This is a genomic window from Actinoplanes campanulatus (assembly GCF_014647795.1).
GTDB lineage: Bacteria > Actinomycetota > Actinomycetes > Mycobacteriales > Micromonosporaceae > Actinoplanes > Actinoplanes campanulatus.
Genome location: NZ_BMPW01000016.1, coordinates 1 through 115343, shown reverse-complemented (window position 1 = coordinate 115343; position 115343 = coordinate 1). Strand labels below are relative to the sequence as shown.

The 115343-nt window shown below is 70.8% G+C and carries 103 protein-coding genes, 3 tRNA genes, 1 other RNA gene and 1 pseudogene (1 of these 108 running past the window's edge); 64 read left to right on the top strand and 44 right to left on the bottom strand.

Annotated features, from left to right (window positions below; all coding sequences use genetic code 11):
- Window positions 1-402, bottom strand: partial view of a PHP domain-containing protein gene (locus IEZ13_RS28480; protein ID WP_183224234.1) — the 5' end (the start) only. The gene continues 657 nt to the left of window position 1, outside the view; the window shows 402 of its 1059 coding nt (coding positions 1-402); it begins with the start codon at window positions 400-402; its stop codon lies off the left edge, out of view.
- A gap of 104 nt (window positions 403-506) precedes the next feature.
- Here IEZ13_RS28480 and IEZ13_RS28475 point away from each other — a divergent pair, with 104 nt between their 5' ends.
- Both IEZ13_RS28475 and mtnA read left to right on the top strand, forming a co-directional pair.
- Window positions 507-2357: a M48 family metallopeptidase gene (locus IEZ13_RS28475; protein ID WP_183224236.1), complete on the top strand. Its 1851-nt coding sequence runs from the start codon at window positions 507-509 to the stop codon at window positions 2355-2357.
- A complete protein-coding gene (mtnA, locus tag IEZ13_RS28470) occupies window positions 2357-3319 on the top strand; it encodes an S-methyl-5-thioribose-1-phosphate isomerase (RefSeq protein WP_183224238.1) in 963 nt (320 codons plus the stop codon). Before IEZ13_RS28475 ends, mtnA begins: the two co-directional genes overlap by 1 nt.
- On the opposite strand, the gene IEZ13_RS28465 is transcribed toward mtnA, so the two are convergent.
- The 3 genes from IEZ13_RS28465 to IEZ13_RS28455 are packed head-to-tail and all read right to left on the bottom strand — an operon-like array spanning window position 3316 to window position 5652.
- Complete coding sequence (locus tag IEZ13_RS28465) at window positions 3316-3891, bottom strand: DinB family protein (protein WP_183224240.1); 576 nt, start codon at window positions 3889-3891, stop codon at window positions 3316-3318. The two genes, mtnA and IEZ13_RS28465, sit on opposite strands and share 4 nt — an antisense overlap.
- A gap of 35 nt (window positions 3892-3926) precedes the next feature.
- Entirely contained in the window at window positions 3927-4871 is a 945-nt protein-coding gene (locus IEZ13_RS28460; RefSeq protein ID WP_183224242.1) for a prephenate dehydrogenase, read from the bottom strand.
- A gap of 10 nt (window positions 4872-4881) precedes the next feature.
- Window positions 4882-5652, bottom strand: coding sequence for a M23 family metallopeptidase (locus IEZ13_RS28455; protein WP_372441885.1), 771 nt, complete (start codon window positions 5650-5652; stop codon window positions 4882-4884).
- An 89-nt stretch (window positions 5653-5741) separates the two neighbouring features.
- Between IEZ13_RS28455 and IEZ13_RS28450 the strand changes: the two genes are divergently transcribed.
- The 3 genes from IEZ13_RS28450 (at window position 5742) to IEZ13_RS28440 (ending at window position 7450) form a co-directional block, all read left to right on the top strand.
- Window positions 5742-6143, top strand: a complete 402-nt coding sequence (locus IEZ13_RS28450) for a hypothetical protein (RefSeq protein WP_183224246.1) — start codon at window positions 5742-5744, stop codon at window positions 6141-6143.
- A 360-nt stretch (window positions 6144-6503) separates the two neighbouring features.
- Window positions 6504-7007 carry a tRNA adenosine deaminase-associated protein gene (locus IEZ13_RS28445; protein ID WP_183224248.1) on the top strand — a complete coding sequence of 168 codons (504 nt, stop codon included), beginning with the start codon at window positions 6504-6506 and terminating at the stop codon, window positions 7005-7007.
- A gap of 26 nt (window positions 7008-7033) precedes the next feature.
- Complete coding sequence (locus IEZ13_RS28440; RefSeq protein ID WP_229795156.1) at window positions 7034-7450, top strand: nucleoside deaminase; 417 nt, start codon at window positions 7034-7036, stop codon at window positions 7448-7450.
- 168 nt (window positions 7451-7618) lie between these two features.
- On the opposite strand, the gene deoD is transcribed toward IEZ13_RS28440, so the two are convergent.
- Window positions 7619-8326: a purine-nucleoside phosphorylase gene (gene deoD, locus IEZ13_RS28435; RefSeq protein ID WP_183224252.1), complete on the bottom strand. Its 708-nt coding sequence runs from the start codon at window positions 8324-8326 to the stop codon at window positions 7619-7621.
- A gap of 115 nt (window positions 8327-8441) precedes the next feature.
- Here deoD and IEZ13_RS28430 point away from each other — a divergent pair.
- The 4 genes from IEZ13_RS28430 to IEZ13_RS28415 all read left to right on the top strand — a co-directional run bounded on the left by IEZ13_RS28430 (window position 8442) and on the right by IEZ13_RS28415 (window position 12654).
- A tRNA-Ser gene (locus IEZ13_RS28430) sits at window positions 8442-8531 on the top strand.
- 343 nt (window positions 8532-8874) lie between these two features.
- Window positions 8875-9084, top strand: coding sequence for a hypothetical protein (locus IEZ13_RS28425; RefSeq protein WP_183224254.1), 210 nt, complete (start codon window positions 8875-8877; stop codon window positions 9082-9084).
- Window positions 9085-9274: 190 nt separating this feature from the next.
- Window positions 9275-9616 (top strand): STAS domain-containing protein, encoded by a 342-nt coding sequence (locus IEZ13_RS28420; RefSeq protein ID WP_183224256.1) that lies wholly within the window; start codon window positions 9275-9277, stop codon window positions 9614-9616.
- 146 nt (window positions 9617-9762) lie between these two features.
- Window positions 9763-12654, top strand: a complete 2892-nt coding sequence (locus IEZ13_RS28415) for a hypothetical protein (RefSeq protein WP_183224258.1) — start codon at window positions 9763-9765, stop codon at window positions 12652-12654.
- 157 nt (window positions 12655-12811) lie between these two features.
- Here the strand turns inward: IEZ13_RS28415 and IEZ13_RS28410 are convergent.
- Window positions 12812-12899 (bottom strand) — tRNA-Ser (locus IEZ13_RS28410).
- 84 nt (window positions 12900-12983) lie between these two features.
- Here IEZ13_RS28410 and ffs point away from each other — a divergent pair.
- From ffs to IEZ13_RS28365, 9 genes are all read left to right on the top strand, one after another.
- Window positions 12984-13080, top strand: an RNA gene (gene ffs, locus IEZ13_RS28405) — signal recognition particle sRNA small type.
- 83 nt (window positions 13081-13163) lie between these two features.
- Window positions 13164-16484 (top strand): DNA polymerase III subunit gamma and tau, encoded by a 3321-nt coding sequence (locus IEZ13_RS28400; protein WP_183224260.1) that lies wholly within the window; start codon window positions 13164-13166, stop codon window positions 16482-16484.
- Window positions 16485-16644: 160 nt separating this feature from the next.
- Entirely contained in the window at window positions 16645-16944 is a 300-nt protein-coding gene (locus tag IEZ13_RS28395) for a YbaB/EbfC family nucleoid-associated protein (protein ID WP_221245901.1), read from the top strand.
- Between the two features lie 3 nt (window positions 16945-16947).
- Window positions 16948-17541 carry a recombination mediator RecR gene (gene recR / locus IEZ13_RS28390; protein ID WP_183224264.1) on the top strand — a complete coding sequence of 198 codons (594 nt, stop codon included), beginning with the start codon at window positions 16948-16950 and terminating at the stop codon, window positions 17539-17541.
- Window positions 17542-17933: 392 nt separating this feature from the next.
- Window positions 17934-18929 (top strand): ABC transporter permease, encoded by a 996-nt coding sequence (locus IEZ13_RS28385; RefSeq protein WP_183224266.1) that lies wholly within the window; start codon window positions 17934-17936, stop codon window positions 18927-18929.
- A gap of 75 nt (window positions 18930-19004) precedes the next feature.
- On the top strand, window positions 19005-20759 hold the full coding sequence (locus IEZ13_RS28380; RefSeq protein WP_183224267.1) for an ABC transporter substrate-binding protein: 1755 nt from the start codon (window positions 19005-19007) through the stop codon (window positions 20757-20759).
- Window positions 20760-20853: 94 nt separating this feature from the next.
- Window positions 20854-21867 (top strand): ABC transporter permease, encoded by a 1014-nt coding sequence (locus tag IEZ13_RS28375; RefSeq protein ID WP_183224269.1) that lies wholly within the window; start codon window positions 20854-20856, stop codon window positions 21865-21867.
- A complete protein-coding gene (locus IEZ13_RS28370; RefSeq protein WP_183224271.1) occupies window positions 21867-22904 on the top strand; it encodes an ABC transporter ATP-binding protein in 1038 nt (345 codons plus the stop codon). The genes IEZ13_RS28375 and IEZ13_RS28370 overlap by 1 nt, the downstream gene beginning before the upstream one ends.
- A gap of 2 nt (window positions 22905-22906) precedes the next feature.
- Window positions 22907-23947 (top strand): ABC transporter ATP-binding protein, encoded by a 1041-nt coding sequence (locus IEZ13_RS28365; protein WP_183224273.1) that lies wholly within the window; start codon window positions 22907-22909, stop codon window positions 23945-23947.
- Window positions 23948-24001: 54 nt separating this feature from the next.
- On the opposite strand, the gene IEZ13_RS47575 is transcribed toward IEZ13_RS28365, so the two are convergent.
- The 10 genes and pseudogenes from IEZ13_RS47575 to IEZ13_RS28315 form a co-directional block, all read right to left on the bottom strand.
- Window positions 24002-25405: a calcium-binding protein gene (locus tag IEZ13_RS47575; RefSeq protein WP_183224275.1), complete on the bottom strand. Its 1404-nt coding sequence runs from the start codon at window positions 25403-25405 to the stop codon at window positions 24002-24004.
- 31 nt (window positions 25406-25436) lie between these two features.
- Window positions 25437-26489, bottom strand: coding sequence for a calcium-binding protein (locus IEZ13_RS28355; protein ID WP_183224277.1), 1053 nt, complete (start codon window positions 26487-26489; stop codon window positions 25437-25439).
- Between the two features lie 35 nt (window positions 26490-26524).
- Entirely contained in the window at window positions 26525-28084 is a 1560-nt protein-coding gene (locus IEZ13_RS28350; RefSeq protein WP_229795129.1) for a beta-N-acetylhexosaminidase, read from the bottom strand.
- A 35-nt stretch (window positions 28085-28119) separates the two neighbouring features.
- Entirely contained in the window at window positions 28120-29553 is a 1434-nt protein-coding gene (locus tag IEZ13_RS28345) for a calcium-binding protein (protein WP_183224281.1), read from the bottom strand.
- Between the two features lie 27 nt (window positions 29554-29580).
- Window positions 29581-30960, bottom strand: a complete 1380-nt coding sequence (locus IEZ13_RS28340) for a calcium-binding protein (RefSeq protein ID WP_183224283.1) — start codon at window positions 30958-30960, stop codon at window positions 29581-29583.
- Window positions 30961-31123: 163 nt separating this feature from the next.
- Window positions 31124-32215 (bottom strand): calcium-binding protein, encoded by a 1092-nt coding sequence (locus IEZ13_RS28335; RefSeq protein ID WP_183224285.1) that lies wholly within the window; start codon window positions 32213-32215, stop codon window positions 31124-31126.
- A gap of 69 nt (window positions 32216-32284) precedes the next feature.
- Window positions 32285-32527 (bottom strand): annotated as a pseudogene (locus IEZ13_RS28330) (hypothetical protein); the annotation flags it as partial.
- Window positions 32528-32543: 16 nt separating this feature from the next.
- Window positions 32544-33188, bottom strand: coding sequence for an HNH endonuclease family protein (locus tag IEZ13_RS28325; protein WP_183224289.1), 645 nt, complete (start codon window positions 33186-33188; stop codon window positions 32544-32546).
- Between the two features lie 61 nt (window positions 33189-33249).
- A complete protein-coding gene (leuA, locus tag IEZ13_RS28320; protein ID WP_183224291.1) occupies window positions 33250-34971 on the bottom strand; it encodes a 2-isopropylmalate synthase in 1722 nt (573 codons plus the stop codon).
- A 190-nt stretch (window positions 34972-35161) separates the two neighbouring features.
- On the bottom strand, window positions 35162-35923 hold the full coding sequence (locus tag IEZ13_RS28315) for a hypothetical protein (protein ID WP_183224293.1): 762 nt from the start codon (window positions 35921-35923) through the stop codon (window positions 35162-35164).
- A 161-nt stretch (window positions 35924-36084) separates the two neighbouring features.
- On the opposite strand from IEZ13_RS28315, the gene IEZ13_RS28310 reads away from it, so the two are divergent.
- Genes IEZ13_RS28310 through cutA form a run of 3 tightly spaced genes read left to right on the top strand, consistent with a single transcriptional unit; the run spans window position 36085 to window position 38746 of the window.
- Window positions 36085-37350, top strand: a complete 1266-nt coding sequence (locus IEZ13_RS28310) for an aspartate kinase (RefSeq protein ID WP_183224295.1) — start codon at window positions 36085-36087, stop codon at window positions 37348-37350.
- Between the two features lie 8 nt (window positions 37351-37358).
- A complete protein-coding gene (locus tag IEZ13_RS28305) occupies window positions 37359-38426 on the top strand; it encodes an aspartate-semialdehyde dehydrogenase (RefSeq protein ID WP_183224297.1) in 1068 nt (355 codons plus the stop codon).
- Window positions 38423-38746, top strand: coding sequence for a divalent-cation tolerance protein CutA (gene cutA / locus IEZ13_RS28300; protein WP_203833918.1), 324 nt, complete (start codon window positions 38423-38425; stop codon window positions 38744-38746). The genes IEZ13_RS28305 and cutA overlap by 4 nt, the downstream gene beginning before the upstream one ends.
- 454 nt (window positions 38747-39200) lie before the next feature.
- Here the strand turns inward: cutA and pyrE are convergent, their stop codons facing one another.
- Entirely contained in the window at window positions 39201-39725 is a 525-nt protein-coding gene (pyrE, locus tag IEZ13_RS28295; protein ID WP_183224299.1) for an orotate phosphoribosyltransferase, read from the bottom strand.
- A 150-nt stretch (window positions 39726-39875) separates the two neighbouring features.
- On the opposite strand from pyrE, the gene IEZ13_RS28290 reads away from it, so the two are divergent.
- On the top strand, window positions 39876-40145 hold the full coding sequence (locus tag IEZ13_RS28290) for a hypothetical protein (RefSeq protein WP_183224301.1): 270 nt from the start codon (window positions 39876-39878) through the stop codon (window positions 40143-40145).
- A 111-nt stretch (window positions 40146-40256) separates the two neighbouring features.
- Here IEZ13_RS28290 and IEZ13_RS28285 read toward each other — a convergent pair.
- Together IEZ13_RS28285 and IEZ13_RS28280 are read right to left on the bottom strand one after the other, a co-directional pair.
- Window positions 40257-40333, bottom strand: a tRNA-Pro gene (locus tag IEZ13_RS28285).
- Between the two features lie 74 nt (window positions 40334-40407).
- Entirely contained in the window at window positions 40408-41301 is an 894-nt protein-coding gene (locus tag IEZ13_RS28280) for a metallophosphoesterase (protein WP_183224303.1), read from the bottom strand.
- A 25-nt stretch (window positions 41302-41326) separates the two neighbouring features.
- On the opposite strand from IEZ13_RS28280, the gene IEZ13_RS28275 reads away from it, so the two are divergent.
- Entirely contained in the window at window positions 41327-41779 is a 453-nt protein-coding gene (locus IEZ13_RS28275) for a GatB/YqeY domain-containing protein (RefSeq protein WP_183224305.1), read from the top strand.
- A gap of 53 nt (window positions 41780-41832) precedes the next feature.
- Here IEZ13_RS28275 and IEZ13_RS28270 read toward each other — a convergent pair whose 3' ends face one another.
- The gene (locus IEZ13_RS28270; RefSeq protein ID WP_183224307.1) at window positions 41833-44244 is read right to left on the bottom strand and encodes a transglycosylase domain-containing protein; all 2412 of its coding nucleotides are present in this window, start codon (window positions 44242-44244) and stop codon (window positions 41833-41835) included.
- A gap of 308 nt (window positions 44245-44552) precedes the next feature.
- Here IEZ13_RS28270 and IEZ13_RS28265 point away from each other — a divergent pair, with 308 nt between their 5' ends.
- Window positions 44553-44855: a WhiB family transcriptional regulator gene (locus IEZ13_RS28265; protein ID WP_041832981.1), complete on the top strand. Its 303-nt coding sequence runs from the start codon at window positions 44553-44555 to the stop codon at window positions 44853-44855.
- Here IEZ13_RS28265 and bagB read toward each other — a convergent pair whose 3' ends face one another.
- The 3 genes from bagB to IEZ13_RS28250 are packed head-to-tail and all read right to left on the bottom strand — an operon-like array spanning window position 44856 to window position 47795.
- A complete protein-coding gene (gene bagB / locus IEZ13_RS28260; RefSeq protein ID WP_183224309.1) occupies window positions 44856-46004 on the bottom strand; it encodes an ArsA family ATPase in 1149 nt (382 codons plus the stop codon). It lies immediately after the preceding gene.
- Window positions 46005-46041: 37 nt separating this feature from the next.
- Window positions 46042-46992 carry an ATPase BagA gene (gene bagA, locus IEZ13_RS28255; RefSeq protein ID WP_183224311.1) on the bottom strand — a complete coding sequence of 317 codons (951 nt, stop codon included), beginning with the start codon at window positions 46990-46992 and terminating at the stop codon, window positions 46042-46044.
- Between the two features lie 23 nt (window positions 46993-47015).
- Window positions 47016-47795 (bottom strand): Rv0361 family membrane protein, encoded by a 780-nt coding sequence (locus IEZ13_RS28250; RefSeq protein WP_183224313.1) that lies wholly within the window; start codon window positions 47793-47795, stop codon window positions 47016-47018.
- Window positions 47796-47928: 133 nt separating this feature from the next.
- Here IEZ13_RS28250 and sp36 point away from each other — a divergent pair, with 133 nt between their 5' ends.
- The 5 genes from sp36 (at window position 47929) to IEZ13_RS28225 (ending at window position 54037) form a co-directional block, all read left to right on the top strand.
- On the top strand, window positions 47929-48084 hold the full coding sequence (gene sp36, locus IEZ13_RS28245; RefSeq protein ID WP_093619400.1) for a Sp36 family protein: 156 nt from the start codon (window positions 47929-47931) through the stop codon (window positions 48082-48084).
- On the top strand, window positions 48081-48542 hold the full coding sequence (locus tag IEZ13_RS28240) for a RidA family protein (protein ID WP_183224315.1): 462 nt from the start codon (window positions 48081-48083) through the stop codon (window positions 48540-48542). The genes sp36 and IEZ13_RS28240 overlap by 4 nt, the downstream gene beginning before the upstream one ends.
- A gap of 95 nt (window positions 48543-48637) precedes the next feature.
- Window positions 48638-49435 (top strand): MBL fold metallo-hydrolase, encoded by a 798-nt coding sequence (locus IEZ13_RS28235; RefSeq protein WP_183224318.1) that lies wholly within the window; start codon window positions 48638-48640, stop codon window positions 49433-49435.
- Complete coding sequence (locus IEZ13_RS28230; protein ID WP_183224320.1) at window positions 49432-53007, top strand: AAA family ATPase; 3576 nt, start codon at window positions 49432-49434, stop codon at window positions 53005-53007. The genes IEZ13_RS28235 and IEZ13_RS28230 overlap by 4 nt, the downstream gene beginning before the upstream one ends.
- A 31-nt stretch (window positions 53008-53038) precedes the next feature.
- Complete coding sequence (locus tag IEZ13_RS28225) at window positions 53039-54037, top strand: serine/threonine-protein kinase (protein ID WP_183224322.1); 999 nt, start codon at window positions 53039-53041, stop codon at window positions 54035-54037.
- A 103-nt stretch (window positions 54038-54140) separates the two neighbouring features.
- Here IEZ13_RS28225 and IEZ13_RS28220 read toward each other — a convergent pair whose 3' ends face one another.
- The 5 genes from IEZ13_RS28220 to IEZ13_RS46875 all read right to left on the bottom strand — a co-directional run bounded on the left by IEZ13_RS28220 (window position 54141) and on the right by IEZ13_RS46875 (window position 59436).
- Window positions 54141-54794: a hypothetical protein gene (locus IEZ13_RS28220; protein ID WP_189285759.1), complete on the bottom strand. Its 654-nt coding sequence runs from the start codon at window positions 54792-54794 to the stop codon at window positions 54141-54143.
- Window positions 54795-54890: 96 nt separating this feature from the next.
- A complete protein-coding gene (locus tag IEZ13_RS28215) occupies window positions 54891-56897 on the bottom strand; it encodes an ATP-binding protein (protein WP_183224326.1) in 2007 nt (668 codons plus the stop codon).
- 11 nt (window positions 56898-56908) lie between these two features.
- Window positions 56909-58207 carry a carboxyl transferase domain-containing protein gene (locus IEZ13_RS28210; protein ID WP_183224328.1) on the bottom strand — a complete coding sequence of 433 codons (1299 nt, stop codon included), beginning with the start codon at window positions 58205-58207 and terminating at the stop codon, window positions 56909-56911.
- 153 nt (window positions 58208-58360) lie between these two features.
- Window positions 58361-59038 (bottom strand): Crp/Fnr family transcriptional regulator, encoded by a 678-nt coding sequence (locus IEZ13_RS28205; RefSeq protein ID WP_014447921.1) that lies wholly within the window; start codon window positions 59036-59038, stop codon window positions 58361-58363.
- Between the two features lie 131 nt (window positions 59039-59169).
- Window positions 59170-59436, bottom strand: coding sequence for a hypothetical protein (locus tag IEZ13_RS46875; protein ID WP_229795165.1), 267 nt, complete (start codon window positions 59434-59436; stop codon window positions 59170-59172).
- Between IEZ13_RS46875 and IEZ13_RS28200 the strand changes: the two genes are divergently transcribed.
- The 5 genes from IEZ13_RS28200 to IEZ13_RS28180 are packed head-to-tail and all read left to right on the top strand — an operon-like array spanning window position 59321 to window position 63675.
- Window positions 59321-60382 (top strand): CapA family protein, encoded by a 1062-nt coding sequence (locus tag IEZ13_RS28200; RefSeq protein WP_229795127.1) that lies wholly within the window; start codon window positions 59321-59323, stop codon window positions 60380-60382. The genes IEZ13_RS46875 and IEZ13_RS28200 overlap by 116 nt on opposite strands.
- Window positions 60383-60400: 18 nt before the next feature.
- Window positions 60401-61213: an endonuclease III gene (nth, locus tag IEZ13_RS28195; protein ID WP_268240146.1), complete on the top strand. Its 813-nt coding sequence runs from the start codon at window positions 60401-60403 to the stop codon at window positions 61211-61213.
- Window positions 61210-61758: a TlpA family protein disulfide reductase gene (locus IEZ13_RS28190; protein ID WP_183224332.1), complete on the top strand. Its 549-nt coding sequence runs from the start codon at window positions 61210-61212 to the stop codon at window positions 61756-61758. The genes nth and IEZ13_RS28190 overlap by 4 nt, the downstream gene beginning before the upstream one ends.
- The gene (locus IEZ13_RS28185; RefSeq protein ID WP_183224334.1) at window positions 61755-62468 is read left to right on the top strand and encodes an NUDIX hydrolase; all 714 of its coding nucleotides are present in this window, start codon (window positions 61755-61757) and stop codon (window positions 62466-62468) included. Before IEZ13_RS28190 ends, IEZ13_RS28185 begins: the two co-directional genes overlap by 4 nt.
- 28 nt (window positions 62469-62496) lie before the next feature.
- Window positions 62497-63675, top strand: coding sequence for a MarP family serine protease (locus tag IEZ13_RS28180; protein WP_183224336.1), 1179 nt, complete (start codon window positions 62497-62499; stop codon window positions 63673-63675).
- Between the two features lie 595 nt (window positions 63676-64270).
- Here the strand turns inward: IEZ13_RS28180 and mycP are convergent.
- Window positions 64271-65584, bottom strand: a complete 1314-nt coding sequence (gene mycP, locus IEZ13_RS28175; protein WP_229795126.1) for a type VII secretion-associated serine protease mycosin — start codon at window positions 65582-65584, stop codon at window positions 64271-64273.
- A gap of 165 nt (window positions 65585-65749) precedes the next feature.
- Entirely contained in the window at window positions 65750-69691 is a 3942-nt protein-coding gene (gene eccCa, locus IEZ13_RS28170) for a type VII secretion protein EccCa (RefSeq protein ID WP_183224438.1), read from the bottom strand.
- Between the two features lie 128 nt (window positions 69692-69819).
- Here eccCa and eccD point away from each other — a divergent pair, with 128 nt between their 5' ends.
- A complete protein-coding gene (gene eccD / locus IEZ13_RS28165; RefSeq protein WP_183224340.1) occupies window positions 69820-71241 on the top strand; it encodes a type VII secretion integral membrane protein EccD in 1422 nt (473 codons plus the stop codon).
- 115 nt (window positions 71242-71356) lie between these two features.
- Here eccD and IEZ13_RS28160 read toward each other — a convergent pair whose 3' ends face one another.
- Together IEZ13_RS28160 and IEZ13_RS46870 are read right to left on the bottom strand one after the other, a co-directional pair.
- On the bottom strand, window positions 71357-71866 hold the full coding sequence (locus tag IEZ13_RS28160) for an inorganic diphosphatase (RefSeq protein ID WP_183224342.1): 510 nt from the start codon (window positions 71864-71866) through the stop codon (window positions 71357-71359).
- 2151 nt (window positions 71867-74017) lie between these two features.
- Window positions 74018-74185 carry a hypothetical protein gene (locus IEZ13_RS46870; RefSeq protein WP_229795124.1) on the bottom strand — a complete coding sequence of 56 codons (168 nt, stop codon included), beginning with the start codon at window positions 74183-74185 and terminating at the stop codon, window positions 74018-74020.
- A 681-nt stretch (window positions 74186-74866) separates the two neighbouring features.
- Here IEZ13_RS46870 and dacB point away from each other — a divergent pair.
- The 6 genes from dacB to folE all read left to right on the top strand — a co-directional run bounded on the left by dacB (window position 74867) and on the right by folE (window position 81921).
- Complete coding sequence (gene dacB / locus IEZ13_RS46865; RefSeq protein ID WP_229795122.1) at window positions 74867-76300, top strand: D-alanyl-D-alanine carboxypeptidase/D-alanyl-D-alanine endopeptidase; 1434 nt, start codon at window positions 74867-74869, stop codon at window positions 76298-76300.
- 52 nt (window positions 76301-76352) lie between these two features.
- Window positions 76353-77393, top strand: coding sequence for a zinc-dependent metalloprotease (locus IEZ13_RS28150; protein WP_183224346.1), 1041 nt, complete (start codon window positions 76353-76355; stop codon window positions 77391-77393).
- Window position 77394: 1 nt separating this feature from the next.
- Window positions 77395-78369, top strand: coding sequence for a tRNA lysidine(34) synthetase TilS (gene tilS, locus IEZ13_RS28145; RefSeq protein ID WP_183224348.1), 975 nt, complete (start codon window positions 77395-77397; stop codon window positions 78367-78369).
- A gap of 64 nt (window positions 78370-78433) precedes the next feature.
- Complete coding sequence (gene hpt, locus IEZ13_RS28140; protein ID WP_183224351.1) at window positions 78434-79009, top strand: hypoxanthine phosphoribosyltransferase; 576 nt, start codon at window positions 78434-78436, stop codon at window positions 79007-79009.
- A 252-nt stretch (window positions 79010-79261) separates the two neighbouring features.
- Complete coding sequence (gene ftsH / locus IEZ13_RS28135) at window positions 79262-81277, top strand: ATP-dependent zinc metalloprotease FtsH (protein WP_183224353.1); 2016 nt, start codon at window positions 79262-79264, stop codon at window positions 81275-81277.
- Window positions 81277-81921 (top strand): GTP cyclohydrolase I FolE, encoded by a 645-nt coding sequence (gene folE / locus IEZ13_RS28130; protein ID WP_183224440.1) that lies wholly within the window; start codon window positions 81277-81279, stop codon window positions 81919-81921. Before ftsH ends, folE begins: the two co-directional genes overlap by 1 nt.
- Here folE and IEZ13_RS28125 read toward each other — a convergent pair.
- From IEZ13_RS28125 to IEZ13_RS28115, 3 genes are read right to left on the bottom strand one after another with little or no spacing between them, the layout of a single operon-like run.
- Complete coding sequence (locus IEZ13_RS28125) at window positions 81914-82174, bottom strand: hypothetical protein (protein ID WP_183224355.1); 261 nt, start codon at window positions 82172-82174, stop codon at window positions 81914-81916. The genes folE and IEZ13_RS28125 overlap by 8 nt on opposite strands.
- Before the next feature lie 3 nt (window positions 82175-82177).
- A complete protein-coding gene (locus IEZ13_RS28120; RefSeq protein ID WP_183224357.1) occupies window positions 82178-82861 on the bottom strand; it encodes a hypothetical protein in 684 nt (227 codons plus the stop codon).
- Complete coding sequence (locus tag IEZ13_RS28115) at window positions 82858-85446, bottom strand: FtsK/SpoIIIE domain-containing protein (RefSeq protein WP_183224359.1); 2589 nt, start codon at window positions 85444-85446, stop codon at window positions 82858-82860. Before IEZ13_RS28115 ends, IEZ13_RS28120 begins: the two co-directional genes overlap by 4 nt.
- 203 nt (window positions 85447-85649) lie before the next feature.
- Between IEZ13_RS28115 and IEZ13_RS28110 the strand changes: the two genes are divergently transcribed.
- The 5 genes from IEZ13_RS28110 to IEZ13_RS28090 are packed head-to-tail and all read left to right on the top strand — an operon-like array spanning window position 85650 to window position 88235.
- Window positions 85650-86009: a hypothetical protein gene (locus IEZ13_RS28110; RefSeq protein WP_183224361.1), complete on the top strand. Its 360-nt coding sequence runs from the start codon at window positions 85650-85652 to the stop codon at window positions 86007-86009.
- A 42-nt stretch (window positions 86010-86051) separates the two neighbouring features.
- The gene (locus tag IEZ13_RS28105; RefSeq protein WP_183224363.1) at window positions 86052-86366 is read left to right on the top strand and encodes a hypothetical protein; all 315 of its coding nucleotides are present in this window, start codon (window positions 86052-86054) and stop codon (window positions 86364-86366) included.
- The gene (locus IEZ13_RS28100; RefSeq protein ID WP_183224365.1) at window positions 86363-87358 is read left to right on the top strand and encodes a WXG100-like domain-containing protein; all 996 of its coding nucleotides are present in this window, start codon (window positions 86363-86365) and stop codon (window positions 87356-87358) included. Before IEZ13_RS28105 ends, IEZ13_RS28100 begins: the two co-directional genes overlap by 4 nt.
- Before the next feature lie 19 nt (window positions 87359-87377).
- Entirely contained in the window at window positions 87378-87668 is a 291-nt protein-coding gene (locus tag IEZ13_RS28095; protein WP_183224367.1) for a hypothetical protein, read from the top strand.
- Between the two features lie 30 nt (window positions 87669-87698).
- Window positions 87699-88235: a hypothetical protein gene (locus tag IEZ13_RS28090; RefSeq protein ID WP_229795120.1), complete on the top strand. Its 537-nt coding sequence runs from the start codon at window positions 87699-87701 to the stop codon at window positions 88233-88235.
- A 3-nt stretch (window positions 88236-88238) separates the two neighbouring features.
- Here IEZ13_RS28090 and IEZ13_RS28085 read toward each other — a convergent pair whose 3' ends face one another.
- Genes IEZ13_RS28085 through IEZ13_RS28055 form a run of 7 tightly spaced genes read right to left on the bottom strand, consistent with a single transcriptional unit; the run spans window position 88239 to window position 96411 of the window.
- A complete protein-coding gene (locus IEZ13_RS28085; RefSeq protein WP_229795118.1) occupies window positions 88239-88826 on the bottom strand; it encodes a hypothetical protein in 588 nt (195 codons plus the stop codon).
- A gap of 11 nt (window positions 88827-88837) precedes the next feature.
- Window positions 88838-89956 (bottom strand): M23 family metallopeptidase, encoded by a 1119-nt coding sequence (locus IEZ13_RS28080; protein WP_183224371.1) that lies wholly within the window; start codon window positions 89954-89956, stop codon window positions 88838-88840.
- Entirely contained in the window at window positions 89953-90495 is a 543-nt protein-coding gene (locus IEZ13_RS28075; RefSeq protein WP_183224373.1) for a hypothetical protein, read from the bottom strand. The genes IEZ13_RS28080 and IEZ13_RS28075 overlap by 4 nt, the downstream gene beginning before the upstream one ends.
- A 3-nt stretch (window positions 90496-90498) precedes the next feature.
- Window positions 90499-92436: an MFS transporter gene (locus IEZ13_RS28070; protein WP_183224375.1), complete on the bottom strand. Its 1938-nt coding sequence runs from the start codon at window positions 92434-92436 to the stop codon at window positions 90499-90501.
- Window position 92437: 1 nt separating this feature from the next.
- Entirely contained in the window at window positions 92438-95746 is a 3309-nt protein-coding gene (locus IEZ13_RS28065) for an ATP-binding protein (RefSeq protein WP_183224377.1), read from the bottom strand.
- 37 nt (window positions 95747-95783) lie between these two features.
- Entirely contained in the window at window positions 95784-96146 is a 363-nt protein-coding gene (locus tag IEZ13_RS28060) for a hypothetical protein (RefSeq protein ID WP_183224379.1), read from the bottom strand.
- 1 nt (window position 96147) lies between these two features.
- Window positions 96148-96411, bottom strand: coding sequence for a hypothetical protein (locus IEZ13_RS28055; RefSeq protein WP_183224381.1), 264 nt, complete (start codon window positions 96409-96411; stop codon window positions 96148-96150).
- Between the two features lie 362 nt (window positions 96412-96773).
- Between IEZ13_RS28055 and folP the strand changes: the two genes are divergently transcribed.
- From folP to IEZ13_RS28015, 8 genes are all read left to right on the top strand, one after another.
- The gene (gene folP / locus IEZ13_RS28050; protein ID WP_183224443.1) at window positions 96774-97598 is read left to right on the top strand and encodes a dihydropteroate synthase; all 825 of its coding nucleotides are present in this window, start codon (window positions 96774-96776) and stop codon (window positions 97596-97598) included.
- The gene (gene folB, locus IEZ13_RS28045) at window positions 97595-97957 is read left to right on the top strand and encodes a dihydroneopterin aldolase (RefSeq protein ID WP_183224383.1); all 363 of its coding nucleotides are present in this window, start codon (window positions 97595-97597) and stop codon (window positions 97955-97957) included. Before folP ends, folB begins: the two co-directional genes overlap by 4 nt.
- Window positions 97954-98481: a 2-amino-4-hydroxy-6-hydroxymethyldihydropteridine diphosphokinase gene (gene folK / locus IEZ13_RS28040; RefSeq protein WP_183224385.1), complete on the top strand. Its 528-nt coding sequence runs from the start codon at window positions 97954-97956 to the stop codon at window positions 98479-98481. Before folB ends, folK begins: the two co-directional genes overlap by 4 nt.
- Window positions 98478-98996, top strand: a complete 519-nt coding sequence (locus tag IEZ13_RS28035) for a DUF3180 domain-containing protein (RefSeq protein WP_183224387.1) — start codon at window positions 98478-98480, stop codon at window positions 98994-98996. The genes folK and IEZ13_RS28035 overlap by 4 nt, the downstream gene beginning before the upstream one ends.
- Window positions 98997-99134: 138 nt before the next feature.
- A complete protein-coding gene (locus IEZ13_RS28030) occupies window positions 99135-100343 on the top strand; it encodes an ABC transporter permease (protein ID WP_229795116.1) in 1209 nt (402 codons plus the stop codon).
- 40 nt (window positions 100344-100383) lie between these two features.
- Window positions 100384-100668, top strand: coding sequence for a hypothetical protein (locus IEZ13_RS28025; RefSeq protein WP_229795114.1), 285 nt, complete (start codon window positions 100384-100386; stop codon window positions 100666-100668).
- 45 nt (window positions 100669-100713) lie between these two features.
- Entirely contained in the window at window positions 100714-101205 is a 492-nt protein-coding gene (locus tag IEZ13_RS28020) for a hypothetical protein (protein WP_183224445.1), read from the top strand.
- Between the two features lie 110 nt (window positions 101206-101315).
- Window positions 101316-102365: a hypothetical protein gene (locus tag IEZ13_RS28015; protein WP_183224391.1), complete on the top strand. Its 1050-nt coding sequence runs from the start codon at window positions 101316-101318 to the stop codon at window positions 102363-102365.
- A gap of 4 nt (window positions 102366-102369) precedes the next feature.
- Here the strand turns inward: IEZ13_RS28015 and IEZ13_RS28010 are convergent, their stop codons facing one another.
- Entirely contained in the window at window positions 102370-103494 is a 1125-nt protein-coding gene (locus tag IEZ13_RS28010; RefSeq protein WP_183224447.1) for an NADH-quinone oxidoreductase subunit D, read from the bottom strand.
- 17 nt (window positions 103495-103511) lie between these two features.
- A complete protein-coding gene (locus IEZ13_RS28005) occupies window positions 103512-104492 on the bottom strand; it encodes an SAM-dependent methyltransferase (protein ID WP_183224393.1) in 981 nt (326 codons plus the stop codon).
- A gap of 207 nt (window positions 104493-104699) precedes the next feature.
- Here IEZ13_RS28005 and IEZ13_RS28000 point away from each other — a divergent pair, with 207 nt between their 5' ends.
- The 10 genes from IEZ13_RS28000 to IEZ13_RS27955 form a co-directional block, all read left to right on the top strand.
- Complete coding sequence (locus tag IEZ13_RS28000; protein WP_183224395.1) at window positions 104700-105557, top strand: Rossmann-like and DUF2520 domain-containing protein; 858 nt, start codon at window positions 104700-104702, stop codon at window positions 105555-105557.
- Window positions 105554-106387 (top strand): pantoate--beta-alanine ligase, encoded by an 834-nt coding sequence (gene panC, locus IEZ13_RS27995; RefSeq protein WP_183224397.1) that lies wholly within the window; start codon window positions 105554-105556, stop codon window positions 106385-106387. The genes IEZ13_RS28000 and panC overlap by 4 nt, the downstream gene beginning before the upstream one ends.
- On the top strand, window positions 106387-106815 hold the full coding sequence (gene panD, locus IEZ13_RS27990; protein ID WP_183224399.1) for an aspartate 1-decarboxylase: 429 nt from the start codon (window positions 106387-106389) through the stop codon (window positions 106813-106815). Before panC ends, panD begins: the two co-directional genes overlap by 1 nt.
- 92 nt (window positions 106816-106907) lie before the next feature.
- Window positions 106908-107813, top strand: a complete 906-nt coding sequence (locus IEZ13_RS27985; RefSeq protein ID WP_183224401.1) for a septum formation family protein — start codon at window positions 106908-106910, stop codon at window positions 107811-107813.
- Between the two features lie 62 nt (window positions 107814-107875).
- Window positions 107876-109525 (top strand): L-aspartate oxidase, encoded by a 1650-nt coding sequence (locus tag IEZ13_RS27980; protein WP_183224403.1) that lies wholly within the window; start codon window positions 107876-107878, stop codon window positions 109523-109525.
- Window positions 109522-110379, top strand: a complete 858-nt coding sequence (nadC, locus tag IEZ13_RS27975) for a carboxylating nicotinate-nucleotide diphosphorylase (RefSeq protein WP_229795112.1) — start codon at window positions 109522-109524, stop codon at window positions 110377-110379. Before IEZ13_RS27980 ends, nadC begins: the two co-directional genes overlap by 4 nt.
- 64 nt (window positions 110380-110443) lie before the next feature.
- The gene (locus IEZ13_RS27970) at window positions 110444-111202 is read left to right on the top strand and encodes a type III pantothenate kinase (protein ID WP_183224407.1); all 759 of its coding nucleotides are present in this window, start codon (window positions 110444-110446) and stop codon (window positions 111200-111202) included.
- 56 nt (window positions 111203-111258) lie between these two features.
- The gene (gene lysS / locus IEZ13_RS27965; RefSeq protein WP_183224409.1) at window positions 111259-112767 is read left to right on the top strand and encodes a lysine--tRNA ligase; all 1509 of its coding nucleotides are present in this window, start codon (window positions 111259-111261) and stop codon (window positions 112765-112767) included.
- 95 nt (window positions 112768-112862) lie between these two features.
- Window positions 112863-113219, top strand: coding sequence for a histone-like nucleoid-structuring protein Lsr2 (locus IEZ13_RS27960; RefSeq protein WP_183224411.1), 357 nt, complete (start codon window positions 112863-112865; stop codon window positions 113217-113219).
- A gap of 347 nt (window positions 113220-113566) precedes the next feature.
- On the top strand, window positions 113567-115343 hold a 1777-nt coding region (locus IEZ13_RS27955; protein ID WP_189285758.1), incomplete at its 3' end, for an ATP-dependent Clp protease ATP-binding subunit.

Sequence of the window (115343 nt, the reverse complement as noted above, 5' to 3'; positions counted from 1 at the left end):
GAAGTACTCGTGGCCGAGGTCGGCGGCGGCCAGCGCCATCTCCTCGATCGGTGAGCCGCCGTCCGACCAGTCCGAGTGCACGTGGCAGTCACCGCGCAGCGCGGCCCGCAGCGCGGCGGCCGCGGCCGGTATCTCGGTGCCCTCGGCGGCGGTCAGCCGGCGCAGGTAGACCGGCTCCTCCCCGGCCAGGGACTCGGCCACGCAGCGCGCGGTCACGTCGCCGATGCCGGGCAGCTTCGCCAGGGTGCCCGCCTCGACCCGGGCGGCCAGCTCGTCCGGCGGGGTTTTGGACACGGTCGCGGCCGCCGACCGGAAGGCGCGCACCCGGTACGTCGCCTCGTTCGCCCGCTCCAGCAGGAACGCGATGCGCCGCAGATCGGCGACCGGATCACGAGAAGCCATAACCGCAGCCTAGGACCTTCTAAGGATCTTGCCCGGCGCATATCGAGGTCGGTATCTTCCGACGGCCGCCCGGACGGGCGCACCACGGGGAGGGAACCACCGCCATGTCCACTACGCTGCGCGCCGCCGTCTCGGTCGCGATGCTCGTCGGCTTCTACGTGCTGGGCCTGCTCCAGCTGGCCCTGGTCGGCTGGCTGCTCTACGAGATCTGGACGCACATGCACGGCGCCGGAGCGGCCAAGCTCAGCTGGCTGCTGCTCGCGGCGGTCGGCGCGGTCGTCGCCGGTCTGTGGCGGGCGATCCGGGCCAAGCCGGACGAGCCGACCGGCATGCTGATCACCCCGGAGCAGGCGCCCGAGCTGTGGGCGACGGTCCGCGAGCTGGCCGTCGCGGCCGGCACCCGGGCCCCCGACGAGATCCGCCTCGAGCCGATGGTCAACGCGGCGGTCAGCGAGGACGCCCGGATGCTCGGTCTACTCGGCGGCACCCGCCGTCTCTACCTGGGCATGCCGCTGTTGCAGACCTTCACCGTCGACCAGCTGCGCGCGGTCCTCGGGCACGAGCTCGGCCACTACTCCGGCTCGCACACCCGGCTCGGCGCCATCGCGTACCGGGGCCGGCTCGCCATGTACGAGACGCTCAGCCGGGTCGGCCGGTACAACGTGTTCGGCTGGGTCTTCAAGGGCTACGGCCGGCTCTACCGCCTGGTCAGCAACGCGGTCGGCCGCCGGCAGGAGTTCGAGGCCGACGAGGTGGCGGTCCGGGTGGCCGGCGCCGACGCCGCCGTCGGCGTGATGCGCGAGCTGCCGGTGGCCACCTTCGCGTGGAACTTCTACTTCGGACAGTACGTCGCCCAGGGCGTGGAGCTGGGCTACGCGCCGGACGACATCTTCGGCGGCTTCGGGCGGATGCACGCGGCCCGTACCGACGCCCTGGCCGGGCTGCGCGACATCGAGCCGGACGACGAGACCTCGGTGTGGGACACCCACCCGGCCCTCGGCGAGCGGATCACCGCGATCCGGGCCCTGCCCCCGGTCCAGCACGCCGCCGACCAGCGCCCGGCCACGGTCCTGCTGCCGAACGTCGACGAGCTCGGCCGGGCCCTCCAGGCCGAGGCCTTCGACTTCGGCGACCGGCCGGTGCTGCCCTGGGCCGAGTTCACCGCCGCCTCGATCACCGCGGCCCGGCAGCGCGGCGCCGACCGGATCTTCCGGTCCACGGCCCGGCTGCTCGGCGTCCCGGAGGCCGGCCTGGCCGAGATCCTCGACCTGGCCGCCGACGGCAAGCTGGGCAAACTGGCCGCCGAGTTCTTCCCGGACGCCACCCGCAAGGAGGCCGCCCTCGCCTTCGCCGACCCGATGGACGACCTGATCACGCTCGCCGCGGTACGCTCCGGAGTGGTCGGCTACCAGCACTCCTGGTCCGGCCCGGCGCAGCTGGTCGGCCGGGACGGGCAGCCGGCCGACTTCACCGAGATCGCCAAGCTGGCGGTCGTGCCGGAGAGCGTGGCGGAGGCCCGCGCCCGGCTCGGCGCGCTCGGCGTCCAGATCGAGGCGGCCCGGGTCGTCGAGTCCCGCGCCACGGCCGGCGGCTCGGACGTGATCGGGGCGATGGCCAACGTCCGCGTGAACGACCAGGAGACCGACCTGATCATGCTGGACCGTGGTTTCGTCCTCGTGCCCGCGCCCAAGGGCACCGACGACGGTGAGAAGCGGCTCAAGGAGATGCTGTCCAAGAACGACCCGGCGACGCTGGCCCAGATCTACCGCTACCTGCCGTACGAGGAGATCACCGGCGCCCGGGTGCTCAAGCCGGTGCCGATCAGTGCCGAGGTGGACCTGCACGACGGCTCCACGGTCCGGATCAAGGCCCGGTGGACCGGCGAGGAGCTGGGCAAGAGCCAGGACACCCTGGAGAAGATCCTGAACCGGCTCAACGAGCGGGCCGAGCGCTGATGCGGACCATCGACTGGGTCAACGGCGCCGTCGAGATCATCGACCAGACCGCGCTGCCGAACGAGGAGCGGGTGCTGCGGCTGCACACCGTGGGCGAGCTGATCGCGGCGATCCAGTCGCTGGCGGTCCGGGGCGCTCCGGCGCTCGGGGTGGCCGGGGCCTTCGGGGTGGCGCTGGCGGCCCGCGTTCACGAGGACGACCCGGCGGCGCTGTCGGTGGCCGTACAGAAGATAGAGAGCGCACGCCCGACGGCGGTGAACCTGGCCCGCGGAGCCCGTCGTGCCGCCGCGCTGATCCCGCACGGGCCGGAGGCCGTGCTGGCCGAGGCCTGCCGGGTCCGCGACGAGGAGATCGAGGCGTCGGCGGCCATGGCGCGGCTCGGCGCCGACCTGGTCGCCGAGCTGTGCGGGAACCGGCCCCGGCTGCTCACCCACTGCAACACCGGCGGGCTGGCCGCGGTGACCATCGGCACCGCCCTCGGCGTGGTCGGTGAGCTGCACCAGCGTGGCCGGCTCGCCGGGGTGATCGCCAGCGAGACGCGGCCACTGTTGCAGGGCGCCCGGCTCACCTCCTGGGAGCTGACCCGGTGGGGCATCGAGCACCGGGTGGCGGTCGACTCGGCCGGGCCGTTCCTGATGGCCCGCGGCGAGGTGGACGCGGTGATCCTCGGCGCGGACCGGATCTGTGCCAACGGCGACGTGATCAACAAGATCGGGACGTACGCGCACGCGCTCGGCGCGCGGCGGGCCGGGATCCCGTTCCTGGTGGTGGCGCCCGAGTCCACGGTCGACATGTGCACACCCTCCGGCGCGCAGGTGGAGATCGAGGACCGGGGTTCGGCCGAGGTCACCGCCTGGGGCGAGGCGGTGAACCCGGCCTTCGACATCACCCCGTACGACCTGGTCACGGCGATCGTCACGGACCGCCGCGTGATCCGCGTCGACCGGGGTGAGAAGCCCTAGGCTTCCGCCTTCTTCCAGGGCTTCATCCACGGCGACTCCGGCCAGCCCTCGGCGGCCGCCATCAGCGGGTACGCGGTGGCGCCGTCGACGGTCTGCCGGATCACGTCGGCGTGCCCGGTGTGCCGTGCGGTCTCCTGGATGAGGTGCAGCAGCACCCAGCGCAGCGACCAGGCGTCGTACTCCTTGGGGTTCCACGGCACCGAGTGGTCGATCGGCACCGGGTGGTCGAGGTCGGCGATGTCCCGGACCGTCTTCTCGGTCGCCTCGGCCACCCGGTCGTAGTACGCGAACAGCTCCTCGACGCTCTCCCCGTCGGCCATCGTGAAGTTGCGCTCGTAGGCCTGGTAGTCCACCGGGCCGTGCTCGCCGCGCACGGTGGCCATCCAGCCCTCCTCGGTGGCGGCGCAGTGCCGGATCAGCCCGCCGACGCTGAGCTCGCTGGCGCTCGGCACGGCCCGCAGCTGCTCCGGGGTGAGCCCGTAGGCGGTCAGCCGGATCACGTAACGCATCTGGGCGAGGTAGGCGAGCAGACCGTCCTGCTCATCGGTGACGGGGCGAACCTGACCGGGCATCGGAACTCCTTAGCGGTGGGGCGTCACCCATTACGTTAGGAGAGAAAGAGGTCAGTTTCCGGCCGCATTCCGGCAAGCTCGGTGTCGTTCACCGACGTCACCCATCCGCCCGCCCGGCCCAGCTCCAGAAGCGCCTCGACATCGGCCGGCACCTTCTCCGGAGTGCCCGGCGCCGGCGGCCACGCGCCCCGCGCGTGCGAGGCGAGGGACAGGTAGGGCACCAGCGCCGAGGTCGGGTCGCCGGCCGCGAGGTGCTCCTCCAGCCGCTGGAGATCACCGATCAGCCGGTGCAGCTCCCGCCGCACGGCACTCCCGTTGCCGCCGCACATCGCCGCGGTCAGTTCCGGGCGGGTCGCGGCCACCCGGGTGCCGTCCCGGAACGAGCCGGCCGCCAGCGTCCCGGCCAGCGGGTTCCCCAGCAGCTGCTGCGCCAGCACGGCCGCGAACAGATGCGGCACATGACTGATCTGGGCCACCGCGGTGTCGTGCTCGGTCGCGGTCACCGGCACCACCTGCGCGCCCATCGAGGTGAACAGCCCGGCCAGTGACAGCCAGTCGGCCAGATCGGTGCCGTGCGGCTCCAGGCAGAGCACCCACGCGCATCCCGCGAACAGGCCCGCCTCCGACGCCGCGAACCCCGAGGTCTCCTTGCCGGCCATCGGATGCCCGCCGACGAACCGGAAACCCGTCATCAGGTCCCTCACGGGACCCTTCACCGAGGTCACGTCGGTCACCAGGCCGTCGTGACCTTTCATCTCGGCGATCACTTCGGGCAACACCGTCAGGGGTACGGCCAGAGCGGTCAGTTCCGTGCCCCGGATGGCCTCGGGAACCGTGCCGGCGACCCGGAACCCGGCCGCGCGAGCCGCCTCCCGGGTAGCCGGGTCGGCGTCGTAGCCCACCACGTCGTGCCCGGCCGCGGCCAGCGCCCGCAGCAGGGAACCACCGATCAGCCCGAGTCCGATCACCGCTGTGCTCACGACGCAGAGCCTAGGCTTTGCAGTTGTTCTTGCGCTTCCAGGTGGCGACCGACGCGACCGGGCTCTTCTGGCCGTCCTTGCGCCACGACGCCAGGTAGGTGTAGGGCCAGACGACGCCGCGCCGCACCTCCCAGTCGCCGGTCTTCGCGCACGGCGGCGAGATGCCGTAGTGCAGGTGGCAGACGTCGTTGGCGTTGCCGGTCTTGCCGGTCATACCGAGCAGCTGCCCCGCCTTCACCCGCACGCCGGCCCGGATGCCGGACTGGACCTTACTGAGATGCGAGCCGTAGTAGCGCACCCCGTCGTCGCCCAGGATCGACACCGACAGCCCACCGTTGGCCGGGCCGTCCGGCTTCCCCTCGACGTAGGTGTCGGTGAGGCTCACCTCCAGCACCCGTCCGCTCGTGGTGGCGACGAACCGGGAGCCGCAGTTCACGAAGATGTCGGTCGCCGGGTACTTCGAGTGGGTGTCGTGCCAGTCGACGTTCGACGCGTCGACGGGGAAGACGTACTTCACGTCGACCGGGGCCGTCGCGCTCGCCGACGGCTTCACCGACGGTGGCGCGCTGGGCGCGGTGCTGGGGCCGGGAGCGGCGCCGGCCGGGGCCGACGGGGCCGCCGCCGGATCGGCCGAGGACGCCTGTGCGGCCGGGTCGACGAACTGCGGGGTCGAGGCCGGCGTGGCCGACCCATTGGTGGACCCGCAGCCGGCCAGGCAGACCGCCGCGATCGTCAAACCAGAGAGGGTACGGAGTAAACGCACCGCGACATCCTGGCAGATGAGCGGAAATCGTGCAGACCGCGTACCGGTGGATGGGTTGGCTAGGCTTCATCGGGAGCGTGGCTTGATCGGGAGGAGGCGGGCGACAGATGGCGGACCGGCGAGGTTCCTGGCCCGCGGCCCTGCCGCCACCACCGGGCTACCTCCCGCCGCGGAACGCTCCGCAACCGTCCCCGCAGTTCGCCGCGATGCCGCCGCGGCCCACCTACCGGGAGCCCCATCCGGTCACCGCCGCCCCGTTCCTCACCGGGCTGGCCGCCACCACGGCCTGGTTCGTGCTGTTCGGCAGTCTCGGGAGCAGTCTGGCGTCGTACGCGTGGTGGACCATCGGCGCGGCGCTCGCCGCCTGGGCGGTGGCCCTGTTGCTGGCCGTTCTCGGCGACCGTGGCGTGGCCGTCGGCGTGGCCGTCGCGAGTGGTCTGGCGCTGTCGATCGCGCTGCTCTTCGTCACGCTCCGATGGGTGGCCACCTACGACTGGCCGCTCTGGTGAGACGACCACCACACGTGCCCTCTCGGTAGCCCTGAGCAGTGGTTCTGCCGATGTGGCCATCGACCCTTGACGAACGTCGTACGGCTCGGCACTCTCGGCTTCATGGCCCCCTCGCCAGAACGGCTCGACCCCGATCGCTGCCGTAGACGTCTCGAACTACTGGCGGCTCTCGCCCAGGCGAAGTCGTCCCGTGAGTCGATGCCTTCGCAACGCCTTCGTGGCGTGCGGCTCCGCGAGTTGATCGCCACGCGACGTCGCCTGGTGAACTGACTTCGAGCCCGTCAAGGCGTGGCGCGATGCGCCCGCCGTCCTACCCGCTACCGTCAGGCGCTGAGAGTTTAGAGTCGCGTTGGGGGAATCGTGTCGATTTTCGCTGCCGCTGTCGCCCGTTCCAAGAGCGGATGGACGGCGTCGGAGCTGGACCTTTCAGGCCTGGCCGACATCGACGAGGTGGTGGACGCGCTCCGGGATACCGAGCCGGACGCCGACCTCGCGGTGTTGTTCGTCGAGAGCGACGACGAGTACCTCGCCATCCTGCGCCTGGACGAGGGTGAGGACCTGCGGGTCTTCGGGTCCGATTCGGCCTTCGCCGAGGAGTCGCGGATCGGATCGGTGCTGCTCGGTGAGGTGGAGACGCCGGCCCTCGGGCTGGACGACCTGGGTTCGGGTGACGAGGACGACAAGCCGGCCGAGCCGGACGCCGACCCGGTCGGTGACGCCGAGCTGCTCGGCGATCTCGGGGTGAGCGCGCAGCGCCTGCTCGCCCTGTGCGGGATGGAGGGGATGCTGCCCTCCGACGTCACCGCCGAGATCTGCCAGCGGATCGGGTGCGGGGACGAGATGGAGGAGCTGCGCGAGGCGTGATACGCCGCAGGCAGCACGAGGAGTGGATGCGGCGCGCGCTCGCCGTCGCGTCCACCTCGCCCGACGACGTACCGGTCGGGGCGGTCATCCTCGGCCCGGACGGCGCCGAGCTGGCGTCCGCCGGCAACGAGCGGGAGCTCACCGGTGATCCCACCGGGCACGCCGAGATCCTCGCCATCCGCCGGGCCGCCGCCCGGCTGGGCGAGTGGCGGCTCGAGGGCTGCACCCTGGTGGTCACCCTGGAGCCGTGCACCATGTGCGCCGGCGCGCTGGTCCTGGCCCGGATCTCCACGCTGGTCTTCGGCGCCTGGGAGCCCAAGACCGGGGCGGTCGGCTCACTCTGGGACGTGGTCCGCGACAGTCGCCTCAACCACCGCCCCGAGGTCTACGGCGGCGTCCTGGAACCCGAGTGCGCGCGGCTCATGCGCGACTTCTTCCGCTGACCAGCACACCCACTCTCACTGGGACGGCGGTGCACTCGGCACCCCCGCAAAACGCCGCCGGTGTCGAGGCAAGTGATCTGCCGACGCCAGCGGGGTTTGCTGGCGGCGGGAGATCACCTGCCTCGACACCGGTTACAAGGCGTTTTGCCGCGGAGCGAAGCGGAGCAATCAAGCAATAGCTGTCGCGAGGCCGATTCTCACCATGTTGCTGAAGCCCTGCTCGCGCTGGGCGGAGTCCATCGCCTCGCCGCGCTTGATGTGGTCGCTGACGGTGAGGATCGTCAGCGCCTTGGCGCCGTAGCGGGCGGCGATCGTGTAGATCGCGGCCGACTCCATCTCGACCGCGAGCACGCCGTAGTCGGCGAGGGCGTCGTACAGGTCGGGGCGGTCGGTGTAGAAGGCGTCGGCGGCCAGGATCGGGCCCACCCGGATCGGCACGCCCTGCGCCTCGGCCACGTCGACCGCGGTGCGCAGCAGACCGAAGTCGGCGACCGGCGCGTAGTCGATCAGACCGTCGAATCGGGCCCGGTTCATGTTGGAGTCGGTGGCCGAGCCGATCGCCGCGACCACGTCACCCAGGTTGAGGTCCATGGCGAGGGCGCCGCAGGAGCCGATCCGGATGACCGACTTCACGCCGTACTCGTTGATCAGCTCGTGGGTGTAGATCGAGGCCGACGGCATGCCCATGCCGGAACCCTGCACCGAGACCCGCACACCCTGCCAGGTGCCGGTGAAGCCGAGCATCCCCCGGACCTGGGTGTAGCAGACCGGGTCCTCCAGGAAGGTCTCGGCGATCCACTTCGCCCGCATCGGGTCGCCGGGCAGCAGCACCCGTTCGGCGATGTCTCCGGGCTTGCCACCGATGTGCACGCTCATGCGATTTCTCCGTTTTCCGTGTCGATAGCGACGATCTTGCCAGGTCAGCCGGGTCGCGGCGGGTAATGGGTGACCCGGCGGCAAGCGCCTTCCGGCGTCGGGTAACGTACTTCCCGGTGGTGTGTCCGAGTGGCCTAAGGAGCACGCCTCGAAAGCGTGTGAGGGTTTACGCCCTCCGCGGGTTCAAATCCCGCCGCCACCGCCACGAGAGAGCCCGGTCCGATGGACCGGGCTCTCTGTCTTTTGGACCGCGTTCCTGTTACGCTCCGTCGCCGGTTCCGGGGTCGGCCGAGTGCGGGAGTGACGGCTCATCCGTTCGGTTGTTCTCCATGATCAGCCCGCATGTTGTAACGGCCATGTTTCTTCGCAGTTCAGGGCATGGGATCACGTTCTGTAGCCGACCATGCGCGGCCCTAATACATAGGGTGTTGCGCAAGTCACGCTGGCAAAATATACCGGATCAGACAATGTGGTTCCGACCTGGCGGCGAGAAGAATTCACAGAATCACTCGACCCAGGTTCGTCGATGTCTGTCCTAGATTTGACACGTGAGAGTTGAGCATCACTGGTGGAATGGCGACGTCCGGCTCGCGCGCCGGGACGTCTACGTCCGCACCGACGGCGCGCTCTGGGAGGTCGAGGCCCAGATGGGCGGCCCCGAGGGCAAGTCGAAGGTGCAGCAGTGTCCCGGCAAGGCGTCAGCGATGATCCTGGCCGACGCGTGGCGTGGTCCACGCTGGCGGTGGCGCGAGCTCTAGGAGCTGTGCCAGGAGCCCCCCAAGGCTGCGCCGCAAATGCTTGACTTTGAACCGGCCAGCCTCGAAACGGGCCGGATCCCACATGGGGTCCGGCCCGTTCGTGTTTGTCTGACGCACGCTCTGTCCGGTGTGTGGCGAAGTTCTGGATCTAGCCTGAAATTCCCATCACACGGGTAGGAAGCCGATCATCATGCACGCCACAGTCTCCGATCACCGCTCTGATGTCGCCGTGCTGCACCTGCGCGGCGAGTTGGACGCCGACACCGCCGGTCAGCTGTCCGCGGCCCTGGCCGGCCTGCTGGAGCGCCCGGTGCCGCGGATCGTGGTCGACCTGACCGGGCTGAAGTTCTGCGACTCGGTGGGGCTGAGCGCGTTCATCACGAGTAAACAGGTGATCTCCGCGCGTGGCGGGTGGCTGAGCTTCGCCGGCGCCAACCCGTTCCTCGCGCAGCTCATGGAGACGGTCGGTCTCAGCCGGTATTTCGCGATCTTTCCGGAAGTCGACGACGCGATAGCGGCCGCTCAGATCTAGGCCGGGACGGTTTCGTCGCCACGTTTGAACTGGCTCTTCCCGAATGATGGGAGCTAGGCGCCGGTCAATGTGCGCGACTGACAAGATCCAGAAATGTGCATGAGGCAGCGCCCGTGAGGCGTTGGAGCGCCGCTCTACTGGGCGGCTTGTTGATCGCGACCGGACTGCCGGGGGCCGCCCACGCGGCCACCCCCGCGCCGTCGGTCTCTCCCGCCCCGGCAGAGCCCACACTCGCGCTCTCGGCCGGATCCGGCTCGACGGTGCAGGCGGACACCCCCGTCGGCTGCGGCGCCCTGCGTGAAGCCGGCTTCGGGGATCTCGCCGAAGACCAGGTGGCGGCCGGCGAGGTCGAGCCGGACGGCTTCGACTGCTGGACGGTGCGGGCTTCGGCCGGTCTGAAGCGGGTCCGGACCACCGACGGCGGCCAGCTCGACTGGGAACTCAGCGACGCCGGCGGGGTGGTCTGCTCGGAGTGGGGCGGCGCCTGCGACCTGACCGAGGCCGGGACGTACACGCTGTGGCTGCGCAACGACGAGTGGGACACCTACCCGTACCAGGCGGTGTTCCTCAACGTGAACACCGACCAGGGCTGTACGGCCGCGACCGGCACCGGCTGGGACCAGCCGACCGGGCGGATCACCCCGACGTCACCGTTGCAGGCGTTCTGCCTGCCGTTCACCGCGGATCCCGGCGAGCGGATCCTCTCGTACGTCTCCGGCGCCGACCTGTCGTGGATCTCCGACCGGACCGGCGCGCCGATCTGCGCCGACCAGCAGTACGACGAGGTGGACGGCTGCGCGCTGCCCGGCTCGGGCCCGTACCGTCTGGTGGCGTTCAGCGACGCCGAGCGTGAGGTGAGCTACCAGGTCCGGCGGCTGTCCGCGCCCGCCGGGTGCGTGGTGGTCACGCCCGGCACGTTCGGGACCGGCCCGGCCGGCGCGCCGACCGGCAACCGCTGCCGCCTGCTGGACGTCCCGGCCGCCGGCCGCCACCTGGTGCGGGTCGTCGACGCCCGCGGCTACGAGACGTCGGCGCAGGTGTACGACGTCCAGGGCCGGGACGTGTGCACCGCCGGGGGCCTCTGCGACTTCCCGGCCGCCGGCCGCTACACGCTGATCGCCGGTTCCGGGGTGACCGAGAGCGCGTACGCCACGGTGTTCGCCCAGCCCACCGCCACGGGGTGTGTCCAGGTCTCCGACCAGGGCATCTCCGGCGGCGCGGTACGGGGCTCGTTCACCGTCGCGGGTGAGACCGACTGCCTGGAGCTGACCGGTTCGGCCGGCGCCCCGATCGGGCTGCTGTACCCGGCGAGGGCGACCGGCGCGGCCCGTCCGGAATGGACGCTGATCAACGGGAACGGCGCCGACCTGTGCGCTACGAACGGTTGCGTGCTGACCGGCCCGGCGCCGTACCGGATCCTGCTGAACGCTCCGGACGGCGCGACCCCCGGCGACTATGCCGTGGTCGTGCAGCGGACGGATCGGGTGGACGGGTGCGCCGTCCTGCCGCAGGGCGCGATCGGCGCCACCGTCGGCGTGAACACCGCCTTCTCGGCGGGCCGGTTCACCACCTGCTACAGCATTCCGGCGGACCGGCACTCGACCGCGGAGATCATCGGGTACGCCCCGGTCACCGGCCACGACGGCTGGGCCACGATCGCGGTCCGGGACACCACCGGCAAGCAGGTCTGCGGCAGCGCCCTGTGGGCCTCGGCCCAGCTCCTGCGCTGCAGGTTCGAGACGGGCAAGGCGTACACGGTGGTGCTGACCGCCGCGGCCTCCGACTTCCAGTACCGGATCCACCGGGAGGACTACAGCCCGGCCGGAGCGCGGTGCGAGACCCCGTCGAACTCGGTGCTCGGCGGGCCGGCGCTGGCCGGCACCCTGCGGACCGACGACGAGGTGCGCTGCTACCGGGTCACCGCGTCGGCGGCCGACAGCCACTGGCTCGGCGTGCGCAGCACCGGGTACGCCGCCCGCTACTGGATCACCGACGCGTCCGGCGCCGACCGCTGCCCGGGGTACGTGGTGCCGTGCCGGGTCAGCGGCTCGACCGCCTACCAGATCTTCGTCTGGCCGGCGGTGGACGGGCAGCAGGTGGCGTACCGGCTGGACACCTGGCGGCTGACCAGCGCCGGGCAGCCGGTCGCCCAGTGCCCGGCGACCGGCGTCGGCCCGCTCGCCGGAACCCTCTCCGACCAGCGGACCGCGGTCTGCGTGTCGGCGCCGGTGAAGAACCGGAGCTCCTTCACGGTGGCGCTGAGCAACACCGGCGGTGGAACCGAGACGCCCGAGCCGTACTACTTCACCACCCTGGCCGACGGCGGGATCACCGCCTGCTCGTACGCCGAGGGCGGCCGCGGCTGCCAGGTGAGCCTGCCGTACGAGCAGCCGTCCGGGATGGCGCTGTTCGTGCTGGCGCCCAGGACCGAGAACGCGAACCTGCCGTTCCGGGCCGAGACGACCTGCGACGGCGAGCCGTGCGTGCCGGTCACGTTGGAGCCGCTCCGGCTCCTGCGGGCGCCGGGGATCACCGGGTCGGTGCGGGTCGGCGTGACGGTGCGGGCCGCGGTGGGCTCCTGGGATCCGGCGCCGGCGTCGTACTCGTACCAGTGGACGGCGAACGGTGTGGCGATCAAGGGGGCGATCGCTTCGTCGTACCAGATCCCGGCCTCTCTGCGCGGGAAACGCCTCGGGGTGACCGTGACCGCGAAGCGTGCCGACCGGGTCTCCACCCCGGCGTCCTCAGGCACGGTGGTGGTGGGTTACGGCACGGCGCCGAAGGCGTCGGCCAAGCCGAAGATCAACGGCACGGTGAAGGCGGGCCGGACGGTCAAGGCCACGGTGGGTGCCTGGTCACCCCGGCCGACCTCATTCCGGTACGAGTGGCGCGTGAACGGCAAGCTGGTCGCGGTGACGTCGTCCCTGAAGATCAAGAAGTCGTGGGCCGGCAAGAGGCTGACCCTGACCGTGATCGCCAAGCGGACCGGTCACTACGACGGTCGTGCCGTCTCCGCCACCTACAAGATCAAGAAGTGAAAGAGGCGAGGGCCGGCCCCGATCGGGAGCCGGCCCTCGCCCGCACTGTTTTCGCCCCCGACAATAGACCTGCCCCACTGGCCGGCCGGCGTCGGGCCCGGAACCACCGAAGGCCGAGCCAACCGGCTCGGCCTTCAACGTCTGCCCTGGTAGGGCTTGGCGGAGGATACGAGATTCGAACTCGTGAGGGTGTTAACCCAACACGCTTTCCAAGCGTGCGCCCTAGGCCTCTAGGCGAATCCTCCGTGGGCCAGAATACAGACGCCCTCCGGTCCGGCACGCGCGGGGAGGGGGTCTGGGTGGCGCGCGGCGCACCGGGTAGGCTTGCGATCAGCCCCTCGTGCGGCGTGTATCTCGTGAACCTCCCCAGGGCCGGAAGGCAGCAAGGATAAGCGGGCTCTGACGGGTGCACGGGGGGTCCTTTCGTTTCCGGTCCTCTTCCGGGGCGCGCCGTTTGTTCTTGTCAGACCCTCGACGGAGAATGACGCGGTCTTCAGGAGGTGGCAGGAGTGGCTCTCGCCCTCTATCGCAAGTACCGTCCGCGCACCTTCGCCGAGATCATCGGCCAGGAGCACGTCACGGAGCCGCTGTCGCAGGCGTTGCGCAGCGGGCGGCTCAACCACGCCTATCTCTTCTCCGGTCCACGGGGTTGCGGCAAGACCTCCAGCGCCCGCATCCTGGCCCGCTCGCTCAACTGTGAGCAGGGTCCCACCCCCGAGCCGTGCGGAGTCTGCCTCTCCTGCCGGTCGCTGGCCAACGACGGCGCGGGATCGATCGACGTCATCGAGATCGACGCGGCCAGCCACGGTGGTGTCGACGACGCCCGTGAGCTCCGGGAGAAGGCGTTCTTCGCGCCCGCCAACAGCCGCTACAAGATCTACGTGATCGACGAGGCGCACATGGTCTCGTCGGCCGGGTTCAACGCGCTGCTCAAGCTCGTCGAGGAACCCCCGGATTATGTGAAGTTCATCTTCGCCACCACCGAGCCGGACAAGGTCCTCGGTACCATCCGCTCGCGGACCCACCACTACCCGTTCCGGCTCATCCCGCCCGCGGTGCTCCGGCCGTACCTTCAACAGCTCACCGACGCCGAGGGCGTCACCGTCGAGCCGTCGGTGTTCCCGCTGGTCGTGCGGGCCGGCGGTGGCAGCGCCCGGGACAGCCTGTCGATCCTGGACCAGTTGATCGCCGGTTCCGGCCCGGAGGGCGTCACCTATCACCGGGCCGTCGCCCTCCTCGGCGTCACCGACGTCACCCTGATCGACGAGATGTGCGACGCGCTGGCCACCGGCGACGGAGCCGCCGCCTACGCCACCATCGACCGGGTCGCCGAGGCCGGCCACGAGCCCCGGCGGTTCGCCTCCGACCTGCTTGAACGCCTCCGTGACCTGATCATCCTCCAGCAGGTTCCGGACGCGGTCGCCAAAGGCCTGATCGACGGCCCGGCCGACCAGCTCGAGGCGATGGCCGGGCAGGCCGACCGGCTCGGTGCGGCCACCCTCTCCCGCTGCGCCGACATCCTGCACAACGGCCTGGTCGACATGCGCGGCACGACCGCGCCCCGGCTCCTGCTGGAGCTGCTCACCGCGCGCATGCTGCTGCCGGGGGCGGAGGCGTCGTCGTCCGCCCTGCTGCAGCGCCTGGAGCGGCTCGAGCGGGGCGTCACTCTCGCGCCGTCCGCTCCCATCGCCGCCTCGGGCACGGCTTCCGCTCCGGTCGGCGCCGCCGGGCCGTCCGCTTCCGATGAGGTACGCGGTGGGCACCCGCCCGCCGACGACGCGTCCCGGGGCGCCGCGGCCGGTGGTGGCGCGAAGGCGGCCGCGATGGCCGCTGCCAGGGCCGCCTCGTCCCGGCCGGGCCCGACTGTCGTGCGCCCGGTCTCCCCGGCGGCCCCCGCCGCGCAAGCCGTTCCTGCTCAGCCCGTCACCAGCCCGGCGGTTCCCGGTCAGGCGGCCGGCGGTCACCTGGACTCCACTCAAGGCGCAGTGGCCGCTCCTCACGCGGATTCCACTCAAGGCGCGTCCGGGGCAGTGGCCGCTCCTCACGCGGACCCTGCTCAAGGCGCGTCGGGGGCGGCGGCCGCTGCTCACGCCGCTTCGTCTTCGGCACCGTCCGTTGCCGAGCAAGCCGATGTGCCCGGTTCGGCGGAGGACGGCTCGGAGCCGGACTGGAACGGTGTCGCGGACGGGCGCGGGGCCGCCGGTCCGGTGGAGGACGAATACGACGAAGAGCCCCCGTGGGACGACGAGCCGTCCGCGCCCCGGGCCTCCGGCTTCGAGCGCGTGCGGGCCGTCTGGGACCAGCTCGGGCAGAGCAACCAGCGCGTCCGCACCGCACAGTCGCACGGCGTGGCACTCAGCCGCGTCGACGGCCAAGAGGTGGTCATCACGGCGCCGACCGCGGGCCTGGTCGCCCGGATGCGGAACCTGAACGATCTGCTGGCCGACGAGTTCGCCAAGGCTCTCGGCGGTCGCTGGCAGGTCCGCTGCGAGGTCGGCGACCCGCCCGGTTCCGGTCCGGCGCGCGGCACGGCCGGCAACAACCGGTCCGGCGGCGCCAACCGCGCCTACACGGCGGCTCCGGAGCGCAACGCGGGCCCGGAACGCAACACCGGTCGGTCCGAGCCCCGGCCGTCCCGACCCGCGCAGCGCGGCCCGTCCGCCGACGCCGACGACGACCGACCGGCGGCTCGCCCTCCGCAGGGCCCCGGGGACGACCGGCGAGCGCCGTCTTCGGACTCAGACTGGCCCGAGGCCGCCCAGCCACCCGCGACGGCCCGTCCCGCGCCGTCAGTTCACGAGGCCCCGGCAGCGAGCGGCGACGACTGGCCGGAGCCGGCCCGCCCACCTGCTCCGGCTCCGGTCGCCTCGGGTCCTGACGATGGTGGTTGGCCGGAGCCTGCGCGCCCGCCCGCTGCGGTGGACCGCTCCGGGGAATCACGTCCGGGTGATTCGGTGCGCGCCGGGTCTGCGGCGGGCGATGATTCCTGGCCTGAGCCGGTCAGGCCGGGTGCTGCCCGATCCGGCTCGCCAGCCCCGGCGAGCGCGAGATCCGAGTGGCCGGAACCCGCCCGGCCGGGGCATCCGGCGGCAAGTGGGTCCGGGGCTTCGGCGGGCGCTGCTGCCGCGACGGGGCCTTCCGCGGGGGCGGCAGGCCCTTCCGCCTCGCCGGGTACTTCCCCGGCGTCTGCTGGGCATCCTTCGGCGTCTGCGGGGGGCCCTGGGGCCTCCGCTGGGCACTCTGCGGCAACCGCCGGGTCCTCTGGGACGGGGGCAGCGGCGCGACAGGTGGGGGGTGCGGTCGGGGGCGGCTCGGCGTTCGGCGGAGCGGCGGTCTCGGCGACCCCCGCGGCGTCCGCAGTTTCGGCGACCCCTGCGGTGCCCGCACGTTCGGCGGCTCCCACGGTGCCCGCACGTTCGGCGGCTCCTGGAGCACCCGCACGATCGGCTGCCATGGAGGCGGCGCGCGCGGCCGCGCGTACCGGGAAGGATGCCTCTGGTGGCGCTGCGGCCGCGCGTACCGGAAAAGATGCCTCTGGTGGTGGCGCCGCGGCCGCGCGTGCGGTTCTGGCCGGCGCGCGCGGAGCGGGCCCGGCGCGGCCCGCGGCCGGTGGATCGTCCTGGTCCGATGGGTCGCCGACGGAGGAGGCGCCCTACGACCCGGAGTACGACGGCCCGCCGCCGTCGGGCGCGGGCTTCGACGGGTTCGATCCCGGCGATGAGCCGCTCGACGATGTGATCGACGAGAAGACGGCCCGGCAGAGCGGCGAGGAGCAGGCGATGCAGCTGCTCCGCGCGGCCTTCGGCGCGGAGAAGATCGGCGAGCTCTAGGTGGGCCGGTGGCCCGGGGTGTCCGGCGGCATCGTCCCGGGCATGAAGAGGGTGGCGGTTACGCTGACGGCGGTAACGTCGACCGCCGTGCGGTATTGACGGTTGACTACGGAATCACTAGTTGAGGAGCGGTGCCATGCGCCCCGGTGCACAGCCGAACATGCAGCAGATCATGAAGCAGGCGCAGAAGATGCAGCAGCAGGTCGCGCAGGCGCAGGCCGAGCTGGCGGCGGCGGAGCTGACCGGCACCGCGGGCGGCGGTCTGGTCACCGTGGTGGTCACCGGTCTCGGTGAGTTCAAGTCGGTGAAGATCGATGCGAAGGCCGTGGACCCGGAGGACGTGGAGACTCTGGAGGACCTGGTGCTCGCGGCGATCCACAACGCGGCTGAGGCGCAGCGCGAGCTGGCCGAGTCGAAGATGGGCCCGGCCACCGGCGGCTTCTCCCTGCCGGGGTTCTGATCCGTGTACGAAGGCGCAATCCAGGACCTGATCGATGAGCTGGGCCGGCTGCCGGGCGTGGGCCCGAAGTCGGCGCAGCGTATCGCGTTCTACGTCCTCTCCGCGGATCCGGCCGATGTGAACCGGCTGGCCACCGCGCTGCGCAAGGTGAAGGAGCTGGTCCGCTTCTGCACCACCTGCTTCAACGTGGCCGAGTCGGAGCAGTGCCGGGTCTGCCGGGACACCCGCCGTACCAATGAGGTCCTTTGTGTGGTGGAGGAGCCCAAGGACATCGTGGCGATCGAGCGGACCGGTGAGTTCCGGGGCCGCTATCACGTGCTCGGTGGGGCGATCAATCCGCTCGAGGGCATCGGGCCGGACAATCTGCGCATCCGCGAACTGCTTCTCCGCCTCGGGACGGGGGAGGTGCGGGAGCTGATTCTGGCCACCGATCCGAACACGGAGGGTGAAGCGACAGCGACCTATCTGGCGCTGTTGGTGAAGCCGATGGGGATCGCCGTGACCCGATTGGCGAGTGGCCTGCCGGTCGGCGGGGACCTGGAGTACGCCGATGAGATCACTCTCGGTCGTGCATTCGAAGGGCGACGCGCCGTCTGAATTAACCTCTTGTAACGGTGCCGTAGCCTCCTGTCCGGGTATGGCCCGGATTGGGGTCTTACGCGGACACCTTCCCTTTGTTCGGAATCTAGGTCACAGCAATATCACGGAGGAGACACGGAACCGTCCGTGTGCGGTCCGTGAGCTTGACCCGGGGCACCGCGCTAGGTGAATGTTCCTCTCGATGGCGGCCACACCCGCCGTCGAGTGCCTTCGTGGCACCGGTCTGATCTGGGTCGGTGCGACGGGGGTCGGCACTCGAGGCATGCGTTAACCGATCGGTTGCCGTTCGCTGCGTGGGCCATCGTCATCGGCCAGGGCCTCGTGTGCCCGTGTCCGGTGACCGTGGACTCCTGCCGTTCGGTCGGCCGGGAGAGGACCGGACACTTCACATGGTCGTTGGACCCGGCACGGTCTCGGACCAGCTTCCGGTGGTTCCGGACCCCGTCGAGGGGGCCGTTCCCGGTAAGGCCATCGAAGGCCGCTCTCTCGGGCGTATCGCGTGGACCCGCCTCAAGCGGGACCGCGTCGCGATGGCCGGTGGATCGGTCGTCATCTTCCTGATCCTGGTGGCCATCCTGGCGCCGTGGATCGTGGACGCCTTCGGCCACCCGCCGAACCAATTCCACCAGAACCTGATCGACACCAGCACCCTCGTCCCGAAGGGTGGCACCGGCATCAGCGGCGAGCACCTCTTCGGCGTGGAGCCGCAGAACGGCCGGGACATCTTCAGCCGGGTCGTCTACGGTGCACGGATCTCGCTGCTGATCGCCTTCCTGGCGACGCTGCTGTCGGTGGCCATCGGCGCCACCCTGGGTGTGGTGGCCGGCTACTTCGGTGGCTGGGTGGACTCGCTGATCAGCCGCGCGATGGACGTGTTCCTGGCGTTCCCGCTGCTGGTGTTCTCGATCGCGCTGGCCGGTGTCATCCCGGACGAGGCGTTCGGGCTCTCCGGCGACGCGCTGCGGATCTCCCTGCTGATCTTCATCATCGGGTTCTTCAGCTGGCCGTACATCGGCCGGATCGTCCGCGGTCAGACGCTGTCGCTGCGGGAGCGGGAGTTCATCGACGCGGCCCGGAGCCTCGGTGCCCGCGGCCCGTACGTGATCTTCAAGGAGATGCTGCCGAACCTGGTGGCGCCCATCCTGGTCTACGCGACGCTGCTGATCCCGACGAACATCCTGTTCGAGGCAGCGCTCTCGTTCCTCGGTGTCGGTATCCGTCCGCCCACGGCAAGCTGGGGCGGCATGCTCTCCGAGGCCGCCCGGTTCTACACGGTCTGGCACTTCATGTTCTTCCCGGGTATGGCGATCTTCATCACCGTGCTCGCCTTCAACCTCTTCGGCGACGGCCTGCGTGACGCGCTCGATCCCAAGGGGCGGCGCTGACATGGCGCCGATCGCATTCCCACCAGCCGTGCGGTTCGGACCCGAACCGTTCCACCAGGGAGGTTGCTACAAGTGATGCGGAAATCCAGAGCGCTGGTGGCCGGTGCGGCCGCGCTTGCGCTTACCCTCTCCGCCGCCGCGTGCGGTGGGAGCGATGACAAGGGATCGGACAACTCCGGGGGCGCCAAGCCGGAGTTCAACGCGGCCCTGACCCAGGTCTTCAACCCGTCGGACAAGAAGGGCGGCACCATCCGCCTGGCGAACTCCGGCGACTGGGACACCCTCGACCCGGGTGAGACCTACTACGGCTACTCGTGGAACTTCCTCCGCCTGTACGGCCGTGGCCTGCTCATGTTCAAGCCGGTTCCGGGCGCCGAGGGCAACACGGTCACCCCCGACCTGGCCGAGGGCCTGGGCACGCCGAGCGACGGCGGCAAGACCTGGACGTACAAGATCCGTAAGGGCGTCAAGTTCGAGGACGGCACCGAGGTCACGTCGAAGGACGTGAAGTACGCGGTACTGCGCTCCATCGACAAGGAGACGTTCCCGAACGGCCCGGCGTACTTCGAGGGCTTCCTCAACCTGCCCGAGGGCTACAAGGGCCCGTACAAGTCCAAGGGCGTCAACACCGACTCGGCGATCACCACGCCGGACGACCAGACGATCGTCTTCCACCTGAAGCAGGCGTTCGGTGGTTTCGACTACTTCGCCGCGCTGCCGCAGACGGTTCCGGTTCCGGAGGCCAAGGACACCGGCGCCAAGTACAAGGAGCACGTGGTCTCCACGGGCCCGTACAAGTTCGAGACCAACGAGCTCGGCAAGAGCTTCAAGCTGGTCCGTAACGACAAGTGGGACGCGGCGACCGACCCGAACCGCAAGGCGCTCCCGGACGCGTACGAGGTTCAGCTGAACGTCAACGCGGACGACATCGACAACCGGCTGCTCTCCGGCGACCTGGACGTCGACGTGGTGGGCACCGGCGTGCAGCCGGCGACCCTCGGCCGCGTGGTCGGCGACCCGACCCTGAAGGCGAGCACCGACAACCCGACGCTGGCCCGGCTCTGGTACACCTCGATCAACCCGACGGTGGCCCCGCTGGACAACGTCGACTGCCGTAAGGCCATCGAGTACGCCGCGGACAAGGTCGGCTACCAGACCGCGTACGGCGGCCCGCTCGCCGGCGGCGACATCACCGGGACGATCCTGCCCCCGATGATCCCGGGTTACGAGAAGTTCGACCTGTACCCCTCGGCCGACGGCACCGGTGACGTGGCCAAGGCCAAGGAGCACCTGGCCGCCTGTGGCCAGCCGAACGGCTTCGAGACCAACATCGCGTACCGGGCCGAGCGCCCGAAGGAGAAGGCGACCGCCGAGGCGCTGCAGCAGTCGCTCGCCCGGGTCGGCATCAAGCTCACGCTGAAGCCGTTCCCGCAGGGTGACTACTTCTCCCAGTACGCCGGCAACCCGCCGTACGTGAAGAACAACAAGCTCGGCCTGAACCTGAACGGCTGGGGCGCGGACTGGAACGACGGCTTCGGCTTCCTGTCGCAGATCGTGGACAGCCGGGTCATCCGGGAGACCGGTGGTTCGTCCAACACCAGCGTCCGGATCCCCGAGGTCGACCAGCTCCTCGACAAGGCCTCCTCGGAGACCGACGCCGCGAAGCGTGACGCCTACTGGGCCCAGATCGACAAGCGCGTCATGGAAGAGGCGGTCATTCTTCCCGGCGTCACCGCGAAGAGCCTGCTCATCCGCCCGAAGACGCTCTCCAACGTCTTCGTCAGCGACGCGTACAACATGTACGACTACCTGTCGCTGGGTGTCGCGTAACCCGTTCCCGACTCGCACTACACCTCGATAGGTAGGTGAAGGCAGCAGGCGGCCGGCCCGGAGACCCCGGGCCGGCCGTCCTCAGCCGGACTCTGTGATCACATACATCATCAGGCGTCTCTTCGCGGCAGTCGTGCTGCTCTTCATCATCAGCGCCGCCACTTTCGGGATCTTCTATCTGATCCCTCGCCTCGTCGGGGCGACTCCGGAAACGCTCGCGACCCGTTACGTGGGCCGCGCCGCGACACCGGAGACGGTTCACCTCATCGCCGAGAAGCTGGGCTTCTACGACCCGCTCTGGCTGCAGTACGGACGCTGGGTGAAGGCCATCTTCACCGGCGCCGACTACAACCTGGGCGCGACGGTCGAGCACTGCCCGGCCCCGTGTTTCGGCTACTCGTTCATCACGAAGCAGCCGGTCTGGCCCGAGTTGATCGACCGCCTCCCGGTGACCCTGTCGCTGGCCGTCGGCGCCGCGATCCTCTGGCTGGTCCTCGGCCTCTCCATCGGCACGCTGTCGGCGCTGCGCCGGGGCTCCTTCCTGGACCGGGCCGCGATGACCTTCTCGCTGGCCGGCGTCTCGATGCCGATCTTCTTCACCGGCATGGTGTCGCTGCTGGTCTTCAGCTACACGCTGGACTGGACGGCACCGGGTGGTAGCTACACGCCGTTCACCGAGAGCCCCAGCGAATGGGCGTACGCCCTGCTGTTGCCGTGGCTGGTGCTCGCTTTGCAGTTCTCCGCCCAGTACGCCCGTCTCACCCGGGCCGGGATGCTGGAGACGATGGGTGAGGACTACATCCGTACCGCGCGGGCCAAGGGCCTGAAGGAGCGGGACGTCAACGTCAAGCACGGCCTGCGTGCCGCGCTCACCCCGATCCTGACCATTTTCGGTCTCGACTTCGGTCTGCTCCTGGGCGGCGCCGTGCTCACCGAGCAGGTGTTCTCGCTGCCCGGCCTGGGCAAGTACGCGGTCGACGCGATCACCAACAACGACCTGCCGAAGGTACTCGGCGTGACCCTGATGGCCGCGTTCTTCGTGGTCGTCGCGAACCTGATCGTGGACCTGCTCTATGCGGTCGTCGACCCGAGAGTGAGGCTGGGCTGATGCCGGACGGGCAGGCTTTCCTCGAGGTCAAGGACCTCAAGATTCACTTCCCCACCGACGACGGCGTGGTTCGCAGCGTCGACGGGCTGACCTTCAAGCTGGAGCGCGGCAAGACCCTCGGCATCGTGGGCGAGTCGGGCTCCGGCAAGTCGGTGACCAGCCTGGGCATCCGGGGGATCTACAACCACCGGAACTCGAAGATCTCCGGTGAGATCTGGCTGGACGGCAAGGAGATCGTCTCCGCCTCCCAGGACGACGTGCGCAAGCTCCGCGGCAACCAGATGGCGATGATCTTCCAGGACCCGCTGTCCGCGATGCACCCGTACTACACGGTCGGTCACCAGATCGTGGAGGCGTACCGGGTCCACCACAACGTCTCCAAGAAGGTGGCCCGCAAGCACGCGGTCGACATGCTGGGCCGGGTCGGCATCCCGCAGCCGGACCGCCGGGTGGACGACTACCCGCACCAGTTCTCCGGTGGTATGCGGCAGCGCGCCATGATCGCGATGGCGCTGGTCAACGACCCGCAGCTGCTGATCGCCGACGAGCCCACGACTGCCCTGGACGTGACCGTCCAGGCGCAGATCATGGACCTGATGCACGACCTCCAGGCGGAGTTCAACTCGGCCCTCATCGTGATCACCCACGATCTCGGTGTGGTGGCCGAGCTCGCCGACGACGTGCTGGTCATGTACGGCGGCCGCTGCATCGAGTACGCCTCCGCCGCCACCATCTTCGAGCGGCCGGAGCACCCGTACACCTGGGGTCTTCTCGGCTCGATGCCGCGCATGGACCGTCCGGTCCAGGAGCGGCTGGTGCCGATCGCCGGCTCCCCGCCCTCGCTGATCAACCTGCCGAAGGGCTGCGCCTTCAGCCCCCGCTGCGTGTACGAGGAGCGGACCGGCGGCCTGGGCACCACCGTGGCGCCGGAGCTCACCCGGGCCGGCGGCACCAACCACCTGGTCCGTTGCCACCTCCCCACCGAGGAGCGGCAGCGACTCTGGGTGGAAGAAGTGAAACCGAAGCTGGAGGCCTAGTCATGACCCAGGAACCACTGCTGGCGGTCAAAGGGCTGGAGAAGCACTTCCCGATCATCAAGGGCCTGATGCGCCGTCAGGTCGGTGCGGTCCGCGCGGTCGACGGCATCGACTTCGAGGTCTTCAAGGGCGAGACGCTGGGTCTGGTCGGCGAGTCCGGTTGTGGCAAGTCGACCACCGGCCGGCTGCTCACCCGGCTCCTCGAACCGACCGGCGGGTCGGTCACCTTCGAGGGCAAGGACATCACCCACCTGGGTCAGGGCAAGCTGCGCCCGTTCCGGCGCGACATGCAGATGATCTTCCAGGACCCGTTCTCGTCGCTGAACCCGCGGCACACCGTGGGCGCGATCGTCGGGGCGCCGTTCCGGATCCAGAACGTCAAGACCGAGCACGGCATCAAGCGGGCCGTGCAGGACCTGCTCAAGCTGGTCGGCCTGAACCCGGAGCACTACAACCGGTACCCGCACGAGTTCTCCGGCGGTCAGCGGCAGCGCATCGGCATCGCCCGTACGCTGGCCCTGCGCCCGAAGATGATCGTCGCCGACGAGCCGGTCTCGGCCCTCGACGTGTCGATCCAGGCCCAGGTCGTGAACCTGCTCGAGGACCTCCAGAGCGAGTTCGACCTGACGTACGTCTTCATCGCGCACGACCTGTCGGTGGTCAAGCACATCTCCGACCGGGTCGCCGTCATGTACCTCGGCAAGATCGTCGAGATCGCCGACCGGGACGAGCTGTACAGCCGGGCGCGTCACCCGTACACCGTGGCCCTGATGTCCGCGGTCCCGGTGCCGGACCCGAACCGTCGTGATCGCGCGCAGCGCGAGCGCGTGCTGCTCACCGGCGACGTGCCGAGCCCGATCAACCCGCCGTCCGGCTGCCGGTTCCGCACCCGCTGCTGGAAGGCGCAGGACATCTGCGCGACCGAGGAGCCGCCGCTGACCGCGCGGTTCGACGACCCGCTCGGCCACCTGACCGCCTGTCACTTCCCGGTGACCGACGACGAGGTGGTGGCGGGCCGCCGTCCGGCGGTCACCAAGGCCTGAGGTACGAGAAGGGCCGCTCCCGGATCGGGAGCGGCCCTTCTTCGTTCCCGGCGATCAGAGCTCGCCGTACTCCTTGAGCACCGGAACACTGAACGGCTTCGAGTATTCGCAGTTCACCACAGTGCCGACGACGCAGTTGTCGCCGGTCGCGGTGGCGTTGTCGCCGCCGTCGAGGATATCGGCGCTACCGTCCGTGACGTCCCCGCCGGACAGGGCGTCGTCGCCGGCCTCGCCGTAGACCCTGTCGAGACCGGCGCCGCCGGCCGTGACGTCGTTGCCGCCGGCGCCGCGGATCGTGTCGTCACCCGCGAGGCCCACGATCAGGTTGGCGCCGCCGTTACCGGTGAGCACGTCGTTGTAGGCGGAACCGAAGATGTGCTCCACGTCCGCGCCGACGGTGTCGCGCTCGCCGGTCCGGCCGTCGTCGGCGACCCCGTCGAGGTCGACGATGACCGGTCCGGAGTGGTGGGTGTAGTTCACCGTGTCCGAGCCGGAGCCGCCCAGCATGAGGTCGGCGCCCGCGCCGGTGTCGAAACGGTCGTCCCCGGCCCCGCCGTAGAGCTTGTCGTTGCCGCCGTAGGTGTCCCGGAACCAGTCGTTGCCGCCCCCGCCGACCAGGACGTCGTTGCCGTTCTGGCCTTCCAGGAAGTTGGGGCCGTTGCCGCCGGTCAGCCGGTCGTCGCCCCACCCGCCGATGAGATCCTCGACAGCGAGGAGGGTGTCGCCCTCACCCTTGCGGCCGTCGTCGCGCTTGGCGTTGTCGGTGTCGGCGGTGACCGCCTTCCGGCGGTGGAAGTAGGAGACCCCGTCGACACCGGCGCCGCCGTCGACCAGGTCCGCGTCGGCCGACTTGGTGTCCCTGCCCTGGCCGAAGCCGTCGTTGCCGGTGCCGCCGTATTCGCGGTCATTGCCCCTGCCGCCGCCGATGCCGTCGTCACCGGTGCCGCCGTAGATGGTGTCGTTGCCGTCGTCGCCCGCCAGCCGGTCGTCGCCGCCCAGGCCGTAGAGCCGGTCCGCGCCGGCGCCGCCGGAGAACTCGTCCTCGCGCGGGCCACCGGTCAGCCGGTCGTTGCCGCTGCCGCCCCAGGCGTGCAGCCGCAGGCTGGACTTGTTGACGAGCGTGTCGTTGCCGGAGCCGAGCCCGACCCGGACCTTGGCGATCGGCTTCGGATCGGTGCAACGGACCCTGGTCTTGTCGCCCTTCACCGCCTTGCAGCCGCGGCCGGCCTTGATGGCCACCCGGTCGTCGATCGTGATCACACTGCTGTTGCCGGTCACCACGACCGAGTTGGTCTTGCCCGACCCGGCCACGTAGGTGACTTTGGGCCCGTCGGAGTCGAACTCCATGTACACGCTGCCCATGGAGGCGGCCTGTGCGGGGCCGGCGAACGCTCCGGCCGCGGCGGTGGTGCTGAGCAGCGCCACTCCGGCTCTGGTCAGCCAGGTGCGACGAGACATCTACTTACTTCCTTCCCCCGTACGAAATGTTTCAGCTCTCGCAGTTGATCGCGGTGTCCTCGTCCACGTTGTAGACGCACGCGTCAGCGGAGACGTGCGTACCGCCGTCGAGGCTGTCCGGTTCGCCGTCGCGGTACGGCGTCTCGGCGTCGGAGAGGAGCTGGTCGTCGCCCGCGCCGCCCTGGATCCGGTCAGCACCTCCCCAGCCGCCGTCGATGACGTTGTTCGCGGCGTTGCCGATCAGGATGTCCGAACCCCCGCCGCCGGTCAGGTTCTCGACGTCAGCGCCGACCGAGTCATGCTCGCCCGCGACGCCGTCGTCACCGAACTGGCCGTCCAGGTCGACGGTGACCGGCTGATCGTCGTAGGTGTAGTAGTCGGCCTCGTCCACGCCGGGGCCGCCGATCAGAACGTCGCTGTAGGGCTTACCGATGCTGTACCCCGCACCACGGTCGCCCCGAAGGCGATCGTTGCCCGCGCCGCCGTTCAGCAGGTCGTTCCCGGCGTCGCCCTGAAGCACGTCGTCACCGCCCTGCCCGTAGATGCGGTCGTTGCCGCCGCCACCCATCAGCCAGTTGTCGTCGGCGGTGCCGATGAGGACGTCGTTGCCGCTCTCGCCGAACAGCCGATCGTCGTTGCCCCCGCCGGAGATCGTGTCGTTGCCCGAGCCGCCGTAAAGGTGGTCCTGGTAGGAGCCACCGTCGAGGCGATCGTTGCCGGAGGAGCCGAGCGCGTAGATGACCACCTGATTGGTCCGGTTCACCAGGGTGTCGCTTTTGTTGCCCAGGCGGATGCTCGCGTACTTGGCGCCGGTGCAGGTCACCTTGGTCTTGTCACCGGGGACAGCCTTGCAGCCCTTGCCTGCTTTGATCTTGTACTTGTCGTCGATGGTCACTCGGTAACTGGACCCGGTCACCACGACCCGGTTGGCGAGGCCGCTGCCGGCTTGGAAGACGAGCGTGTCCCCGGATACCGAGGCCACGCTGGTGGAGGCGGCCTGGGCCGGGCCGGTGCCCATGGCGACCGTGGCAGTGGCGCCCAGCAGGGCCACGCCGGCTCTGGCCGCCCAGGTGAGACGAGACATGTTTTCTCCCCCGTGCCGAGAAGTTCATCGATTGCTCAGGACCAGTTGATCTGCGGTGAGCGGTGGAATCCCACCCCGTCGCGGATCCAGCGTGGACCGTAGGCGCCCAACCTGGCACGAAAGGATGACCAGTCGTGTGCCGCGCGCGGTGACCAGCCCAGTTCGGCGATCGCCACTAGACGCGGGAAGGCGAGGAAGTCGATGTCGGTGGAGTCCCGGAGGGTCTCGGACCAGAGCGGGGCCTCGACCCCGAGAACCGCGCTTTCCGGTACGTCGGACAGCAGGCGAGCCGGATCCCAGTCGTACGCGGTCCGGACCTCGATGTACCCGGCCCACGCCAGCCCGCCCGGCGTGAGCATGTCGTACTTCATGTCGAGATACGACCGGTTCGCCGGGGAGAGGACGACCCGGGCGCCGGCCGCCACCGCGGTCGCCACCGAGGGACTGGTCCGTTCCCGGCCCCAGAACTGGATCACCGCGCCGGCCGCGGACGGGGACTGGGCGATCTCGTGCCAGCCGTACGGGATCTTCCCGTACTTCCGGACCAGCGGCAGCACCCGCTTCTGGAAGGTCAGGTAGCTGCCGTGCGGCGTCGACATCGCCTCGTCCCCACCGATGTGCAGGTACGGCCCGGGCGTCATCTCGGCCAGTTCACGGATGACGTCCTCGGCGAACCGGTAGGTGACGTCGGCGGAGACACAGAGGGAGCTGTAGCCGACCCGCATGTCGGTCCGCGGTCGTGGCGCCACCCCGTCGCAGGTGAGCTCGGGGTAGGCGACCTGTGCGGCGTTCACGTGGCCCGGCATGTCGATCTCGGGGACGATCGTGACGAACCGGTCGGCGGCGTACCGGACCAGCTCCCGGTAGTCGTCCTTGGTGAGGAAACCGCCGCCGTCGCCACCAACGCCGGTCCCGGGCGCCCCGCCCACCTCGGTGAGCCTCGGCCAGCTGTCGATCCGGATGCGCCAGCCCTGGTCGTCGCTCAGGTGCAGGTGCAGGTGATTGATCTTGAAGCGGCTGAGCTGGTCGATGTAACGGCGGATCTCGGCCGGCTCGTGGAAGTGGCGGGCCAGGTCGAGCATTGCACCGCGGTAGGCGTACCTCGGCCGGTCCACGATCGTGCCGCCGGGAAGGACCCAGCGGCGCCGCTGGGGCGACGTCGACTCGATCTCCGGCGGCAGGAGCTGGCGCAGGGTCTGCACCCCGGCGAACAGCCCCGCCGGCAGGGTCGCCCGCAATGCGACGCCGGCCGGACCGATGTCGAGGCGGTAACCCTCGTCCGGATGGCCCGGTTCCAGCACCAGGGCGATCGCCCGCGCCCCGCCGTCCGCCACCACCGGCAGCGGGAAGCCGGTGCCCGGCCGGAGAGCCTCCGCGAGCTGTGTGGCCACCGGCAGCGCGGCACCGGACGCGGTGATCACGGTGCCGGAGGTGAGCCGGAAGCCGTCACCGGGAGCCGGGCTCGCCTCGGCGACCGCGGGAAGCACGTCGGTCAGGGCGATCGCCGGGCGCTTCGGCGGGCCACCCGCCGATGCGGTGGCGGTGACCAGGGGGAGAGCCGTCACGAGGACGACGGCCAGGCGGGTGAGACGCACCCGCCCGACCGTACCCATAGATCACCAGCCCCGTCTCAGCGCTCGCAGCCCGACAGCACGTCGGTCGGGAAGGCGCGGCACAGGTCGCCGGCGGAGTACTGCGAGCCGCCGTCGAGCTGGTCGGAGGCCTGGACGCCGGACGGGTCCTCGCCGCTCAGGTCGTCGTCGCCGGCCTCGCCCCAGAGCCGGTCCGCGCCGTCCAGCCCGAGCAGCACGTCGTTGCCCGCGCCGCCGCGGAGGTCGTTCACGGACGCGTTGCCGGTCAGCCGGTCGCCGTAGATCGTGCCGAGCAGGTTCTCGACGTCGGCGCCGACCGTGTCACCCTCACCGGAGCGGCCGTCGTCGCCGGTCGCGCCGTCGAGGTCGACGGTCACCGAGTTGCGCTGACGGTCCGAGTAGTCGACGGTGTCGACCCCGCTGCCGCCGCGCACCACGTCGGCGGCGATCGGGTCGATGACGTACGGGCCGTCGTCGCCGCTCTCGGTCTCGGCGAAGTCCGGCTTCACGTAGTCGTTGCCGGAGCCGGCGTCGATCACGTCCCGGCCGCCGCCACCGCCGAGCCGGTCGTCGCCGCCACCACCGGTGATCCGGTCCGCGCCGGAGCCGCCGTTGATGGTGTTGGGCCCGCCGTTCCCGGTCAGGACGTCGTTGCCGACGCCACCGACGAGACCCTCCACGTCTCCGGCGATCGTGTCCCGCTCGCCCTTGGCGCCGTCGTCGCCGCGGGCGCCGTCCAGGTCCGCGACGATGGCCTCACGGCGATTCCAGTAGTTCGCGTAATCGGTTCCCGAGTCGCCGCGCAGCAGGTCAGCGCTGGTGCCGCCGTCGAGGTCGTCGTCATTGGAGCCGCCGTAGAGGGCGTCCGTACCGGAACCGCCGGTGAGGCCGTCGTTGCCGGAGCCGCCCCAGAGGGTGTCGTCACCGGTGCCGCCGCTGATCTGGTCGTGGCCGGTGCCGCCGGAGAGCCGGTCGGTGCCGCTGTTCCCCTCGATGTGGTCGCGGCCGCCGTTGCCCCAGACCTTGTCGTTGCCGGTGCCGCCGAACAGTTCGTCGGTGAGCGTCCCGCCCTGGAGGCTGTCATTGCCGCTGCCGCCGTAGGCGCGCATCCGCAGGCCGGTCTTGTTGACCAGCGAGTCGGACCGGTCGCCCAGGTTGACCAGAAGGGTCCAGTAGTCGCTCGAGCCGCTGAACGTACAGCGGACCCGGGTCGCGTCGCCCTTGACTGCTTTGCAGCCTTTGCCGGCCTTGAGCCGGACCCGGTCGTCGATGGTGACCGTCCGGCCGGAGCGGGTGACCACCACCTTGTTGGTGGCCTTCCCGGCGGCGGTGTACCTGACCTCGTATGTGCCGGCCGGCAGACTCACCACGCCGGTCGCGGCGGCCTGCGCCGGTGCGGCGGCCAGGCCGGCCCCGACCGCGGTGGTGAACAGGATGGCGCCCGCGCGTAGCGGCAGTGCCATACGTCCCATGGTGCTTCCTCCCCGTGATTTGAGGTTTCAGCTCTCGCAGTTGATCGCGGTGTCCTCGTCCGCGTTGTAGCTGCACGCGTCACCGGAGACGTGCGTGCCGCCGTCGAGGGCGTCCCGGCCGCCGTCGGCCGTGGTGCCCGGCTCGCTGCCGGCGATGAGCCGGTCGTCGCCCGCGCCGCCCTGAATCGTGTCGGCACTGTCGTCGCCGCCGATGATCACGTTGTTCGCGGCGTTGCCGGTCAGGGTGTCCGAGCCATAGCCGCCGGTCAGGTTCTCGACGTCGGCGCCGACCGAGTCGTGCTCGCCCTTGACGCCGTCGTCGCCGGACCGGCCGTCCAGGTCGACGGTGACCGGCTCCCAGTAGCCGTGGTAGTTGGCCAGGTCCACGCCGGTGCCGCCGACCAGCACGTCGCCGTAGAGCTTCTCGGTGTCGTGGTGCACCGAGTCGTCGCCGGTGAGGGTGTCGTTGCCGGCGCCGCCGTTCAGCACGTCGTGCCCGCTCTCGCCGAACAGCGCGTCGTCGCCGCCCTGCCCGTAGAGGCGGTCGTTGCCGCCGCCACCCCGCAGGACGTTCGCGCCGGCGGAGCCGATGAGGGTGTCGTTGGCGGAGCCACCGGACAGGTTCTCGACGTCGCTGGAGATGGTGTCCTTGCCGCCCTTGATGCCGTCGTCGCCCCCGACCCCGTCGGCGTCCGCGGTGACCGGCTTCTTCGCGCCGAAGTAGTCGACCACGTCGGTGCCGTCGCCGCCGCTGAAGTAGTCGGCCTCGGTGCGGCCGCTCGCGGACAGGTGGTCGTCGCCGGCCGAGCCGTAGAGCTTGTCCTTACCGGCGCTCTCCAGCAGCGTGTCGTTGCCGGAGCCGCCGTTGGAGCGGTCGTTGCCGCTGCCGTCGTCCAGCCGGTCGGCGCCGTCGCCGCCGTTGACGTTGTCGTTGCCGCTCTCGCCGTACAGCCAGTCGTTGCCGTCCGCGCCGAAGATGGTGTCGTTGCCCGAGCCGCCGTGCAGATAGTCCTTGCCGGCGCCGCCGACGAAGTAGTCGTTGCCGGTGGAGCCGAACGCGTACACGATCAGGCCGCTCTTGTTCACCAGGATGTCGTTCTTGCTGCCCAGGCGGATGCTCGCGTACTTGGCGCCGGTGCAGGTCACCTTGGTCTTGTCACCGGGGACAGCCGTGCAGCCCTTGCCGGCCTTGATCTTGTACTTGTCGTCGATGGTCACCGTGCCGCCGGACTCGGTCACCAGCACCTGGTTGGCGAGGCCGCTGCCGGCCTGGTAGACGAGCTTGGAGCCGGACACCGAGGCCACGCCGGCCGAGGCGGCCTGGGCCGGGCCGGCGCCCATCGCGATCGTGGCGGTGGTGCCGAGCAGAGCCACGCCGGCTCTGACCGCCCAGGTGAGTCGAGACATGTTTTTCCCCCGTACCGAGAACTTCATCGATTGCGCGGGATCAGTTCGATCCGCGGTAAGCGATGGAAGCCCACCGCTTACCGCGTCCAGCGCGAACCGTAGGAGCTCAACGTGGCACGAAAGGATGACCATCCCGTGTCCAGACAGGACCGGGCGGTTCGGATCAGCGCTCGCAGTACTGCTTCACGTCATTGGTGTACGCGAAGCACAGGTCCCCGGCCGAGGTGCTCTCCATGCCGCCGTTGAGCAGGTCGGCCTCGGTGTTGGCGCTGTTGACGCCGTCGGCGCCGTCCAGGCGGTCGTCGCCGCCGTTGCCGTAGAGCTTGTCCTGGCCCGGACCACCCAGCAGCACGTCGTTGCCGGCGCCACCGGAGATCTGGTCGTTACCGTCCCAGCCCACCAGGGTCTGGGCCCCGTCGTAGCCGTAGAGCCGGTCGTCGCCCTCGCCGCCGTAGGCGACCTCGAAGTCGGCGGCCAGGGTGTCCTGCTCCCAGCCGTTCCCCCCGCCGCTGCTGGCGGTCGCCCGGACATTGACGACGACCATGCTGCGGTAGGTCCGGTAGCTGACGGTGTCCTGGCCGGGACCGCCGTAGACCTTGTCCGCGTCGCCACGGATCACGGTGTTGTGCATGTCGACGAGGTCGTCGCCGGGTCCGCCGTACACCTGGTCCTTGCCGTTGAACCCGATCAGGTGGTCGTTGCCGGCGCCGCCGTCGAGGTAGTCGTGGCCGGTGTCGCCGCCGATGAAGTCGTTGCCGACGCCGCCGTAGAGCTTGTCGCCCGCGGTGCCGCCGGAGATCCGGTCGTTGCCGCCGCCGCCGGCGAGCACGTCCTTGCCGGACTGGCCGTACAGGTAGTCGCCGGAGGCGCCGCCGTAGACGGTGTCCGCTCCGGAGCCGGCCCAGGCGACCAGACGCAGCACGGTGTGGTTGGCGATCCGGTCGTCCTTGTCGTACGTGAAGACCCGGACCCGCGCCGCCACCACGTCGGTGACACAGGTGACCTTGGTCTTGTCGCCCTTGACCGGCTTGCAGCCGGTGCCGGCCTTGATCGGGTACCTGTCGTCGATGACGACGGCCCGGTCGGTCGTGGTGACGACCACCCGGTTGGCCTTGCCGGACGCCGCCTTGTATTCAACGGTGGTGCCGATCGTCGACGCGACGCCGACCGAGGCGGCCTGGGCGGCGACCGGGGCGGCGAGCACACCGACGCCGATAGTGGTGAGTAGAGCCATGCCGATGCGAAGTCTGCGCATGCCGAAGCCTTTCCTGCCCCCGTGGAGGTTGATGCGCCGCATCATAAGTGGGCACGGCAACAAATCGCGTCAGCCTTCGGGCCGGTGCAGCAGGCCGGCGGCTATCGCGTGCACCGTGTCCAGATCCGCCGGATCGGCGAGCGGGCCGCGGCCGCCGGTGACCGTGTACCACTCGTCGGCGTCCCTGTACTGCACGCGCACGGTGACCTGACCGTCGGCGAGTTCGGTGCGCAGGGTCAGTTCACCCGTCACCACCCCGACCTCGTCGGTCATCACCCCGCCCGGGCCGGGCACGATGTCGGTGGTTCGGCTCTGCTCGTCGGCCATGTCAGCAGGTCCCCAGCATCTCGTCGAGAGAGTCCTTCTCCTTCTCCGTGACGCTGAGTTTCCAGAAGGACTTCACTTCAATCCAGTCCTGAGCGTACGTGCACCAGCTGCTCTTCTCGGCCGGCTTCCAGGTCGACGGGTCCTGGTCGCCCTTCGACCGGTTGGACGAGGCGGACACCGCGAGGAGCTGCGGGCGGTCCAGATCGTTGGCGAAGTCGCCGCGTTCGTCGTCGGTCCACCTGTCGGCGCCGGACCGCCAGGCGTTGGCGAGCGGGACCATGTGGTCGATGTCCACCTTGGTGGGCGAGGTCAGCACGTCGCCGTCGTACACGCTGGTCCAGGTGCCGGCCACGACGTTGCAGCCGGAGAGCTTGACCTTGTCGCCGTCGCGTTCCAGCACGGTGTCCCGGACGTCGCAGTTCTTGCCGGCGCTGCGCCAGTGCGGGAACCTGTCCCGGCTGTAGCCCTTCATCGACCGGGGCGCGGCGACGGTCAGGTCGGACAGCAGATCAGCGGCCTGCCCCACCTCCCCGGATTCGGGGGCGGGCGCGGTGCTGCCGGGGGAGGACTCGACTACCGTGCAGCCGGTCAGCAGGGCGGCGGTCAGGGCGAGGGGAAACCATCGAAAGGCGTTACTCGGGGGCACGTACCCCAGGGTAAGGGTGACCCCCGCGTGCCGCAGATCGCCGCACGCGGGGGAGTGAACCTCAGCTCGCGCGGTTGACCGCGCTGGTCACCGCTTTGATGGACGCGCTCACGATGTTGGCGTCGATGCCGACACCCCAGACGGTCACGTCACCCACCTCGCACTCGACGTACGCCGCGGCCTGCGCGTCGCCGCCCGAGGTCAGCGCGTGCTCGTTGTAGTCCAGCACCCGGGCCTTGATCCCCAGCGGGGCGATGGCCTGCACGAACGCGTCGATCGGGCCGTTGCCGACACCGGTCAGCGACCGGCGCTCGGGGCCCAGCGCCACCTGGGCGTCGATCTCGACCTTGCCGTCCACCGTCGCCGTGCTGTAGCCGGCCACCCGGATCGTCGGGTCGGTCTGGTGGTCGACCAGGTACTCCTTGGCGAAGTAGTCCCACATCTGCTGCGGGGAGACCTCGCCGCCGTCGGTATCGGTGTGCTGCTGCACCACGCCGGAGAACTCGATCTGCAGCCGTCGCGGCAGATCCAGCTTGTGCTCCTCCTTCATGATGTACGCCACGCCACCCTTGCCGGACTGCGAGTTGACCCGGATGACCGCCTCGTAGGTGCGGCCCACGTCCTTCGGGTCGATCGGCAGGTACGGAACGCCCCACGTGAAGTCGTCGATCGGGGTGCCGGCGTCGGTGGCGTCGGCCTCCAGCGCGGAGAAGCCCTTCTTGATCGCGTCCTGGTGCGAGCCGGAGAAGGCGGTGTAGACCAGATCCCCCGCGTACGGGTGGCGCTCGTGCACCGGCAGCTGGTTGCAGTACTCCACGGTTCGCTTGATCTCGTCGACGTTCGAGAAGTCGATCTGCGGGTCGATGCCCTGCGAGAACAGGTTCAGCCCCAGGGTGACCAGGTCGACGTTGCCGGTGCGCTCGCCGTTGCCGAACAGGCAGCCCTCGATCCGGTCGGCGCCGGCCAGCAGGCCCAGCTCGGCGGCCGCGACCGCGGTGCCCCGGTCGTTGTGCGGGTGCAGGCTCAGGATGACGCTGTCGCGCCGCGGCAGGTTGCGGTGCATCCACTCGATCGAGTCGGCGTACACGTTCGGCGTGGCCATCTCGACCGTGGCCGGCAGGTTGATGATCAGCGGCCGGGCCGGGGTCGGGTCGATCACGTCGATCACGGCCGAGCAGATCTCCAGCGCGTACTCCAGCTCGGTGCCGGTGTACGACTCGGGCGAGTACTCGTAGAAGACCTCGGTGTCCGGGGTGTGGATCTCCGCGTACTTCTGGCAGAGCCGCGCGCCCTGCGTCGCGATGTCGGTGATCCCGTCCCGGTCCAGGCCGAAGACCACCCGGCGCTGCAGCACCGAGGTCGAGTTGTAGAAGTGCACGATGGCGCGCTTGGCGCCCCGGATCGACTCGAAGGTGCGGTCGATCAGGTGCTCCCGGCACTGCACCAGCACCTGGATGGTGACGTCGTCCGGGATCAGGTCCTGCTCGATCAGCTGGCGGACGAAGTCGAAGTCGGTCTGGCTGGCCGCCGGGAAGCCGACCTCGATCTCCTTGTAGCCCATCTTCACCAGCAGCATGAACATCCGCCGCTTGCGCTCGGGCGACATCGGGTCGATCAGGGCCTGGTTGCCGTCCCGCAGGTCGACCGCGCACCAGCGCGGCGCCTTCTCGGTGACACGGCCCGGCCACTGCCGGTCGGGCAGGGCGATGGAGAACTGTTTCTGGTAAGCCTCGTAGCGCTGGAACGGCATCGGGCTGGGCTGCTGAGGGCCGTAGACGGACATGTGGGACTGCTCCAGTCAGGAAGAAGACGAGCAGGCGGCGTGCGTCACCTCCGCGACGAGGTGCCGACCTGGGATGGGGCCTCGTCGCGGCAGCGAAGGAGAAGGTTCACCTGCCACATGTCGCCAGCCACGTTACGTCAAGCGTTTGCGAACGGCTATCCGAACGCCCGGATCGTGGGAAGGGCAACGGTCAGGACGGGGACAGTCCACTCGGCTGGACGACCGGCGGTGGGCTGCTCATCCCCATCGGCTCACCGGCCACCTCCGGGCCGGGCAACTGGAGGGTGGGCGGCCCGGCGACCTGACGGACCAGCTTGAGCACGCCGTACTCGACCCGGGCCGCGGTCAGCAGTCCGTCCGCCGAGAAGCAGTAGATGCCGACGTCCACCGGCGGGTCCAGGGCGGCGCTCACCGAGTCGACGGCGTAGCAGGTGCCCTGCGCGCCGGTCAGCGGTCGCACCGCGGAGACCGCCAGCGGCGCCTTCCGGTCGGTGAAGACGGTCAGCCACTGCCGGAACAGGCGCTGCACCTTCGGGTCGTACCGGCGTGGCACCTTGTCGCCGCGCTCGGCCACCCGGATGCAGGTGGGGCTCACCGGCTGGGTCGACGTGGTCAGACCGCACTGGTAGACGCCGGCCGCCACCTTGATGATCGTGACGCCGGCGGTGCCGCCGAGCGCGCCGAGCGGGATGTCCACCCGCCAGGTGCCGTCGTCGGCGACCGAGGCGACCACGTCCCGCGGGCTGCCGTCGCCGACGTCGAACGTGTAGAGCGCGGCGTACCGGCGGTCCAGGGCCAGCGCGGCCAGGCCGGCCAGCTGATCCCGGGCCTCGGGCTCCGGGTCGGCGACCGACGCGGCGGTCTCCGGAACCGCTTCGGGGGCACTCTCACTGCCGCAGCCGGCCAGGCCGAACGCCAGTACGGCGACGGTGAACGCGGAGGGAAGGCGCATCGCGACATTCTCGCCCCATACCGTGCGATGCCCCCGGATCGGCGGCCCACCGCCCCGGCGTGTCGCGTCATCCCGGCCGGATTCTGGGATCGCATGTCGAGGCGTACGAGTCGCGCGGCTAGGGTGGTGGCGATCCGTTTAGCCGAAGGAATGGTTTCGCCGTGGCTCTAGTGGTGCAGAAGTACGGTGGTTCGTCGGTAGCGAACGCCGAGCGCATCAAGCGGGTGGCCGAGCGCATCGTGGCCGCCCGGAAAGCCGGCGACGACGTGGTCGTCGTGGTCTCCGCCATGGGCGACACCACCGATGAGCTGATGGACCTGGCCAACCAGGTCAGCCCGCTGCCACCCGGCCGTGAACTCGACATGCTGCTCACCTCGGGCGAGCGGATCTCGATGGCGCTGCTCGCCATGGCGATCCACAACCTGGGCTATGAGGCCCGGTCCTACACCGGCTCGCAGGCCGGCGTGCTGACCACCTCGGTGCACGGCAAGGCGCGGATCATCGACGTCACCCCGGGCCGCCTGCGGACCGCGCTGGACGAGGGCGCCATCGCCATCGTCGCCGGTTTCCAGGGCGTCTCGCAGGACACCAAGGACATCACCACCCTCGGCCGCGGCGGCTCGGACACCACGGCCGTCGCGCTGGCCGCGGCGCTGCACGCCGACGTCTGCGAGATCTACACCGACGTGGACGGCGTCTTCACCGCGGACCCGCGGATCGTGCCGGACGCCAAGCACATCAAGAAGATCACGTATGAGGAGATGCTCGACCTCGCGGCGGGCGGCGCGAAGGTGCTGATGTTGCGATGCGTGGAGTACGCGCGGCGTTTCAACGTGCCGATCCACGTACGCTCTTCGTACTCGAACAAAGAAGGCACGCTCGTCACCGGCTCGATGGAGGACCCTGACGTGGAGAACGCACTGATCACCGGGGTCGCGCACGAGCGCAGCGACGCGAAGATCACGATCGTCGGCGTGCCCGACGAGCCCGGCGCCGCCGGCCGCATCTTCGAGACGGTCGCCAAGGCCGAGATCAACATCGACATGATCGTGCAGAACGTGTCGACCGAGGGCACCGGCCGCACCGACATCTCGTTCACCCTGCCGAAGGCCGACGGCCAGACCGCGATGAACGCGCTCGACAAGATCAAGGACCAGGTCAAGTTCAAGGGCCTGCTCTTCGACGACCACATCGGCAAGGTCTCGCTGGTCGGCGCCGGCATGCGCTCGCACCCCGGTGTCGCCGCCGAGTTCTTCGCCACCATCGGCGCGGCCGGCGTCAACATCGAGATGATCTCCACCTCGGAGATCCGGGTCTCGGTCGTCTGCCGGGACACCGACCTCGACACCGCGGTGCGCGCCGTGCACGCCGCGTTCGAGCTCGGCAGTAACGAGGAAGCCGTCGTCTACGGCGGTACCGGCCGGTAACCCGGGCGATGGCGCAGCCCACGCTCGCCGTCGTCGGAGCCACCGGCTCCGTCGGGTCCGTCATGCTCGAGCTGCTCTCGTCCCGGCGCAACGTCTGGGGCGAGATCCGGCTCATCGCGTCGGCGCGGTCCGCCGGCAAGACGCTTACCTGCCGCGGCGAGCGGCTCGACGTCCGCGAGCTGACCGCCGAGGCGTTCGACGGCGTCGACGTGGCGATGTTCGACGTCCCCGACGCGGTGTCCGAGCACTGGGCGCCGATCGCGGTCTCCCGGGGCGCGACCGTGGTGGACAACTCGTCCGCCTTCCGGATGCGGCCGGACGTGCCGCTCGTGGTGCCCGAGGTCAACCGCGAGGCGGTCCACGACCGCCCGGTCGGCATCGTGTCCAGCGCCAACTGCACGGTGGCCGCGATGATCATCGCGGTGTCGCCGCTGCACGACGAGTACGGGCTCCGCGAACTCGTCCTGGCGTCCTACCAGGCGGCCTCCGGAGCTGGCCAGGCCGGCGTGGACGCCCTCCACGACCAGCTCACCAAGGTGGCCGGCGACCGGCTCCTCGGCGGCCGCCCCGGTAACGTCCGGCAGGCCGTCGGCGACGACCTGGGCCCGTTCCCGGCCCCGCTGGCGCTCAACGTGGTGCCCTGGTCCGGGGAGCCCGCCGACCTCGGCTGGTCCTCCGAGGAGCTGAAGCTCCGCAACGAGTCCCGCAAGATCCTTAGCCTGCCGCCGCTCAAGGTCTCGGCCACGTGCGTCCGGGTCCCGGTCGTCACCGGCCACTCGATCGCCGTGCACGCCGTCTTCGCCGCCGAGGTGACCGCGGACGGCGCCCGCCAGGTCCTGCGCAACGCCCCCGGCGTCATCCTGGTCGACGATCCGGAGGCCGGCGAGTTCCCGATGCCGATCGACGCGGTCGGCACCGACCCGTCCTGGGTGGGCCGCATCCGCCGGGCGATGGACGATCCCCGCGCCCTGTCGTTCTTCATCACCGGCGACAACATGCGCAAGGGCGCCGCCCTCAACACCGTCCAAATCGCCGAACTGATCGCCGCCGAGCTGGCCAAGGGCGCCCCCGCGTGACCGGCATCTGCGAGGTCATCATCACGGCGTCCGATCCGGAGTGGCTGGCCGCCTTCACCCGCCGCATGATCGAGGACCGCCTGGCCGCCTGCGGTCAGCAGATCACCGCGATCCGCTCGCTGTACCGCTGGGACGGCGCCATCCAGGACGATCCCGAGGCCCGGGTGGCCCTGCACACCCGCCTCGACCTGGTCCCCCAGATCGTCGAACGAGCCGACGCCGAGCACCCCTACGACGTCCCGTGCGTTCTGGCGGTCCCGGTCATCGCGGCCAATCCGGCCTACATCGCCTGGGTCAATTCAGAAACCCAAGCCCCTTAAACCCATTCCCTGTACGCACAAAGCCGCGACCTCCTGCCGGGTCAAGCCTGTGCCGCCCCCGCCGGGCGTAGATCGGTGGTCCAGCCCACCCACCCAGGGAAACGCGCCGCCCCAGTCGCAGGCCCGCGTGATCCCTAATGGGGGGTAGACGTACACGCAGAACCCGGCGTGTGTCACGGCAAGCGCGGTAGGGCAGGTGCACGCACACGAAAAGGGCATCGTGTGAGCCGTTACCGGGATCGGCCGGGCACTTGTCCCACCCACGGAGCAATCACGCTGAGCTGAACGGCGGTGCACTCAGCACCCCCGCAAAACGCCGCCGGTGTCGAGGCAAGCGATTTGCCGACGCCAGCGGGGTTTGCTGGCGGCGGGAAATCACCTGCCTCGACACCGGTTACAAGGCGTTTTGCCGCGGAGCGAAGCGGAGCCATTAGGCCCAGCGAAGCGGAGCAATCTACACAGCGTCGAGGTCTGCCCTGGTGAGGAGGGCGCGGAGGGTGATGCCCTCGGCGGCCAGGGCCTGGGTGCCGCCCTCCTGACGGTCGATCACGCAGAGCGCGTGGTCGACGTGGGCGCCCAGCTTGCGCAGGTCGTTGGTGGAGAGGACGACCTGGCCGCCGGAGGTGACCACGTCCTCGACGATCAGGACGCGGCGGCCGGCGACCTCGGCGCCTTCGGCGAGGCGGGCGGTGCCGTACTGCTTGGCCTGCTTGCGGACGAAGGCGGTGGGCAGTTTCGCGTGCCGGGCCAGGGCGGTGACCACCGCGATGCCGCCCATCTCCAGGCCGGCGAGCACCTCGGTGCCCTCGGGGATGAGTACGGCGAGGCGCTCGGCGAGCCGGTCGAGCAGGACCGGGTCGGCCTCGAACTGGTACTTGTCGAAGTATTCGGTGGCGGTTCGGCCGGAGCGGAGGGTGAACTCGCCGGTGAGGCGGCTCACGCTGCGGACCTGGCGGGCGAGGTCGATGGAGTCTGTCACAAGGTCCCAGCTTGTCAGGCCGCTGATGGCGGGTGGACGCCGCCCCTCGCGGTCACCCGTTGGCGTACTCGATCACCGATCTGGCGCAACGTATGTCTGTTTGGTGTAGCTTTCGCCTGATTACTGGCTCGCGCCCGGAAGGATAGTTCTGTGACACCCTTCGCGATGCTCTTCCTGCTCGCCCTCGCCGGATCCTCGTGTTTCGCCCTCGGCCGCGCGCTGGGCCGGGGTGAGCGCTACGAGCGTGGTTACCGGGAGGGCTTCCGTGACGGCGAGACCGGCTCGCTCGCCCGCGCCACGCGGCTCATGCAGCTCTCCGATCGCCCGTCGATCGCCCCCGTGGTGGAGTCGATGATCGGGCCCTACGCCGTCCCCCAGCAGATGGCCCTGCGCACGGTCGGACCGCAGCTGGCCCTCTGAGAACCACCGGCCGGGCTCTTCGGCGAGGGCCCGGCGTCAATGAACGGCCCCCGGAAACGGATCAGGGCCGGTTCCCCGTTTCCGGAGACCGGCCCTCACCTGCTGCAACCATGGTCGGGGTGGCGGGATTTGAACCCACGGCCTCTTCGTCCCGAACGAAGCGCGCTACCAAGCTGCGCCACACCCCGTCGCTGCGAGATAAATACTAGCGGAGGCCATCCGGGGTTCCACAACCGGTATCCCTAAAACGGAAAACCGCAGGTCAGCGCGGGATCAGGGTGAGCAGCGAGGCCTCCGGACGGCAGGCGAAGCGGATCGGCGCGGTGGGGTGGGTGCCCAGTCCGGCCGAGACGTGCAGGAAGGCGTCCGACCCGGGCCAGCGGTGCAGGCCCTTGGCCATCGAGGTGGGCAGGTCGCAGTTGGTGGTGAGCGCCCCGTAGCCCGGCACGCAGACCTGGCCGCCGTGCGTGTGACCGGCCAGCAGGAGGGCGAACCCGTCGGCGGCCATCCCGTCCAGCACCCGCTTGGCCGGGGTGTGGGTGACGCCGAGGTGCAGGTCCGCGCCGTTGCTGATCGGGCCGGCCACCGAGGGGTAGTCGTCGCGCTCGATGTGCGGATCGTCGACGCCGGCCATCTCGATCGAGCGGCCGCCGGCTTTCACGACGGTGCGGGCGTTGTTGAGGTCGGCCCAGCCGGCGTCCACGAAGCAGGCGCGCAGGTCCTCGGCCGGCAGGTCGACGCCCTGCACGTACTCCCGGTCGGGCAACAGGTACTGGAGCGGGTTCTTCCAGACCGGGCCGCGGTAGTCGTTGGAGCCGAAGACGAACGCGCCGGGCAGGCCGAGCAGCGGGTCGAGGGCGCGCAGCACGCCGGGGATCGCGCCCGGGTCGGCCATGTTGTCGCCGGTGACCACCACCAGGTCCGGGTCGGCGCCGGCCAGCGCGGCCACCCACTCCTGCTTGCGCCGCTGGCCGGGCATCATGTGCAGGTCGCTCAGGTGCAGGATGCGCAGCGGCTCGGCGTCGGGCTCCAGCACCGGTACGTCGAAGCGCCGGAGCGTGAACATGTTCCGCTCGACGAGCGCGGCATAGGCGAGCGTCGCGCCGCCCAGTGCGGTGAGAGTGGCGGCGGCCGAAATAAGGGAGCGCTTACGCATGCCCGCAAGGGTAGTTTCTCCGTCCATGGGAACGTTGAAAGACCGCCTGAACGATGACCTGCACGCCGCCATGAAGTCCCGGGACGACCTGATCACGTCGACGCTGCGGATGGCCCTGGCCGCGGTCCGGACCGCCGAGGTCGCCGGGAAGGAGGCCCGCGAGCTCACCGACGCCGAGGTGCTGGCGGTGCTGACCAAGGAGGCGAAGAAGCGCCGCGAGGCGGCCACCGCCTTCGCCGACGCCGGCCGGACCGACCAGGCGGCCAAGGAGACGGCTGAGGGCGAGGTGCTCGACCGCTATCTGCCGAAGCAGCTCACCGACGCGGAGATCGCCGATCTGGTGACCCGGGCGCTGGCCGAGGGCGGTTTCACCGGCAAGGCCCAGATGGGTCAGGCCATGAAGGCGGTTCAGGCGGCCGTGGCGGGGCGCGCGGAGGGCGGCCGGGTGGCGGCCGAGGTGCGGCGCCAGCTGGTCTGAGCGGCAAAGAGAACGGGCGGGAGAGTGACTCTCCCGCCCGTTCGCCGTCTGCGCTAGTTACGTCTCGGTGGTGTGCTGGGGTTCTGGCCGGGAACCACCGGCTCCTTTTCCTTCTTCCCGTTGCTGATCTCCATGACCACCGCGCCGTTCTTGATCGTCCGGCCGGACGGGTTGGTGCCCGCCACGGTGCCCTTCGGGCAGTCCGAGTCGACCTCGGCGCCGGTCGAGACGTGGAAGCCGGCGTCCTCCAGACGGTTGCGGGCCGACGAGACCGAGTCACAGGTCACGTCCGGGATCGAGCGTTGCTCACCGAACGCGATCTTGGTGCTGCCCGGCTTCTTGAACTGCACCTTCTCCTTGCCCTCCATGTACTCCTTGACGGTGTACTGAACAGCCGGGTTGATGATGTCGTGGTCCATCTGGTCCCGGTGGTCCGGGTAGTCCGGGTTGGCCATGTAACCCGCGACGACGATCTTTGTGGTGCCCACGATCAGCGAGGCGGTTTTCGAGGCGTCGGTGGTGCCGGACTTGCCGAACACCGGGTGGCCCACGATGCCGCGGGTCGGGCCGGCGGTGGCGCCGCCACAGTTGCCGAGCTGGGCCGAGTCGCCGACCGGGCAGCGAGCCGCGTCCAGGGCGGCCCGGGCCACGTCCTTCGGGGTGGCCTGGATGCAGTGCGGCTTGCCGACGTCGATCTTCTCGCCGTCCTGCGTGGTGATCTGCTCGACCGGGGTCGGCTGGCAGTACTTGCCGTCACCGGCGAGCGTCGCGTACGCGTTCGCCATGTCGAGCGGGGTCGAGGCCGAGACGCCGAGGGAGAACGCACCCCAGTTGCGGGCCGACTCGGGGTCGTTGGCGTACTTGGCGTCCGGGTCCGGCACGCGGAACTGGACGCCGAAGCGCTTGGCGACCGCGACCACCTTGTCGGCGCCGACCCGCTCCTGGAGCGGGATGAAGTACGTGTTGATCGACTTCGCGAAGGCGGACCACATGGTGTAGACGCCCTCACCGCCGCCGCCCGCGTTCTTCGGGCAGTAGTAGCCGCCGCACGAGGCCGGGCCGGAGCCGACCGGGTACCCGGAGTGGTAGACCTTCTCCGCCTTGATCGTGTAGCCGAGCGGGTAGCCCGCCTCCAGCGCCGCGATGATCGGGAAGATCTTGAACACCGAGCCGGCCTGGTAGCCGGTGATGTCGCCACCACCGCTGAGCAGCGGGTTCGTCGTGTACGGGTGGGTGCCCCGGACGCCCTTGGCCCGCTTCTTCGGGTCCGAGGACATCTCGTTCTGCGGCTTGTCCGGGTCGTCGAGCTTGTACTTCCGGTTGGTCGCGAGCAGGCGCACCTTGCCGGTGCCGGGCTCGATGCCGGCCAGCAGCAGGGCGTTCTCGCTCTTGTCGGACTGCCGCTCGGAGATCTCCCGGCGGGCGCCGGCCTCACCCTTCAGGTCCATCGTGGTGACGATGCGATAGCCACCGCTCTTGAGGCGGCGGTCCCGGTCGTACGTGGTGGCGCCGAACGCCTCCTGGCTCAGCCACCAGCGGTGGAAGTAGTCGCAGAAGAAGCCCCAGTGGTTCTTCGCCACCGAGACGCAGCCGCTGCCCACCTGGCGGACCTTGGTGGGGACCTTGGCCTTCTTCGACTCGTCGGCCTGGGCCTGGGTGATGGCGCCCATCTCGACCATGGCCGGGACGATGTAGTTGTCGCGGCGCGCGGTGATCTGCTCGTTGCCGCTCGGCGTGGTCGGGTTGAACGCGCTCGGCGCCTTCACCATGCCGGCGAGCATGCCGGACTCGGCGACGGTCAGGTCCTTGGGCTTCTTGTTGAAGTAGACCTGGCTGGCGGCGTAGACCCCGTACGCCTGGTTGCCGAAGGGCGCGATGTTGAGGTAGCGCTCCAGGATCTGGTCCTTGGTGAGCTGCTTCTCGATCTGCAGCGCGTACTTCATCTCGGTGACCTTGCGCTTCGGGCTGTCCTCCGTCGCGTCGATCACCTCCTGCGGCTTGGTGGCCGAGTAGGCCAGCGACATCCGCACGTACTGCATGGTGAGCGTGGAGGCGCCCTGCTGCGAGCCGCCCTGGTTGTTGCTCACGAACGCGCGGGCGATGCCCTTGAGGTCGACGCCGTTGTGCTCGTAGAACTTGCGGTCCTCGGCGGCCAGGATCGCGGCCTGCATGTGCTTCGAGATGTCCTTCAGCGGCACGTCGCTGCGGAACTCGTCGTAGAACACGGCGATCTGGGTCTTGCCGTCGGACGCGTACACCCGGGTGATCTGCGGTGAGCTGAACTCTTTGAGTTCACTCGGCAGATTCGCGAACGTCTGACCGCCCGCCTTGGCCGCGAGGCCGGTCATCGCGGCGGCCGGGAACGCCGCCGCCGCCACGACCACGCCGGCCAGCAGGCCGCATATCAGCAGCGAGGTCGCGTTCGTGAAGATGTTGTGATCGCGTCTGCGAAACCAGGAGGACACGCGAGCAGGGTACGCGAACAACGCACGCGCGTGCCCCCCGAGAGAGCCACCCTCGCCCGATACGAGTGTGGCCCGTCACCCCTGTCGGCGGAGCGATTTCCCACATCTGCACCAAAGATACCCCCGTTCGGCTCTGGTAACTCAGCCGAGATGCCCGGAACTACCGGCCTATACGTATTTGAGGGACAACGTTGCGTAATCACCCAACTACAGAGCATGATGGTGCGGCGAGACACGGACGCCGGACCGGCATGGGGGAACAGGGAGCCGCCGGCGTCAGGGGGTGACAGCAAGGGGGGACGTTTACCGTGGGGATGATCAGCGACTGGCCCAGCATGGCGGCGTGTCAGAGTGGCGACCCTGACGCGTTGTTCGTGCAGGGCGCCGAGCAGAACGTGGCGAAAAGGATTTGCCGCAGCTGCCCGGTCCGCTACGAGTGCCTCGCCGACGCCCTGGACAACCGCATCGAGTTCGGCGTCTGGGGAGGCATGACGGAACGGGAGCGGCGGGCTCTGCTTCGCCGGCACCCGCATGTGGCGAGCTGGCGGAAGATGTTCGAGGCCGCACTGCGGGAGAAGGGCGCCGACAAGGTGCTCGTCTCCACCCGCTGATCAGGAGAGTGCGAGTAGAGCTCCGATCGTTCGCAGCCCGTCGACGTCGTGGACGTCGGCGGGTTGCGCCGCGACCGAGGCCGCCGGCACCGACGGGAAGGACTCGGTGAACCCGGCCGCCACCGCGGCCTCCCGCTCCGCCTGCCGCAGCAGCGCCGCGTGGATCCGCAGCACGTCCGCGGTGACCGGGTTGTCGCCGCTCTCCGCCAGCCGCTCGGCCGCGGCCTCGCTCGCCTCGGCGGTCAGCCCGCCCGGCTCGGTGGTGTGCATCCGGTTGAGCACCAGGCCGCCGAGCGGCATCCGCTCGGCGACCAGCCGCTCGGCGAAGTAGGCGGCCTCCCGGATCGCGTCCCGCTCCGGGGCCGCGACCAGCAGGAACGCGGTCTGCGGGTCCTGGAGGATCTGGTACGTCTGGTCGGCCCGCTGCCGGAACCCGCCGAACATCGAGTCCAGGGCCGCCACGAAACCGGACAGGTCGGTGAGCAGCTGGGCGCCGAGGATCTTCTGCACGGCCCGGGAGAACAGCCCGAACGAGGCGGTGACCAGGCTGAACATGCTCCGGCCGCCGGATCGCGCCGGGGCCAGCAGCAGCCGCAGCATCCGGCCGTCGAGGAAGCGGGACAGCCGGGCCGGCGCGTCCAGGAAGTCCAGGGCGGACCGGGACGGCGGCGTGTCCACCACGATCAGGTCCCACTCCTCACCGGCCCGCAGCTGGCCCAGCTTCTCCATCGCCATGTACTCCTGCGTGCCGGCGAAGGTCGAGCTCATGGCCTGGTAGAACGGGTTCGCGAAGATCTCGGCGGCGCGTTTCGGCGAGGTGTGCTGCTCGACCACCTCGTCGAAGGTGCGCTTCATGTCCAGCATCATGGCGTGCAGCTCACCGCCGCTGCGCTCCACGTCGATGCCCTTGACCTGGCGGGGGGTGTTGTCCAGCTCGGTCAGGCCCATCGACTGGGCGAGCCGGCGGGCCGGGTCGATGGTGAGAACCACCGTGCGGCGCCCGTGCATCTCCGCCGCGCGCAACCCGAGCGCGGCGGCCGTCGTGGTCTTCCCCACACCGCCGGCCCCGCAGCAGACCACGATGCGGATGGCCGGATCGGCCAGGAGACCGTCGACGTCGAGCCGTGGAGCGCTCAAATCAGCCACCATTTCAGGGTAGTGCGTCTTGATCGGACGTTCTCCTCGGTCAAGCTCGCATGAGGAGTGCGGCCAGCTCGTCGAGAGCCGGGCGGTCGACCCCGTCCGGCAGCAGCGGCAGTTCGACCATCGGCCGGTTCAGCTCGGTCAACTCCATCCGCAGAGACTCCTCCAGCTCCCGCCGGGTCAGGTGGGCCTGTGCCTCGGCGGTGAGCTGACTCACCATCGCCGGCGGCGCGGGCAGCCCGGCCGCGCTCAGCCCCCGCTTGATCTCGGCCTTGGTGACCTTCCCCTCGGTCAGCAGCGCCTGCCTCGCCCCGTTCACCACCACCCGGCCGACCGGGATGTGCAGGGCGGACAGCTCGGTGATCGCGTCCAGCGTCTCCTGGACCGGCATCTCCTCGAGCAGCGTGACCACGTGCACGGCGGTCATCGGCGAGCGCAGCAGCGACGCCACACTCTCGCTCTGGGTCTTGATCGGACCGACCTTGACCAGCCGGGCGGTCTCCTCGGTGACGTTGAGGAACCGGCCCACCCGTCCGGTGGGCGGCGCGTCCAGGACCACCGCGTCGTAGAACCGGCGGCCGTCCTGCGACCGGGTGGTGGCCTCCTTCACCTTCCCGGTGAGCAGCACGTCCCGCAGCCCGGGGGCGATGGTGGTGGCGAAATCGATGGCGCCGACCTTGCGCAGGGCCCGCCCGGCCGCGCCGAGCTTGTAGAACATGTCCAGGTACTCGAGGAGGGCCTCCTCGGCGTCCACCGCCAGCGCCCGCACCTCGCCGCCGCCGGAGGTGGTCGCGACCCGGCGTTCCGAGTACGGCAGCGGGTCCAGCCCGAACAACTGGGCGATGCCCTGCCTGCCCTCCACCTCGACGAGCAGGGTGCGGCGGCCGCCGGCGGCCAGACCCAGCGCCAGCGCGGCGGCCACCGTGCTCTTGCCGGTGCCGCCCTTGCCGGTCACCACGTGCAGCCGCTCCGGCCAGTTGCGGTGTTCACCCATGCACCCAACGGTACGGCCACCTGTCAGCCGGACACCTCGCACACCAGCCAGCCGGCCTTGCGGATCACAGTGAACCGGAGGTCCTGGGCGGCGGACCGCTCGTCCTCGGTCGACATCACGACCTGTACGTCCACCAGCGCCCGTTTGTCGTCCCGGTCCGCGACGTCCGGCTCGTTCCAGCGGAACGCCGGGCCCGGGTAGCCGGCCGCGTACGAGCTGATCTGCTTGATCCGGGTGGCGAGTTTCGCCTCGTCCTGTGACTTCCGGCAGACCAGGTCCTCCGCCGCGTTCGCGTCCTGCTGGGTGAAGACCGCGGTGAGGAACTGGTCGACCGCGGTGGCGGGATCCGGCGCGCCCGGCTTACCGGCGTCCCGGAGCAGGTAGTACGCGGAGACCGCGCCGCCGCCGCAGAGCGCCAGGGTGGCCACGAAGGCGATCGAGAGGAACACCGTGGGGCGCCGCCGGTCGGTCACCGGGGGCAGATGGGCGGTCGGCGGGTCCAGCCAGATCGGCTCGGGCGGGGGCTGGATCTCGGCGGGGGGCGAGTGCTCGTACGCCAGATAGGGCGGCGGCTGGTGCTGCCACTCGCCGGGCTTCTCATGCTGGGCGTGCCACGGACCGGCCGGGGGCGGCTGCTGCCATCCCGGCACCGCCGGATGCTCGGCGGTGTCGTGGTCGGCCGTGTGCGGCGGCTCCGGCACCGGGATCGGCTCCTCCGGCGGGATCGGCATCGGTGGTTCCGGCTCGGGGGTGGGAGGTGGCTCCGGGTGTCCGCCCGGCCCGTTCCAGGGGTCCTGCGTCATGTCACCCTCCGCTCATCGCTCTTCGTGATGGCATGTGTTCAATCCGTGACACAGTCCCGCTCAGCCTAGCCAACCCGCTGGTCGTCCGCGTCCTAAGCTGTGCGCGTATCCGACGTAAGGGAGAGCGCAAGCCATGCAGAAGTGGGAGTACGTGACCGTGCCCCTGCTGGTCCACGCGACCAAGCAGATCCTCGACAACTGGGGCGAGGACGGCTGGGAGCTCGTCCAGGTCGTTCCGGGGCCGAACCCCGAGCAGTTGGTCGCCTACCTGAAGCGGCCCAAGTCGTGACCACGCCGGCGCACGCCCGCCTCGCCGAACTCGGTCTGACGCTGCCGTCGGTGGCCGCGCCGGTGGCGTCGTACGTGCCCGCCGTGCAGTCCGGCAACCACGTCTACGTCTCCGGGCAACTGCCGTTCGTGGACGGCAAGCTGCCCCAGGTCGGCAAGGTCGGCGCCGAGGTCACCGTCGAGGAGGCGGCCGCACTGGCCCGGCTCTGCGCCCTCAACGCGCTCGCCGCGATCGACGCGCTGGTCGGCCTGGACCGGGTCGTCAAGATCGTCAAGGTGGGCGGGTTCGTCGCGTCGGCACCCGGCTTCACCGCCCAGCCAGCCGTGATCAACGGCGCCTCCGACCTGTTCGCCGCGGTCCTGGGTGAGCAGGGCCGGCACGCCCGCGCCGCCGTCGGCGTGGCCGAACTGCCGCTCGGCGCCCCCGTCGAGGTCGAGGTCATCGCCGAAGTGGCCTGATCTTGCGGTGATTCGGCCGTATTTGCTCACCGAAGGTGACCGGATCGGACATCGTGTCTCGGTCATCGTCGCCGGGCCGACGTACGATTCGGGTCATGCGGGGTGCTGCGCCCGAGTCGGCCGAGGTCGACCGGCTACCGGGTTGGGTGACGTTGCTGCGGGCGCCCAACCCGGGGCCGATGACGCTGGACGGCACCAACACGTGGATCCTGCGGGCGCCCGGCGCCGATGTCGCGGCCGTGGTCGACCCCGGCCCGCTCGACGAGGAGCACCTGCGGCGGATCGCCGAGTTCGGGCCATTCCAGTTCATTCTGATCACACACGGTCATCACGATCACGTCGAGGGCGCGGACCGGTTGTCCGAACTGCTCGGCGGCACCGCGGTGCTGGCCGCCGACCCGGCGCACTGCCGTAACGCTGAGCCGTTGGACCCCTTCGAGTCCCTCGGCGGGAACGGTCTCGAAATACGCGTCGTCGACACTCCAGGGCACACGAGTGATTCGGTGTCCTTTCTCGTCGAGTGTGGGGACGACCGCGCGATGTTCACCGGCGACACCATCCTCGGGCGCGGCACCACGGTGGTGGCCCAGCCCGACGGTGACCTCGGGGCATACCTGGACAGTCTGGAACTGCTCAGCGCGTACCCCGAGGTCCTGATGCTGCCCGGCCACGGACCGGCCCGCGCCGACACCGCCGAGCGTGCCCGCTTCTATCTGGACCACCGCCGGGAGCGCCTGGCGCAGGTGGCGGCCGCGATGGCGGCGGGGGCGGAGACGCCCGCGGCCGTGGTCGACCTGGTCTATCCGGACATCGACCCGGGCGTGCGCTTCGCGGCCGAGTGGTCGGCCGCCGCGCAGCTCGACTATCTGCGCCGGAAACGGATGACACCGTGACCTGCCCGGTGTGCGGGACCGTCCCCGTCCCCGGCGCCCGTTTCTGTCACCACTGCGGCGCCGCGCTTCCGGTGGCCGCGCAACTGCCGGCGGCCGAGCGGCGCATCGTCACCGTGCTCTTCGGCGACCTCTCCGACTTCACCTCGTTCTCCGAGGACCTCGATCCGGAACGCGTCGGCGCGGTCACCGACCGCGTGCTGGCCGCCCTGGCCGGCGCCGTGAAGACGTTCGGCGGCCACGTCGACAAGCTCACCGGCGACGGGATCATGGCGGTCTTCGGCGCCCCGGTGGCCCATGAGGACGACGCCGAGCGGGCCGTCCGGGCCGCGCTCAGCATGCAGCGCGCGGTCCGCCGGGTGCTCGACGACGAGCGTGGCGGCGGCGCCCCGCTCGGCCTGCGGATCGGGCTCAACACCGGCGAGGTGGTCGCCGGCATGCAGGCCGGCATCGAATACACGGTGATCGGCGACACGGTGAACACCGCGGCCCGGCTCGCCGACGCCGCCACCATCGGCGGGGTCTACGCCGGTGAGCGGACCAGCGGCGGCACCCGGCACGTCGCCTCCTGGCGGCAGTTGCGGCCGTTGCGGCTCAAGGGCAAGCGGGAGCCGGTCCCGACGTACGAGCTGCTCGGCCTGCACGACGCCCCGGGCACCCGCTCCGGGCTGGGCGACGAGGCGCCGTTCGTGGGCCGCGAGGCCGAGCTGGGCCGGGTCTCCGGCCGGCTGTCCGAGGCGATCGACACCGGTACCCCGCGGATCCTGGTGATGACCGCCGAGGCGGGCATCGGCAAGTCCCGGTTCGCCGGTGAGGTCAAGCGCCTGGCCTCCGGATACCCCGGGCACGGCGCGCGGGTGCTGCGGGTCCGCTGCCGGGCGTACGGTGAGCGCCGCCGCTACGCGCCGCTGGCCGACCTGGTGCGCAAGGCGGCCGGCCTGCCCAAGGACGTGGCCACCACGGTCGCCCGCACGGTCGTGGAGGAGCGCCTCCGCAAGCTCGCCGGCCGGCTCGGTGTGACGCTCGACATCGACCGGCTGCCGGTGCTGCTGGGTTACGGCGAGGCCCCGGACCGCCCGGTCGGCCCGACCGCCCCCGCCGACCGCCCGGCCACCCGGGGGATCGACGCCGAGGCGATCTCGGTGGCGGTCAGCGGCCTGCTCAACGCGCTCGCCGCCGAGGAGCCGCTGGTGGTGATCGTCGACGATCTGCACGACGCCACCGCCACCACGCTCGACGCGATCGGCCTCACCCTCAACCGGCTGGACGGCCCGGTGGTGGCGTTGCTGCTCGGCCGGCCCGAGCTGGTTCGTGCCGCCGGCGCCATGACCCGGCTCGCCGACGCCGAGGTGCACGCCCTGCCCCCACTGCGCGGCGCCGACGCGTCCCGGCTGCTCACGTCCTATCTGGGCGGTGGCAAGCTCTCCCCGGCGGACAGCGACCGGTTGCTCGCCACCGCCCAGGGCAATCCGTTCTACCTGGCCGAAATGGTCACCCTGCTGATGGAGCGGGGCGCGCTCACCCCGGCGATCGGCGCCAACGCGGCCGGCCGGTGGGAGCTGGCCGCCGGCTCGCTCGGCAGCCGGCTGCTCTCCCGAGATCTGGCCGCCGTCCTGGCCGCCCGCATCGACGCGCTCGCCGTCGAGCCCCGGTCGGTGCTGCGCGACGCCTCGGTCGCCGGGACCACCGTGCCGAGCGGGGTCCTGGAGGCGCTCCAGGAGCGGCGTGCGGCCACCGATGGCGTCGAGCTGGAGCGGGCCGTCGACGAGCTGCTGCAACGCCGCATGCTGCACCGGTCGCGGGGTGGCTACAAGTTCACCACCCCGCTCATGCGCGAGGCGGCGTACGCGGGGATCGGCAAGGGCGACCTGGCCGAGCGGCACGCGTACCTGGCGACGTGGGCGGCGCCGGAGAGTGTGCGCCGGCCCGGCCACGACGGCGCGGTCCGGCTCAACCTGTCCGACGGCGAGCGCGATGCGTTCATCGCCACCCACGCCGAGCACGCCGTCGAGTTGGCCGACGCGGTCCGGCTGCGCCCCGACGCGGCCGCCCGGGAGGTGGCCCCACTGGGCGTCGGGGCGCTCGGCCGGATGGCCCGGCGCGCGCTGGCCGACATCGAGCCGGCCGCCGCCCTGGAGTACGGCGAACGCGCCGCCGTCCTGGCCAAGGGCGACCTGCCGCTGCCCGACCAGCTGGTGCAGGCCCGTGCGCTGCTGCGGCTGAACCGGGCCGAGGAGGCGCTCGCCCAGGGCGAGAAGATCGCGGTGAGCGCAGCCGGGGAGCCGGTCTGGCGGGCCGAGGCGATGATCGTGGTCGGCCGGGCGTACGAGGCCCTCGGCGACACCGCCCGGGCCGTCGCCGCCTGGCAGGAGGCGCTCGACGTGGCCACCGAGGCGCAGCTGCTGCCGGAGCGGGCCAACGCGATGCGCCGGCTCGGCATGGCGGACTTCCTGAACGGCCGGCTCAGCCAGGCGAGCAGCCGGTTCGCGGCGGCGTACCAGGTGACGCTCGCGGCCGGCGACCGGCACGGGCAGGCCTGGGCGTTGCAGAGCCTGGCCTGGGTGACCACCACCCGGGGCGACTTCGCCGGCACCGACGCGGTGCTGGGCCGGGCCGCGCGGCTCTTCGCCGAGCTCGGCGACCCGGTCGGGCGGGCCTGGCTGCGCGGCACCACGGCGTTCGCCCGGCTGCTGGCCGGCCGGTTGCAGGAGGCGCGGCGGCTGGCCCGGCTGTTCCTGCCGTTCGGCGGCCGGGTCGGCGAGGGCTGGGCGGTCGGCACGCTGCGCGTGGTCGAGGCGTACGCGGCCGCCGAACTCGGCGATCTCGGTGCGGCCGACGGGCAGGCGCGGCGGGCGTACCGGGAGTTTCTCGAGGTCTCCGACGACTGGGGCTGCGGGCTGGCGCTCGTGGTCCGCGGCGCCGTGGCCCGCGGTCTCGGTGAGCTGGAGCACGCCAACGACCTGCTCACCGACGCTCTGGGCTACGCCGACAGGACGGGGCACCCGCTGCTGCTCGGCATGGCCGGGACACTGCGCGGGTTCGTCGCACTGCAACGTGGCGACCTGGAGACCGCCGAGGCCGACGCGCGCCGGGTGATGGTCGCCGTCGAGCCGCACAACCCGCTCGCCCCGGCCCAGGTCGGGCCGCGGGTGCTGCTGGCCGAGGCACGGAACCGGGCCGGGGACGCGGCGACCGCGATCGGACTGCTGGCGCCGATCGCCAGTGACACGTCGGCGCCGTCGCTGCTGTTCTCCCGGCGGCACGCGCTCGCGTCGTACGCCTCCGCCCTGCTCGCCGACGGCCGGGTGGACACCGCGCTGACCTGGATCGAGCGGGCCGCCGCGGCGCCCGCCGAGGACGTCCGCAGCGGCGTGATCGCCTCGATGGTCCGGGCCCGGGTGCTGGCCGCCGCGGACCGGTGCGAGGAGGCACGGGCGGCGGCCGATGAGGCGGTCCGATTGGCATACTCGACCGAGCAGGCGAGCGAGCGGGCGGCCGCTGAAGAACTACGCGAAACGCTCTCTTCGACCCTCGTCGAGGAAACTGTCGCCTACGCGTCTGACGTGCCCGGATGATCTCCGTGGCGGCTGGCGTATTTTCTATTCCGTGACGGAGACTCCGCCCGGTGCCCTGCCGGTGCCATACGTGCCCGGCATGTCCGGCTTGTCGGTCATGGCCCGTGGCGGCTATGCCACTGTGTACCGGGCCACCCAGGACTCCGTCGGCCGCGACGTCGCCATCAAGGTGGAGAACCGGACCCTCGACAGTGCCCGTGACCAGGCCCGCTTCCTGCGTGAGGCGCGTGCGGCCGGCCGCATGTCGTCGCACCCGCACGTGGTCGACCTCTTCGACGTGGGGGTCACGGTCGACCAGCACCCGTACCTGATCATGGAGCTCTGCGACGGGTCGTACCTCGACCGGATGCGCGTCTCCCCGCTCGACGCCGCCGAGGCCCGCGACGTCGGCATCAAGATCGCGGATGCGCTGGTGCACTCGCACGCCAACGGCGTCCTGCACCGCGACGTGAAACCGGCCAACATCCTCTACTCGGAGTTCAACGCGGCCGTCCTCGCCGACTTCGGCCTGGCCGTGCTCGGCGAGATGCGCGATTCAGCGGTCACTCTCGAGGTGCTCACCCCGGCCTACGCCCCGCCGGAGATGTTCCGCCACGACAATCCGTCCGGGGCCGCCGACGTCTACGCGCTCTGCGCCAGCCTCTACGCGGTGATGAGCGGCCGACCACCGCGCTGGGAGTCCAACCGCAGCCCCAGCATCCTCACCCTGATGGACCTCTTCCACCAGCCCATCCCCGATCTGCCCGGGGTGCCGCGGGCGCTCACCAACGTGCTCCGCTTCGGCATGGACAACGACCCGTCCGCCCGGCCCACCGCGGAGCAGTTGCGCGACCTGCTCAACAACCTGCACCTGGACCCGAGCGTTCCGCAGCCGCCGCCGGCCGTCTACCGCCCGACCGCGGTCAACAACGTGCCGCCGCCGCGTCCGCGGCCGATCCCGCCGAGCACCCCCACTCTGGACGAAACCCCCACGGTCCATAACAATCCGGCTCGCAAGGGTTTCTTCAGCAAGTGGTTCCTCGGCAACTGAAGACCCATTTCTCGTACGGGTCGGGAAAGGCTCTCGGAGCTCCCCGCGAGCATCTGCCGGGTCGGGCCTTTGCCGCGCCCGCCGGGCTTAGCTGCCACGAGACCTATTCGTAGCACTCCTGGGCGGTCAACTGGAGCGTCAGGCTCTCGACCTTGCGGAGGTCGCTGTCGAACCCGATCCGGTAGGTGGCGTCGCTGTTCCCCGGAGCCGTGACCAGCAGCCGGCCGGTGTCCGCCAGGAACTGCTCGTCCACGTCCTTCGGGTAGGCGCGGCGGACGTCGTCGAGGGTGCTGCCGACCTTGATGCCCTCCGGGGTGACGGCGCCCTTCGGGGCGGGGATGACGGCCACGCCGGCGGCCTGGTACCAGACCCAGCCGCTGTCGCCGGAGCTGCCCCGCAGGCGGAACTCGGGAGTGCAGCCGGAGTTGATCTCCTGCCACTTCGCGACGTGGGTGGCGGACTGCTTGACGATCTCCCCGGTCGCGAGGGCCTCGGAGCGGGTCATCCCCAGTTCGAGCGCGCCCAGTCCGTCCGGCCCGAGGACCAGCGCCGCGGCCTTGGCCGGAGCGCTCGACTTCGACGCCGAGGGGCTGGCGGCCGTGGTGGGGGATGCCGAGGTGGCCGCCGCGGTGGGCACCGTCGCGCCGACCGGAGCCGCGACGCCACCGACCTGCTCCGGGCTCGCCGCGCATCCGGTGACGGCGAAGGTGAGGCCGAGAATCGCGCCCAGGAAAGGAATCGTGCGCCGCATCGTCATCGCTTCTTTCTGCACATGCTCTGTCGCTCTGTCGTGAAGTGCGATGCGCCGATGTGACAGTCGGTTCGTAGATCTTGGTAACGACCGGGTAACAGACTATTCCGGGTCCAGGACCGCCAGCAGCTCGCCGGTGTCGACCTCGGCGCCGGGCCGCACCGGCAGTGAGGCCACGACGCCGGCGGAGGGGGCGTGCACCGGATGCTCCAGCTTCATCGCCTCCAGGGTGAGCAGCAGCTCACCGGCGCGGACCCGCTGGCCGGGCACCACCAGGACCCGGCGGACGGCGCCGGGCAGCGGGGCGATCAGGGAGCTCTCGGCGGCCTCCGGCGTGGGCAGCGGGAACCGGGAGATCTCGCGCAAGGTGACCGAGCCCTCGGGACTGTCGACATAGGAGATGTCGCCGGCCCGGTGCACGTGGACCGCGAACCGGATGCCCTGCACGTTCAGGATCACCCGGTCGCTGTCGGCGTGGACCACCACGATGTTCGGGTGCTCGTCGGCGACCGGAGCCTGCCCCAGCCCGGCCAGGTCCAGTTCCTCCGGGTCCACCGCGCGGACCCACCAGCCGGCCAGGCCGCCCCTGCGGTTCATCCGGTAACCGACCTCGACCGGGCCGGTGGGGCCGTCGTACACCGCGGTCTGTGAACCGGACGGGACGTTGCGCCAGCCGGACGGCAGGGAGCCGAGAACCGGTGCGGCGGCGCGTCGGGCGGCGGCGCCGGCCAGGGCGGCGGCCAGGCAGGAGAGACGGACCGCGTCCACCGAGGAGAGCAGCGGGGCGAACACCTCGGGGTGCCGATCCAGGAAGCCGGTGTCCACTTCGCCGGCCCGGAACGCGTCGTGCCGCAGCACCCGGACCAGCAGGTCCCGGTTGGAGACGACGCCGTGCAGGTGGGCGCGGGCCAGGGCGGAGGCGAGCATCCGGGCGGCCTCCTGACGGCTCGGCGCCCAGGAGATCAGCTTGGCCAGCATCGGGTCGTGGTGCATGCCGATCACCGAGCCGTCGGTGACGCCGGCGTCCAGGCGCAGGCCGGGCTGCGGCAGGGGGCGGAACTGGCCGGCCACGTCCGGGACGGCGAACCGGTGCAGGGTGCCGGAGGCGGGCAGCCAGGCGTACGCCGGGTCCTCGGCGCAGATCCGCACCTCGATGGCGTGCCCGCGGATCGCCGGCGGACCGGGCATCGGCACGTTGCCGCCCTCGGCCACCAGCAGTTGGAGGCGGACCAGGTCGTAGCCGGAGACGCACTCGGTGACCGCGTGGTCGGCCTGGAGGGTCGGGGTCAGTTCGAGAAACCAGAAGTCCCCTTCGGAGTCGAGCAGGAACTCGACCGCGCCGGCGCCCACGTAACCCAGCGCCCGGACCGCGACGATCGCGGCCCGGCACAGGTCCTCGCGCAGGCTCACGTCGACGGCCGGGGACGGGGTCTCCTCCACGATCTTCTGGTAGCGGCGCTGCACCGAGCACTCGCGCTCACCGAACGGGACCACGGCGCCCTGGGCGTCGGCCAGGATCGGGACCTCGATGTGCCGGGCGTTGCTGACGTACGGCTCGCAGAACACGTCGCCGCCGACCTCACGCCTTGTGGAGGCGACCGCCTCGGCGAGCGTGGTGGCGTCCCGGACCACCCGCATGCCGTGACCGCCGGTACCGGTGGCCGGCTTGATCAGCACCGGGAAACCGGGCACCGTCTCCGGGTCGGTGTAGGTCGGCAGGACCGGCACCTGCGCCTCGGCGACCAGGCTCTTCGTCTCGATCTTGGCGGCCAGGGTGCGGAGCGTGGCCGGTGGCGGCCCCACCCAGATCATCCCGGCGTCCACCACGGCCTGGGCGAACTCCGGGTCCTCGGCGAGGATCCCGATGCCCGGGTGCACGGCGTTGGCCCCGGCCCGCTGGGCGGCCGCGAGCAGGGCCGCGGGCGCCAGGTAGGTGGCGGACGGCGTGCTGCCCGGCAGATGCACCGCGTAGTCGGCCTCGGCCACGTGCGGCGCGTCGGCGTCCGCGTCGGAGTAGACGGCGACCGTCTCGATGCCGACCAGCCGGCAGGTGGCGAACACCCGGCGGGCGACCTCTCCTCGGTCGGCCACCAGAAGTCGTCGGATCACTGGTCCACCTTTCAAGATCGGAACACGCCGACGTGACCGGCGCCCACGACGGCCGCGCTGTGCACTACGGAGAGGCAGAGCCCGAGGACCGTACGGGTGTCGCGCGGATCGATGACGCCGTCGTCGACCGGGGCGGTGGCGCCGGCCGTGGGCCAGCTGAATCGGAAACGGGGCTCGTCGGTGCGCTCGGGGACGATCCCGCCGACGGTGAGTACCAGGTGCGGCACGGTGGACCGGGCGATGGCGTGCCCCATCGGGGCGTCGTGCCGGCTCTCCTGGTCGCCGCCGGCCGTACCCGGATGACCCAGGAACAGCAGCGGGGTGGCCGTGGCGTTGGCCAGGTGCAGGAAGTGCACCGCCTTCTGCGCCTCGGCGGCCGAGCAGGACCGGTTCGGGGCGGCGAGCACCCCGAGCGGATACCCGTGCAGCTCACCCCATCCGGCCACGACGGCGGCGCCGTGACCGGGTTTGAACTCGTCGAAGTCGCTGTCGTCGAGGATCCGCGCGAACACCTCACGCGGCTCGAAGGCGGCCGGATCGACGGCGGCCAGGGTGAGCAGATCCTCGTCACCGTGCCGGGGCGGGGCCGGGTGGTGGGTACGCGGAGCCGGCCCCTGCTTGCGCCAGTTGAGCCGCCGTACGCACTGCCGGGCCAGCCGCAGCCCGTCCCGCTCGTCGACGGCGGTCTGGTCGGCGGGGTCGGCCGGCGCCACCGGGGAGTGCCCGTTGACGCCGCCGCTGACCGGCCCGCGGACCGTGATCGTGTAGTCGGAGAGAGCCGGCAGGTAGGCGGCGTCCCCGGTGGTGGCGCCGAAGACCACGCAGATCGACGGCACCCGTTCCGGGGGGAAGAGCCCGCCGGTGGTGCCGGTCTCGCCGGTCGACTCGATCAGGTTGATCAGCGGGAGGCGGTTGGCCGTGGCGATCGTGGTGGCCCGGCGGATCTTGTCGGCGGTGAACGGGTTGACCGCACCCTCGGCCACCGTCGGATCGTTCGCCACCACGGCGCACTCGACGCCCTCGACCACGCCGATCCCGGTGACCACGCTGCCGCCGACCGGGTACTCGGTGCCCCGGGCCGCGACCGGGCACAGTTCGAGGAACGGGCTGTCCTGGTCGAGCAGCATCTCGATGCGCTCCCGGGGCAGCAGCTTGCCGCGCGCGTGATGCCGGGTCACGTTCTTCTCGCCGCCGCCGGCACGTGCCTCGTCGAGCGCCTGCTCCAGTTCGGCGAGGAGTTCCAGGGTGGTGCTGCGGCCCTGCAGGTAGGCGGGATCACGCGGGTCCAGCGTGGTGCCGAGCACGGTCATACCGCCACGCCCCTGCCTGCCTTCAAAGCCGCGCCCTTCCCCGTGCCCGCCGGTGCCCTCTCGACCACCTCCGTAACGAGTGGCCGTACGGATGCGACACGCAGGCACGACCAAGGGGCTGTCCGCAGGACAGCCCCTTGTCAGCGGGTGGCGTCAGACGCGAGCGCGGCGGGCCAGGCGCTCCGGGTCCAGGATGATCACGGACTTGCCGTCCAGCCGGAGCCAGGCACGCGAGGCGAAGTCGGCGAGCGCCTTGTTGACCGTCTCGCGGGAGGCGCCGACCAGCTGGGCCAGCTCCTCCTGGGTGAGGTCGTGGGTGACCCGCAGGACGCCGCCGTCCCGGGTGCCGAAGCGGCCGGCCATCTGGAGCAGGTTCTTCGCGACCCGGCCGGGCACGTCGGTGAAGATCAGGTCGGCGAGCGCGTCGTTGGTGCGCCGCAGCCGGCGGGCCAGCACGCGGAGCAGCTGCTCGGCGATCTCCGGCCGGTTGTTGAGCCACGGGCGCAGCGACGACTTCTTCAGCCGCGCCAGGCGGCTGTCGGTCACCGCGGTCGCCGTCGCGGTGCGCGGACCGGGGTCGAAGAGCGAGAGCTCACCGAGCATGTCGGACGGGCCCATGATGGAGACGAGGTTCTGCCGTCCGTCCGCGGCCCGGCGACCGAGCTTGATCTTTCCGGACAGAACGATATACAGACTGTCGCCGGCCTCGCCCTCGTTGAAGACCACGTCGCCCTTGCGGACTTCGATCGTGTCCATCTCCTTGGCGAGCGCCTCGGCGGCTTCCGGGTCTACACCCTGAAAGATTCCGCTCCGGGCCAGTACCTCATCCATCGCCGCACCTTTCGAAAACGCGCAACGTCTGCGCTCGATCAGTCTAGGCGCATGCGGGCGGGAAACGGGCGGCCACCCCTTGATCCAGATACTGGACGGTAACCAGAAATGCCGTGACCGCTCACGACAATTCAGCGGTCCGGACATCTCAGGACAGGCCTTTCGTCGGTCGATCCCGCTTGTCGGCTGACGGTATCGTCCCCGTCGATGAATTCGTACCCCCCATCCCCCGGTAAGAAGCGCTTCGTCCTGCTTACGGCGGTTGCGCTGATAAGCGGCGCTTTGAGTGGTTGTAGCCAGGAAAGCGACACTCCGGTCTGGACCGCGCCGACGTCCGCCTCGGCCAAGCCCCCGATCGAGGAATCGGCCGAGATCGAGTCGATCACGATGTCCGCCACCGGCGACATCATCATGGGCGACGCCCCGAACAAGCTGCCCGCCAACGACGGCGAGGGCTTCTTCGACGCCGTCACCGGATCGCTCAAGTCGGATCTCGTCATGGGCAATCTGGAGCAGCCGCTCACCGGCGACACCGGCACCTCCAAGTGCGGCACCCCGAAGCGGGACAACTGCTTCGCCTTCCGGTCCCCGCCGGCCTACGCCGAGCACCTGAAGGAGGCCGGGTTCCAGCTGCTCAACACGGCCAACAACCACTCCAAGGACTACGGCCCCCAGGGTTACCGCAACACCGTGGAGGCGCTGGAGGGCGCCGGGCTCGAGCACACCGGGGCCGAGGACCAGATCACCGTCGTGGAGATCAAGGGGATCAAGGTCGCGGTGGTGGGCTTTTCGCCGTACGCGGGGGCGAACAACGTGAACGACCTGGACGCCGCCGCCTCCGTGGTGTCCGAGGCCCGTGAGCAGGCCGACCTGGTCGTGGTGCAGGTGCACATGGGCGCCGAGGGGTCGGACAAGGCGCACGTGAAGCCGGGCAACGAGATCTACTTCGGAGAGAACCGGGGCAACCCGGTCAAATTCAGCCGTACCGTGATCGACGCCGGCGCCGACCTGGTGGTGGGGCACGGGCCGCACGTGCTGCGCGGCATGGAGTTCTACAAGGGCAAGCTCATCGCCTACAGCCTGGGCAACTTCGCCGGCGGCGGGCGCACCCTGTCCCGCGACGGCGACCTCAAGTACTCCGGCATCCTGCACGTCTCGCTCACCCGGGACGGGAAGTACGTGGGCGGGAAGTTCGTCTCCACCTATCTGAACGACGCCGGTGTGCCGTCCCGCAACAAGGGCGACGACCGCAGCCGCAAGATGGTGGCCCGGTTGTCCGAGGCGGACTTCGGCGACACCGCCGCCGTCGTCGCCGCGGACGGGAGCATCAAGCCGCCGGCGTGACCGACGTACTCTTTACCGGTGACCCCACCCCGCGCAGCGACAGCCGTGCTCTCGCGCTTCGCGGGTGAGACGCCGCTGGGCCGCAAGCGCCGGGCCCGGAAGATGGCACGCGAGCTCGCCGAGACCCATCCCGACGCGCACTGCGAGCTGGATTTCACCAACCCGCTCGAGCTGGCCGTCGCGACCATCCTGTCCGCGCAGACCACCGACGTGCGGGTCAACCAGGTCACCCCGGAGCTGTTCCGCCGCTACCGCTCGGCCGCCGACTACGCGTCGGCCGACCGGGAGCAGATGGAGGCGCTGCTGCGGCCCACCGGCTTCTTCCGGGCCAAGACCAACTCGCTGATCCGGCTCGGCCAGGCGCTGCTGGAGCACCATGACGGGCAGATCCCCGGCAAGCTGGACCAGTTGGTGAAGCTGCCCGGCATCGGCCGCAAGACCGCCAACGTGATCCTGGGCAACGCGTTCGGCGTCCCCGGCATCACCGTCGACACCCACTTCCGGCGGCTGACCAACCGGTTCGGCTGGGTCGACGAGCAGGACGAGGTGAAGATCGAATTCCTGGTCGCCGACCTGATCGAGAAGCGCGACTGGACGATGCTGTCGCACCGGGTGATCTTCCATGGGCGGCGGGTGTGCCATTCGCGTACCCCGGCTTGTGGGGCCTGCACTTTGAAGGCGATGTGCCCGTCCTTCGGGACCGGGCCGACCGAGGCCGCTCCGGCGGCGAAGCTTCTGAAGGGCCCGCGGGCGCGTGAGCTGGCGGTGGCCGCCGGCGTGGATCCCGCCCTGGTCCCGGCCGCGGCGGTCCTGGCTCCGGAGGAGCCGTGAGACGGCTCGTCCCGTTGATCGTCGCCGCCCTGGCGCTGTCCGCCTGCACCGCCGCCGACCCCGACGAGCCGGAGATACCGTCTCCTTTCGCGACCTGCTCTCCCCTCGGAAGCTCCGGTGTCGCATCTACCGAAATACCGGACATATCGCTCCCGTGCTTCACCGGCGGCGAGGGAGTGAAACTGCGTGACCTGCGCGGACCGGCGGTGATCAACCTCTGGGCGTCGTGGTGCGGCCCGTGCCGGGAGGAACTGCCGGTCATCCAGGGCCTCGCCGACCGCGCCGACGGCCGCTTCACCGTCCTCGGCGTGGACATCGGCGACGACCGGGCCGCCGCCGCCGACTTCGCCACCACCCGCGGTGTCAACTTCCCGACCCTGTACGACCGGGAGAAACGGCTCCTGGACGAACTCGGGTTGGCGACACTGCCCGCGACCGTCTTCATCGATGCCGACGGGGGGATGTACGTGCACCGAGCCGCCATGGACGTCGACCAGTTGATCGAACAGGTGAAGAAACATACCGGCGTTACGGTGACCCGATGAGCCGTGGCGAGGTGCTGGGCCGGCCGGAGGGGCTGCCCGGATGGTTCGATCCGCTGCTGACCCGGGTCGCCGAATGCCGTACCGAGGACTTCACCACCCTGCGCCGCCCCGTCGGGAAGGGCGGCCGCGCCAGCGCCGTGCTGGTCCTGATCGGCGAGGACGACGGCGGCCGCCCCGATCTGCTGGTCCTGCAACGGGCCGCGACCATGCGCAACCACGCCGGGCAGCCGGCCTTCCCGGGTGGCGCCACCGATCCGGAGGACGCCCACGCCCCGGCCACCGCGCTGCGCGAGGCACAGGAGGAGGTCGGCCTCGACCCGACCTCGGCCGAGGTGCTGGCGCTGCTGCCCGAGCTGTGGATCCCGGTCAGCGGCTTCGTCGTCACCCCGGTGCTCGCCTGGTGGCGCAAGCCGCATCCGGTGCATCCGCTCCAGCCGGCCGAGGTGGCCCATGTCGCGCGACTGCCGATCAGTGAACTCGCCGATCCCGCGAACCGTATCCGGGTGCGTCATCCGAGTGGCTGGATCGGGCCCGCCTTCCAGGTCCGTGGGCTACTCGTCTGGGGTTTCACGGCGGGAGTGATCGCGGCGATGTTGGAGATGGCCGGCTGGGCGGTCCCGTGGGAGCCGGGACGGGTCGTCGAGCTACCGGATGCCAGCGCGCCGGTGCCGGCCGCCCGGGGCGGGGCGCCGGACGAGGTGGTGCCGTGAGATGGACCCTGACTTCTACGCTGAGTGAGTGCCCGTGGTCGATGTCATCCTGATCGTGCTCATGGTGCTGTTCGCGATCAGCGGATACCGCCAGGGCTTCACCATCGGTGCGCTGTCGCTCGGTGGCTTCTTCAGCGGCGTCCTGATCGGTCTCCAGCTCGGGCCGCTGATCGCCCGCCAGTTCGAGAACGGGACGGTCCGCCTGGTCGTCGCCCTCGGCGTCATCCTGGTGCTGGCCGTGCTCGGGCAGACCCTGGCCGGCTGGCTCGGCACCAACCTGCGGCAGGTCATCCAGAGCCGCCCCATGCAATACCTCGACGACGCCGGCGGGGCGCTCGTCTCGATCGTCGCCGTGCTGCTGGCCGCCTGGCTGGTGGCCGTGCCGTTCCAGTCCACCCCGTTCCCGGCGATCAACCGGGAGGTGCGCGGCAGTGCCATTCTCGGCGGCATCAACGAGCTGATGCCCGAGCAGGTGCAGGCGCTCTCCTCCGGGCTGCGCGACACCCTCGACACCAACGGCTTCCCGGACGTGTTCGGCGGCTTCGCACGGACCCAGGCCCGCGAGGTCCCGGCGCCCGACCCGGCGCTCGCCGGCTCCAAGGTGGTGCAGGAGTCCAAGGCCTCGGTCCTCAAGATCCTCGGCTCGGCGCCGAGCTGCTCCCGCCGCATCGAGGGCACCGGCTTCGTCTACGCCAAGGAGCGCGTCATGACGAACGCGCACGTGGTCGCCGGCACCCGCGAGGTCGTCGTGGAGAGCGGCGGCCGCCAGATCGAGGGCAAGGTCGTCGTCTACGACCCCAAGCGTGACCTGGCCGTCCTCTACGTGCCCGGTCTCAAGGCCCCGGTCATGCCGTTCGTCTCCAAGGAGGCGTCGAGCGGCGCCAACGCCATCGTGCTCGGCTACCCGCAGGACGGGCCGTACAACGCCCAGTCCGCCCGGGTCCGCGACGTCAGCCGCATCACCGGCCCGGACATCTACGAATCCGGCGACGTGACCCGCGAGATCTACACGATCAAGTCCCTGGTCCGCAGCGGCAACTCGGGCGGCCCCCTGATCGACCCGAACGGCGACGTCCTCGGCGTCATCTTCGCGGCCGCCGCCGACGACAAATACGTCGGCTTCGCCCTGACGGCCGACGAGGCCGCATCGGTGGCCCAGGCCGGTCGCACAGGCACCCGAGGCGTCCGCACCGGCGAGTGCGCCTAACCCCCTTCCCCGGTACGGCTCAAGCCCTCCCAACCACAAGCACCCCTGGCCCCGTGGCGCCCCAGCGACCGCCTGCCCACTCCCGCCCGTGCCGCCCGCCCCGGGCCGAGCCTGACCGTGCGGCTGGCGCCCCACGGGTCACCGGGTCATGCTGGTCATCAGCGCTGACCCCGCTGGTCAATCGATCCCCCGTCCGTCCCTCCGGCTCGTTCGCGCCGACCAGCGCACACGTAACGGTTTCCGTGGTCGCCGCCCGCGCCATGGCGGCAGGCCGGGCACACGGACGGCGCGACGTGATCGCCCACCGGGCCGGAGGCGCGGGCGGCGGTTGGCACTGGAGCATTCGACCAGCGGGCGCCAGGGCTGTATCGACGGCAGCCGGGAAGATCCACTCCCACGAAACTGCTCCCAGCCACGCAACGGTCACCCTGACCTGGACGGCGGTGCACTCATCACCCCCGCAAAACGCCGCCGGTGTCGAGGCAAGTGATTTGCCGACGCCAGCGGGGTGTGCTGGCGGCGGGAAATCACCTGCCTCGACACCGGTTACAAGGCGTTTTGCCGCGGAGCGAAGCGGAGCAATCAAGCACAGCCGTTAAGTGCCTTCGGCGAAGCGGCGGATGGTTATCGCGGCCGCGATCGCGGAGAGCAGCAACAGCAGGATGGCGACCCAGCGTGCGACCGGGACGCCGGTCGACGTGGGCTCGCTGGGGGCCGCCCAACCGCCCGCGTTCTGGCCTGTGGACGCGGTGGTGGAGTTCGGCTGGGTGCTGGCTTCGGGGGCCGACTGGGCCTGCCCGGAGACCGGCGCGCTGCCGAAGCGGGCGACACCGGCCGGTGGGGTGGTGTCGAGCGGGTTGCCGGGCACCTGCGGAACGTCCGCGGTGAGCGCGGCCACCGGGTCGACGAGGCCGAAGCCGAATTCCGGGTCACGGCCGGGGTCGCCGCGGTCCTGGGCGGTCTTGATGATCCGGTTGACCACCTCGCCGGCCGGCATGTCCGGCCAGCGGGAGCGGATCAGCGCCGCGGTGGCGGCCACCATCGGGGCGGCGAAGCTGGTGCCCTGGACCTTCCAGTAGCCGCCGGGCCGGGCGCCGACCAGCTCGTTCGCCGGGGCGGTCACCACGGTCTCCTTGCCGGTGATGGAACCCGACCAGAGGCCCTCGCCGTCGCGGTCCACCCCGCCGACGGCGATGACGCCGGGTTCGCGAGCCGGGTACCACACCCCGGAGCGCGGTGTGGTGGCCGTGGCGGTGCCGGTCGCGTTGCCGGTGCAGGCGATCACCACGACGTCCTTGGCGAACGCGTAGTCGATCGCGGCCGACAGGATGGAGCTGGACCCGCTGCCGCCGAGGGACAGGTTGACCACCTTGGCGCCGTGGTCGACCGCCCACCGCAGACCCTTCGCCACGATCAGCGCGTCGTCGTAGCGGTTCTCCTCGTCCAGCACCCGGACCGGGAGGATCTTGGACTTCGGGGCGATGCCGACGACGCCCTGCGGATCGTCGGAGCGGCCGGCGATCAGCGCGGACACCGATGTGCCGTGCCCGACCGGGTCGCTTTCGCCGTCGCCCTTCTTGTCGACCAGGTCGAGGCCGGGCAGCACCTGGCCCTCCAGGTCGGCGTGGTGGGCGTCCACCCCGGAGTCGATCACGGCGACGGTGACGCCGGCGCCGTCCGAGTAGTTCCACGCCTCGGCCAGGTTGAGCGCCTGCAACTGCCACTGGTCGGCGCGCACCTCGTCACCGGCGGTGCCGACGGGCTCGGCCAGGACGCCGGCGCCGTGGCCGACCGGAATCGGGGCGGTGGACTCGACGGCGGGCGCTGGGCCGAAGGCGATCAGGCCCGCCAGCACCGAGGCGCTGAGCCGTCGGCTCAGCACCGGCCACCGCCATCGGGTGCCACCCATCGCGGCCTCTCCGGCCGGGACACGATGCTCACACTGCTCACGGGTCGGCGTCGCCATTCTGAGACGGGTCAGTCGGACGGTCAGTCGATGGAGGGAGATTACTCCCCCGCAGCGGCGTGTCGCTGCGGTCCTTCGTGGCTAATCGCACCGAGAGTCTGTCGATTTTTAGGAATCGCGAAAAGGTGGTCGGTGAGCCAGCTGAATCAAGCGGGTACCCTCACGCCGTGTGATCAAACGACCACGTCCAGGTGGGAGATTCGCCGGACGGACGTTGCCGATGAGCGCGCCCTCGTCCGGCGCGCCGGACATCACGAGACCCGGTGCGGACAGTTCGCGCAGGCGCTGGATCACCGGCTCGAAGAGGGCCCGCCCCGCGCCACCGGACCGGCGGGTCAGCACCAGGTGCAGGCCGATGTCCCGGGCCTGGGGGAGGTATTCCAGCAGCGGCAGCAGCGGGTTGGTCGGCCCGGCCACCACCAGGTCGTAGTCGTCGACCAGGACGAACAGCTCCGGGCCGGTCCACCAGGACCGGTCGCGCAGCTCTCGGGCGGTCACGTCGGGGCCGGGCAGCCGGCGTTGCATGTACCCGGCGGCGGACAGGATCAGGTCGCTGGTCTGCTGGGCCTGCATGCCGTACCCGATCCGGTGTTCCGACTCGGGCAGGTCCATCAGGCTGCGCCGGTAGTCGACCAGGATGATCCGGGCCTCCTCCGGCCGGAACCGTGAGGTGATCGTGGTGGCCAGCGCCCGCAGGAACGACGACTTGCCGGCCTCCGCGTCACCGAAGAGCAGGAAGTGCGGGTCGGACGCGAAGTCGATCTCGACAGGCCGCAGGTCGGCCTCGGCGATGCCGATCGGCAGCCGCAGGCCGGTGCCGCCATCGACGGGCAGGTCGCCGTACGGAACCGAGGCCGGCAGCAGGCGCACCCGCGGCGCGAGCGGCCCCTCCCAGGCCGCCGCCACCGCCTTGACCAGGCCGGTGGTCTCCCCGAGCGTGCTCACCTCGGGCCGCACGGTGAGCAGGTGCAGGCCCCGGTTGCGGTCGGTCGGGTGCTCGATCACGCCACGGCCGGGCGTCTGGTCCGGCACCGCCTGCGCGGCCCGCCGGTTGATGATCGAGTCGGACGGGTCGCCGAGCCGCAGCTCCAGCCGGGAGCCGAAGAGATCCCGGACGGCCGGCCGGAAGTCCATCCACCGGGAGGCCGCCGCCACCAGGTGGATCCCGTACGACAGACCGCGGGTGGCCAGGTCGGTCAGGACCGGCTCCAGTTCCTCGAACTCCTTGCGGACCGTGGCCCAGCCGTCGACCACCAGGAACACGTCGCCGAACGGGTCGGAACCGCCCGCCCGCCGGCTCCGGTACGCCGCCATCGAGTCCACCCCGAGCTCGGCGAACCGGGCCTCCCGCTGGGCCAGCAGGGTCACCATCTCGCCGACCGTACGCCGGACACCCTCCGCGTCCAGCCGCCCGAACACCCCGCCCACATGCGGCAGGTCCCGCAGCGTGCCGAGCGAGCCACCGCCGAAGTCCAGGCAGTACACCTGCACCTCGGCCGGCGTGTGGGTCAGCGCCAGACCGCAGATCAGGGTCCGTAGCGCGGTCGACTTGCCGCTCTGGGTGCCGCCGACCACCGCGACGTGCCCGGCCGCGCCGGCCAGCTGCAACCACAGCACGTCACGCATCTGCTCGCGCGGCTTGTCGACGACCGCGATCGGCACCTGGAGGCGACCGTGCAGTGCCGGGTTGGTGAAGGCCAGCCCGCGCCCCGGGATCACCCCGCCCGGGCCGAGCAGTTCGTCCAGCACCTGGGACACCTCGAGCGGCGGCAGCCACACCTGGTGTGCCGGCGGGCCCTGCCCGACCAGCCGGTCGACGACCACATCGACCAGTTTCGGGCCCTCCGGCTCGGCGGCCGGCTTCGGCTTGGGCGTGGTGGCCGGAACCGCCACGTGCTGCGTGGTCCACGGCAGCACCCGCAGGTCGGCGTGATCGGTCGTGCCGACGCCCCGGCCGGCCCGGCGGATCGCCCCGCCCACGTAGACGCCCTTGAACCGGATCAGCGGCTCGGTGCCGAACTTCAGATAGCCGTAACCGGGGGAGCGGGGCAGCTCGTGCGCGTCCGGCACGCCGAGCACCGCCCGTGACTCCAGCGCCGAGTTGGTCCGCAGGCCGATCCGGTACGACAGGTGCGTGTCCAGGCCGCGCAGCCGCCCGTCCTCCAGCCGCTGGCTGGCCAGCAGCAGGTGCACGCCCAACGACCGGCCGAGCCGCCCGATCTGGAGGAACAGCTCGATGAAGTCGGGCTTCTCCTTCAGCATCTCGGTGAACTCGTCGACGATCACGAACAGGGTCGGCAGCGGCGCCAGCGGGGCGCCACCGGCCCGGGCGCGGTCGTAGTCGTACAGCCCCGCGTAGTTGCCCGCCTTGGCCAGCACCTCCTGCCGCCGGGCCATCTCGCCCTCCAGGGCGTCGGCCATCCGGTCCACCAGGGGCAGCGCGTGCTCCAGGTTGGTGACCAGCGCGGCGGTGTGCGGCAGCCGGTCCATCGAGGCGAACGCCGCGCCACCCTTGAAGTCGATCAGGATGAAGTTGAGCACCTCGGACGAATGGGTCGCGGCGAGTGCCAGCACCAGCGTCTTCAGGATCTCCGACTTTCCCGAGCCGGTGGCGCCGATGAGCAGGCCGTGCGGGCCCATGCCGTCCTGGGCGAACTCCTTGATGTCCAGCTCGACCGGCACCCCGTCGTCGCTCACGCCGATCGGCACCCGCAGCCGGTCCCGCGGCGCGCGGACCGGCCACCCGTGCGCCACCGAGTAGTTCTCCGGGTCGGCGATGCCGAGCAGCTCGGGCAGCCCGGTCTCGGCCGACGCGGTCGGGGCGCCGCCCGGATCGGGGGCGGTGGCGAGCCGCAGCGGCGCCAGCCGCCGGGCCACCGCCTCGGCCTCCGCGACGGTCAGGCCGTCCGCCCGGCCCACCTCACCCTCGTGATCCATCGTGTAGGTGCCGAGCATCCCGTCCGACCGGACCTCCAGGACCAGCGCCGACCGGTCCAGCAGCCGGGGCGGCGCGGTGTCCAGGTCGATCACGGTCAGCCCGTCCAGCGCGTCGTCGAGCCGGGTGTTCGCCGGCTCCGCGCCGTCCACCACCACCAGGACGTGCGGCACGCTGCCGGCGCTCTCGCCGGGATGGAACCGGGGCCGCGAACCGATCACCTCGTCCAGCAGCTCGGCCAGCCGGGGCTCGTCACCGGCCACCAGCCGGACCGGACCCAGCGCGTCGAACTGGCTCGGATGCTGCGCGTGCGGCAGCCACTTGACCCACTCCCACCAGCCGCGCGCCTCCTGCCCGGCGCAGACCGCGATCACCAGCTCGTCCGGCCCGTGGAACACCGCGAGCTGGGTCAGCACCGCCCGGACCAGGGCACGCGGCCCCTCCGCTCCGGGCGCGTTCCCGCGGATGTAGACCCGGGAGAACCCGCGCAGCGACATCGCCACCGGCAGGTCGGGCACCACCGAGTACGCGTCCAGGAACCGGCGCAGCGCGCCCGCGGTCATCGGCTCCAGCTCGTCCAGCGGGCGGGCGACCGGCGGCACCAGCGGGGTGGCCAGCGTCTGCGGGCCCAGACCGACGCGGACCACGCCGAAATCCGGATCCCCGCCGCGCCGCTCCCACAACCGGTGGCTGCCCACCGTCGACCAGAGCCGCTCCGGGTCGGGATGGCGGTAGAGCAGGCCGGTCCGCTGCCGCTGGGCGGTGTCCCGAGCCCGCTTGCGCAGCGCCGCGAGATGGCGAAGGTACTCCCGGCGGGCGGACATCATCTCCGCCTTGCGCGGCGCACCCGAGGCCCCGAACGAGGTGGTCAGCATGGCCAGCGAGGAGACCCCGAAGAGGCCGCCGATCACATACGAATACGCCCCGCCGCGGCCCTGCCCCATCATCATCGCCATGGCCAGCGTGCCGCCCAGCATCGGCAGCGCCATCAGCCACTGCTGCCAGCGGGCCGCCACCTGCTCCGGGATCTCCGGCGGCGGATCGACGCTCAGCGGGTCGGACGGGATCTCCGGCGCTGGCCTGCGGGCCGCACGCCTGACCATCACGGTGCCCACATCCGCTCCCTCGACCGGTGACCAGCCCCGGCCATCTCGGGACTTCACGACCGGCCCATGCTAGGTAAAGTTCCGTCGATCCCGCAGCCTCGACCACGGTTGCTGTGGACGAACGGAAGGAATTCCTGGTGAGCGTCGGTCTTGCCCGTGTGACGATCAGCGCACCGCACCGTCGGGTCGACGTGGCGCTCCCCGAGCAGGTCCCGCTGGCCGAGCTGCTGCCCGAGGTGCTCCGGCACGCCGGCGAGGGCCTCGCCGACGAGGGCGAGAAGCACGGCGGGTGGGTGCTCCGGCGAGGCGACGGTGTCGCGCTCGCCACAGCTCAGGGCCTCCACCCCCAGGGCGTACGCGACGGCGAGGTGCTGCATCTCGTCCCGGCCGGCGACGAGTGGCCGGAGCTGGAGTACGACGACGTCGTCGAGGCCATCGCCGAGGGCGCCCGCCGCCGGGGCGGTGTCTGGACACCGGCCGCCACCCGGACAGCGACCCTGGCGGCGGCCGCCGTCCCGCTCGCGCTCGGCCTGCCCGCCCTGCTGCTCAGCGGACCGGACGGGGAATTCGCCGGGATCGCCGGGCTCGGCGTGGCACTGCTGCTGGCGTTCACCGGCACCATCGCGTCCCGGGCGTACGGCGACGGCCGGGCCGGGGTCGCCCTCGGTGGGTACGCGCTGCCGTACGCCTTCGCCGGCGGCGCGATCCTGATCACCTCCGGCGACGGTGGCGGCGTGCTCACCCCGCTGCCCTGGCTGGGTGGACCGGAACTGCTTGCCGGATCGGTCGCCGTCCTGCTGGTGTCGGCGCTGGCCGGGGCCGGTGTGGCGGCCGGGGCACGGTTCTTCACGGCCGGCGTGACGGTCGGCCTGCTGGGCGCGCTCACCGCCGCCACCGGGCTGTTCACCGACGCGGCCGGCGGAGCCGCGGTGCTGATCTCGGTGCTGGTCTGCGGGATCGGGGTGCTGCCGCTGCTCGCCGTGCGGTTCGGGCGGGCCCCGCTGCCGCCGGTCAGCCTGCCGCCCGGCGTCGAGTCGGCGGTCCCGGACGGGCAGTCCCGCCCCGGTGCCGACACGGTCCGTCAGCGACCGCAGCGGGCGGCCGTGTTCGCGGCGGTCGAGCGTACCGATGAACTGCTCGCCGGAATGCTCCTCGGCCATGCCGTCCTGGCGGCCGGCGCCTACGCCGTGCTCGCCACCGCGGGCACCCTCTCCGCACGCATCCTGCTCGCGGTCAGCGCGGCCGCGCTGCTGCTTCGTTCCCGCCTCTTCGTCACCTGGCGGCATCGGGTGCCGGTGCTGGTCGCCGGCCTCGCCGGTGGCGCCGCACTCGGCGCCGACCTGCTCACCGGCGCCGGCGACGCCCTGCCCGCGGTGATCGCGGGAGCCGTCCTGGTCGCGCTGATCACGGTGGGGGCCGGAGCCCGGTACGCGAGCCGCCCGCCGTCGCCCTACCTGGGCCGTGCCGCCGACTGGCTGGACGCCCTCACGGTGGTCTCGGTGATCCCGGTGGCCTGCGCGGTGACCGGCCTCTACGGCGCGGTGTCCGGCCTGGCCTGACGCCCGTGTGAGCTATCTCTCCGGGGTCCGCCGGCTGGGACACCCGGTAAGACGACCGCACCTGCGGGGCGGGCCCACAGGTGCGGTCGGTCAGCGGTCTCGCGGGAGCGATCGATCAGTGCTCGCCTTCGCCCTCGGCGGCCTCGGCGGCCTCGGCGCGCTTGAAGGAGGCCCGGATCTCGGCCTCCGCCTCGATCCGGCCGGTCCAGGTCGCGCCCTCGACCGACTTGCCCGGCTCCAGGTCCTTGTAGACCGTGAAGAAGTGCTGGATCTCCATCCGGTCGAACTCGCCCAGGTGGTGGATGTCGCGCAGGTGCTCCTGACGCGGGTCCTCGTAGGGAACGCAGAGCACCTTGTCGTCGCGGCCGTGCTCGTCGGTCATCCGGTACATGCCGATCGCGCGGGCCCGGACCAGGCAACCGGGGAAGGTCGGCTCCTGGATCAGCACCAGCGCGTCCAGCGGGTCGCCGTCCTGCCCGAGGGTGCCCTCGATGTAGCCGTAGTCCGCGGGATACTGTGTCGCGGTGAAGAGGGTCCGGTCCAACCGGATACGTCCGGTCTTGTGGTCCACCTCGTACTTGTTGCGCTGCCCCTTGGGGATCTCAACCAGAACGTCGAAATCCATTATTCGCTCCCCTTTTGCTTGCCCGCTTGAATAGACCGGTCCGCCGGGCAGGGAAGCGGGGCTGGATGCAGGGGCCCGCAGGATCCGCGCGCGACGGTGTGCCGGATGTCGCTAGTCTCCCCTAAGTCTGACGCCACGGGTGAGGAGGGGCGTGTGACGAGGCAAGATTCACATGACGGTCCGGAGGGACGCGGCGTGTCGGATGCGCAGCCCAGCCCCGAAGAGGGTATTGGATTCGCTGGTCCGCCCGGAGTATCTCCGGCATATCCGGATAAATCGGGTGTGACCGATCCCTCATCCGCTCCTGGGGCCCCCTCGGCCGGCCGTGCCGTCGTTCCGCCCGCGGACCCGGGCGCCCGGGTGCCGTTCCCCTGGCAACAGGAGAACGCTTCCGCCCCAACTTCCCCGCCCTCCGCGCCGGCTCCGGGTCAGGCTTTCCCGCCGACCGCGCCGGCTCCGAGTCAGGCATCCCTGCCGTCCGTGCCGATTCCGGGCCGGGTTTCCCCGCCGTCTGCGCCGGCTCCCGGCCGGGCGAGCATTCCGCAAGCACCGTCCGGCGGCCCTTCGCCCGCCGGACCGGCACCCACCTCCGGGAGCGCATCGATTCCCAAGGCATCTGCGCCCGGCGAGGAGTCCGGCCGGTCACCCGCAAACCCACACCCATCTGGTACGGCCGGACGGCCGCCCACACCACAGGGACCCGCCGCCGGCCGGACTCCAGACATGGGTCACCCATCCACGCCTGGTCAGATGCCGACGGCCCCTACGTTTGGCCACGCTTCCGCGCCTGGTCAGTCGTCCGTGCCTGACCAGTCTTCCGCGCCTGGTCAGCCGATCTCGCCCGGTCATCCGTCGGTGGCTGGTCGGTCCCCCGCGCCTGGTCAGCCGCTCGCGTCCGGTCAGTCGTCTGTGGCGGGGCCGGCGGCCACATCCGGGCAGGCCCATGTGCCTGGTCAGCTTTTCGCGCCCGGACAGGCGCCGGCGACAGGCACAGCCTCCTCGGCCGGTTCGGGAGGTGGGGCACCGAGGGCATCCGGAGCCGGAGAGGTGGCCGGTCCGCCAGCCTCGATGACCGACCTCACCGCCTTCCTCCCCGGGGCCGCGCCCGCCCGAATACCCGCTTCGCCCGCGCCTGGGCCGGGAATCGTGCCGCAGCCGCCGTCCTCAGGGATGGCCCGGCCCGCGCAGCCGTCGCCTTCGGGTCCGGCGGGCGGCCCGCAGATGCCTTCGACCGCGCCGGCAGGTGCCGTGCAGATGCCTCCGGCCACACAGACGGGGCAGGCCGGGCCGGGAAGTGTTCCGAGGCCCGAGGCCGCGCCGTCCGGATCGATGGCACCGAACTTCTTCACCGGGGCTCAACCCGGTCATCCGAGCGTTCCTCCGGCCGCCGTGCCGGGGCACGCACCTTCCGCGGCACCGGAATCCGGGCCGACCCTGCCGGGTGGCCGCGATGAAGCCGCGGTGCCGGGTGGGCGACTTCCCACGGCGCCTTCCGGCGAGTACCCGCCCAGCGGCCCGGGACCGATCGGCAACTGGCCGGGCCACCGCCCCGACCAGGCCGAGGATCGGCCGGGCCAGGGTTCGGCAGCGCAGCCCCAGGCTGAGGCGGAACCCGGCACCACCCCTCAGCCCGGCACCACCCCTCAGCCCGGCTTGACCCCTCAGCCCGGCTTGACCCCTCAGCCCGGCTTGACCCCTCAGCCCGGCTTGACCCCTCAGCCCGGCTTGACCCCTCAAGCCGGCTCGACGCCGGCGCGACCGGACCGTGCCGCGGTTCCTCGGAGCGAGGGCCCGGGCCAGCCCGGGGAGCCGGCCGTGCGCGGTGCCTGGGCGGCTGGACCGCCCGTGCACGGTAATCCGGCCGGCCGCGCTTCGGATGATGCGCAAACCGCGAATCCGGACCACGGTGGCGTTTCGAACCGGCCGACCGATCTGGGGCAGGCCGGGGCACCGAGGCGCCCCGCTGATCTGAGTCAGGTCGCCGGATCGGGCCGTCCTGGGAGCGGACAGCCCGGGACTCATGGACGTTCGACCGGCTCCGCTCAGGTCGGCGTTCAGGGCCAGCCCGCCGATCCGCGTCAGGTCGGCGTTCCGGGCCAGCCCGCCGATCCGCGTCAGGTTGGCGCCTCAGGGCAGCCCGCCGATCATCGTCTACCTGGCGATCTCCGTCTGCCTGGCGATCCTCGTCAGGTCGGTGACCCGGGTCAGCCCGGCGATCACCGTCAGCCCGGCGATCCCCATCTGCCTGATGATCTCCGTCTGCCTGGCGATCCCCGTCAGGTCGGCGGCCCGGGTCAGTCTGGCGATCCCCGTCAGCACAGTGGGCAGGGGACGGCCGCGGTGCCGGGTCGATCTGAGGTCGGTCACGCCCCTGTGCCGGGCTGGTCCGGAGCCGGTCAAGCCGCTGTGCCCGGCCGGCCGAGCGAGGGGCAAGGCGTGGACCTGGGGAAGACCGCCGACTTCGGGCGGGCACTCGATCCGGGTAGGACCGCTGATTTCGGGCGGGCACTCGAGCCAGGGAAGCCATCCGATCTCGGGAGGGCGCCCGGCTCCGGGGCCGCCGCCGTTCCGGGCCCGGAGAACGACCCGGGACGTACCGCCAACCTGGGGCAGATCGTGAGCCGGGCCCCTGCTCCGGGCCGCTCCGTGGATCCGGACCGGACCGCAAGCCTCGGGCTTCCCACCGGCGGAATCGCACCCCCGCCGGGCGCACCCGGCGGGACCTCGCCCCGGGACAGTGGACCCGCGGCCAGCGGACCCTGGACCGATGGGCCGGGTCATGGTGGGCCAGGGCTTGGTGGGCCGGGACGCGGTGGCGGGGAGAGCGGCCCGGGGGATCCGGGCGGCTACGGGCGCGCCTCCGTGCCGTTGAACACCGCCTCGGTGGGTGCCCCGCCGCGTGGAGCGCAAGCCGCACATCAGCCCGGCGCGGGCGTTACGGCCGGGACCGGCGACGGCGTCGCTCCGGACGAGGCGGTGCCCCGAAAGTCCCGTACAAAAATGGTGTCCGCTCTTGTGATCTTGACGCTGTTGGCGGGGGCGGCGGCAGTGGGTCTCGTGGTGCGGCCCGGGCCGGTCGACGAATGGCTCGGCGCCGAACCGACCGCCGCGCCCACGACGGCGGCCCCCACCCCGGAGCCGACGCCGACGCCGGTGTTGCTGGCGGCCGAGGCGGACGGCGCCGCACCGGACCCGGCGGCCGTCAAGGCGGCGCTGGATCCGCTGGTCAACGCGTCGGCGCTGGGTTCCACCGTGCACGTCCAGGTGGTCGACGCGGTGAGCGGGACGGTGCTGTACGAGCGGAACGCCGACAAGATGACCACCCCGGCCTCGACCACGAAGGTGCTGACCGCGGCGACCGTGCTGGCCGCGCGCGGGCCGGCGCACCGGCTGGAGACCCGCGTGGTGGCCGGGGAGCGGCCCGGCGAGGTGGTGATCATCGGCGGCGGAGACCCGACGCTGGCGGTCGAGGAGGACGACAAGGACCTCTTCCCGGGGGCGGCCCGTCTGGACGATCTGGCGGCGCAGGTGAAGAAGGCGCTCGGCGGCACGAAGCCGACCCGGGTGACGGTGGACACCTCCCTGTTCACCGGGCCGGAGACGGCGACCGGCTGGGGCAGCGGGGACATCGCGGACGGGCAGGTGGCCCGGATCCAGCCGCTGATGGTCAACGCGGGGCGGATCGAGCCGGTGCACAACGAGTACGGCGGGGATCCGCGGCATTCGGATCCGGCGCTGGCGGCCGGCAAACTGTTCGCCAAGATGATCGGCGTCCCCGCGTCGGCGGTGGCCAGGGGAGAGGCGCCGGAGACGGCGGCCGTCGACCCGTCGGCGTCGGCGGCGGCCTCGGCGACGATCGCCCCGGGTGACGAGCTGGGCAAGGTGGAGTCGCCGCCGATGGTGCAGATCGTCGACTGGATGTTGCAGCAGAGCGACAACGTGGTGGCCGAGGCGCTGGGCCGGCAGGTCGCGCTGGCGGCCGGCGAGGAGCCGAGCTTCAAGGGTGCGGCCACCGCGATGACGGACCAGCTGACCGAGTTGGGCCTGCCCGCCGAACTGGCCGTCCTCAATGACGCGAGCGGCCTGTCCAACCGCAACACCATCGCCCCGGAGCTGCTGGTCAAGACGCTGGCGCTGGCCGCCGGCACGGATCAGCCGGCGCTCAGCAACATCTTCAACGGCCTGCCGGTGGCCGGCTGGTCCGGCACTCTGGAGACGCGGTTCGCCACGCCGAGCGCCAACGAGACCGCGCAGGGCATCGTCCGGGCCAAGACCGGGTCGCTGAGCGGGGTGAACACCCTGGCCGGCGTGCTTGTCACCCGGGAGCGGCGGCCGCTGGTCTTCGCGATCATGGCGAAGGGCGGGGCGAACGCGATCACGGCCCGGGCCGCGCTGGACGACATCGCCGCCCGGTTGGTCGCCTGCGGCTGCTGATCCGGGGTTTCACCGGAGTGCGCTATGGAGCCGCGCGGGTACGGTGGGCTGCATGGCGCAGTTCGTTGACTGGGATCTGGCCGCCGCGACCGCGGGCGCGCTGTCGAAGACCGGCCCCGCGGTCTCCTTCGAGGAGGCCACCCAGGTGGTGTCCGAGCTGCGGACCCTGACCGACGAGGCGGCCGTGCACGTGGCGGCCTACACCGGTCTGATCGCGCAGACCGACGTGCCGCCGGTCCGTGTGGTGGACCGGCGGGACTGGGCCCGGGTGAACATCACCGGTCTCCAGAAGGTCATCGGCCCGCTGGTCAGCCGGTTGTCCGGGGACCGGGAGCCGAGCCCGTTCGCCGACGCGATCGGTTCCCGGGTGACCGGCGTGCAGGCCGGCACGGTGCTGGCCTACCTCTCCGGCCGCGTCCTCGGGCAGTATGAGGTGTTCTCCGGCGAGCCCGGCCAGTTGCTGCTCAACGCGCCGAACATCGTCGAGGTGGAGCGCAAGATCGGCGCCGACCCGCGGGACTTCCGGCTCTGGGTCTGCCTGCACGAGGTCACCCACCGCACCCAGTTCACCGCGGTGCCGTGGATGCGCGGCTACTTCCTCGGCGAGGTGCAGGCGTTCGTCGACGCGTCGCAGGGCAGCGAGCACATCCTGGAGCGGCTGCGCCGGGGCGTGGCGACCCTGTCCGAGGCGCTGCGCGACGAGGAGAGCCGGGTCTCGATGCTGGACGTCGTCCAGACTCCCGCCCAGCGGGCCGTGCTGGACCGGCTGACCGCGCTGATGACACTGCTGGAGGGGCACGCCGAGTTCGTCATGGACGGCGTCGGTCCCGAGGTGATCCCGACGGTCGAGTCGATCCGGGCGAAGTTCAACCGCCGCCGGGAGAGCGGCAACCCGCTGGAGAAGGCGGTGCGCCGGGTGCTCGGCATCGAGGTCAAGATGCGGCAGTACGCGGAGGGCCGCAAGTTCGTGCACGGTGTCGTCGAGCGGGTCGGCATGGACGGCTTCAACCGGATCTTCGAGTCCCCGCTCACGCTGCCCCGCCTGGAGGAGCTGGGCGACCCGGACGCCTGGGTCACCCGGGTGCACGGCTGACATGGCCCGGATCCCGCCGCCGGTGGCGGCCGTCCGCACCGCCGTGCGCCGTGGGCTGGCCGACCTGCCGGGTGACGCGCTGGTCCTGGTGGCCTGCTCGGGCGGGGCGGATTCGCTGGCGCTGGCGTCGGCGGCCCAGTTCGTGGGTCGTCGGGTGGGCCTGGTCACGGTCGATCACGGCTTGCAGGAGGGCTCCGACCGGCGGGCCCGGTCGGTGGCCGCCTGGGCGCGTGACGCCGGCTTCGACCCGGTGCGGATCGCCACGGTCTCGGTGGCCGGCCTGCCCGGCGGCCCGGAGGCGGCCGCCCGCACCGCGCGGTACGAGGCGCTGACCACCGCCGCCGCCGACCTGGGCGCGGCCGCCGTGCTGCTCGGTCACACCCGCGACGACCAGGCCGAGACGGTGCTGCTGGCGCTGGCCCGCGGGGCCGGCCCTCGTGGACTGTCCGGGATGCCCGGCCGGCGGGGGATCTTCCGGCGCCCGCTGCTGGACGTGGCCCGGGCGGACACCCGCAAGGCCTGCGCCGCCCTGGGCCTGGCCCCGTGGGAGGACCCGCACAACACCGACCCGGCGTACGCCCGGTCCCGGGTGCGGTCCGCGGTGCTGCCGGTGCTGGTCGACGCGCTGGGCCCGGGCGTGCTGGGCAACCTCGCACGGACCGCGTCCCTGGTGGCGGCGGACAACGAGGCGCTGGACGAGCTCGCCGGTCTCGCCCTGGAGTCGGCCCGGTCACCGAGAGGGCTGTCGGTGCGGGCGCTCGCCGGTCAGAAAGCGGCGATCCGGGGGCGGGTGCTGCACCGCTGGGCGCGGGAGCTGGGGGCGCCGGGTGCGGCGCTGGGGTTCGGGCACGTGGTCGCGATGGACGCTCTGGTGACCGATTGGCACGGTCAGGGAGCGGTGCATCTGCCCGCCGGGATAGGTGTGGCTCGCCACATGGACGACCTCGTACGGGTGGTTCCGTCCTATATCAAGTGAGGCGTCCCGTTCGGAAACTGGCCCCGTTGGCCTAACGGTAACTTCCATACGGCAGGCTAGGCCCATGGCTGATGGCTCTTGGTACGACACCGACATCGACCACGTGATCATCTCGGAGCAACAGATCCGGGAGAAGATCGACGAACTTGCCAAGCAGGTGTCGGTGGACCACGCCGACGCCGACGGTGGCATCCTCCTGGTCTGTGTGCTGAAGGGTGCGGTCATGTTCATGGCCGATTTCGCCCGCGCGCTGGGGAAGCACGGTCCGTCGACCGAGATGGAGTTCATGGCCGTCTCGTCGTACGGGCAGGGCACCACCTCCTCGGGCGTGGTGCGCATCCTCAAGGACCTGGACCGGGACATCGCCGGCCGGCACGTGCTCGTCGTCGAGGACATCGTGGACTCCGGTCTGACCCTCTCCTGGCTCATGAAGTACCTGGAGTCGCGGCAGCCGGCCAGCGTCGAGGTGGTGGCCCTGTTCCGCAAGCCGGACGCGGTCAAGGTGCAGGTTCCGGTGCGGTATGTGGGCTTCGACATCCCCAGCGAGTTCGTCGTGGGGTATGGGCTGGACTTCTCCGAGCGCTACCGGGAGTTGCCGTACGTCGGGGTCTTGAAGCCCGAGGTGTACGCCCGTAGCTGAACCGCTTTCTCAGCGTGTTCTCAGTATTGGTCGTTATGGGCGGTTTTGCACCTGAACCGCCCTGACTTCCCCACCGATACCCGGTCTTCGCGCTACCGCCTCACGGGTTCGTTGGCGGCACCTACGGTGTACGGTCGAGTGACCAATGGCGTAGTCGTCACAAGCGCCGGAGGGGCCGCCCACCACGCGGCGACGTTGAGGTGACCAGGACGCCGATCAGGAGGGTCCGGGCGCTTGGCGCCCGACAACAGTATGGAACGTACGCGTTTCTTCCGCCGCCCGGTGGTCTGGATCATTCTGGTGATCATCGGCGTAGTGGCGCTGAGCTCTTTCTTCACCAGTGGTCCGAGCTACCAGAGGGTAGACACTTCGGTCGCTCTCGACCGTCTGAACCAACCCGGGATCAAGAAGGTCGTCCAGAAGGACAAGGAGCAGACGCTCCAGATCGATCTCGAAAAGGCCGAGACGTTCAACAACAAGTCGACCGACAAGATCGAGACCCAGTATCCGTACGAGCTCACCGACGAGATCTGGAACCAGGTCGACCAGGCGAAGGACCAGAACCGGATCTCCGGCACGGTCAACGCCACGGTCTCCGGTGACAACATTCTCCTCAGCATTCTGATCAACCTGCTGCCGATCGCGATCCTCGTGGTCCTGCTGCTGCTCTTCATGTCGCAGATGCAGGGCGGCGGCTCGCGCGTGCTCAACTTCGGCAAGTCCAAGGCGAAGATGATCACCAAGGACACGCCGAAGACCACGTTCGCCGACGTGGCCGGTGCTGACGAGGCGGTCGAGGAGCTCCAGGAGATCAAGGACTTCCTCCAGAACCCGACGAAGTACCAAGCCCTCGGCGCCAAGATCCCGAAGGGTGTGCTGCTGTTCGGCTCCCCGGGTACCGGTAAGACGCTGCTGGCCCGGGCCGTCGCGGGCGAGGCCGGAGTGCCGTTCTACTCCATCTCCGGCTCGGACTTCGTGGAGATGTTCGTCGGTGTCGGCGCCAGCCGGGTCCGCGACCTCTTCGAACAGGCCAAGTCGAACGCTCCGGCGATCGTCTTCGTCGACGAGATCGACGCCGTCGGCCGGCACCGTGGCGCCGGCATGGGCGGTGGCCACGACGAGCGCGAGCAGACCCTCAACCAGCTGCTGGTCGAGATGGACGGCTTCGACACCAAGGGCGGCGTCATCCTGATCGCCGCGACCAACCGCCCGGACATCCTGGACCCGGCCCTGCTGCGTCCCGGCCGTTTCGACCGGCAGATCCCGGTCGACAACCCGGACATGGAGGGTCGCAAGGCGATCCTGCGGGTGCACGCCAAGGGCAAGCCGTTCACGCCGGACGTCGACCTCGACTCGGTGGCCCGCCGCACGCCCGGCTTCTCCGGCGCCGACCTGGCCAACGTGATCAACGAGGCCGCGCTGCTGACCGCCCGGCACGACAAGCGGGCGATCGGCAACGACTACCTCGAAGAGGCGATCGACCGGGTCATCGCCGGCCCCGAGCGCCGCACCCGGGCGATGAGCGACAAGGAAAAGAAGATCACCGCGTACCACGAGGGTGGGCACGCGCTGGTTGCCTACGCTCTGCCGCACTCGGCCCCGGTGCACAAGGTGACGATCCTGCCGCGTGGCCGCTCGCTGGGCCACACGCTGGTCCTGCCGACCGAGGACAAATACACGCAGACCCGTGCCGAGATGATCGACACCCTGGCGTACGCGCTGGGTGGCCGGGCCGCCGAGGAGCTCGTCTTCCACGAGCCAACCACCGGCGCCGGCAACGACATCGAGAAGGCCACCAACCTGGCCAAGGCCATGGTCACCCAGTACGGCATGAGTTCCAAGCTGGGCGCCGTCAAGTACGGCACCACCGGCGACGAGCCGTTCATGGGCCGCAGCATGGGCCACGACAAGGCGTACTCGGACGCGGTCGCCGCCGACATCGACGGCGAGGTCCGGGCCCTGATCGAGCTGGCCCACGACGAGGCCTGGGAGATCCTGGTCGAATACCGCGACGTGCTCGACAGCATGGTGCTTGAGTTGATGGAGAAGGAGACCATCACTCAGGAGGACATGAACCGGATCTGTGCCCGGGTGGCGAAGCGCCCGCCGATGTCGCCGTTCAACGGCTTCGGCAAGCGCCTGCCCTCCGAGGCGCCGCCGGTGCTCACCCCCGCCGAGCGGGAGACGCTGAAGGCGCAGGCCGAGGCGGACGGGCAGATCGCGGTCGGCCAGAACCCGAACGCGAACGGTGCGGAAGGCAGCAACTAATCAGTACGCAGCAGGAACTCGACTATCTCGCCGCCCGCCTGGTCGACGGCAAGCTCACCGGTACCCCGGTGGAGCAGGCCGTCGACCTCGGGCGGATCGAGAAGGCGGTCCGGGAGATCCTCATCGCCGTCGGTGAGGATCCGGACCGTGACGGTCTCCAGCGCACCCCGGCCCGGGTGGCCCGGGCCTACGCGGAGCTGTTCGCCGGCCTGCGGGTCGACCCGGCCACCGTGCTCACCACCAGCTTCGAGGCGGACCACGAGGAACTCGTCCTGGTCCGCGACATCGAGCTGCAGAGCATGTGCGAGCACCACCTGCTGCCGTTCAAGGGCGTGGCGCACATCGGCTACATCCCCGGCACCGACGGGCGCATCACCGGCCTGTCGAAACTGGCCCGCCTCGTCGAGGTGTTCGCCCGCCGCCCACAGGTGCAGGAGCGCCTCACGTCGCAGATAGCCGACCTGCTGATGACGCAGCTCGGCGCCCGCGGCGCGATAGTCGTCCTGGAGTGCGAGCACCTCTGCATGGAGATGCGCGGCATCCGCAAGGCCGGCGCCCGGACCGTCACCTCGGCCGTGCGCGGCGGCTTCCAGACCGACGGCAAGGTGCGGGCCGAGGCGATGGCCCTGATCAACGCTAGATGACGTTGCGGTACTGATCGGCCGAGTCGATCGCCGCATGCGTGAGCTGCGCCGCCTCGTCCAACCGGGCCCGTGCCTGCTCCAGATGCGCGATCGCGGCCGCGGCGGCCGGATGGAACGAACCGACCGCGGTCATCCGCATCCGGGCCAGCGCCTCGTCCAGCTGATCGGCCACGGCCCGGATGCCGCCGACCGCCTGCCGGGCGCCGTCCACCGTGGCCGCTACGTTGACCTTGACTTCCTCGACGTTCGCCATGCCCTAATTGAACAACGCTTCCAGGCCGGTGCCCGCACAGGTGAGCAGCACCGGCGTCAGACAGGCGATGAGCCCGGCCACCGGCGTGCGATCCACCTTCGCCCCCTCAGCGCCGTAGACGAATCCGATCGTCGCCCACCCCATGCCGAACGCCAGCAGCGGCATGCTCAGCCCGCACAGCAGCGCGTAGGTCGACGACGAACCCGGCGGGGCGACCAGGAACAGCAGCACCTGCACGATCAGCACAGCGGCCGCGAACGGGCCGTAGATCAGCAGGTTGCGCGCCCACGGCCGGACCGGACCGGCCGGAACCGGCCCGATGAAGGCATGATCCGCGGCGTCCGCGGTGACTCGCGCCTCCCGCAGCGCCGTCAGCACGGCGGGCGGTCCACCGGCCACCCGGTCCAGCGCCGCCGCCTGCTCAGCGGGTTGCGGCGTCAGATCCCTCTCCGGTACGCGGAAATCGCGCGCCAGGCGAGCCCGTTGCGGCGCCAACCGCGCCCGGACCGAGGTCAGCTCCTGCCGTGCGGCCGCCACCGTCGCGGCATGCTCACCCGCCGACGAACTGGCCGCCCGGCGCAGCGCGTCCAGCTCCCGGGCCGCCTCCAGATAGTCCGCCCACGGCCCCGGCGCCGGTGGCCCCGCCTGCACCGGGATCACTCCGTGCTGTTCCGCCTGGTCGGTCACGGCGCGTCACTCTCCGGCGCTACGAAAGGGACCACGGTCACCGTGCGATCGGCATGCCGGTCGTGCAGCAGCGCCCGGTTCTCCCGCGGCTGCCAGTCCACCGGACGGCCCAGCATCAGCGACACGTCCGACTGCGGAACGTTCAGGAACAGCAGACCGGCCACATCCTCCCGGCCCATGCTGCCGCCGGTCTCCTCATTGAACCGGCGCACCCCGCGCCACCAGGACAGCAGATGCACGCCACGGCTCGGGCCCTCCCGCAACAGCCGCCGCAGGCCGGTCAGGCTGCCCGGCGGCGCGGCGTCCAGCCCGAACACCACCCGGTAACCCGGCCGCTCCGGATCCAGCTCGGCGGCCAGCCCGGCGGCGTCCACCACCGTCACCTCCTGCCGGTGCCCGATCTCGGCGGCCAGCTCGGCGGCCAGCTCGTCACCCTCGGCCACCATCGAGGCGATCACGAACCGGGTGGTCCGCGGCGGGTGGCAGGCGGCCAGACTCCGGGCCGCCGCGTCCAGCACCTCGGCCCCGGCCGGCTGCGAGCCCAGAACCGCCAGATGCCGGCCCGGCGACGAGTCCAACGGGAACGCGGCCGACGACAGCGCCACGTCGATCACCCGGCCGACCAGCGCGGCCGGGCGCGCCACCCGGCCCGCCAGCGCCGCCCGGTACGTCGGATCGTCGGCCAGATGCTGATGCGCGTAACCCGCGAACACCCGCGGCGGCTGCGCCTCCTGGTCGCGGGCACCCCACAGCCGGTGCCGCAGATCGCTCAGCAGCCTCTGATCGGCGTGCGGATCCGGGAACCGGACCACCCGCTCGTGCCCGCGCGTGGCGCCCCGCGGCCCGCCCAGGCCACCGGCCGTGTTCACCACGGCGCTGCCCATCGGCAGGCCGGCCGCCGCGTCGTTCGTCGGCTCCAGCACGTCCCCGCCGCCCGGCAGCGCGATCCGCACCGGGAACTGGCCGAAGATCGAGTCGCGTTTCGCGTACAGCGCTTCGACACCGAGGACCGTCTGGCTCGCCAGGACCAGATGGATCCCGTACGACCGGCCCTTGCGGGCCAGCGACTCCAGCAGCGCCACCGCCTCGGCCGCCATCGGATCGTTGCCGGCCAGCAGCACCTGGAACTCGTCGATCACACACAGGACCCGGGGCAGCGAACCACCCCGGCCCTCCTCGGCGGCGACCGCCCGCAGATCGGCGAACCGCGACACCCCGGCCCGCTTGTAGGCCAGCGACCGGCGGCCCATCTCGGCGTCCAGCTCGCGGAGGACGGCCAGGCCGTACTCCCGGTCCGACTCGACACCGACCGCGCGGGCGTGCGGCAGCCACGTCCGGTCCCGCTGGGTCGGGACGAACTCGGCGAACGACACGCCCTCCTTGAAGTCCAGCAGGTACAGCGCCAGCTCGTCCGGGCTGTAGCGGGCGCCCAGCCCGTACAGGACATTGATCAGAAAGGCGGTCTTGCCGGCGCCGGACCGACCGCCCAGCATCCAGTGCGGGGTCAGGTCGTTGAACCGCAGCACCAGCGGCACGTCACCGTGATGGCCCACCACGGTCTCCACACCGGCCGCCGCGTCCTGCGACCACAACTCCTCGTCCGGCAGCAGGTCGGAGAGGGCGACCCGGGACGCCTCCGCCGAATCGGCCGCCAGCTCCCGGCAGACCGCGTCGATCAGGCGCGGCGGCGGATCCTCGTCCAGGAACACCGGCGCGTTCAGCCACGTCGCCGCCGGCGCCGACCCGAACGTCCCGCCCGGCGGGTCGCCGACGATCGCATACGGGTTGCGCACCGAGATGGCCGTCGTCCGCGGCAGCGGCGCCTGGGTCGTCTCCGCGGTCAGCGGAGGCGGCGGCCAGCCCGCCACGATCAGATGCAGCCCGGAATCCGGGCCCTGCTGAGCCAGCGCCGCGATCCGCCGCAGCTCCTCGCCCTCGGTCAACTCCGGCAGACTCGCGATCACCACGAGCAGACTGCGATCCCGCCGCCCCCGCCGGCCGCCGGACCGGGCCGGGCGCAGCCACTTCTCCGCCTCGGACAGCACATCCCGCAGGCCCTGCCGATCGGTCGCCGGCGGCGACATCAGACCCGCGTCGGACAGCTCCTCGAACGGCGCGAACACCGCACCGCCACCGACCCCGTCCACCGCGCGCACCAGCAGCGAACCCGGCGGTGCGGCCGCCAGCAGACGCAACAGCAGCGACCGCAGCAGGCCGAACACCCGCGGATCGGTGGCCGTCGCGTCGATCGTCAGATGACCGGTGCCCAGCAGCGGAACCACGGCCGGAAAACGCACGTCGTCGAGCGGCTGCGCCAGCCCCACCCGGACGAACTGCGGTATCCCGTCCCCACCCAGCGGCGCGACCGGGGACAACGCGTCAAGCGTCGACCCCAGCCAGCCCGGCGCCAACCGCGCCGCCGCCGCCCGAAGCCGGTCGGCCAGACGATGCTGCTCACGCGGGTCGGCGGCGGCCGGAGCGTACGCCTCCAACGCGACAGCGGCCGCGTCCGCCGCCGCCACCGCCTGCCGGTGCAGAGCAGCGGCCTGCCGGACCCGCAGAGTCGAATCAGCCACTGCCGTCACCTCCTGTCCGCGCCATAAAACCTATCCCAGACCCGCCCGGTCACCGCGTTGCGTCCCCGGTGCGACTTTCGTGCCGGACCGGTCGCGACCAGTCCATTCAGGACCACCACCGAAACGGTGCGTGTCGGCTTGAACCCGAAGCGTGCAACAGCGGTATTCATACCCACACGATCCGCGCGGGACGGCAGCGAGGGGAGGCCGCGGTGGACCACACGCAGAGGCACGGTGAGCACGCCCGATCCACCCACACGGTGGAATCCGGCGACACCGCCGACTACATCGCGTCCGCCGGCACCGGCGCCGACGGCCTGGTCCGCATCGAACTCGACGGCGACGGGCGACTGTGGGACGTCGTACTCGACCCGCAGGTCACCGAACTCACCGTCGACGAACTGCGGACCGCCCTGTTCGACGCGATCACCGAGGCGCAGGCCGGCATGGAGACGGAACACCGGACGGCGTACGAGGACGCCGTCGCCGACGTCAACACCGCGGCCGAACGCCGCTTCGCCGAGATCTCCGCGGCCCTGCACGACCTCTCCCGGCGGGCGGCCGGACGATGAGCGAGCTTGCGAGCGCCACCGGACCGAAGCGGAGGTGACGGCATGAACGTACGGATGAGACTGGACCCGGAAGCGGTGGCGTCGTCCGGCCGCGCCCTGGCCGGCATCGCGCAGCGGATGGCCGACGACGTCGCCGTCCTGGAGACCACCGTCGCCGGCCCCGGCAACCCGTGGGGCGGCGACGACAGCGGCGGCGTCTTCGCCGTCGCCTACCAGGCCGTCCTCGGGCACGCCCTACAGGCGCTCGGCTCCCACGTCCAGCAGATGGGCGAGGCCGCGCTCACCCTCACCGAACAGGCCAGGGCCGTCGCCGCCACCGACGCCACGGCCGCGGCCGCACTGAGGGCCGAATCATGACCATCGAACTGCCCCCGGAACTCACCGAGCCGCTCGAATGGCTCGGCCTCAGCTGGCCGGAAGCCGACGAGGACCGCCTCTACGCCGACGGCATGGCCTGGATCCAGCACGGCACCCGCCTGCGCCTGCACGCCGCCGACGCGGACGCGGCCGCCCGCCGGGTGTGGCTGGAGAACGAGGGCGCCACCGTCGAGGCCTTCGAACAGTGGTGGAACGGCGACGACGGCCCCGGCCGCCACCTCGCCGACGCGGCCACCGCCGTCGAACTGATCGGCGCCGGCCTCATCGCCATGTCCGGTGTCACGGTCGCCCTCAAGACCGCCTACCTGGCCCAGCTCACCCTGCTCGCCTTCCAGGTCGGTCAGGCCATCGCCACCGCCGCCGTCTCGGCCGGCGCAACCCTCGCCGAGATCCCGCTCTTCGTCGCCGCCAGCCGGATCGCCTGCCGCCAGCTCGTCCACAAGGCGCTCCAGGTGGTCGAGGGCGAGATCGCCCACTCGTTCACCCAGGCCGCCGAACTTCTCCGCACGGCCGGCACCAAGGCCGCCGCCCAGCACGCCGGCCAACTCGCCAAGCACTTCGGACAGAACTCCGAATTCCACCGCCTCATGCGCGAGGTCGAACGAGCCGACGTACGCAGCCCCATCGACGGCGCGAACTTCTACTCCGGCAAGGACAGCGCCGGAACACCCATGCGGGTCTACGCCGAGAAACACACCGACGGCGTGACCTCGGTGACGCTCGAACAGACGCCGGGTGGCGCCAGGTTCGACGGCATGCTCCTCTATGAGGACGGGTCGCCGATTCGCAACAACCAGGCCGACAACGTCTGGGCACGCCTTTCCGAGAGGTACGCCGACGACGCGCATGGAGCGGTGACGGCCTGGGCGCACGAGCCGCGCGTCAACAGCATCTGGAACACCGTGGAGAAGCCGGCCTTGGAGCGGAATCCGGAAGTGACGAGGATAGGTGTCATCGACCCCGAGGCGTGACGTTCGGATGGAGGCACGGATGGGGGTGGAGGAGATCCGCAGCCAGGCGGCGCGGACCGACACCGGCGTGGTCCTGCGAAGCGTCGACCGGGAGACATTGCGGGCCGACTACCGGGGCCACAGCATGGTCCTGCCGGTCGACCGCGGAATCGGCTCCTACGGCGTCTACCTGCCCCGTGTACCCGTCTGGGACGACGGCGAGCCGATCGCCGCGGACGACCTCGCCGTCATCCGCGCGGCGGTCGTCGAGGTCCTGGAGCACTGGGGCACCCTGACCGAGTTCATCACCCTGCCCGAGTGGAACCCGTAGACCCTCTGTGGACGAACTACTGTCGTATGTATGCAACGCAGTGAGCCTGGCGCCGGTAGGGCCGGATACGAGGGGGACGTCGCGGTGACGCCCCCGGAACGTCCCCGTGCCCGCCTGCAGAGCCGCCGGGCCCGCCTGTGGCTGGCCATGGGCGGCGGCATCATGGCCCTCCTCTGCCTGGGCGGCGTAGGCGCCGTCTTCCTCCTCTACAACGACGCCACCGAGATCAAGCGCACCGCCCCTGACGCCGTGGTCGACAACTTCCTTGCGGCATTCCTCGTCAACAAGGATGAGAAGGAGACCGCGCTCTACCGATGTGAGTCCGGCGGCGATTTTGCTCAGCTGGAGCAATTTCGTGACGATACGGTCCAACGTGAGCAGCAATTCTCTGTGGGAATCTCGGTCACCTGGTCGAGCCTGGAGGTAAATACTGGCGGCAAGACAGGGACCGTTGGAGCTGATTTAAAGCGGACCATTTCGGGCCAAGCTGGCCGAGATAGCAGTTCGTGGGAGTTCGTGGTTGTTGACGAGGATGGATGGCGCGTGTGTGGGGCTAGGCAAATCTGAGATCTATTCGACCCACACCAGGTGCGCCGGCACCTCTAGCGTGCGAGGTATCTTCCCGCTCCAGCCCCACCTGTACCAGTCGAGTTCCTGAGCCACGCGCACGGTGACCGTGCCGTCGTCGCTCACGTGGGTCTCGGTGACGGCCCGCAGGTCACGGCGTTCTTCGCCGTCCTCCAGAACCTGTGTGACCCGTCGCCCGGTCAGTGAATCCGCGTCGATCGCCGCCACCGGGGGCCGCCGCGGCGGCTCATCGAGCGAGACCAGCTGGTTCACCTTGGCGCCGGGAATGCTGGTGCCCGCGAATCCTAATTCCTCGACCCAGACCCGCTCGACCGGAACCAGTGCGGCGAATACCTCGGTCTTTTCCGCCTCGGCCCTGTACCACTCGGCCTCCGGCATCACCGGAACGTAGGTCCGGCTGCCCTGTATCACCTTTTCGTCGGCCCGGAGATCGCCTCGCCAACCGTGGCCGGGCAATCCGACGAGCACGCGCCGTCCCCGCAATTCGCCGGCCATGGTGGCCGGAGTCGGCACTATCGGGCGAGGCGATTCCAGCGCCCCTTCCCGGTGCCCGCCGAACGGGTCCGGCATCGTTCCGCCACTCATCCCTGGTTCCCCAACGCTGCGCCCTGCTGCTGCATGAACTGAACCGGATCGACCGCGCCGGCGCTGGACCGGTCATTGTTCAGATGGACCTCGAAGTGCAGGTGCGGCCCGGACGAGTTGCCGCTGCTGCCCACCCGGCCGATCACCTCACCGGCCGTGACCTGCTGGTTCTCCCGTACGAACGGCCGTTGCACCATGTGACAGTAACGCGTCATCACGCTGCCCGCATGGATGATCTCGACCATCCACCCGCATCCGCCCTTACCCGGGTAGCCATCTACATTGCACGTCTTGCGGCCCCGGAAATCCTCGTCGCATTTGACGAGCGAGACCACTCCGCTAGCCGCGGCCTGGATCGGCTTGTACTTCTCCACGCTGAGGTCCACACCCTGATGGGTAGGACGTGAGGCACTGCGGAATCCGGAACCGACCGGCGCCTTCAGGGGAATGGTCCATCCGGAGGCCGCGATCTGTCCCGCTGCCGCGCACTCCAGCGTGATCTGGTTGCCCACCGCGTTGGCGGCCCCGTCGGCCAGCATGTTGACGATCTGCGTGGCCAGCGGCTCATGCTTCGCGTAGGCGTCCGGGTAGGCACTGATCTGGACCGCCTGCGCGGCCTCGGTCAGTGCCATGTTCTCCCAGCCCTGGATCGTCTTGAGCTTGTCGTAGAACTTCGTGCTGGCGTAGACCGGATCCTGAACCTGTTGCGGCGTGCCCCAACCCGTGCTGGGCCGTTGCTGGAACAAGCCGAGGGAGTCGTGGTCGTTGCGCGAGCCCAGGTGCCCGAGGTTGTTCAGCCGGGACTCCTGCATGGCGGTCGCCACCGCGATCACCCAGGCCCGGGGCGGCAGCTGCATGTCGACGCCGACGTTGATGATGATGGCGGCGTTGCGGATCTGGGCGGCGCCGTAGGGCCGGATCCGCGGCAGTTTGGAATCCGGATCGACCGCGCCGCCCTTCCCGCAGCCCAGTGACGCGTTGAGGAACCGGTCGTTGTCGTTGTTGGTGAGTCCGTTCAGCAGCAGGACCGTGAGGGTTCCGCCACAGCACAGCAGCGCGAGCGTGGTGACCAGGGCGACGACGAGGACTGCCTTACGGGGACGACGGAACTTCACGCCGGTTCCCAGTCGATGCCGTCGACGAGCCAGTACCCCTCCGGTGCCACGAGCCGAAGACCGAGCTTGCCGGAATCCATCGTCACGGTCGCGTTGACCATGGTCTCGTTGACCGCCACCAGGGTCGGTCGCCCGATCACCCGATCAGCCGGAACGCTGGTCGGGTCGACCCCGCGCAGCTTGTCCGCGAGCGCTTTGGTCGCGTTCGGTTGCAGGCGGCTCATCCACTTCTTCGCGGTGATGTCCGAGTGGTTGACCCAGGCCGAGGCGAATGCGTAGGCGACCGCCTCCGGCTGCGCCCGCCCAGGGCTGGTCTTCGGAGTCGGCGGCGGATCCGGGGAGACGACGCTGTCGTTGTCCGAGGGATCCACGCTGATCACCGGTGCCGGACTGCTGTTCCCGAGAGGAGGCGACGCCTGCCCGTCGGAGAACAGCCGCCCGATGCCCACGACGGCCAGAATGATGGCGGCGATGACGATGCCGACCCCCCAGCGGGATCTGAAGATCCCGTTGAGGCCACGCTCGATCAACCGGGGCATCTGCTACCTCGCCTCGGAACGCACCCGCGGGCTTGCCGGCTCCTGACTGGTCGAGCCCGTCTCCGGCCGGTAGATCGCGTAGGAGGCGGGCCGTTCTGCGACGTCCGGCTCGGTCCAGTCGGAATTGGCGCGTGAGCGAGCCGGCTGAGACTGCTTGGAGGGCGCTGTGGAAGGGCCGGCGTCATGAACGGATTCATTTCCGTCCGGCCGAGTCGGGGCACCGGCGGGAACGATTTCGGTGCTCTCGCTGCGTCGAGAGTGCGTCGGATCCTCCAACCGAGACTCTGGCCGAACAGTCCGCTGCCCGGCGGCCAAGCCGCCCTTGCCGAATGTCGGTTCCCGCGTGCCGCCGCCTTCGGCGACTTCCAGCTTCGCCGCCTCCCTCATGTCCCGGAAGAAACGTCGATGCCATGAGCCACCGGAGGCGATTGCCGCTGCGCTGTCCTTGCCTCCGAGTTGGGTGATGCGGCGGTATGGCCGCAGGAGCAGCCAGCCGACCACCCCGCAGAGCCAGACCAGGACCACCTGCAACCAGCCGGGAAGGCTTGCAGTGTTCATGATCAGGTCAACGGCGAAGAGATAGATCGCTGCGCCGGTTCCAAAGATCGCGATGTTGAAGACAGCCGCGACCACCGCGTTGCCGAGCCGGCGGATGCCCGCGCTTGCTGGGCGGAGCAGGCCAATTGTGCCGAGCACTGGAGCTGCGATTACGGCCCAACGGAAGATCAAGAAGCCAAGTAGCACCAGAAGAGATGCTGTGAAGTCGAACATCGCGAACAGGATTGACGCCAGCATGGCGATGAATCCGGCGCCGATACGGTCCATGCCGTTGACACCCTGGAGGTACAGGTAAGCCTCCTGGTCCTCCTGCTTGATTTGCTCTGCGACCTTCATCCACTGAGTGTTCTTGCGATCCAGCGTGGCGTCCCGAGTCTGCGGGTTGCTCCGGATCTTCTCTACTTCATCCCACTTAAGTGTCTTGGCGTCGTAGAGCGCTTCACCATACTTTTTGGCGGTCTCGCTGTCTGCGGAGCCGAGTAGACCGCGAAGCCAATTGCGGTAGAGCATGGTTTCCGTCGCGGTGTCGCTGGCGCGCACGGCTGGTGGGCGGGTGTCTGTGCAGGCGTTCGGGCCGAGGGCACACTCCTTGGGCGGCTCCTCTGGTCGAGGGCCGATCGCATCGTGGACCACGCCTAGGGTGCTGATCAGAGTCTGGTCGGCGATATTCGCTGACCGTACCGGCCACGCTGCGATGGCTGTGACCGCGACCATCACGACAAGCGCCCAACCGACCGTAGTCGTAGCAGCGCCCATCTCGGCCTGACGGGATCGCCAAAGGAGGTAAAGACCGATAACGGCGAGCGTGATTACGCCGAAGACACTGAAGACCTTCTGGTAGACGGCCTTGGTTGCCTGGTCGACGAGCGGATCCGCCCAACCCCAAAGCGTTTCCGGGTTCCATGCCCGCTCGCGAAGCGCATTGGAAGCCCCGATGACGGCGGTCGCGACCATGAACTCGCCGTTGGCGATCGTTGTCTCGAACTTTTGATCCGCGTCAACAATGGTCGATGCGCAGCCGCTTTCCATGTCATAGGTGGTATAGCTGTAGCCCGCGTTCCCATAGTCGCTGTACAGGCCGGGGAAGTCGTTGGAGGTGGCAGAGGTTGGGCGCTCAGCGAACCATCCCGCCAGACCGGAGTCCGGAGTGCTGGGAGTCGGAGGGTTGAGGCACTGCGCCCGCGTGCTACCGACTTCCGCGAGGCGATCGACGCAGGCTTTGAAGTCCTGCTGCCACTCCTCGACGCTGCAGGCGCCGCCCGGGACCTTAGTCGGCGGCGGAGGCGCCGCACCCGCGCTGGAAGGCGCCGCGACCGCCCAAGCGATCGACGCCACCACCGCGACGAACAACGTGGTGAGGAACGCCAACCCCCGCCGTACCATCTCAAACCTCCAGGTCGGACGGGAGTGGCACAACCGTCGGCGGCGCCACGCCCGGAGTCGTATCCAGGTGTTCGAGCAGCCCGTCGACATACGAGACGTCGACGCGCACTTTCTGGACCCGCCCGTCCACGTCCCGCATCACGAACTCGCGGAATCCGAGCCGGTGCTGGGAGGACGTGTCGACCTGGGAGAGGGACGCGAGCGTCGCCTCGTACCCGTCGTGGACCGGCACCCGCAGGAGCCGGAGCGCCTCGGACGCGATCTCCTGGTCTTCGGCGATCCGGCCGACGAAGACGGTGGAGACCAGGTTCTGGACGTCGAGCCCGAGGATGTCGCGCGGGTTCTGGGACGCCACGAGGGCGGCCAGGTTCCATTTCCGGGAGTCGCGGGCGAGGCGGACCAGGAAGGACCGGCCGGAGCGCCAGCCCTCCATGAAGTGGGCCTCGTCCAGGCCGACCATTTTGCGGGAGGACATCGAGCCGCCGTAGCAGCGGCGGACGGCCAGCCGGTGTGCGGTGTGCAGCATCGGCAGGGCGAGGGACTCCTCCGCCGACCAGTACTCCCGCTCGATCTTGAGGTCGGGCAGTCGCAGGCCGGCCATGGTGATCACGGTGAGTGCCGCGTCGGCGCCGAGCAGGTGCTGTGGCGGGTGCCCGAAGAAGAGCAGCGCCAGCGGCATCTCGGCGGTGTCGAGGAGCAGGTTGGCGAGTTCCTTGCCCTCGTCGTCGTCGAGACCCTGGAGGGTACGCACGACGTCGTCCAGTGTGGAGGTCTCCTCGGCCGGCACCTGCCGCACCGCGTGGCGCAGCAGTGTGGCGGTGGAGGCTTCCTTGGCGACCTGTGGCGGCACCAGCATCGAGCAGATGTCCTGGACGAGCATGCGCCGCTCGGCCCGGGCGTTGGAGACGGCGATCTCGTACTCCCGGTCGCCGGCCGGCCCGGTCGGGAACTCGGACCGCACCGGGGTCGGGATGAGCGAGTACGGCGCCAGCGTCCCCTGTTCCGACCCGGTCAGGTTGAGCACCCGGCTGTACGGCCGCAGCTCCGGCATCTGGCACAACCGCGCGAGCGGCCCGGACGGGTCGAGCAGGGTGACCTGCACCCCGCGGCGCGCGTTGAGGTAGCCGAGCGCGCCCATCAGGGTCGACTTGCCACCACCGGGTTCGGCCACGAAGACGCCGAGCCCGGAGCGTTCCCGGACCTCCATGGGGAAGTGCAGGTCGAGGAAGACGGGCCGCCGGCAGGTTCCCGCGGTACGCCCGATCAGGTCGCCCCGCCGGTCACCGACCGTGGACGCCGCCTGCGGGAGGGCCGCGGCCAGCAGCTTGACCGGCATGCGGCGGACGTACCCGGTGTTGGCGATCGGCTCGCCGGGGATGAACTCGCGGGCCAGCTGGTCCTGGTTCTTCGGGTGCTGGAGCGAGATCCGCATCTCCCGGGAGTAGAGCTGGATCAGGCGCCGGGCGCGTTCCAGGCACTCCTCGCGGGTGGCGCCGCCGACCGCGATCCGGTGCCAGCCGTGGGCGCGGGCCGACTCGACCGGCAGGCCGGTGGTCATCTCGTCGCCGATCACGAGTGCCCGCTTGGCGAGGCGTTCCAGCTCGGGCGGGGCGTCGATGCCGTGTTCGGCGTAGTCGAGCTGCTGCGAGCGGATCATCCGGAGCCGGTGTTCGAGGTTCTTGAAGGAGCTGCCGGAGCCGAGGATGTCGATCCGTGAGGAGATCTCCATGGGCCAGGGCAGCCGCTCGTGGAAGTGCATCCACGGCTCGTGCTTCTCCGGGATCTCCAGCGGCTCCATCCGGCCGACGGAGAGCACGGCGACGTGCCGTTCCTCGCCGGACATCCGGTTGACCAGCTTGACCGTCGACCCGTACGGAGTCCGGTACCGCTCGACCTGTTCGGTGAGCGCCAGCAGGTCGCCGGTCTCCCAGTGGCCGTTGGTGACCGGGGAGAGCAGCCCGGGCGGGGCCATGCACAGCGCCACCGACCGGTAGAGCAGCCACTCCAGCTCCTGCGGGGTGACCCGGCGCCCGCGCATGCCGAACGCGTTGAGCACCTCGTCGAACTGTTCGACGGTGCGGCCGAGCTTGCGCCGTTCGCCGTCGGAGGTGCCGCGGCCGAAGACGCGCAGGATCCGTTCGGAGAAGGTGTCGCCGAGCGACCGCCGCGCGAACGTCACCCCGAGGTACGTCTGTCCCTCGGCGTGGTTGATCGAGAGTAGGTGCCGCTGGGCCGCGACCAGATGGTCCGACCAGGAGGTCCCGCCGTGCACGTCGGCGAGCGGCTTGGTGGTGAACGAGTCGACGGTGCGGGCCCACTCGTCGGCCGGGAAGGGCCGGGTGGTCCGGCGCAGGTGCAGGCGGAAGCCGGCGAGCCCGGCGTACTGCTCGGAGATGGCGCTGAGCAGGGCCTCGCGTTCGGCGTCCGGCCGGAACGCCCAGCGCACCTCGGGCAGTTGGTACCAGGCGGTGACCGTGCTCTGGGTGAACGTCAGGTGCCCGGCGATCTCGCTGATCGCCAGCTCGACGGACGGGTCACGGTCGTTGAACTTGAACTTCGGCGCCCGGACGGGCGCCGGCTTCGGCTCCCGGCGCTCCTTGCGCTGGGCGGGCGCCTTCTCCTCGCGGCGGGCCGGGGCCTTTTCCGGTACGGGCACCGGCAGCGGCGCGGGAGAAAGGGGGGCGGGCACGGCCGACACCGGGGCCTGCCACACCGGAACCGGGTCGGCCGGCGGCGCGACGGCGGGTCCGACCGCGGCGGGTGGCGGCCAGTCCTCGAAGTCGGTCCACCCGTCGTCGTCCACCTCGGGTGCCGGGGCCCTGCCGTTCTCCTCGAAGAAGTCCGGTTCGGGCCCGACCGGCGCCCGGGTGAAGGGCGCCCCGTTCCACCCGCGCGAGGTCTCCATCGGCGACGGCGAGACCGGCGGCGGGGAGACCGGCTGCGAGGAGACCGGTGGCGGCGAGAGCGGTGCCTGGGCGACCGACGGCGGTGGGGCGACGGGCGGTGCGGCGACGGGCGGCGGGAGCGAGATGGGGTGAGCTTCACCCGATCGGGGACCCGGGGCACCGCCGAAGAGGTCGAGGAAGGGGGAGTCGATGTCCAGGGTGCTGTCCACGCCGGACCCTCGCGGCCGGACCGGCTGCGGCGCCTGGAAGACGCCCACTCCACCGTGCCCGGGCGCGGCGACGAACTCGTCGGCATCGTCGACCGGGTCGGGTAGGGAGTAGTTGTCCGAACGCACACCGTTACTCTGCCTGCCCGGGGACGAGGCGTCCGCCCGGGGATGCCCGTGCGGATACGTTCCGGTCATGCGTGGACCTCGTGCGCGTGGATGAAGCGGCAACTGGTCATACCAACTCCTCCCGAACCCGGATGCGAGTGGCGACAAGTCTGGGGTCGCGCTGCTCCACGGCCGGCTCGCGGGTGCGGCGCCAGTCGGTGAGCGCGGTCTTGATGACGGCACGGGCCGGCCGGTCCGGGTCGACGTGCCGGAACACGTACGACGTGGTGACCATGGCGAGGGCGATCTCCCAGGCCGGGAACGGGTCGACCTCGAGCGTCATCAGGTAGTGCAGGAACATGAAGAGCGGCACCAGTACGACGAACATCCCGTACTGCGCATAGGGCAGATGGACGGGCAGTGTGTAGCCGGGCGGGCCGAGATAGACCAGGCGCGCCCGGTAGATGTCGTCGTCGGTCCGGAGCCGCATCTCAGTTGAAGATCAGGTCGATGATCGACTCGCCGACGAAGAACAGCGTCGCGGCGCCGGCGATGAACGCCAGGCCCACGATCGCGATCGCCGAGCTGGTGAGCACTTTGGAGATCTCACCCTTGCTGGCCCGGCCGATGAAGATCACGCCGAGGACCGCGAGCAGGATCGGCGCGATGTTGCTCGCGAAGAAGGTGACGATGCCTTCGGTGTTGATGTTGCCGGCTGGCTCTGCGGCCAGGATGGCGATCTCGGTGGCGATCATCGGTAAACCTCCCGGTGTCCGTGGGGGGTACGGACACACTGCAGTTGTGAAGCCGTACGGCAACGCCCATATGGTGCTACCTCTGACTCACCGCGTCGAGTGAGCCGTTCGGGCACTGCCATGCTCGTCTCTGCTCTCTTCGGTCACTTCATGATGCCCAGTTCCGAAGAGTACGGCCCGTACATGCGAGCAACAAGCGCCCGTTTCGTTACCCAAGGTGAAGGAGTGCGTGAATCCTCGCCACGTGCCATCGTACGCGTGTTCGAAGGACCACTGCCCCGTACTCTTCACCTGTGTCCACTTCGCCGACAGACGCGCAGCTCACGGGGTCTGAACTGCTTCGCCGGGATCACCCGGTCGTGATGGGTGTCCTCAACGTCACGCCGGACTCCTTCTCTGACGGTGGGAGATACACCGACCTCGACGCCGCGGTTCAACACGGCGTCGCTCTTTTTTCCGAGGGCGCGCACGTCATCGACGTCGGCGGCGAGTCCACCCGGCCGGGCGCGGAGCGGGTGGACGCCGCCACCGAGATCACCCGGGTGGTTCCGGTGATCGAGGCGTTGTTCGCCCACGGCGTACCGGTCAGCATCGACACCACCCGCGCGGCGGTCGCCGAGGCGGCGCTCGCGGCCGGCGCCACCGTGATCAACGACGTCTCCGGTGGCCTCGCCGACCCGGCCATGGCGTCGGTCGCGGCGGCCGCCGGGTGCCCGTGGATCCTGATGCACTGGCGCGGTCACTCCCGCGAGATGCAGAAGCTCGCCGTCTACACGGACGTCGTCACCGAGGTCCGGGACGAGCTGCGGGCCCGCGCCGACGCGGCGATCACGGCCGGCGTCGATCCCGGCATGATCGTCCTGGACCCGGGTCTCGGCTTCGCGAAACTGCCCGAGCACAACTGGGCGCTCAGCGCCCACCTCGACGTACTCATCGAACTGGGTTTCCCGGTCCTCTTCGCGGCCAGCCGCAAGACCTACCTGGGCCGGCTGCTCGCCGGGCCGGACGGCACGCCGCGGCCGGTGGACGGCCGCGAGGCGGCCACCCTCGCCACCTCTCTGCTGGCGGTCGCCGCCGGCGCCTGGGGTGTGCGGGTCCATGAGGTCCGCGCGACCGCCGACGCGCTCGCGGTCTGGCAGGCGACGGGCGCACCGGCGATCCGTGCCGAAGTGAAGGAGGGCCGATGACCGGACGGATCACGCTGAGCGGCCTGCGGGCCCGCGGCAACCACGGGGTGTACGACTTCGAGCGGGCCGAGGGGCAGGACTTCGTGGTCGACGTGACCCTGGAGCTCGACCTGGGCCCGGCCGCCCGCAGTGACGACGTGACCGACACCGTCCACTACGGCGAGCTGGCCACCGCCCTGGTCGGTGTGCTCACCGGTGAGCCGGTCAACCTGCTGGAGCGGCTCGCCGACCGGCTCCTCGACGTGTGCCTCGCCGACCCGCGGGTGGAGTCCGCCGAGGTGACCGTGCACAAGCCGCAGGCGCCGATCCCGCACGAGTTCGCCGACGTGGCGGTCACCCTGCGCCGGGACCGCCCGTGACGACTGCGGTGCTGTCCATCGGCGGGAACCTGGGCGACCGGCTCGCCCACCTGCGGGCCGCCGTGGCGCTGCTCGGCGACAGCGTCACCGCGGTCTCCGGGATCTACCAGACACCTCCGTGGGGAGACGGTGCGCAGCCGCCGTACCTCAATGCCGTCGTCCTGGTGAGGGATCCGGGCGCGACCCCGCGCGACTGGCTGGACCGGGCACACGCGTGCGAGACGGCCGAAGGCCGGGTCCGTGACCCGGGGCGACGGTTCGGGCCACGGACGCTGGATGTCGACGTCATCGCCGTCCGGCGGGACGACGGCACCCCGGTCGTCGACGACGATCCCGTCCTCACGCTGCCGCACCCGCGCGCCCACCTGCGGGCCTTCGTGCTGGTGCCGTGGCTCGCCGTGGATCCGGAGGCCGAGCTGCCGGGGCACGGCCCGGTCGCCGCGCTGCTGGACACGCCCGAGGTGGCGGCCGACGTCGCCGGTGTCACAGCCCGTCCGGAACTGTCGTTAGAGTCGATGGAGTGAGCGTCAACCCGGGCAACGACCCTTCGCGCCGGACCGATCCCTCGCTCCGGCCGACCAGAGCGTCGGCGCTGATCGTGGCCGCTCTGGCGGCCGCGGCGGTGGGCTGGCTGCTGATCTCCACGAACGACCTCTTCTACTACATCTCCCCGCTGCCGTGGACCGGCGCGGGCGTGCTCGGGGTGCTCGCCATCGCCGAGGCCTATCTCGCGCAGAACACCAGCGCCCGGATCCAGCGGAAGCCGGGCGCGCCGCCGGTCCAGCCGCTGGCCGTGGCACGGTATGCCGCTCTCGCCAAGGCGTCCTCACTGGTCGGCGCCCTGTCCGCCGGGTTCACCGCGGGCCTGCTGGTCTGGCTGCTGCTGGAGCCGACGGACGAGGCCGGGTCGAGCGTGCCCACCGCGGCCACCACCCTGGCCGCCGCGATCGCCCTGATCGCCGCGGCCCTCTGGCTGGAACGCGCCTGCCGGGTCCCGGAGCGCCCGGACCGCGAGGACGACGAAGCCGACCGCCGTTGACGAGCCGTTGATGATCTTCGACGAAAGATGGCCTCTGAACTGAGGCCATCTCGTTTCCGTATGCTTTGCGGCGGGCGGCACACAGCCGGAGTAGCGTGCGCCTCGAACCGCTCGTGGAGGCGTAAGGAGGCGCGGACCATGGCGTACGACGACACCACCTTCCGCCGGCCCGGTGACGAGAAGACCGAGAGCGACCCGGCCGCCTACCGGCGCCGGGTGCAGTACGACGACACCGCCGGCACCACCCTGGACCAGTCGCTGCGGAGCCCGGTGACGACCACCGGCGCGCTCCCGGCCGTGACCGACGACGGCCGCGACCGGCTCGGCATCCACCTCGGCTGGGAGGTCATGCTGCTGGTCGCCGCGGGCGTCCTCGGCTTCCTGCTGCGCCGGGAGGACGTGGCCGCCCTCCAGCGCCCGGCCCTCGACGCGCTGCTGGTCACCGGAGCCGCGATCGGCCTGCTCACGCTGGGCGCCGGGCTCACCCTGCGGGCCGGCGTGCCGAACCTGGCCCTCGGGCCGATCTCCCTGGCCGCCGCCCTCCAGTACGCCGAGAACGGCGACCAGGGCGTGGTCAAGGCGCTCGTCCCGGCACTGATCATCGCGGCCGCCGGCGCCCTGGCGATCGCCGCCCTGGTGGTCGTGCTGCACGTCCCCGGCTGGGCCGCCACCCTGGCCGCCGGGCTCGGCGTCATCGTCTACATCCAGATGCGGTCCGGCCCGGTCGTCGTGCAGGGCGACTGGGACCCGACCGGCAAGGCGTTCCTGTTCTTCGGCGGGTTCGCGGTGCTCGCGGTGCTGGGCGGGGCGCTCGGCGCGATCGGCCCGGTGCGCCGCTTCGTCGGCCGGATGCGCCCGGTCGGCGACCCGGCCCGCCGCCGTGGTGCGGCCGCCGCCGTCCCCGCCGTACTCGCGCTGATCGTCTCCTCGGTCTTCGCGGTCGGCGCCGGAGTGCTGTTCGCCGCCCAGGCCGACCGCCCGATCGAGCCGGAGACCGGCATCGAGTGGACCGGCATCGCGCTCGGCCTGGCCATGCTCGCCGGCACCAGCGCCTACGGCCGTCGCGGCGGCATCTTCGGCACCCTGTTCGCGGTGACCGCCCTGACCCTCTTCCTGGAGTACTCGGACCGCCTCGACCTCAAGATCGCCCTGTTCGCGATCGCCGCGGCGGTCTTCACGGCGGGCCTGATCGTGACCCGGTTCGTCGAGTCGTACGGCGCCGCCTACCAGCCGGCGGCCACCGAGGAGTGGAACGCCGCGGCGTCCAACGGCACGTGGTCGCCCACCCTCCCGGAGACGTGGAACTCGCCGGCCACCCCGGCGCCGCGCAGTGACCGTTGGGGATGACGGCCGGTGGGGTGCCACCTGCTGACCTATGCTTTCGGACATGACCTCGCAAAGCTTCGCGGAGCTGGACGCCCTGCCCACCGAGGTCCTGCGTGTGCAGGCGTTCGCACGGGCGCGGGAGAAACACGACATCGCCTTCTTCTGGGCGGTGCTGCGGCACCTGCCGGACGCGGCCGACGCCGCCTCGCTGGACGGGGCGCCCAACTCGATCGGTCCCACGGTCGACGAGGCGGTCGCCCTGTGGCGCGAGTTCGACGGCCGCGATCTCGGGGAGCAGGAGCCACTGCTGCGGGCGGCGTTCATCGACTACCTCAGCAAACAGTGACCGTCATCGTTTGAAAATCATGCCCCGGTGGGAATTCGCGGGGGCATGGCTCTCGGTAACCGGTACAAGACCGCACCCGGTGCGGGCACTCTTGCCGCACTCATACTCGTCCTGGTCTTCGGCAGTCCGTGGTATGCGGACTGGGCCCAGGAGAACACGTCCCCCGACACCGCGGGCGGCTGGTGGCTGCGGCTGCTGGCCTGGCCGCACTGGAGTTTCGACACCGACGACTCGTTGCGTGACGTGATCGTCGGCGACCTCAAGGCGATCCTGGTGGTCGTGCTGACCGCGCTCTTCCTCTACCTGCTGCCCGGTTCGCAGCTGGCCCGGGCGCGCGGCACGATCAGTCAGTTCTTCGCCGGCTGGGCCGCGTACATCTTCGCGGGCGGATTCGCCGCCCTGCTGGCCACCCTGTTCCTCAGCAACCCGTCCCTGCTCGGCGCGTTCAACGCGGCCGGCTCGGGCGCCCAGTACGGCCTGTTCACCGGCTGGATCGTCGGCCTCGCCTCGCTCGGCGGCTGGCGCGGCACCCACTGATTCCGGCGGCCGGTTCGGTGGCCTCGCCGAAGGGCGAGGCCACGGCCGGTTCATGCCGTCCCGGGACGGATGGTTTTGTCACGGGCGCACTCTCGGTAACATCTCCGGCCATGCCGGAACGGGAGACCCAAGGACACAGCGCACGGCTGCTCCGTGGCCTCGTCTGGGCGGGGGTCGTCCTCGCCCCGATGGCGGCTGCCATCGTGCTGATCGGTGGCAACTCGAACTCGGTCCGGTTCGCGATCCTGCTGATCGCGGTCAGCGTCGTGCTGATCGGCGCGTCGGTGCTGGTCCGCAGCGATCCGGTGCTCCTCCGGATGGACATCGAGGACCGGGTCGCCCAGGAGGTCGAAGCCCTGCGGCGGGAGTTGCGCGCCGAGTTGGCCCAGGCCGCCCCGGCGCCGGCCGAGCCGCGACCGCCGCTGCCCGTGCGCAATTCCGGAGGGCGGGCGCAGGTCGCCGCGCCGCCGGAGCCCGACTACGGGCACCGGCCGCAGTTCGTGCACCAGCCCGGCTACGAGCCCCAACCGGAGTTCGCGCACGCGGATCTCGTCCCGCAGCCGGTCTCGCCCGGCGCCTACGAGGGCTATGACCAGGGCGGTTACGACCAGTCCGGTTATGACGACCAGACCGGCTACGACCAGACCGGGTACGAGGACTACCAGCCGGACTTCGCGCCGCAACCGACCAACGGCCGCGCCTCGGTGCCCGGCATCGTCCACCCGGTCTCACCCGCCCGCAGCAGCGCCCCCGCCGGCCGGGCGAGCGCCGCGGTCCCGCCGCCCGCCACGGGAGCCGCCCGGGTCGCCGCGGCCGCCGTCCCGATGCCCGGCGCCGCACCGGTCGCCGCTGCCGCGGTCGCGCCGCCGCAACGGCCCCGAGCCGCCGCCGCGGTCGTTCCACCCGGCCCGAACGGCATGATGGCGCCCCCGGCCGCCCGAGCCGCCGCCGCGGTCCGGCCCGGTCCGCAGTACGGCCGCCCCGAGGCCCCGGACGGCGACTTCGGCGCCGGCGACGGGTACGCCGGAGCCAACGGCTACGAGGAGCCGACCGCCGACTACAAGGCCCGCCGCCACCGCCCGTCCGCGAACGACACCAACGTCGGCACCCTCGCCGATTTCGCGAACTACCCCGGCTACAGCAACCAGGACAGCTGGTAGACGGCTACTTGTCGATGTCGCCGACCACGAAGAACATCGACCCGAGGACGGCGATCAGGTCGGGGACCAGGCAGCCCGGGATGAGTGTGGCCAGCGCCTGCACGTTGGCGTAGGAGGCGGTCCGCAGTTTGAGCCGCCACGGCGTCTTCTCGCCCCGCGACACCAGGTAGTAGCCGTTCACCCCGAGCGGGTTCTCGGTCCACGCGTAGGTGTGCCCCTCCGGCGCCTTCACCACCTTGGGCAGCCGCACGTTGACCGGGCCGCCGATCCGCTCCACCCGGTCCAGGCAGGCGTCGATCAGGTCGAGGGAGACGTACACCTGCTCCAGCAGCACCTCGAAGCGGGCGTGGCAGTCCCCGGCGGTCTTGGTCACCACCGGCACCTGCAACTCCTCGTAGAAGAGGTAGGGCTCGTCCCGGCGTACGTCGAAATCAAGACCACTCGCCCGGGCGACCGGCCCGGAGGCGCCGTAGGCGGCCGCGTCCTCCGCGCTGAGCACGCCGACCCCGACGGTGCGGGCCATGAAGATGTCGTTGCGGTGGATGATGCCGTCGAGGTCCGGCATCCGCTTGCGGACCGCCGCGACGGCCTGCCGGGCCCGCTTGGTCCAGCCGGCCGGGACCTCCTCCTTCAGGCCGCCGACCCGGTTGAACATGTAGTGGATCCGGCCGCCGGAGACCTCCTCCATCACCGCCTGCAACGTCTCCCGCTCGCGGAAGGCGTAGAACATCGGCGTGATCGCGCCGATCTCCAGCGGGTAGGAACCGAGGAACATCAGGTGGTTGAGCACCCGGTTCAGCTCGGCGAGGGCCATCCGCAGCCAGGTGGCCCGCTCCGGCACCTCGATGCCCATCAGCCGCTCCACGGCCAGGACCACGCCCAGCTCGTTGGAGAAGGCGGACAGCCAGTCGTGCCGGTTCGCCAGCATGATGATCTGCCGGTAGTCGCGCACCTCGAACAGCTTCTCGGCGCCACGGTGCATGTAGCCGACGATCGGCTCGCAGGCGACCACCCGCTCGCCGTCCAGGGTCAGCTTCAGCCGCAGCACGCCGTGCGTGGAGGGGTGTTGCGGCCCGATGTTGAGCACCATGTCGGCGGTGTCGAGGCCGGAGCCGGTCCCGACAGTCATCTCCCGCAGCGTCTCGCTCACCAGAGCATCGTGCCATGGTCGCCGAGGCCGACACCGTGCCAGAGCCACCAGTGTCCGCCGAGTCCGGCCGGATCGGTCAACTCGGCCGCCGCCCCCGCCGCGGAGAGCGCCCGCAGATAGCCGACCGGATCGGTCCGGGCCGTCTCCAGCGACGGCCGGGCACCGTCCACACCGAGCGCCCGCAGCGCCTCCCGCTGCCGGACCATCCGATGGGGAACGCCGGCCGCCGCGGCCACCGCGTCCATCGCCACGTGCGCCGTGACGTCGCAGCCGCCGTCCGGCACCGGCGGGACTTGCCGCCCCTGCCGGAATCCGGTCAGCGTCCCGAACACCGGCCGCTCCGCTTCCACATGCCCGTAGTCGACGCAGAGCGCGGCGCCCCGCTCGATCGCGCCGACCGCTTCCGCCCATGCCTCGTCGCGGGGCCGGCCCACCTCGACCCGGCCGTCTCCCGGCCACCAGCGGCCGGCCCAGAGACGATCAGCCGGGTCCGCTTCCGGGCCGAGCGTCTCGGCGCCGGTCGCCGGGTCCACGAGAACCGTCCGCAGCCGCCCGTCGTCGTCCGTCTCGAGCACGTCGAGCGGCACGTTGTCCAGCCATTCCGTCGCCACCAGCAGGCCGGTGATCCGCTCCGGCACATCCCGCCGCCACCGAACCGCGGAATCCAGCCCCGCGGGCCGCGGCGCGATCTCCACCGCGGTGGCCCGCACGCGCCCGGCCAGCTCCTCCGGCAGCGTCGCCAGCAGCGCGGTGATCAACTCCCCGCGCCCGGCCCCCACATCCACCAGATCGAACGCCGCCGGATGCCCGAGCGCCTCGTCCACCCGGGCGACCAGCCGGGCGATCGCCCCGGCGAACAGCGGCGACGAGTGCACGCTGGTCCGGAAGTGATCATGAGGTCCCTCGCTCTCCCGCACGAAGAACCCGTCACTCCCATAGAGCGCCGCCTGCATGGCCGACCGCCACCCCAACCCCATAAACCCATCCTTTCGTACGCCTACCCGTACCGCCGTGGGCGGTCGCGACGCAGCCGCGACACCGGGCCGTAGCGCCCGCATCCGGGCGTGAGCGGGTGCTCGGGCTCAACCCCCGTGCGGTAACTCACACGCCATTGCTACGGCTGTGTGAACGCGGCGCATACTGGCCGTCCGACCGGTACCCGTACAAGAGGACTGGATCTGAAGATGAGAGCTTTGAGCGTCGGCGTCGTGGGCGCCGGCCGGGTCGGCGCCGTGCTCGGCGCAGCCCTGAACGCGGCCGGCCACCGGGTGGTCGCCGCCGCCGCGGTCTCCGCCGCCTCCCGTGAGCGGGCCGCCCGCCTGCTGCCGGACGCCGCGATCCTCCCCGCCGACGAGGTGGCGCGCGCGGCCACCGACCTGCTGCTGCTCGCCGTCCCGGACGACATGCTCGCCGGTGTGGTGGCCGGCCTCGACCGGACCGGGGCGCTGCACCGGGGCCCGGTGGTGGCGCACACCTCAGGGGCTCACGGGCTGGCCGTACTGGGCGATGTGAACGGCATGGCCCTGCACCCCGCGATGACCTTCACCGGCGCGGACACCGACCTGGACCGGCTTCCCGGCATCGCCTGGGGGGTGACCGCCCCGGACCGCGCCTTCGCCACCCGGCTGGTCGCCGACCTGGGCGGCGTGCCCGAGTGGATCGCCGAGGAGTCCCGCCCGGTCTACCACGCGGCCCTGGCGCACGGCGCGAACCACCTGGTCACCCTGGTCAACGAGGCGGCCGACGTGCTGCGTGCGGCCGGGGTCGGCGAGCCGGGCCGGGTGCTGGCCCCGCTGCTGACCGCGGCGCTGGAGAACGCGCTGCGGATGGGTGACGCCGCGCTGACCGGGCCGGTCTCTCGGGGCGACGCCGGCACGGTCGGCAAGCACCTGGACCGGATGCCGGCCGTGGCGGTCCCGGCCTACCTGGCGATGGCCCGGCGCACCGCCGACCGGGCGATCGCCTCCGGCCGGCTGCGCCCGCAGGACGCCACCGCCCTCCTCGACGTCCTGTCCCGCGCCGCGGTGGGGAGTAACGCGTGACGAATCTGGTGCACACCCGGGCCGAGCTGGCGGCCGCCCTGGACGCCGCGCCGGGGGAGATCGCCGTCGTGATGACCATGGGCGCCCTGCACGAGGGGCACCGGCGGCTGATGCGGGTGGCCCGGGAGCGGTCCCCGTTCGTGGTCGTGACGATCTTCGTCAACCCGTTGCAGTTCGGGCCGAACGAGGACTACGAGAAGTACCCGCGCACCCTGGACGAGGACCTCGCCGCCTGCCGGGCCGAGGGCGCCGACCTGGTGTTCGCGCCGGGACGGGGCGACGTCTACCCGCATGGGCAGCCGTCGATCACCATGCACCCGGGCCCGCTCGGCGAGATCTTGGAGGGTGCGAGCCGCCCCGGCCACTTCTCCGGGATGCTCACCGTGGTCGAGAAGCTGCTGATGCTCACCCGGGCCGGTGTCGCCTACTTCGGCGAGAAGGACTTCCAGCAGCTGGCGCTGATCCGGCGAATGGCGCGCGACCTGGAGTTGCCCGTCGAGATCGTGGGCGTCCCCACCGTACGTGAAGGGGATGGCCTGGCGCTTTCCAGCCGCAACCGGTATCTCTCGCCGGACCAGCGGCGATCCGCTCTGGCCCTGTCCCGCGCCCTGCGCGAGGGCGCCACGCGGCGCGACCCCGCGTCGGTCCTGACCGTCGCCCGCAAGATCTTGGCGGACGAGCCGGGGGTACGCGTGGACTACCTGGAACTGACCGGACCGGATCTCGGTCCGGTCCCGGCGGAGGGCCCGGCCCGCCTGCTGGTGGCGGCCCGGGTCGGCACCACCCGGCTCATCGACAACGTCCCGTTGACCCTGGAGAAGAACGCCTGATGCTTCGGACCATGCTGAAGTCGAAGATCCACCGAGCCACCGTGACGCAGGCCGACCTGCACTACGTCGGCTCGGTCACCGTCGACCTCGACCTGCTCGAGGCGGCCGACCTGATCCCCGGTGAGCAGGTGGCGATCGTCGACGTGACGAACGGCGCGCGCCTGGAGACGTACGTGATCCCCGGCGAGCGGGGCAGCGGCGTGATCGGCATCAACGGGGCCGCCGCGCATCTGGTGCATCCGGGCGACCTGGTCATCCTGATCTCGTACGGGCAGATGGACGACGCCGAGGCGCGCGCCTACCAGCCGCGGGTCGTGCACGTGGACGCCGACAACAGGATCGTCGAGCTGGGCGCGGACCCGGCCGAGGCGGTCCCCGGAATGGTCGGTGACCTGGTGCGCGGCGACCTCACCCTGGCCGTGGGATAGCTCTTTCCCGATCCTTCCTCCCGAGCAGCACCGATGCCCATATAGTCGGCAAATCGGATAATGTCACTGAGCTGCTCGGGAGGCACGGGCTCATGCGATTCCGCCTGTGTGTCTCAGGAATCGCCGCCCTGCTCTGTGCGGCCGGCTGCGGCGCGGGCCGGGACATCGACGGTGATCTGACCAACGACTGGGGCGCGATGGCCCCGGCCACCGGGTTCGTACCGACCGCCGAGACGTGCCATCTCTCCAACTTCGCCGTCTCCGGGCCGCGCTCCACCTACGAAGAGGTCGACTGCGCCGTCGAGCACCGCACCGAGACCGTGCACGTCGGCGAATACCCCAAGCCCGCCGCGGACGCCGCCGAGCCACCGGCCGGCACGTCGGCCGCCGCACGGGCGGCCTACAAGGAGTGCGACAAGAAGACCTCCGCGTACGTCGGTGGCCCCTGGCGCGACGCCCGGCTCTGGATCGGCGTCACCCACCCCTCGCCCGCCGCGTGGAAGGGCGGCGCCCGCTGGTTCCGCTGCGAGCTGGTGGAACTCGACTCGATCGAGAACGACGGCGCCCTGGCCCGGCGGTCCGGCAGCCTCCGTGGCGCGCTCGCCTCCAAGACCTCCGATCTGCTGCTCGCCTGCTACGCCATCAAGCTGGACGACGCCGGGGCGATCAGCAGCATGCCGTCCAAGAAGTGCACGGACACGCACAACGCCGAGTTCGTCGGGATCTGGACCGCCCCGGCCGGGACCCCGTACCCCAAGGATGACGCCGACTGGGAGAAGTTCCACGACGGCTGCCGCGAGGTGGCCGCGGAGTATGTCGGGGTGCCGGTCGACGCCAACCTGCAGTACCGGACCGGGGTGGTGTCGCTGCCGGGCAACGCCGACGTGTGGGCGCAGGGTGACCACGGGGTCCGCTGCTATCTGTGGATGGAGGGGTCCGATCTGACCACCTCGCTCAAGGGCAAGGGGACGAAGGCCCTCCCGGTCCAGTACAAGTAACCATGACCACTGCGGGTGCCCCCGGCTCGACCGGTTCGTGGGGGCGGAGTGTACTGAAACACATGTCACCTCTCGCCGATCTTCCGGCGCTGCCCCGCCGGCTCGCGGCCGCCGAGCCCGGCTGGACCGAGACCACCGACGTCGTCGTGGTCGGCTCCGGTATCGCCGGGTTGACCGCGGCCCTCTACCTGCGCGAGCAGGGTCTGCACGTCACAGTCGTCACCAAGGTCAACATCGACGACGGCTCCACCCGGTGGGCGCAGGGCGGGATCGCGGCCGTGCTCGATCCGCTGGACACGCCGCAGGCGCACGCGTACGACACGGAGATCGCCGGCGTCGGGCTCTGCGACCCGGCGGCGGTCCGGGTGCTGGTGGAGGAGGGGCCGGCCCGGATCCGGGAGCTGATCCGCCGGGGCGCCGAGTTCGACCGGAACCCGGACGGCTCGCTCATGCTGACCCGCGAGGGCGGCCACCGCGCCGACCGGATCGTGCACGCCGGCGGCGACGCGACCGGCGCCGAGGTGCAGCGCGCCCTGCACGCCGCGGTCCGCCGCGACCCGTGGATCCGCCTGGTGGAGCACGCGCTCGTGCTCGACCTGATGCGCTCGGCCGACGGGCGGGCCTGCGGGATCACCCTGCACGTGCTCGGCGAGGGCACCGAGGACGGCGTCGGCGCGGTGCTGGCCCGGGCCGTGGTGCTGGCCACCGGCGGGATGGGGCAGATCTTCTCGTCCACCACGAACCCGTCGGTCTCCACCGGCGACGGCGTGGCGCTCGCGCTGCGGGCCGGCGCCGCGGTCACCGACGTCGAGTTCGTGCAGTTCCACCCCACGTCGTTCGTGACTTCACACGCCGACTCGGTGCAGCGGCCGCTGATCTCCGAGGCGCTGCGCGGTGAGGGCGCCCACCTGGTCGACGAGTCCGGTGAGCGGTTCATGGTCGGGCAGCACGAGCTGGCCGAGCTGGCGCCCCGCGACGTGGTCGCCAAGGGCATCTACCGGGTGCTGCGGGCCACCGGCGCCGACCACGTCTACCTGGACGCCCGCCACCTCGGCAAGGAGTTCCTGGAGGGCCGCTTCCCGACGATCATGGCGTCCACCAGGGGCGCCGGCGTCGACCCCGCCACCGACCTGATCCCGGTCGCCCCGGCCGCCCACTACGCCTCCGGTGGCGTGCGCACCGACCTGCATGGCCGGACCAGCATCGACGGACTGTACGCGTGCGGCGAGGTGGCCTGCACCGGCGTGCACGGCGCCAACCGCCTGGCCAGCAACTCGCTGCTGGAGGGCTTGGTCTTCGCCCGCCGGATCGCCGACGACATCGCCCGGGAGCTGCCCCCGCAGGCCGAGCCGGTCCGGGCCGCCACGTCCGGCCCGGCCTGGGTCGCCGACCCGGCGATCCGCGCCGAGCTGCAGCGCGCCATGACCCGCGGGGCCGGGGTGCTGCGCTCCGCCGACTCGCTGGCCACCGCCGCCAAGGAGCTGACCCGCCTCGCCGAGCAGCGGTCCCGGCCGAACACCGCGGCCTGGGAGGTCACCAACCTGCTCACCGTCGCCACCGCGCTGGTGGCGTCGGCCCGCACCCGCCGGGAGACCCGCGGCTGCCACTGGCGCGAGGACCACCCGGCCGCCGCCGACGAATGGCGCGGCCACCTGCTCGACGCCGTCGCCCCCGACGGCGCTCTGACCCAGACCTTCGAGGAGATGGCGTGAACGACCCCAGTCTGGACCTCGCGGAGGTCGAGCGGATCGTCCTCAACGCCCTGGCCGAGGACCTCGGCACCCCGGCCCGGGACGTCACCAGCGAGGCCACCATCCCGGCCGCCCAGATCGACACCGCCGAGCTGGTGGCCCGCGCCGACGGTGTGGTGGCCGGCCTGCTCGTGGCGGCCGAGGTCTTCGCCGTCACGTCGGCCGGAGCGGCCACCTTCGAGGCGGTCGCGTCCGACGGCGACCGGGTCCGGCGCGGCGACGTGCTCGCCGTGGTCACCGGCCCCACCCGGGCGCTGCTGACCGCCGAGCGCACCGCCCTCAACCTGCTGTGCCGGATGTCCGGTGTCGCCACCCACACCCGGAAGTGGGCGGATCAGCTGGCGGGCACCAAGGCCACCGTGCTCGACACCCGCAAGACCACCCCGGGCCTGCGGGTGCTGGAGAAGTACGCGGTGCGGGCCGGCGGTGGCACCAACAAGCGCATGGGCCTGTACGACGTCGCCATGATCAAGGACAACCACAAGCTCGCGGCGGGCAGCATCACGGCGGCGTACGAGCTGGTCCGCGCCACCTTCCCGGACGTGGCGGTGCAGGTCGAGGTGACCACCCTGGCCGAGGCGGAGGAGGCGGTCGCGGCCGGCGCCGACTTCCTGCTCTGCGACAACATGACGCCCGAGCTGCTCACCGAGGTGGTCGGCGCGGTCGGGGACCGGGTGGAACTGGAGGCGACCGGCAACCTGACGCTGGCCACCGCGGCCGCCTACGCCGCCACCGGGGTGGACTATCTGTCGGTGGGCGGCCTGACCCACTCGTCGCCGATCCTCGACATCGCCCTGGACCTCCGTCCCCGTTGACGGCGGCGCGAGTCGCTGCGCGTACAAAATAGGGGTCTTGATTTTGATTCTTTAGGGGCCTGGCGTGCTGCTCTGCATTGACATCGGCAACACCAACACCGTGCTGGCGACCTTCGACGGCGACAAGCTGGTGCACAACTGGCGGATCAAGACCGATGCCGCCTCGACCGCCGACGAGCTGGGCCTGATGTTCCGGGGCCTGCTCGCCGGCGACGCCGTGGAGATCACCGGGGTGGCCGCCTGCTCGACCGTGCCGGCCGCGCTGCGCAATCTGCGCACCATGCTGAAGCGGTACTACGGCGACGTGCCCAGCGTGATCGTCGAGCCGGGTGTGAAGACCGGGGTGCAGCTGGCCATCGACAACCCCAAGGAGGTCGGCGCCGACCGGGTCGTCAACACCCTGGCCGCGCACGCCCTCTACGGCGGACCATCGATCGTGGTGGACTTCGGCACCACCACCAACTTCGACCTGATCAGCGCGAAGGGCGAGTTCCTCGGCGGCGCCTTCGCGCCGGGCATCGAGATCTCCTTCGACGCGCTCGCGGCCCGCGCCGCCCAGCTGCGCAAGGTGGAGCCGACCAAGCCGCGCTCGGTGATCGGCAAGAACACCGTGGAGTGCCTCCAGGCCGGGCTCTACTTCGGCTTCGCCGGCCAGGTGGACCGGATCGTCGAGCGGATGATCGAGGAGATCGGCCCGGTCCGCGCGGTCATCGCCACCGGCGGCCTGGCCTGGCTGGTGAAGGACGAATGCCGCACGATCACCGCGCACGAGCCGATGATCACGCTGATCGGGCTGCGGATGGTATATGAGCGGAACGTCTGATCCCCGCTGAGTAGGCTTTCAGGGCCCCAGCACAGACCTACACAGGAAGTCTTGCCGTGACCGAGCAGAACACGCCAGCGATCGACCCCGCCGAGGACCTTCCCGAGCAGATGCGGGTCCGCCGGTCGAAGCGGGACCGGTTGCTCGCCGAGGGCGTGCCGCCCTACCCGGTCGAGGTCCCGCGGACCGCCGAGATCGCCGAGATCCGCGCGCGTTACGCGGACCTGCCCACCGACACCGCCTCCGGCGACACGGTGTCGATCACCGGCCGGGTGATCTTCGTGCGGACCGGCGGCAAGCTCTGCTTCGCCACGCTGCGCGCCGGGGACGGCACGGAGATCCAGGCGATGTTCTCGCTCGACAAGGTGGGGGAGAAGTCCCTGGCCGACTGGAAGGGCGTGGTCGACCTCGGCGACCTGGTCGCGGTCACCGGCGAGGTGATCACCAGCCGGCGGGGCGAGCTCTCCGTTCTCGCCGATTCCTGGTCGATGAGCGCGAAGGCTCTCCGGCCCCTTCCGGTCGCGCACAAGCCGCTTTCCGAGGAGACCCGGGTCCGGCAGCGTTATGTCGATCTCATCGTGCGCCCGCAGGCCCGCGATGTCGTGCGTACCCGGGCCACCGTGGTCCGCAGCCTGCGCGAGTCGCTGTTCCGCCGGAATTTCCTCGAGGTGGAAACTCCGATGCTCCAGTTGCTGCACGGCGGCGCCGCGGCACGCCCGTTTGTGACGCACAGCAACGCACTGGACACCGATCTTTATCTTCGGATCGCCCCGGAACTGTTTTTGAAGCGTGCGGTGGTCGGCGGCATCGACCGGGTCTTCGAGATCAACCGGAACTTCAGGAATGAGGGCATGGACTCCACGCACTCTCCGGAGTTCGCCATGCTGGAGGCCTATCAGGCCTATGCCGACTACAACGTGATGCAGGCGCAGGTGCGCGAGTGGATTCAGGAGGCCGCGTTCGCGGTGTCCGGATCGCACGTGGTGACCCACCAGGACGGCACCGAGATCGACCTGGGCGGCGAGTGGGCGCAGATCACGCTTTTCGGCGCGATCTCCGAGGCTCTCGGCGAGGAGGTCACGATCGGGACCGACCTGGCCCAGTTGCAGCGGTACGCGGAGAAGGTCCAGCTCTCGGCCGATCCGAAGTGGGGCCCCGGCAAGCTCGCCGAGGAGTTGTTCGAGCACCTCGTGACGGACAGCCTCCAGGCGCCCACCTTCGTCCGGGACTTCCCGGAGGAGACCGCCCCGCTGACCGCCGGCCACCGCACCACCCCGGGCCTGACCGAGAAGTGGGACCTGTACGTCAGCGGATTCGAACTCGCGACCGCCTATTCCGAGTTGGTGGACCCGGTCGTCCAGCGCGAGCGCTTCCACGCGCAGTCGCTGCTCGCCGCCGGTGGCGACCCCGAGGCGATGCAGCTGGACGAGGATTTCCTGCGGGCCATGGAGTACGGAATGCCGCCGTCCGGTGGCATGGGAATGGGAATCGACCGGCTGTTGATGGCGCTCACCGGCCTGGGCATTCGGGAAACGATCCTCTTCCCGTTGGTCCGCCCGGAGTAACAATTACCCACCCGCCATTGACGGGTCATGCGCTCCTGGCGTTATTGTTCTCCCATTGCTGGGGAGAGAACCTGTGTTCGGGAGGATAACCGCGCGTGGCCAAGCAGATCATTCACAAGCTGGTCGATGACATCGACGGTGTTGACGCCGACGAGACCGTGAAGTTTGCGCTCGACGGCATTCAGTACGAGATCGACCTCTCGGAGAAGAACGCCGCGAAATTGCGGGAGGTCTTCGAGCCCTACGTGAAGGCCGGGACCAAGGTGGCCCGGGGCGGCGTCGTGGTGGGTGGTCGCGCCGCGCGTGGCCGTGGCGGGGCGACCGCCGACCGCGAGCAGAACAAGGCGATCCGCGAGTGGGCCAAGAAGTCGGGCAAGGACATCTCCGACCGCGGCCGCATCCCGCAGGAGATCGTCGACGAGTTCCACCAGAAGGGCCCCGGCCGGGCCTGATCACGGTTCCACCCCGGAGAGGGCGCCCCGACCACATGGTCGGCGCGCCCTCTCCGTGTTTACCCGCCGGGCCGCCCACAACCTCACTACGGTTATCCACAGGAGTGGACAGGGTTGTCCACAGGCTGTGGATCGGCAGGATTTCGCTGTACGCGTACACGTTCGGGTGGGGGAACAGCCGCTGAGCGTGCGAAGTTGGCTAAATCAACGTTGCGGATCGCTCCGAGGGGCTGTGGAGGCCCGGCGGAGACCGTCAGCGGCGATAGAGTTACAGCACGGGCATCACCGATGCCCGTGCGCTGGCCCCGCCAGTTCATGGGCGCACGGCACGTGAGGAGCACGAGGGCATGTTCGAGCGGTTCACCGACCGAGCGCGACGGGTTGTCGTCCTGGCCCAAGAAGAGGCCCGGATGCTCAACCACAACTACATCGGCACGGAGCACATCCTGCTCGGCCTGATCCACGAGGGTGAGGGCGTCGCCGCCAAGGCTCTGGAGAGCCTGGGCATCTCCCTCGAAGGGGTCCGCCAGCAGGTCGAGGAAATCATCGGCCAGGGGCAGCAGGCGCCGAGCGGGCACATCCCGTTCACGCCGCGGGCGAAGAAGGTCCTGGAGCTCTCGCTCCGAGAGGCCTTGCAGCTCGGCCACAACTACATCGGCACCGAGCACATCCTGCTCGGCCTGATCCGTGAGGGTGAGGGCGTCGCCGCCCAGGTGCTGGTCAAGCTCGGCGCCGACCTCAACCGGGTCCGCCAGCAGGTGATCCAGCTGCTCTCCGGCTACCAGGGCAAGGAGCCGGCCGCCGCGGGCACCGCGACCGGAGAGGCCGCGCCGTCCACGTCGCTCGTGCTGGACCAGTTCGGCCGCAACCTGACCCAGGCCGCCCGGGAGGGCAAGCTCGACCCGGTCATCGGCCGGGAGAAGGAAATCGAGCGGGTCATGCAGGTGCTGTCCCGGCGCACCAAGAACAACCCGGTCCTGATCGGCGAGCCCGGTGTGGGCAAGACCGCCGTGGTGGAGGGCCTGTCCCAGTCCATCGTCAAGGGCGAGGTGCCCGAGACGCTGAAGGACAAGCAGCTGTACACGCTGGACCTGGGCGCGCTCGTCGCCGGTTCCCGCTACCGCGGTGACTTCGAGGAGCGCCTCAAGAAGGTGCTCAAGGAGATCCGCACCCGCGGCGACATCATCCTGTTCATCGACGAGATCCACACGCTGGTTGGCGCGGGCGCCGCCGAGGGCGCGATCGACGCGGCCAGCATCCTCAAGCCGATGCTCGCCCGTGGTGAGCTCCAGACCATCGGCGCCACCACCCTCGACGAGTACCGCAAGCATCTGGAGAAGGACGCCGCTCTCGAGCGCCGCTTCCAGCCCATCCAGGTCGGCGAGCCGTCGCTGGCGCACACCATCGAGATCCTCAAGGGTCTCCGCGACCGCTACGAGGCGCACCACCGGATCAGCATCACCGACGCCGCCCTGGTCGCGGCCGCGACGCTGGCCGACCGGTACATCTCGGACCGGTTCCTGCCGGACAAGGCGATCGACCTGATCGACGAGGCCGGCGCCCGGATGCGCATCCGCCGGATGACCGCGCCGCCGGACCTCCGCGACTTCGACGAGCGCATCGCCCAGGTGCGCCGCGACAAGGAGTCCGCGATCGACGCGCAGGACTTCGAGCGCGCCGCCCAGCTGCGTGACAAGGAGAAGACCCTTCTCGGTCAGAAGGCGCAGCGGGAGAAGGAGTGGAAGGCCGGCGACCTGGACGTGGTGTCCGAGGTCGACGACGAGCAGATCGCCGAGGTGCTGGGCAACTGGACCGGCATCCCGGTCTACAAGCTCACCGAGGAGGAGACCTCCCGCCTGCTGCGCATGGAGGACGAGCTGCACAAGCGCGTCATCGGCCAGGAGGACGCGGTGCAGGCCGTCTCCAAGGCGATCCGGCGCACGCGTGCGGGCCTCAAGGACCCGAAGCGGCCCTCCGGCTCGTTCATCTTCGCCGGCCCGTCCGGTGTCGGTAAGACGGAGTTGTCCAAGGCGCTCGCGGAGTTCCTGTTCGGTTCCGAGGACGCGCTGATCCAGCTGGACATGTCGGAGTTCCACGACCGGTACACGGTGTCCCGTCTGGTCG

Coding starts and splice junctions, on each gene's coding strand:
- IEZ13_RS28475 (WP_183224236.1), top strand. CDS start 507: ATGTCCACTACGCTGCGCGCCGCCGTCTCGGTCGCGATGCTCGTCGGC.
- mtnA (WP_183224238.1), top strand. CDS start 2,357: ATGCGGACCATCGACTGGGTCAACGGCGCCGTCGAGATCATCGACCAG.
- IEZ13_RS28465 (WP_183224240.1), bottom strand. CDS start 3,891: ATGCCCGGTCAGGTTCGCCCCGTCACCGATGAGCAGGACGGTCTGCTC.
- IEZ13_RS28450 (WP_183224246.1), top strand. CDS start 5,742: ATGGCGGACCGGCGAGGTTCCTGGCCCGCGGCCCTGCCGCCACCACCG.
- IEZ13_RS28440 (WP_229795156.1), top strand. CDS start 7,034: ATGCGGCGCGCGCTCGCCGTCGCGTCCACCTCGCCCGACGACGTACCG.
- deoD (WP_183224252.1), bottom strand. CDS start 8,326: ATGAGCGTGCACATCGGTGGCAAGCCCGGAGACATCGCCGAACGGGTG.
- IEZ13_RS28420 (WP_183224256.1), top strand. CDS start 9,275: ATGCACGCCACAGTCTCCGATCACCGCTCTGATGTCGCCGTGCTGCAC.
- IEZ13_RS28395 (WP_221245901.1), top strand. CDS start 16,645: ATGCAGCAGATCATGAAGCAGGCGCAGAAGATGCAGCAGCAGGTCGCG.
- IEZ13_RS28385 (WP_183224266.1), top strand. CDS start 17,934: ATGGTCGTTGGACCCGGCACGGTCTCGGACCAGCTTCCGGTGGTTCCG.
- IEZ13_RS28380 (WP_183224267.1), top strand. CDS start 19,005: ATGCGGAAATCCAGAGCGCTGGTGGCCGGTGCGGCCGCGCTTGCGCTT.
- IEZ13_RS28370 (WP_183224271.1), top strand. CDS start 21,867: ATGCCGGACGGGCAGGCTTTCCTCGAGGTCAAGGACCTCAAGATTCAC.
- IEZ13_RS28365 (WP_183224273.1), top strand. CDS start 22,907: ATGACCCAGGAACCACTGCTGGCGGTCAAAGGGCTGGAGAAGCACTTC.
- IEZ13_RS47575 (WP_183224275.1), bottom strand. CDS start 25,405: ATGTCTCGTCGCACCTGGCTGACCAGAGCCGGAGTGGCGCTGCTCAGC.
- IEZ13_RS28355 (WP_183224277.1), bottom strand. CDS start 26,489: ATGTCTCGTCTCACCTGGGCGGCCAGAGCCGGCGTGGCCCTGCTGGGC.
- IEZ13_RS28345 (WP_183224281.1), bottom strand. CDS start 29,553: ATGGGACGTATGGCACTGCCGCTACGCGCGGGCGCCATCCTGTTCACC.
- IEZ13_RS28340 (WP_183224283.1), bottom strand. CDS start 30,960: ATGTCTCGACTCACCTGGGCGGTCAGAGCCGGCGTGGCTCTGCTCGGC.
- IEZ13_RS28335 (WP_183224285.1), bottom strand. CDS start 32,215: ATGCGCAGACTTCGCATCGGCATGGCTCTACTCACCACTATCGGCGTC.
- leuA (WP_183224291.1), bottom strand. CDS start 34,971: ATGTCCGTCTACGGCCCTCAGCAGCCCAGCCCGATGCCGTTCCAGCGC.
- IEZ13_RS28315 (WP_183224293.1), bottom strand. CDS start 35,923: ATGCGCCTTCCCTCCGCGTTCACCGTCGCCGTACTGGCGTTCGGCCTG.
- IEZ13_RS28305 (WP_183224297.1), top strand. CDS start 37,359: ATGGCGCAGCCCACGCTCGCCGTCGTCGGAGCCACCGGCTCCGTCGGG.
- IEZ13_RS28280 (WP_183224303.1), bottom strand. CDS start 41,301: ATGCGTAAGCGCTCCCTTATTTCGGCCGCCGCCACTCTCACCGCACTG.
- IEZ13_RS28275 (WP_183224305.1), top strand. CDS start 41,327: ATGGGAACGTTGAAAGACCGCCTGAACGATGACCTGCACGCCGCCATG.
- bagB (WP_183224309.1), bottom strand. CDS start 46,004: ATGGTGGCTGATTTGAGCGCTCCACGGCTCGACGTCGACGGTCTCCTG.
- bagA (WP_183224311.1), bottom strand. CDS start 46,992: ATGGGTGAACACCGCAACTGGCCGGAGCGGCTGCACGTGGTGACCGGC.
- IEZ13_RS28250 (WP_183224313.1), bottom strand. CDS start 47,795: ATGACGCAGGACCCCTGGAACGGGCCGGGCGGACACCCGGAGCCACCT.
- sp36 (WP_093619400.1), top strand. CDS start 47,929: ATGCAGAAGTGGGAGTACGTGACCGTGCCCCTGCTGGTCCACGCGACC.
- IEZ13_RS28235 (WP_183224318.1), top strand. CDS start 48,638: ATGCGGGGTGCTGCGCCCGAGTCGGCCGAGGTCGACCGGCTACCGGGT.
- IEZ13_RS28220 (WP_189285759.1), bottom strand. CDS start 54,794: ATGACGATGCGGCGCACGATTCCTTTCCTGGGCGCGATTCTCGGCCTC.
- IEZ13_RS28210 (WP_183224328.1), bottom strand. CDS start 58,207: ATGACCGTGCTCGGCACCACGCTGGACCCGCGTGATCCCGCCTACCTG.
- IEZ13_RS28205 (WP_014447921.1), bottom strand. CDS start 59,038: ATGGATGAGGTACTGGCCCGGAGCGGAATCTTTCAGGGTGTAGACCCG.
- IEZ13_RS28185 (WP_183224334.1), top strand. CDS start 61,755: ATGAGCCGTGGCGAGGTGCTGGGCCGGCCGGAGGGGCTGCCCGGATGG.
- mycP (WP_229795126.1), bottom strand. CDS start 65,584: ATGGGTGGCACCCGATGGCGGTGGCCGGTGCTGAGCCGACGGCTCAGC.
- IEZ13_RS28160 (WP_183224342.1), bottom strand. CDS start 71,866: ATGGATTTCGACGTTCTGGTTGAGATCCCCAAGGGGCAGCGCAACAAG.
- dacB (WP_229795122.1), top strand. CDS start 74,867: ATGGTGTCCGCTCTTGTGATCTTGACGCTGTTGGCGGGGGCGGCGGCA.
- IEZ13_RS28150 (WP_183224346.1), top strand. CDS start 76,353: ATGGCGCAGTTCGTTGACTGGGATCTGGCCGCCGCGACCGCGGGCGCG.
- tilS (WP_183224348.1), top strand. CDS start 77,395: ATGGCCCGGATCCCGCCGCCGGTGGCGGCCGTCCGCACCGCCGTGCGC.
- hpt (WP_183224351.1), top strand. CDS start 78,434: ATGGCTGATGGCTCTTGGTACGACACCGACATCGACCACGTGATCATC.
- ftsH (WP_183224353.1), top strand. CDS start 79,262: ATGGAACGTACGCGTTTCTTCCGCCGCCCGGTGGTCTGGATCATTCTG.
- IEZ13_RS28125 (WP_183224355.1), bottom strand. CDS start 82,174: ATGGCGAACGTCGAGGAAGTCAAGGTCAACGTAGCGGCCACGGTGGAC.
- IEZ13_RS28105 (WP_183224363.1), top strand. CDS start 86,052: ATGAACGTACGGATGAGACTGGACCCGGAAGCGGTGGCGTCGTCCGGC.
- IEZ13_RS28100 (WP_183224365.1), top strand. CDS start 86,363: ATGACCATCGAACTGCCCCCGGAACTCACCGAGCCGCTCGAATGGCTC.
- IEZ13_RS28095 (WP_183224367.1), top strand. CDS start 87,378: ATGGGGGTGGAGGAGATCCGCAGCCAGGCGGCGCGGACCGACACCGGC.
- IEZ13_RS28090 (WP_229795120.1), top strand. CDS start 87,699: ATGCAACGCAGTGAGCCTGGCGCCGGTAGGGCCGGATACGAGGGGGAC.
- IEZ13_RS28085 (WP_229795118.1), bottom strand. CDS start 88,826: ATGCCGGACCCGTTCGGCGGGCACCGGGAAGGGGCGCTGGAATCGCCT.
- IEZ13_RS28075 (WP_183224373.1), bottom strand. CDS start 90,495: ATGCCCCGGTTGATCGAGCGTGGCCTCAACGGGATCTTCAGATCCCGC.
- IEZ13_RS28070 (WP_183224375.1), bottom strand. CDS start 92,436: ATGGTACGGCGGGGGTTGGCGTTCCTCACCACGTTGTTCGTCGCGGTG.
- IEZ13_RS28065 (WP_183224377.1), bottom strand. CDS start 95,746: ATGACCGGAACGTATCCGCACGGGCATCCCCGGGCGGACGCCTCGTCC.
- IEZ13_RS28060 (WP_183224379.1), bottom strand. CDS start 96,146: ATGCGGCTCCGGACCGACGACGACATCTACCGGGCGCGCCTGGTCTAT.
- IEZ13_RS28055 (WP_183224381.1), bottom strand. CDS start 96,411: ATGATCGCCACCGAGATCGCCATCCTGGCCGCAGAGCCAGCCGGCAAC.
- folP (WP_183224443.1), top strand. CDS start 96,774: ATGGGTGTCCTCAACGTCACGCCGGACTCCTTCTCTGACGGTGGGAGA.
- folB (WP_183224383.1), top strand. CDS start 97,595: ATGACCGGACGGATCACGCTGAGCGGCCTGCGGGCCCGCGGCAACCAC.
- IEZ13_RS28030 (WP_229795116.1), top strand. CDS start 99,135: ATGGCGTACGACGACACCACCTTCCGCCGGCCCGGTGACGAGAAGACC.
- IEZ13_RS28025 (WP_229795114.1), top strand. CDS start 100,384: ATGACCTCGCAAAGCTTCGCGGAGCTGGACGCCCTGCCCACCGAGGTC.
- IEZ13_RS28020 (WP_183224445.1), top strand. CDS start 100,714: ATGGCTCTCGGTAACCGGTACAAGACCGCACCCGGTGCGGGCACTCTT.
- IEZ13_RS28015 (WP_183224391.1), top strand. CDS start 101,316: ATGCCGGAACGGGAGACCCAAGGACACAGCGCACGGCTGCTCCGTGGC.
- IEZ13_RS28010 (WP_183224447.1), bottom strand. CDS start 103,494: ATGACTGTCGGGACCGGCTCCGGCCTCGACACCGCCGACATGGTGCTC.
- IEZ13_RS28005 (WP_183224393.1), bottom strand. CDS start 104,492: ATGGGGTTGGGGTGGCGGTCGGCCATGCAGGCGGCGCTCTATGGGAGT.
- IEZ13_RS28000 (WP_183224395.1), top strand. CDS start 104,700: ATGAGAGCTTTGAGCGTCGGCGTCGTGGGCGCCGGCCGGGTCGGCGCC.
- panD (WP_183224399.1), top strand. CDS start 106,387: ATGCTTCGGACCATGCTGAAGTCGAAGATCCACCGAGCCACCGTGACG.
- IEZ13_RS27985 (WP_183224401.1), top strand. CDS start 106,908: ATGCGATTCCGCCTGTGTGTCTCAGGAATCGCCGCCCTGCTCTGTGCG.
- IEZ13_RS27980 (WP_183224403.1), top strand. CDS start 107,876: ATGTCACCTCTCGCCGATCTTCCGGCGCTGCCCCGCCGGCTCGCGGCC.